The organism is Campylobacter sp. GB48 (genome assembly GCF_049221845.1).
Classification (GTDB): domain Bacteria; phylum Campylobacterota; class Campylobacteria; order Campylobacterales; family Campylobacteraceae; genus Campylobacter_D; species Campylobacter_D lari_C.
Window position 1 is genome coordinate 173014 of record NZ_JBMJAR010000001.1, and the last position, 85218, is coordinate 258231.

The 85218-nt window shown below is 29.8% G+C and carries 99 protein-coding genes and 1 pseudogene (1 of these 100 only partly in view); 36 read left to right on the forward strand and 64 right to left on the reverse strand.

Annotated features, from left to right (window positions below; genetic code table 11):
* A protein-coding gene (locus ACOTVC_RS00845) for a LysR family transcriptional regulator (protein WP_421627431.1) crosses the window boundary here: on the reverse strand, window positions 1-317 show its beginning. Its footprint begins 547 nt before the window's first position; the window shows 317 of its 864 coding nt (coding positions 1-317); its start codon is at window positions 315-317; the stop codon falls past the left edge of the window.
* Between the two features lie 105 nt (window positions 318-422).
* Here ACOTVC_RS00845 and ACOTVC_RS00850 point away from each other — a divergent pair, with 105 nt between their 5' ends.
* A complete protein-coding gene (locus tag ACOTVC_RS00850) occupies window positions 423-1460 on the forward strand; it encodes a YeiH family protein (protein WP_052241312.1) in 1038 nt (345 codons plus the stop codon).
* A gap of 57 nt (window positions 1461-1517) precedes the next feature.
* Here the strand turns inward: ACOTVC_RS00850 and ACOTVC_RS00855 are convergent, their stop codons facing one another.
* Together ACOTVC_RS00855 and prfB are read right to left on the reverse strand one after the other, a co-directional pair.
* A complete protein-coding gene (locus tag ACOTVC_RS00855) occupies window positions 1518-2354 on the reverse strand; it encodes a universal stress protein (protein WP_214115878.1) in 837 nt (278 codons plus the stop codon).
* A gap of 19 nt (window positions 2355-2373) precedes the next feature.
* Window positions 2374-3474 carry a peptide chain release factor 2 gene (gene prfB, locus ACOTVC_RS00860; protein ID WP_039642502.1) on the reverse strand — a complete coding sequence of 367 codons (1101 nt, stop codon included), beginning with the start codon at window positions 3472-3474 and terminating at the stop codon, window positions 2374-2376.
* 76 nt (window positions 3475-3550) lie between these two features.
* Here prfB and rimO point away from each other — a divergent pair, with 76 nt between their 5' ends.
* A complete protein-coding gene (gene rimO, locus ACOTVC_RS00865) occupies window positions 3551-4867 on the forward strand; it encodes a 30S ribosomal protein S12 methylthiotransferase RimO (protein WP_421627433.1) in 1317 nt (438 codons plus the stop codon).
* On the forward strand, window positions 4857-5819 hold the full coding sequence (gene tilS, locus ACOTVC_RS00870; RefSeq protein ID WP_421627435.1) for a tRNA lysidine(34) synthetase TilS: 963 nt from the start codon (window positions 4857-4859) through the stop codon (window positions 5817-5819). The genes rimO and tilS overlap by 11 nt, the downstream gene beginning before the upstream one ends.
* On the opposite strand, the gene ACOTVC_RS00875 is transcribed toward tilS, so the two are convergent.
* Window positions 5800-7167 (reverse strand): phosphomannomutase/phosphoglucomutase, encoded by a 1368-nt coding sequence (locus tag ACOTVC_RS00875; RefSeq protein ID WP_421627436.1) that lies wholly within the window; start codon window positions 7165-7167, stop codon window positions 5800-5802. The genes tilS and ACOTVC_RS00875 overlap by 20 nt on opposite strands.
* Window position 7168: 1 nt before the next feature.
* Window positions 7169-8173: a diguanylate cyclase domain-containing protein gene (locus ACOTVC_RS00880; protein WP_421627437.1), complete on the reverse strand. Its 1005-nt coding sequence runs from the start codon at window positions 8171-8173 to the stop codon at window positions 7169-7171.
* Between the two features lie 53 nt (window positions 8174-8226).
* Here ACOTVC_RS00880 and ACOTVC_RS00885 point away from each other — a divergent pair, with 53 nt between their 5' ends.
* From ACOTVC_RS00885 to ACOTVC_RS00895, 3 genes are read left to right on the forward strand one after another with little or no spacing between them, the layout of a single operon-like run.
* Window positions 8227-9801, forward strand: coding sequence for an ABC-F family ATP-binding cassette domain-containing protein (locus ACOTVC_RS00885; protein WP_043019375.1), 1575 nt, complete (start codon window positions 8227-8229; stop codon window positions 9799-9801).
* A complete protein-coding gene (locus ACOTVC_RS00890; protein ID WP_421627439.1) occupies window positions 9798-10130 on the forward strand; it encodes a hypothetical protein in 333 nt (110 codons plus the stop codon). Before ACOTVC_RS00885 ends, ACOTVC_RS00890 begins: the two co-directional genes overlap by 4 nt.
* 50 nt (window positions 10131-10180) lie before the next feature.
* On the forward strand, window positions 10181-10513 hold the full coding sequence (locus ACOTVC_RS00895; protein ID WP_039627883.1) for a hypothetical protein: 333 nt from the start codon (window positions 10181-10183) through the stop codon (window positions 10511-10513).
* 19 nt (window positions 10514-10532) lie between these two features.
* Here the strand turns inward: ACOTVC_RS00895 and ACOTVC_RS00900 are convergent, their stop codons facing one another.
* Window positions 10533-11114, reverse strand: coding sequence for an IMPACT family protein (locus tag ACOTVC_RS00900; RefSeq protein WP_039640743.1), 582 nt, complete (start codon window positions 11112-11114; stop codon window positions 10533-10535).
* Window positions 11115-11188: 74 nt separating this feature from the next.
* Here ACOTVC_RS00900 and galU point away from each other — a divergent pair, with 74 nt between their 5' ends.
* The 5 genes from galU (at window position 11189) to ACOTVC_RS00925 (ending at window position 14700) form a co-directional block, all read left to right on the forward strand.
* Window positions 11189-12019: a UTP--glucose-1-phosphate uridylyltransferase GalU gene (gene galU / locus ACOTVC_RS00905; protein ID WP_039617457.1), complete on the forward strand. Its 831-nt coding sequence runs from the start codon at window positions 11189-11191 to the stop codon at window positions 12017-12019.
* Window positions 12009-13232: a glucose-6-phosphate isomerase gene (locus ACOTVC_RS00910; protein ID WP_257905858.1), complete on the forward strand. Its 1224-nt coding sequence runs from the start codon at window positions 12009-12011 to the stop codon at window positions 13230-13232. Before galU ends, ACOTVC_RS00910 begins: the two co-directional genes overlap by 11 nt.
* A gap of 128 nt (window positions 13233-13360) precedes the next feature.
* The gene (locus ACOTVC_RS00915) at window positions 13361-13810 is read left to right on the forward strand and encodes a Dps family protein (RefSeq protein ID WP_257912335.1); all 450 of its coding nucleotides are present in this window, start codon (window positions 13361-13363) and stop codon (window positions 13808-13810) included.
* 9 nt (window positions 13811-13819) lie between these two features.
* The gene (locus tag ACOTVC_RS00920; protein WP_421627441.1) at window positions 13820-14290 is read left to right on the forward strand and encodes a hypothetical protein; all 471 of its coding nucleotides are present in this window, start codon (window positions 13820-13822) and stop codon (window positions 14288-14290) included.
* 38 nt (window positions 14291-14328) lie between these two features.
* Window positions 14329-14700, forward strand: coding sequence for an Mbeg1-like protein (locus ACOTVC_RS00925; protein ID WP_421627443.1), 372 nt, complete (start codon window positions 14329-14331; stop codon window positions 14698-14700).
* A gap of 10 nt (window positions 14701-14710) precedes the next feature.
* Here ACOTVC_RS00925 and ACOTVC_RS00930 read toward each other — a convergent pair whose 3' ends face one another.
* Together ACOTVC_RS00930 and ACOTVC_RS00935 are read right to left on the reverse strand one after the other, a co-directional pair.
* A complete protein-coding gene (locus ACOTVC_RS00930) occupies window positions 14711-15874 on the reverse strand; it encodes a 2,3,4,5-tetrahydropyridine-2-carboxylate N-succinyltransferase (protein ID WP_039640741.1) in 1164 nt (387 codons plus the stop codon).
* 10 nt (window positions 15875-15884) lie between these two features.
* Window positions 15885-16988 carry an Mrp/NBP35 family ATP-binding protein gene (locus ACOTVC_RS00935; protein ID WP_039640738.1) on the reverse strand — a complete coding sequence of 368 codons (1104 nt, stop codon included), beginning with the start codon at window positions 16986-16988 and terminating at the stop codon, window positions 15885-15887.
* 107 nt (window positions 16989-17095) lie between these two features.
* Here ACOTVC_RS00935 and ACOTVC_RS00940 point away from each other — a divergent pair, with 107 nt between their 5' ends.
* From ACOTVC_RS00940 to ACOTVC_RS00965, 6 genes are read left to right on the forward strand one after another with little or no spacing between them, the layout of a single operon-like run.
* Entirely contained in the window at window positions 17096-18211 is a 1116-nt protein-coding gene (locus ACOTVC_RS00940; RefSeq protein ID WP_039640736.1) for a bifunctional 2-C-methyl-D-erythritol 4-phosphate cytidylyltransferase/2-C-methyl-D-erythritol 2,4-cyclodiphosphate synthase, read from the forward strand.
* Window positions 18208-19083 (forward strand): response regulator transcription factor, encoded by an 876-nt coding sequence (locus ACOTVC_RS00945; protein WP_039640733.1) that lies wholly within the window; start codon window positions 18208-18210, stop codon window positions 19081-19083. The genes ACOTVC_RS00940 and ACOTVC_RS00945 overlap by 4 nt, the downstream gene beginning before the upstream one ends.
* Window positions 19061-20227: an ATP sulfurylase (sulfate adenylyltransferase) gene (locus ACOTVC_RS00950; RefSeq protein ID WP_039627873.1), complete on the forward strand. Its 1167-nt coding sequence runs from the start codon at window positions 19061-19063 to the stop codon at window positions 20225-20227. The genes ACOTVC_RS00945 and ACOTVC_RS00950 overlap by 23 nt, the downstream gene beginning before the upstream one ends.
* A 2-nt stretch (window positions 20228-20229) precedes the next feature.
* Entirely contained in the window at window positions 20230-20721 is a 492-nt protein-coding gene (locus tag ACOTVC_RS00955; protein WP_087685115.1) for a phosphatidylglycerophosphatase A, read from the forward strand.
* Window positions 20722-20770: 49 nt separating this feature from the next.
* On the forward strand, window positions 20771-21433 hold the full coding sequence (locus tag ACOTVC_RS00960) for a DNA methyltransferase (protein WP_066007378.1): 663 nt from the start codon (window positions 20771-20773) through the stop codon (window positions 21431-21433).
* Window positions 21426-22133 (forward strand): restriction endonuclease, encoded by a 708-nt coding sequence (locus tag ACOTVC_RS00965; protein ID WP_126340636.1) that lies wholly within the window; start codon window positions 21426-21428, stop codon window positions 22131-22133. The genes ACOTVC_RS00960 and ACOTVC_RS00965 overlap by 8 nt, the downstream gene beginning before the upstream one ends.
* Before the next feature lie 111 nt (window positions 22134-22244).
* On the opposite strand, the gene mnmA is transcribed toward ACOTVC_RS00965, so the two are convergent.
* From mnmA to aroQ, 11 genes are read right to left on the reverse strand one after another with little or no spacing between them, the layout of a single operon-like run.
* Window positions 22245-23261: a tRNA 2-thiouridine(34) synthase MnmA gene (gene mnmA / locus ACOTVC_RS00970; RefSeq protein ID WP_421627446.1), complete on the reverse strand. Its 1017-nt coding sequence runs from the start codon at window positions 23259-23261 to the stop codon at window positions 22245-22247.
* Complete coding sequence (locus ACOTVC_RS00975) at window positions 23224-23859, reverse strand: TIGR00730 family Rossman fold protein (RefSeq protein ID WP_039627868.1); 636 nt, start codon at window positions 23857-23859, stop codon at window positions 23224-23226. Before ACOTVC_RS00975 ends, mnmA begins: the two co-directional genes overlap by 38 nt.
* Window positions 23856-24695 carry a flagellar motor switch protein FliY gene (gene fliY / locus ACOTVC_RS00980; protein ID WP_039617433.1) on the reverse strand — a complete coding sequence of 280 codons (840 nt, stop codon included), beginning with the start codon at window positions 24693-24695 and terminating at the stop codon, window positions 23856-23858. Before fliY ends, ACOTVC_RS00975 begins: the two co-directional genes overlap by 4 nt.
* A complete protein-coding gene (fliM, locus tag ACOTVC_RS00985; RefSeq protein WP_039617431.1) occupies window positions 24685-25776 on the reverse strand; it encodes a flagellar motor switch protein FliM in 1092 nt (363 codons plus the stop codon). The genes fliY and fliM overlap by 11 nt, the downstream gene beginning before the upstream one ends.
* Window positions 25776-26462 carry an RNA polymerase sigma factor FliA gene (locus tag ACOTVC_RS00990; protein WP_039627867.1) on the reverse strand — a complete coding sequence of 229 codons (687 nt, stop codon included), beginning with the start codon at window positions 26460-26462 and terminating at the stop codon, window positions 25776-25778. The genes fliM and ACOTVC_RS00990 overlap by 1 nt, the downstream gene beginning before the upstream one ends.
* Window positions 26449-26805, reverse strand: a complete 357-nt coding sequence (locus tag ACOTVC_RS00995; protein WP_039617428.1) for a hypothetical protein — start codon at window positions 26803-26805, stop codon at window positions 26449-26451. Before ACOTVC_RS00995 ends, ACOTVC_RS00990 begins: the two co-directional genes overlap by 14 nt.
* A 14-nt stretch (window positions 26806-26819) precedes the next feature.
* A complete protein-coding gene (flhG, locus tag ACOTVC_RS01000) occupies window positions 26820-27683 on the reverse strand; it encodes a flagella biosynthesis ATPase FlhG (RefSeq protein WP_421627449.1) in 864 nt (287 codons plus the stop codon).
* Window positions 27676-29058, reverse strand: coding sequence for a flagellar biosynthesis protein FlhF (gene flhF, locus ACOTVC_RS01005; protein ID WP_039667960.1), 1383 nt, complete (start codon window positions 29056-29058; stop codon window positions 27676-27678). The genes flhG and flhF overlap by 8 nt, the downstream gene beginning before the upstream one ends.
* A gap of 8 nt (window positions 29059-29066) precedes the next feature.
* Window positions 29067-29540 (reverse strand): 2-amino-4-hydroxy-6-hydroxymethyldihydropteridine diphosphokinase, encoded by a 474-nt coding sequence (folK, locus tag ACOTVC_RS01010; RefSeq protein WP_039640714.1) that lies wholly within the window; start codon window positions 29538-29540, stop codon window positions 29067-29069.
* A 1-nt stretch (window position 29541) separates the two neighbouring features.
* Entirely contained in the window at window positions 29542-30567 is a 1026-nt protein-coding gene (locus ACOTVC_RS01015) for a M24 family metallopeptidase (protein WP_214115897.1), read from the reverse strand.
* Window positions 30564-31046, reverse strand: a complete 483-nt coding sequence (gene aroQ / locus ACOTVC_RS01020) for a type II 3-dehydroquinate dehydratase (protein ID WP_087690793.1) — start codon at window positions 31044-31046, stop codon at window positions 30564-30566. Before aroQ ends, ACOTVC_RS01015 begins: the two co-directional genes overlap by 4 nt.
* 89 nt (window positions 31047-31135) lie before the next feature.
* Between aroQ and mqnF the strand changes: the two genes are divergently transcribed.
* The 3 genes from mqnF (at window position 31136) to sppA (ending at window position 36687) form a co-directional block, all read left to right on the forward strand.
* Window positions 31136-32356 (forward strand): aminofutalosine deaminase family hydrolase, encoded by a 1221-nt coding sequence (gene mqnF, locus ACOTVC_RS01025; protein ID WP_214115899.1) that lies wholly within the window; start codon window positions 31136-31138, stop codon window positions 32354-32356.
* 95 nt (window positions 32357-32451) lie between these two features.
* Window positions 32452-35769 (forward strand): S8 family serine peptidase, encoded by a 3318-nt coding sequence (locus ACOTVC_RS01030; protein WP_421627451.1) that lies wholly within the window; start codon window positions 32452-32454, stop codon window positions 35767-35769.
* 24 nt (window positions 35770-35793) lie between these two features.
* Complete coding sequence (gene sppA, locus ACOTVC_RS01035) at window positions 35794-36687, forward strand: signal peptide peptidase SppA (RefSeq protein WP_214115902.1); 894 nt, start codon at window positions 35794-35796, stop codon at window positions 36685-36687.
* Here sppA and ribD read toward each other — a convergent pair.
* The 12 genes from ribD to ACOTVC_RS01095 form a co-directional block, all read right to left on the reverse strand.
* The gene (gene ribD / locus ACOTVC_RS01040; RefSeq protein ID WP_421627453.1) at window positions 36684-37676 is read right to left on the reverse strand and encodes a bifunctional diaminohydroxyphosphoribosylaminopyrimidine deaminase/5-amino-6-(5-phosphoribosylamino)uracil reductase RibD; all 993 of its coding nucleotides are present in this window, start codon (window positions 37674-37676) and stop codon (window positions 36684-36686) included. The two genes, sppA and ribD, sit on opposite strands and share 4 nt — an antisense overlap.
* Window positions 37677-37684: 8 nt before the next feature.
* The gene (locus ACOTVC_RS01045) at window positions 37685-39064 is read right to left on the reverse strand and encodes an McrC family protein (protein WP_421627487.1); all 1380 of its coding nucleotides are present in this window, start codon (window positions 39062-39064) and stop codon (window positions 37685-37687) included.
* A gap of 5 nt (window positions 39065-39069) precedes the next feature.
* Window positions 39070-41043, reverse strand: a complete 1974-nt coding sequence (locus tag ACOTVC_RS01050; RefSeq protein WP_421627454.1) for an McrB family protein — start codon at window positions 41041-41043, stop codon at window positions 39070-39072.
* Window positions 41044-41055: 12 nt separating this feature from the next.
* Complete coding sequence (locus tag ACOTVC_RS01055; protein WP_421627456.1) at window positions 41056-41343, reverse strand: hypothetical protein; 288 nt, start codon at window positions 41341-41343, stop codon at window positions 41056-41058.
* 73 nt (window positions 41344-41416) lie between these two features.
* Entirely contained in the window at window positions 41417-41839 is a 423-nt protein-coding gene (rimP, locus tag ACOTVC_RS01060; protein WP_421627457.1) for a ribosome maturation factor RimP, read from the reverse strand.
* Window positions 41829-42191: a 30S ribosome-binding factor RbfA gene (gene rbfA / locus ACOTVC_RS01065; RefSeq protein WP_039617407.1), complete on the reverse strand. Its 363-nt coding sequence runs from the start codon at window positions 42189-42191 to the stop codon at window positions 41829-41831. Before rbfA ends, rimP begins: the two co-directional genes overlap by 11 nt.
* Window positions 42188-44821, reverse strand: coding sequence for a translation initiation factor IF-2 (gene infB / locus ACOTVC_RS01070; protein ID WP_214116130.1), 2634 nt, complete (start codon window positions 44819-44821; stop codon window positions 42188-42190). The genes rbfA and infB overlap by 4 nt, the downstream gene beginning before the upstream one ends.
* A gap of 271 nt (window positions 44822-45092) precedes the next feature.
* The gene (gene thrB, locus ACOTVC_RS01075) at window positions 45093-45971 is read right to left on the reverse strand and encodes a homoserine kinase (protein ID WP_214116128.1); all 879 of its coding nucleotides are present in this window, start codon (window positions 45969-45971) and stop codon (window positions 45093-45095) included.
* Between the two features lie 8 nt (window positions 45972-45979).
* Window positions 45980-46384: a tRNA threonylcarbamoyladenosine biosynthesis protein TsaB gene (locus ACOTVC_RS01080; RefSeq protein WP_214099060.1), complete on the reverse strand. Its 405-nt coding sequence runs from the start codon at window positions 46382-46384 to the stop codon at window positions 45980-45982.
* 41 nt (window positions 46385-46425) lie between these two features.
* Window positions 46426-47310, reverse strand: coding sequence for a UDP-3-O-acyl-N-acetylglucosamine deacetylase (lpxC, locus tag ACOTVC_RS01085; RefSeq protein WP_214099828.1), 885 nt, complete (start codon window positions 47308-47310; stop codon window positions 46426-46428).
* Between the two features lie 2 nt (window positions 47311-47312).
* On the reverse strand, window positions 47313-48692 hold the full coding sequence (locus ACOTVC_RS01090; protein ID WP_214116124.1) for a M23 family metallopeptidase: 1380 nt from the start codon (window positions 48690-48692) through the stop codon (window positions 47313-47315).
* A 73-nt stretch (window positions 48693-48765) separates the two neighbouring features.
* The gene (locus ACOTVC_RS01095; protein WP_087690769.1) at window positions 48766-49593 is read right to left on the reverse strand and encodes a prephenate dehydrogenase; all 828 of its coding nucleotides are present in this window, start codon (window positions 49591-49593) and stop codon (window positions 48766-48768) included.
* Window positions 49594-49670: 77 nt separating this feature from the next.
* On the opposite strand from ACOTVC_RS01095, the gene bamA reads away from it, so the two are divergent.
* The 7 genes from bamA to ACOTVC_RS01130 all read left to right on the forward strand — a co-directional run bounded on the left by bamA (window position 49671) and on the right by ACOTVC_RS01130 (window position 55890).
* The gene (gene bamA, locus ACOTVC_RS01100; protein ID WP_421627461.1) at window positions 49671-51887 is read left to right on the forward strand and encodes an outer membrane protein assembly factor BamA; all 2217 of its coding nucleotides are present in this window, start codon (window positions 49671-49673) and stop codon (window positions 51885-51887) included.
* Between the two features lie 51 nt (window positions 51888-51938).
* Window positions 51939-52781, forward strand: coding sequence for an acetyl-CoA carboxylase, carboxyltransferase subunit beta (gene accD / locus ACOTVC_RS01105; RefSeq protein WP_039627830.1), 843 nt, complete (start codon window positions 51939-51941; stop codon window positions 52779-52781).
* 3 nt (window positions 52782-52784) lie between these two features.
* A complete protein-coding gene (locus ACOTVC_RS01110) occupies window positions 52785-53240 on the forward strand; it encodes a 23S rRNA (pseudouridine(1915)-N(3))-methyltransferase RlmH (RefSeq protein ID WP_214099034.1) in 456 nt (151 codons plus the stop codon).
* Window positions 53241-53248: 8 nt separating this feature from the next.
* Window positions 53249-53605 (forward strand): RNA polymerase-binding protein DksA, encoded by a 357-nt coding sequence (gene dksA, locus ACOTVC_RS01115; protein WP_047207931.1) that lies wholly within the window; start codon window positions 53249-53251, stop codon window positions 53603-53605.
* Window positions 53602-54585, forward strand: coding sequence for a hypothetical protein (locus tag ACOTVC_RS01120; protein WP_214099035.1), 984 nt, complete (start codon window positions 53602-53604; stop codon window positions 54583-54585). The genes dksA and ACOTVC_RS01120 overlap by 4 nt, the downstream gene beginning before the upstream one ends.
* The gene (locus ACOTVC_RS01125; RefSeq protein ID WP_039640676.1) at window positions 54582-55508 is read left to right on the forward strand and encodes a tRNA dihydrouridine synthase; all 927 of its coding nucleotides are present in this window, start codon (window positions 54582-54584) and stop codon (window positions 55506-55508) included. The genes ACOTVC_RS01120 and ACOTVC_RS01125 overlap by 4 nt, the downstream gene beginning before the upstream one ends.
* A gap of 61 nt (window positions 55509-55569) precedes the next feature.
* Window positions 55570-55890: a hypothetical protein gene (locus ACOTVC_RS01130; RefSeq protein WP_214097862.1), complete on the forward strand. Its 321-nt coding sequence runs from the start codon at window positions 55570-55572 to the stop codon at window positions 55888-55890.
* Here the strand turns inward: ACOTVC_RS01130 and recO are convergent.
* From recO to ACOTVC_RS01250, 24 genes are all read right to left on the reverse strand, one after another.
* Entirely contained in the window at window positions 55874-56488 is a 615-nt protein-coding gene (recO, locus tag ACOTVC_RS01135; RefSeq protein ID WP_214099036.1) for a recombination protein RecO, read from the reverse strand. The two genes, ACOTVC_RS01130 and recO, sit on opposite strands and share 17 nt — an antisense overlap.
* Before the next feature lies 1 nt (window position 56489).
* On the reverse strand, window positions 56490-57002 hold the full coding sequence (locus tag ACOTVC_RS01140; protein WP_087685092.1) for a cysteine hydrolase family protein: 513 nt from the start codon (window positions 57000-57002) through the stop codon (window positions 56490-56492).
* On the reverse strand, window positions 56995-57756 hold the full coding sequence (locus tag ACOTVC_RS01145) for an ATP-binding protein (RefSeq protein WP_214099037.1): 762 nt from the start codon (window positions 57754-57756) through the stop codon (window positions 56995-56997). The genes ACOTVC_RS01140 and ACOTVC_RS01145 overlap by 8 nt, the downstream gene beginning before the upstream one ends.
* Entirely contained in the window at window positions 57753-58439 is a 687-nt protein-coding gene (locus tag ACOTVC_RS01150; protein ID WP_214116119.1) for a 5'-methylthioadenosine/adenosylhomocysteine nucleosidase, read from the reverse strand. The genes ACOTVC_RS01145 and ACOTVC_RS01150 overlap by 4 nt, the downstream gene beginning before the upstream one ends.
* Window positions 58436-59356 carry an ACP S-malonyltransferase gene (gene fabD / locus ACOTVC_RS01155; protein ID WP_421627466.1) on the reverse strand — a complete coding sequence of 307 codons (921 nt, stop codon included), beginning with the start codon at window positions 59354-59356 and terminating at the stop codon, window positions 58436-58438. Before fabD ends, ACOTVC_RS01150 begins: the two co-directional genes overlap by 4 nt.
* Entirely contained in the window at window positions 59356-59937 is a 582-nt protein-coding gene (locus ACOTVC_RS01160) for an FKBP-type peptidyl-prolyl cis-trans isomerase (protein WP_039625225.1), read from the reverse strand. The genes fabD and ACOTVC_RS01160 overlap by 1 nt, the downstream gene beginning before the upstream one ends.
* A gap of 13 nt (window positions 59938-59950) precedes the next feature.
* Window positions 59951-60940 (reverse strand): tetratricopeptide repeat protein, encoded by a 990-nt coding sequence (locus ACOTVC_RS01165; RefSeq protein ID WP_214116117.1) that lies wholly within the window; start codon window positions 60938-60940, stop codon window positions 59951-59953.
* 12 nt (window positions 60941-60952) lie between these two features.
* On the reverse strand, window positions 60953-61438 hold the full coding sequence (pal, locus tag ACOTVC_RS01170; RefSeq protein WP_039640664.1) for a peptidoglycan-associated lipoprotein Pal: 486 nt from the start codon (window positions 61436-61438) through the stop codon (window positions 60953-60955).
* Between the two features lie 64 nt (window positions 61439-61502).
* A complete protein-coding gene (tolB, locus tag ACOTVC_RS01175; protein WP_421627468.1) occupies window positions 61503-62702 on the reverse strand; it encodes a Tol-Pal system protein TolB in 1200 nt (399 codons plus the stop codon).
* Window positions 62699-63478 (reverse strand): energy transducer TonB, encoded by a 780-nt coding sequence (locus ACOTVC_RS01180; RefSeq protein WP_421627470.1) that lies wholly within the window; start codon window positions 63476-63478, stop codon window positions 62699-62701. The genes tolB and ACOTVC_RS01180 overlap by 4 nt, the downstream gene beginning before the upstream one ends.
* 3 nt (window positions 63479-63481) lie before the next feature.
* Window positions 63482-63868: an ExbD/TolR family protein gene (locus tag ACOTVC_RS01185; RefSeq protein ID WP_039627812.1), complete on the reverse strand. Its 387-nt coding sequence runs from the start codon at window positions 63866-63868 to the stop codon at window positions 63482-63484.
* 3 nt (window positions 63869-63871) lie between these two features.
* Window positions 63872-64432 carry a MotA/TolQ/ExbB proton channel family protein gene (locus tag ACOTVC_RS01190; RefSeq protein ID WP_039640657.1) on the reverse strand — a complete coding sequence of 187 codons (561 nt, stop codon included), beginning with the start codon at window positions 64430-64432 and terminating at the stop codon, window positions 63872-63874.
* On the reverse strand, window positions 64432-64824 hold the full coding sequence (atpC, locus tag ACOTVC_RS01195) for an ATP synthase F1 subunit epsilon (RefSeq protein ID WP_039625212.1): 393 nt from the start codon (window positions 64822-64824) through the stop codon (window positions 64432-64434). The genes ACOTVC_RS01190 and atpC overlap by 1 nt, the downstream gene beginning before the upstream one ends.
* A gap of 2 nt (window positions 64825-64826) precedes the next feature.
* On the reverse strand, window positions 64827-66224 hold the full coding sequence (atpD, locus tag ACOTVC_RS01200; RefSeq protein WP_039617358.1) for a F0F1 ATP synthase subunit beta: 1398 nt from the start codon (window positions 66222-66224) through the stop codon (window positions 64827-64829).
* A 14-nt stretch (window positions 66225-66238) separates the two neighbouring features.
* Window positions 66239-67123 (reverse strand): ATP synthase F1 subunit gamma, encoded by an 885-nt coding sequence (atpG, locus tag ACOTVC_RS01205; RefSeq protein ID WP_039617357.1) that lies wholly within the window; start codon window positions 67121-67123, stop codon window positions 66239-66241.
* Window positions 67124-67132: 9 nt separating this feature from the next.
* The gene (gene atpA, locus ACOTVC_RS01210; protein WP_039640655.1) at window positions 67133-68638 is read right to left on the reverse strand and encodes a F0F1 ATP synthase subunit alpha; all 1506 of its coding nucleotides are present in this window, start codon (window positions 68636-68638) and stop codon (window positions 67133-67135) included.
* Window positions 68639-68647: 9 nt separating this feature from the next.
* The gene (locus tag ACOTVC_RS01215) at window positions 68648-69169 is read right to left on the reverse strand and encodes a F0F1 ATP synthase subunit delta (RefSeq protein WP_039640653.1); all 522 of its coding nucleotides are present in this window, start codon (window positions 69167-69169) and stop codon (window positions 68648-68650) included.
* Window positions 69169-69681 (reverse strand): F0F1 ATP synthase subunit B, encoded by a 513-nt coding sequence (locus ACOTVC_RS01220; RefSeq protein WP_039640651.1) that lies wholly within the window; start codon window positions 69679-69681, stop codon window positions 69169-69171. Before ACOTVC_RS01220 ends, ACOTVC_RS01215 begins: the two co-directional genes overlap by 1 nt.
* 9 nt (window positions 69682-69690) lie before the next feature.
* A complete protein-coding gene (locus tag ACOTVC_RS01225; protein WP_039627807.1) occupies window positions 69691-70116 on the reverse strand; it encodes a FoF1 ATP synthase subunit B' in 426 nt (141 codons plus the stop codon).
* Window positions 70117-70179: 63 nt separating this feature from the next.
* On the reverse strand, window positions 70180-71031 hold the full coding sequence (locus ACOTVC_RS01230; RefSeq protein ID WP_039640648.1) for a ParB/RepB/Spo0J family partition protein: 852 nt from the start codon (window positions 71029-71031) through the stop codon (window positions 70180-70182).
* A gap of 3 nt (window positions 71032-71034) precedes the next feature.
* Window positions 71035-71817, reverse strand: coding sequence for a ParA family protein (locus tag ACOTVC_RS01235; RefSeq protein ID WP_039640646.1), 783 nt, complete (start codon window positions 71815-71817; stop codon window positions 71035-71037).
* Window positions 71814-72449 carry a biotin--[acetyl-CoA-carboxylase] ligase gene (locus ACOTVC_RS01240; RefSeq protein ID WP_039627803.1) on the reverse strand — a complete coding sequence of 212 codons (636 nt, stop codon included), beginning with the start codon at window positions 72447-72449 and terminating at the stop codon, window positions 71814-71816. Before ACOTVC_RS01240 ends, ACOTVC_RS01235 begins: the two co-directional genes overlap by 4 nt.
* Window positions 72430-73341, reverse strand: a complete 912-nt coding sequence (fmt, locus tag ACOTVC_RS01245) for a methionyl-tRNA formyltransferase (protein ID WP_421627476.1) — start codon at window positions 73339-73341, stop codon at window positions 72430-72432. Before fmt ends, ACOTVC_RS01240 begins: the two co-directional genes overlap by 20 nt.
* Window positions 73342-73399: 58 nt before the next feature.
* The gene (locus tag ACOTVC_RS01250; RefSeq protein WP_421627478.1) at window positions 73400-73747 is read right to left on the reverse strand and encodes a hypothetical protein; all 348 of its coding nucleotides are present in this window, start codon (window positions 73745-73747) and stop codon (window positions 73400-73402) included.
* An 89-nt stretch (window positions 73748-73836) separates the two neighbouring features.
* Between ACOTVC_RS01250 and ACOTVC_RS01255 the strand changes: the two genes are divergently transcribed.
* A complete protein-coding gene (locus ACOTVC_RS01255; RefSeq protein WP_257936613.1) occupies window positions 73837-74076 on the forward strand; it encodes a helix-turn-helix domain-containing protein in 240 nt (79 codons plus the stop codon).
* Window positions 74077-74114: 38 nt separating this feature from the next.
* Here ACOTVC_RS01255 and obgE read toward each other — a convergent pair whose 3' ends face one another.
* Window positions 74115-75155, reverse strand: coding sequence for a GTPase ObgE (obgE, locus tag ACOTVC_RS01260; RefSeq protein WP_421627480.1), 1041 nt, complete (start codon window positions 75153-75155; stop codon window positions 74115-74117).
* Window positions 75156-75312: 157 nt separating this feature from the next.
* The gene (locus tag ACOTVC_RS01265; RefSeq protein WP_192860679.1) at window positions 75313-75453 is read right to left on the reverse strand and encodes a hypothetical protein; all 141 of its coding nucleotides are present in this window, start codon (window positions 75451-75453) and stop codon (window positions 75313-75315) included.
* A gap of 87 nt (window positions 75454-75540) precedes the next feature.
* On the opposite strand from ACOTVC_RS01265, the gene ACOTVC_RS01270 reads away from it, so the two are divergent.
* Window positions 75541-75903, forward strand: coding sequence for a hypothetical protein (locus tag ACOTVC_RS01270; protein ID WP_047207917.1), 363 nt, complete (start codon window positions 75541-75543; stop codon window positions 75901-75903).
* Here ACOTVC_RS01270 and ACOTVC_RS01275 read toward each other — a convergent pair.
* From ACOTVC_RS01275 to ACOTVC_RS01290, 4 genes are all read right to left on the reverse strand, one after another.
* Window positions 75888-76325 carry a hypothetical protein gene (locus ACOTVC_RS01275; protein ID WP_214099044.1) on the reverse strand — a complete coding sequence of 146 codons (438 nt, stop codon included), beginning with the start codon at window positions 76323-76325 and terminating at the stop codon, window positions 75888-75890. The two genes, ACOTVC_RS01270 and ACOTVC_RS01275, sit on opposite strands and share 16 nt — an antisense overlap.
* A 64-nt stretch (window positions 76326-76389) precedes the next feature.
* A complete protein-coding gene (gene rpmA / locus ACOTVC_RS01280) occupies window positions 76390-76644 on the reverse strand; it encodes a 50S ribosomal protein L27 (protein ID WP_002862355.1) in 255 nt (84 codons plus the stop codon).
* A 10-nt stretch (window positions 76645-76654) separates the two neighbouring features.
* Window positions 76655-76963 (reverse strand): 50S ribosomal protein L21, encoded by a 309-nt coding sequence (gene rplU, locus ACOTVC_RS01285; RefSeq protein WP_039617324.1) that lies wholly within the window; start codon window positions 76961-76963, stop codon window positions 76655-76657.
* Window positions 76964-77114: 151 nt separating this feature from the next.
* A complete protein-coding gene (locus tag ACOTVC_RS01290; RefSeq protein WP_039617315.1) occupies window positions 77115-78149 on the reverse strand; it encodes a cytochrome c551 peroxidase in 1035 nt (344 codons plus the stop codon).
* 200 nt (window positions 78150-78349) lie between these two features.
* Between ACOTVC_RS01290 and plsY the strand changes: the two genes are divergently transcribed.
* The 5 genes from plsY to ACOTVC_RS01315 all read left to right on the forward strand — a co-directional run bounded on the left by plsY (window position 78350) and on the right by ACOTVC_RS01315 (window position 81874).
* Window positions 78350-78961, forward strand: a complete 612-nt coding sequence (gene plsY / locus ACOTVC_RS01295) for a glycerol-3-phosphate 1-O-acyltransferase PlsY (RefSeq protein ID WP_039640638.1) — start codon at window positions 78350-78352, stop codon at window positions 78959-78961.
* Entirely contained in the window at window positions 78946-79263 is a 318-nt protein-coding gene (locus ACOTVC_RS01300; RefSeq protein ID WP_039640636.1) for a dihydroneopterin aldolase, read from the forward strand. The genes plsY and ACOTVC_RS01300 overlap by 16 nt, the downstream gene beginning before the upstream one ends.
* Window positions 79264-79340: 77 nt before the next feature.
* On the forward strand, window positions 79341-80015 hold the full coding sequence (hsrA, locus tag ACOTVC_RS01305) for a homeostatic response regulator transcription factor HsrA (protein ID WP_421627483.1): 675 nt from the start codon (window positions 79341-79343) through the stop codon (window positions 80013-80015).
* A 117-nt stretch (window positions 80016-80132) separates the two neighbouring features.
* A complete protein-coding gene (locus ACOTVC_RS01310; RefSeq protein WP_039640633.1) occupies window positions 80133-80378 on the forward strand; it encodes a YfhL family 4Fe-4S dicluster ferredoxin in 246 nt (81 codons plus the stop codon).
* A complete protein-coding gene (locus tag ACOTVC_RS01315) occupies window positions 80378-81874 on the forward strand; it encodes a Ppx/GppA phosphatase family protein (protein WP_214099045.1) in 1497 nt (498 codons plus the stop codon). The genes ACOTVC_RS01310 and ACOTVC_RS01315 overlap by 1 nt, the downstream gene beginning before the upstream one ends.
* Here ACOTVC_RS01315 and ACOTVC_RS01320 read toward each other — a convergent pair.
* The 3 genes from ACOTVC_RS01320 to ACOTVC_RS01330 are packed head-to-tail and all read right to left on the reverse strand — an operon-like array spanning window position 81871 to window position 83341.
* Window positions 81871-82629 carry a hypothetical protein gene (locus tag ACOTVC_RS01320; RefSeq protein ID WP_214099046.1) on the reverse strand — a complete coding sequence of 253 codons (759 nt, stop codon included), beginning with the start codon at window positions 82627-82629 and terminating at the stop codon, window positions 81871-81873. The two genes, ACOTVC_RS01315 and ACOTVC_RS01320, sit on opposite strands and share 4 nt — an antisense overlap.
* On the reverse strand, window positions 82626-82922 hold the full coding sequence (fliN, locus tag ACOTVC_RS01325) for a flagellar motor switch protein FliN (RefSeq protein ID WP_039617302.1): 297 nt from the start codon (window positions 82920-82922) through the stop codon (window positions 82626-82628). Before fliN ends, ACOTVC_RS01320 begins: the two co-directional genes overlap by 4 nt.
* Window positions 82919-83341 carry a hypothetical protein gene (locus ACOTVC_RS01330; protein ID WP_039627794.1) on the reverse strand — a complete coding sequence of 141 codons (423 nt, stop codon included), beginning with the start codon at window positions 83339-83341 and terminating at the stop codon, window positions 82919-82921. The genes fliN and ACOTVC_RS01330 overlap by 4 nt, the downstream gene beginning before the upstream one ends.
* Window positions 83342-83457: 116 nt before the next feature.
* Between ACOTVC_RS01330 and pseI the strand changes: the two genes are divergently transcribed.
* Window positions 83458-84492, forward strand: coding sequence for a pseudaminic acid synthase (gene pseI / locus ACOTVC_RS01335; protein WP_214099047.1), 1035 nt, complete (start codon window positions 83458-83460; stop codon window positions 84490-84492).
* Between the two features lie 40 nt (window positions 84493-84532).
* Window positions 84533-85218, forward strand: a pseudogene (locus ACOTVC_RS01340) (hypothetical protein); the annotation flags it as partial.

Below are 85218 nucleotides of genomic sequence, written 5' to 3' on the forward strand. Positions count from 1 at the left end.
AAAGATCCTAGTAAATAAGTACCTACATTTTGACTAACTTTCATGCTTATTTCATAGATTTGATCATCTTGCATTGCTTTTTCAATGCGTTCAAATTCTAAAATCAAAGGAGTAATTTGTTTAAAAAAAATCTTTCCTTTTTCATTTAAACTTAAAAATTTAGCATTTCTATCAAAAAGCTTGGTGTTTAAACTTTTTTCAAGTTCAGATATAGCTAAGGATAAAGCGGATTGAGTTATATTTAATTCTTTAGCACAAGCTCTTAAATTTAAATTTCTACACAAGGCTTGAAAATATTTTATTTGTTTAAAAGTCATAAGCAATCTTTTGATAAGTATTTTTAATCATTATATCAAATAAAATTAATTTTACTTATCATAAAAAAATCATTAAGATTACAAAAAACAAAAAAGGAAAAATTCATGCATAAAAATATATATAAAAATAGAAAATTTGAAGCTTTCTTACTATTTTTTACTCTTGCTTTTTGTGCTTTTGCTATTTCTGAGCTTAATTTTTTTAAAAATCTTGGAATTTCAGCTTTAATTATAGCTGTAATTTTAGGAGCTTTGATAGGAAATTTAGCGCATCAAAATGCAAATTTACTCAAAAAATCAGGAGTTTTAAGCATAGCAACAAAAGAAATTTTAAGACTTGGAATTATACTTTATGGTTTTAGAATTACTTTTAATGATTTAGAAAAAGTTGGATTAAATGGAATTTTATTAGCATTTTTAGTGGTGTTTTCTACCTTTTTTATAGGGCTTTTACTAGGAAAATTATTTAAACTTGATCTTAAAGAAAGCATACTTATAAGTAGTGGCTCAAGCATTTGTGGAGCAGCCGCTGTGATGGCTAGTGAAAGCGTTATTAAAGGTGGCTCTGCTAAAGTTGGCGTGGCAGTTTGTACTGTGGTTGTATTTGGAACTTTGGGGATGTTTTTATATCCTTTGGCTTGGAATTTAGGCTGGTTTGATTTTTTTAATTTAAAGCAAATGGGATATTTCATGGGAGCAAGCTTGCATGAAGTTGCACATGCTGTTGCAGCAGGTGAAGCTGTGCAAGCAGGAGATGGCGCTGTCATAGAAAAAATGATGCGTGTTTTAATGTTAGTGCCTTTTTTGATTTTTTTAAGTCTTTTTTCATTGAAATTTCTAAGTAAAAATAATGAAAAAATCTCTATAAAAGCAAATATTCCTTATTTTGCCTTATGGTTTTTATTTGCATGTGGTATTAGCTCACTTGAAATATTAAATACCGATTTTGCACTTAACTATATAAAACCAAGCATACAAACCATAGACACACTCTTACTTTCTATGGCTATGGTAGCCTTGGGAGTGAATATCCATAAAAATGTTTTAAAAAATGCGGGTTTTAAACCATTTTTGATAGCATTTTTGCTTTTTATATGGCTAATCTTTATATCAATTAATTTTATTTTATTTTTAAATTTATAAGTACATGAGAATTTTTCATGTACTTATTTTATAATCTTTAATCACAATAGATTAATGTTAGCGAATTAATAATAAAGGTTTTTTAGCCTTAGTTAAAATATCATTTGTCAAACTACCAAATAAAATACTTTTCAACCAGTGATGTGAATAAGCCCCCATGATCAATAAATCTATATCATTTTGATCACCAAAATCAAATAAAGCCTGAGTAATCTCTCCATTTAAATGCTGAGTTTGTACATTTAAATTTGCTTCTTTAAAAATTTGACTTACTTGAGCTAATAACTCATAAGAAGCTTTTTCATCTTTAGAAACATTTACTATATAACGCTTTGCTTCTTTAAAAATAGGTCTTTTAATGGCTTGTTCTATGGCCTTTTTAGCTAAATTACTCCCATCATAAGCCATCATCACACTTTTAATCTCTTTAAAAGCAGAATTTACAAGCAAAATAGGCACATTTAAAGCTCTTACTAATTCTTCTGTATGAATACCTATTTTATTTTTCTTACCTCCGCCTTTTAAACCTGCTATGGCTAATCTTATTTGATCATTGTATTCTTTTAAAACTTCTTCCAAATCTCCATCTCTTTGCACACTAAAGCATTCTTTTACGCCTTGTTCTTTTGCATAAGCACAAAATTCTTCTAAAATTCTTTGCCCTTTTTTGCAAAGATTTTCATTTTTTTGACTTTGCTCTTCTACCAAATCTTCAATCACACATCCACTAGCGCCTATGCCAAAACTACAAGCTAATTCAGCATTAGTAAAATTTGGTTCTATGGTATATAAAAACATTAAAGGTAAATCTAGCTTTTTAGCTAAATATACCCCATAATGCAAGCTTTCCTTACAAGGCTCTAAAACATCCACACAAACTAGAATTTTTTCCATTTAATATCCTTTTGTAGTATTAATCTTGTGCTTTTTGCGCTATTAAAACACCTTCTATGATTTTTTTAATATCCCCATCTAAGATATTATCAACCTGTGAAAAAGCTTCATTTGAGCGTGTGTCTTTGACTTGTTGATAAGGAAAAAGCACATAAGAGCGGATTTGATGCCCCCAACCTATCTCACTTTTTTCACTTGAATTTGCTTCATCTTGTTGTTTCATAAGCTCAAGTTCATAAAGGCGTGATTTTAACATTTTAAAAGCAGTTGCTTTATTTTTATGTTGGCTTCTATCGTTTTGACATTGCACTACTATACCACTTGGCATATGAGTTATACGCACTGCTGATTCAGTTTTATTAACATGCTGTCCACCTGCTCCGCTTGCTCTATAATAATCAATCCTTATATCTTTTTCTTCAATTTCTATTTCTATATCATCATCAAGTTCAGGAGAAACCATCACACTAGAAAAACTCGTATGGCGACGCCCTGCACTATCAAATGGAGAAGTTCTTACTAAACGATGAATGCCATTTTCAGCTTTTAAATACCCATAAGCATTTTCACCTTTTACCAAAAAGCTCACATCTTTAAGCCCTGCTTCTTCACCTTCTTGAAAGTCAAGTGTTTCTACTTTAAAACCTTCTCTTTCGCAAAATCTCAAATACATTCTATAAAGCATGCTAGCCCAATCATTACTCTCCGTTCCACCCGCTCCTGGGTGAATAGAAACTATGGCATTTTTGCCGTCATTTTCTCCGCTTAAAAGCATAGAAATTTCAAGATTTACAATAAGATCTTCTAGCTTGTTTGCATCTTCAAATAAAGCTTCTATAGTGTCTAAGTCATTTTCGCTATTAGCAAGATCAAAAAGCTCACTTGCATCATTTAAAGCATTGTTTGCATTTTCATAATTTTTAAGCAAATTTGAAATTTTAGTTTTTTCTTTACCTATAATGCCTGCTTGTTTTACATCACTCCAAAAAGAAGGGGAATTTTCTAAATTTTCTATTTCTTTTAATCTTGCTTTTATCTCTTCAGGCTTAATAATAGAAGCGATATTTCCAACTTTGTTTTTTAATTTTTTTAAAAGTTCGCTGTATTCGTAATTATCCATAAAAATTTTCTTTCCAATTTTGATATAATTTAATCTTATAATTTTAGCAAAAAATAAAATATTTAAAGTGAGAAATATGCCAAAACTTTTTTTAATGTCTTTAGGTTGTAATAAAAATTTAGTTGATAGCGAAATCATGCTTGGAAGATTAAGTGATTACGAAATTTGTAATGAACCAAGTATAGCTGATGTTTTGATTGTAAATACTTGTGGCTTTATAGATAGTGCTAAAAAAGAAAGCATAAATGCGATTTTAGACTTACACGAGCAAAGAAAAAAAGATTCATTGTTGGTTGTAACAGGTTGTTTGATGCAACGCTACCGCGAGGAATTAATGAAAGAACTACCTGAAGTTGATCTTTTTACCGGTGTGGGAGATTATGAAAAAATTGATGAAATGATACTTAAAAAAACTAATCTTTTTTCAAATTCTACTTACTTGCAAGATAAAAATACCAATCGTGTAATCACAGGATCAAATTATCATGCTTTTATCAAAATAGCTGAAGGATGTAATCAAAAATGTTCATTTTGCGCTATACCAAGCTTTAAAGGAAAACTTAAATCAAGAAGCTTAGAAAGCATTGTAAATGAAGTAAAAGAACTTGTTAAAAAAGGTTATAAAGACTTTTCTTTTATTGCTCAAGATACAAGTTCGTATTTATTTGATCAAGGTCAAAAAGATGGACTTTTAAAGCTTATTGAGGCTATAGAAAATATCCAAGGTATCAAATCTGCTAGAATTTTATATCTATATCCAACAAGTATTAGCAAAGAAGTGATAGAAAAGATCATTCAATCAAAAGTTTTTGTAAATTATTTTGATATGCCTTTACAACACATCAGTGATAATATGCTTAAAATCATGAAACGCGGAGCTAACAAAACTAAATTAATCGAACTTTTAAATTTAATGAAACAAGCCCCAAATTCATTTTTACGCACAGGTTTTATAGTAGGACACCCTGGAGAGAGCGATGAGGATTTTGAAGAATTATGCACTTTTATAAAAGAATTTGGTTTTGATAGAATTAGTGTTTTTGCTTATTCTAAAGAAGAAGATACCGCAGCTTTTAAAATGGAACAAATTCCTAGTAAAATCATCAATACAAGATTAAAAGTGATAGAAAAAATCGTCGATGAATGCATAGAAAAAAGCTTTAATCAACAAGTTGGTAAAAAAACCTTAGCATTTTGTGAAGGTCAAAGCTCTGAAGGAGAATTTTTCATCGGCGCAAAAGATTTGCGTTGGGATAGAAATATAGATGGAGAAATTCTCATCAATGAAAGTGATTGTGGCGATTTAGAAATAGGTGAGCTTTATGAGTGTGAAATCACACAGAGCTTAGATAAAAAACTCATTGCAAAAGCCTTAAGAAGGCTTGATGATTGATAGCAAATATTTAAATCATTTAAAGCAAGGGAAAAATCTTTTAGCATTTTCTCACGGGAGTGATTCGAGTGCTTTATTTTTCATGCTTTTAGAAAAAAATATAGATTTTGACCTTGCTTTTATAAACTATAAAACTCGCAAAAATAGCGATAAAGAAGAGCAAAATGCCAAAGAATTAGCTAAGCGTTTTCACAAAAAAATTTACATCAAAACCGCACCCAATATAACAAAAAATTTCGAAGCTTGCGCAAGAGCTTTGCGTTATGAGTTTTTTGAAAAACTTTGCAAAAATCACTCTTATGATAATCTTTTACTAGCTCATCATTTAAATGATAAACTAGAATGGTTTTTAATGCAATTTTCCAAAGGTGCAGGACTTAGAGAATTACTTGGCTTTAAAGATATTGAAAAAAGAAAATATTTTACTATCATAAGACCCTTGCTTGAAATTCCAAAAGAAGAAATTTCAAATTACTTAAAAGAAAACAATATCACTTTTTTTCATGATGAGAGTAATGATGATGAAAAATATTTTAGAAATTTCATACGCAAAAATTTTGCTAATGAGTTTTTAAAGCTTTATCCAAATGGAGTAAAAAAGAGTTTTAAATACCTAGAAAAAGACTTAAAAGAAGAAAATATTTGTGAATTTAAAAATATTTACATTACTCATAAAGATGAAAGTTTAATCGCAAAATGCTTTAAAAAACTTGGAGTGCTTTTAAGCGCCAAACAAAGACAAGAAGCTTTAAAAGGCAATGGAGTGATTTCGCATAAAATAGGCATTGTTTATATACAAGAAAAAGTGTTGATTTTTCCTTTTATAAGTTGTGAGAAAATGCCAAAAGAATTTAAAGAAATTTATAGAAAAGCAAAAATCCCTAAACTCTTAAGAGCATATTTGTACACAAAAAATATTGATGTAAAAGAGCTTATGCAAGCTCTTTTATAATTTCTTCAAAAAGTTCTTTTACTCTTGCTTCTAAAAAGTCTTTAAATTCAGCACTTGTAGCTTCAGTGCGCATGATAAGATATGGACTTGTATTAGAAGCACGCAAAAGCGCCCAACCCTCTTTAAAGGTGATTCTAACTCCATCAATTTCATTACAATCAAGCACATTTTCAAAAGCGTTTGCTTTTACTTTTTCTTTAAATTTTTCTATGATTTGAAATTTATTTTCCTCACTAACCTTAAGCTTAATCTCTTCACTTGCATAAAGTTTTGGTAATTCTTTAACCAATTTTTCTATATCAAAACCATTTACTAAAAGCTCTAAAGTTCTTAAAAATGCATAAATTCCATCATCATAACCAAAATATCTATCTTTAAAGAAAATATGCCCACTAAGCTCTGCTGCTATGTCGATATTTTGCTCTTTCATCATTTTTTTAATATTAGAGTGTCCAGTCTTACCCATCATGATAAAACCAAATTTAGCTACCCCATCGAAAAGATTTTTAGAACATTTTACTTCACCTAAAACTCTAGGATTTTTTATATTTTTAGCAAATAAATAGCAAAGCTCATCACCCTTAAATACATAATCTTTACTTGCTACTACTAAACGATCTCCATCTCCATCAAAAGCAAAGCCCATTTTTGCATTTTCATTTTCTTTTAGCGCAACTTGCAATGCGTGTAAATTTTCAAGCTCTGTTGGATCAGGCGCGTGGTTTGGGAAATTTCCATCAGGATTTTCAAATAAAATTTGTGCATTAAGATTTAATTTTTCCACCAAAGGCTTTATAATCACTCCAGTAGCTCCATTTACACAATCAATAATGATTTTTTCTTTATAGCCCTTAAGATGTGAAAAATGCTTAGCTAAAAAGTCTATATATAAGCTTTTAACATCATAATTTTCATATCTTAAATCATCATTGATTTCAAGTTCTAAATACTCTTGCACTTTTAAAGAAAGTTTTTTCAAATCAGCACCAAAAAAACTTTCTTTGCTAATCGTGATTTTAAAGCCATTGTATTCTTTTGGATTATGCGAACCTGTTATCATGATGTTTGCATCAAAAATATCATCAAAAAATAAACTAAAATACCCCATAGGAGTTGGTGCTAAGCCTATATTGAAAACTTGCATATTAGCTTTATTTAAACCGCTAATTAAATAGTTAAAAAGTTCATTTGCACTATATCTTGCATCATAGCCCACACTTACTTTCTCACAACCTCTTGATTTCATTTCTAAACCCAAGGCATAACCTATAGCTTTTACACTTTTTTCATTTAACTCACTTGGGTAAAGCCCTCTTATGTCATACTCTCTAAAAATCAAATCTAACATTTTAATCCTTTTGTCTTCTAAGTTCTAATTTAGCTTGTTTTAAACTTTCTTCTATGTTTTCATTTTTGTTAGATAAACAAAGTTTGATTTCTAATTTTGCATTTTGCTCTTTCAATTCAAAACTATATTTTTGCATAAAATTTTCAAGCATTTGAAGCTTACTTTGCACAAAGGCCATGTTTTCATTTTCAAATACAATGATAAAATAATCCTTATCATCTTTAAAAACTCTAGCGTGCAAAGCTTTTTTTAAAATTCTAGCAAATTCATGCATTATAAACTCGCCCATTTTTGAGCCTTTTTGATGATAAATTTCATTGATATTTTTTACTTCAATCAAGGCTAAATGAAAATTTTCAAGTCCTTGTGCATATCTTCTTAAGGCTTTTAAATTTGGCAAATTGGTTAAAGTGTCAAAAAAGGCTATTTTATAAGCTTTATACGCTAAAAATCCTATCAACACTAAAGAAGCAAATTCATAATAACCCAAATCAACACTATTGTAAAATAAAAACTGCACACTCAAGCCCATATAAGCTAGCAAAAAATGAAAATCATTGTTTTTAAAATACGAAAATAATAAAAATATCATTCCTGCCCAAAACACACAAAAACTTAACTCGCTAATAGGCTTAAAAAATTGTGTTGAAAGGCCAAAAATCTCACTTGTAATACTTGCATTAAAATTAGTACTTGTGCTAAGTATTAACGCTACAAAACCCATAAAGGCTAAATACGCAAATTTAATGAGATTAATTCTTTCAAACACGAGCTTGCTATCTTGCAAAAACACAAAAAGCACAAAAGAAAAAGGCAAAAACACCGAGATAAACAAATGCGCTTGATACTCACTTGCTACTAAAGATAAAGCTCTAGCGCATAAAATCAACAAGAGTAAGAAAAAAATCTTATTTTGCTTAAAAAAATAAGCTAAAAACAAAGCTAAGATATTAAAAACCAAAGTCATACTAGGCAATGTTTTTAACAATAAATACGAAAAATCCAAAATAATAAACCTTTTTTTGTTAAAATTATAGCAAAAATATTTTAAGGATATTAATGGTAGAAGTAAAAAATCTCACTATGCGTTTTGCAAACCAACTTTTATTTGAAGATGTAAATTTAAAATTAAACCGTGGTGAAAGATATGGACTTATAGGCGCAAATGGTGCAGGAAAATCAACCTTTTTAAAAATTCTCTCAGGCGAAATAGAATCAAGCAGTGGAGAAATTTGTATAGACCCAAATTTAAAAATCGCTGTATTAGGACAAGATCAATTTGCTTTTGAAAACTACACTATCAAAGATGCGGTAATGTGTGCAAATAAAAGATTATATGATGCACTAAAAGAAAAAGAAAAACTTTATATGAGTGAAGAATTTACCGATGAAATCAATGATAGATTAAGCGAGCTTGAAATCATAACAGCAGAAGAAGATCCAAACTATGATTGTGAGCTTAGATGTGAAAAAATTCTTAGTTCTTTAAATATTAAAGATTTTAATGCTCTTATGAGTACTTTGCAAAGTGCGGATAAATTTAAAGTTTTATTAGCACAAGTATTGTTTTTAGGTGCTGATGTATTATTTTTAGATGAGCCTACAAATAACCTTGACTTAGAAGCTATTTCTTGGCTTGAAAATGAACTTTTAAGACATGAGGGAACTTTAGTAGTAATTAGCCATGATAGACATTTTCTAAATAAAGTTTGTACAAGAATTTTAGATGTGGATTTTAAACAAATACGCGATTTTGCTGGAAATTATGATGATTGGTATATGGCTTCAACCTTACTTGCTAAGCAAGCTGAACTCAAACGCGATAAAACCTTAAAAGAAAGAGAAGAATTAGAAAATTTCATACGTCGTTTTAGCGCTAATGCTTCAAAAGCCAAACAAGCTACAAGTAGGGCTAAAGCTTTAGAAAAACTTGAACTTGAAGAGATTAAAACTTCAAGTAGACGTGATCCTAGTATCGTTTTTAGAACAAATAGAGAAATAGGAAATGAAGTTTTAGAATTAAAAGGTATTAGCAAGGCTTATGATAAAACTTTATTTGAAAATTTAGAATTGAAATTAGAAAAAGGTGATAAAATAGCCCTAATCGGTGCAAATGGTGTTGGAAAAAGCACTTTAGCTAAAATCATTGCATCAAAATTAGAACCTGATAGTGGTCATATTCACCTTGGTGCTACCATAGAAATGGGATATTTTTCACAAGATACAACGAATTTAATTAATGAAGATTTGAAACTTTATGAATGGCTAATGAGTGAAAAATTCAAAGATTTGGATGAAATTCGCAAATGTCTTGGTAGAATGCTCTTTAGCGGAAGCGATCAAGAGAAAATGGCTTCTAGCTTAAGCGGGGGCGAAAAACACCGCTTAATGCTTTCAAAATTAATGTTAGAACGTGGAAATTTCTTACTTTTAGATGAACCGGATAATCATTTAGATCTTGAAAGTATCATTGCATTAGGTGAAGCCTTGTATAATTTCAAAGGTTGCGTGATATGCATAAGCCACGATAGAGAGCTAATTAGCGCTTTTGCCAATCGTATATGGTTTTTAGAAGATGGAAAACTAATAGACTTTAAAGGAAGTTATGACGAGTTTTTAGGAGGTTTAGAATGAATTCGTTTAAGATAAAATATGCAGCTGGTTTTGGACATTTTACTCAAAATCACAGAGGCTTTGGCCCAACTATTTATATAGAAGAAAGTATTGATTTTCAAAGTGAAAAAGATTATTTTGACTATGTTGAATTTTATGAAAAATTCAGCAAAGAAGATGACACTTATTTTCACATTTCTTTTTTAGAAGATCGCCCTTTAACTTCTCAAGAATTAGAGAGTAGAAATGCTTATAGAAAACTAAGAGATGAGCGCTGTAACAAAGCTAGAGAAGAGTTTATTAAAAACAATGAAATAGAAGCTGAATACTACCCAACTCATGGTGATTAAGGAATGATTTTTGCTTGTTTTTTTCTTGTAATATTTTGAAAGGAGAAAACATGCAAGTTAACCATGATAATTTATCGGTTAAAGAGTATGGATATGGTCAAAGTAGTGCTTATAAAAGCACTCAAGGAGCTAATGAAGACTTTATGTCTTTACTTAGTCAAAACAATAGTGAAAATTTAAACGAGCAAAGCATAAAACTTGATGAGCTTTTTTCAAAAGCTATGAGTCAAGATCAATTTAGCACAGGAATTTTTAGCTCAAATATGTCAAATATTTATAATTATCGTTTTAGAGGACAAAACGAAACTCCTATGCAAGCTAATATAGAAGAAAAACAAGAGCCACAAAAAGATATGGTAAAAGATCTTTTAAATTCTTTATAAAAATGAAGTAAGCAAACGCTTACTTCCAAACAAGTCCGCTAAATTCAAACTCTTTTGCAAATTTTTTAAATTCCTCTTCTTCTTTAGCATTAACACTTAAAATCAATTCAACATTTTCTTGAAATTTTTTTTCGTATGAAATGTTATTTTTATTTAAAAAATGCTCAAATCTTGCATAAAGATGAAAAGGAATGTTTAAATTTAAAATATTTTTAGCTTCAAATTCTAAAAGCCTTGCATTTAAAATAGCTTCATTTGTAGCTTCACTATAAGCTCTTACAAGACCACCTGTACCAAGTTTAATCCCTCCAAAATAACGCACCACAATCACCGCGCAATTAACAAGCAAAGCCCCTCTTAAGACATTCAAACAAGGCATGGCAGAAGTTCCTTTTGGCTCACCATCATCGCTTTTATCTTCTATGATTTGATCAAATTCATTTAAATACCTATAAGCATATACAAAATGCACAGCTTTTAAATGCTCATTTCTTAGCTTTTGCATTAAATTTTGAAAATCTTCAAAAGGACACAAAAAAGACAAAAAAGTTGATTTTTTGATTTCTATTTTTGCTTGATAAATTTGATCAATGGTTTTCATATTTTCCTTAATTTAGCTATAATATTTAAATAAAATTATAATCAAAACAACTTATAAAAATTTAAGGATAAACTATGCTTCAAACTTGTATTTTTCCTGCAGCAGGTTATGGTACTAGATTTTTACCTGCTACAAAAACCCTACCTAAAGAAATGCTACCTATACTAACTAAGCCTTTAATTCACTATGGTGTAGATGAGGCTTTAGAAGCTGGTATGGAAACCATGGGATTTGTTACAGGGCGTGGAAAAAGAGCTTTGGAGGATTATTTTGATATTTCATATGAACTTGAACATCAAATCGCAGGCACTAAAAAAGAATACCTTTTAAGTGAAATAAGAACACTCATAGATCGTTGCACTTTTACTTTTACAAGACAAAATGAAATGAGAGGCTTAGGAGATGCAGTTTTAAAGGCAAAGCCTTTAGTGCAAGATGAAGCTTTTGGGGTAATTTTGGCAGATGATTTATGCGTGAATGAAGACGGGGTAAATGTCCTAGCTCAAATGGTAAAAATTTATGAAAAATACCGCTGCTCTGTTATAGCTGTGATGGAGGTTGAAGCTGATCAGGTTTCAAACTATGGGGTTATAGCTGGAAATGCTGTGGAAGAGGATTTGATCATGGTAAATTCTATGGTAGAAAAACCTGATCCAAAAGATGCTCCAAGCAATCTAGCAATCATAGGAAGATACATTCTAACGCCTGATATTTTTGGTATTTTAGAAAATACCAAAGCAGGTAAAAATGGAGAAATTCAACTTACCGATGCTTTACTTTCACAAGCAACTAATAATATGGTTTTAGCTTATAAATTTAAAGGAAAAAGGTTTGATTGTGGAAGCGTAGAAGGCTTTGTAGAAGCGACAAATTATTTTTATGAGAAAAGTAAAAATGCTAAATAATACTTTATTTTTTAAAACCCAAGATTTTAAAAAAATCACTGCTTATGCAAATAGAATGAATGATGAGTTAGAAAGTGGCGATATAGGGTATTATCACTTAGTAGATACGAGCTTTGATTTAATCAAAGAAAGCAAAGAATTTATCGCTACTAAAACTCATATAGAAAATATCGTTTTAGTAGGTATGGGTGGATCAAGTTGTGGGGTTAAAGCTTTAAAAGAGCTTTTATTTGATCAAATAGAAGAAAAAAAACTTTTTATTATTGACAATACCTCCTCACATACTTTTACCCAAACTATGCAAAAAATAAATCCCCAAAAAACACTTTTCATCATAGCAAGTAAATCAGGTACAACTATAGAGGTGATTTCTTTATTTAAACTCATCATTGCTCATTTTGATTTTAAAAATGAAAATTTGCATGAAAACTTTGTATTTATTACTGATTTTGAATCAAAACTTCACAAACTAGGAGAAGAATTAAACATAAAATGCTTTTTTATACCTAAAAATGTTGGAGGTAGATTTAGTGTTTTATCTGCTATTGGTATTGTTCCTTTGAGCTTTTGTGGGTATGATACCAAAGCCTTATTAGAAGGCGCAAAAGCTTGTTATGTGGATTTTTTTGAGAAAAAATGTGATCAAATTTTGCAAAAGGCTTATCATTATTGCACGCATAAAAGTGCACATATTAATGTGCTTTTTTCTTACGGAGATGCTTTTAAGGGTTTTAATGAATGGTATATTCAACTAATTGCTGAAAGCTTAGGTAAAAAACAAGGCTTTAAACGCATAGGTTTAACTCCTATTGCTTTAATTGGCGCTAGAGATCAGCATAGCTTTTTACAACTTATCATGGATGGACCTAAAGATAAAACTGTTACTTTTTTAAAAATCAAAGATAGTCAAAAATCTCCTAGCATCCCAAATATAAGCTTTAATCATTTGCAAAATTGTGATTTTACTAATGAGGTCAATTTACATGATCTTTTAAACGCGCAATGTGATGCAACCATGCATGCATTAATTGCTGAAAATTTAAGTGTTGATGTCATAGAACTTGAAAAATTAGATGCTTATCATTGTGGGTATTTGATGTATTATTATGAGTTATTTACTTCTGCATGTGGCATTATGCTTGGAATTAATACTTATGATCAACCTGGCGTAGAGGTAGGAAAATTAATACTCAAAAATATGTTAAGTAAATAAATTTGCTTTATTGTAAAAAAAGAGTATAATGAAAATATAATAATTATTAACATTAAAATTTATTAGATAATAATAATTATTATTTAAGAATTTTATGTTATAATTTTAAAAATAAAAAAGGAGATAACATGTCAGTAACAAAACAATTATTACAATTACAAGCGGATGCTCATAGCTTATGGATTAAATTTCATAATTATCACTGGAATGTAAAAGGTTTACAGTTTTTCTCAATTCATGAATATACAGAAAAAGCTTATGAAGAAATGGCAGAGCTTTTTGATGATTGCGCTGAGAGAGCTTTACAACTAGGAGAAAAGGCTATCGTTTGCTCAAACACTTTATTAGAAAATGCAAAAGCACCTAAGGTTCAAAAAGATTGCTTTACTCCAGTAGAAGTTTTAGAACTTATTAGAGAAGATTATAAATATCTTTTGGGTGAATTTAAAAAGCTAAATGAAGAAGCTGAAAAAGCAAGCGATACTACAACAGCAGCATTTGCTCAAGAAAATATCGCAAAATATGAAAAAGTTCTTTGGATGCTTAATTCAACTATCCAAAATACTTGCTCTATGTAAGAATTTATAATGTTTTTTGACTTGCAAAGCTTTATTGCTTTAAGTCAAAAAACAAATTTAACCTCTCAAGAAAAACTACTCTTATTAAAACTTCACACTCATTTTGAAAAAAATATCGATTTATTGCAAAAATTATATGATTATAGTTTGGTAGCTTATTGTGCTAATGTATATTTAAATCAAAGCTTGAAAAAAGAATGTTTGCAAAAACACAAAGCCATTATAAAAGCTTTAACTAATCCTTTTTATAAAAAAGAAAAAATTCCCGTAGGTGGTTTAAACAATGCATTTTTAGCTTTAAAATTTGTAAAAAATTATGAAATACTTGAGCACATCAACGAAACACACCCTCAATCTAAAATGGGTTTTAGAGCTAGTTTTATTTATGATAAAAAAAGAAAAAATTATATTTTAGCCTTTGCAGGGAGCGATTTAAATCCTTTATGTTTTGATTTTAAAGATTTTTTAGTGATTTTTTGATTTTACTTAACAAAACTCCAAAAGGCCAAATTCAATCCATGCAATATTTTTACAATCAACTCAAGCAAAAATACACCATTGATAAAAATCTCATCATCATAGGGCATTCTTTAGGAGGGTATCTAGCTCAAGCTTTTACAAGAACCTTTCCTAGCACGATAAAAGAAGTCTATGCCTTTCAAGCACCTGGTTTAAACCAAAACTTTCAAAATCATTCTTATATAAATTTTCATATAAATACCACCCATAATTTAAATTTCAAAACTTACAAATGGTGGAATTTTAATTTTGTGCAAAAACTTTATAAAAAAGATAGCAAAGAGATTTTACTACATATAGGAAGTATTAAACATCACCCTAGCGTGTGTATTTATAAACTGCATGAATTATTTAAAATTCTTAACCCATAAGGGCTAAGAATTAATGCAAATCTTCATTAAGTTTTACAGCCTTTTTATTCAAAGCAACTATCATCACTCCACTTTGAGAATCTTGTCTAAAATGCAAGCCATTTAGCCCTGCTAATTCTAAACCTTTGTATATATCTTTATCAAATTTAAAATCAGGATTGATTTTTTGAAGTTCTTCTTTATTTTTTAAAGCAAATTTAGTCCCTTCTAAAACAGCAATGCCTGCATCAACGATACAATTATCCCCTAAAGGAATTCCCGTAACCGAATTTGCACCTAAAAGACAAGCTTTACCGATGCTAATAGCATTACCACTTGTACCACTTAAAACACCAAGTATAGAAGCACCACCTCCTACATCGCTACCTTCACCCACAACAGCTGAAGAACTAATGCGTCCTTCTACCATACAAGCACCGGTTGTACCTGCATTAAAATTCACATAAGCAGCCCCTGGCATTATAGTAGTGCCTGCAGCTAAAACCGCACCCATTCTTACTTTAGAACTTTCTAAAATTCTAGTATTATCCTCAGGAATAACATGAGCTAAAAATCTTGGAAATTTATCTACATAATCAATCCTTGGATATCTTCCACTCATTTTTAAATCAATCTCATTTTCTCTTAAAAAGTCTAAATCAATAGGCTTATTATCACTCCATGCAACATTTGGTAAAATCCCAAAAGCACCTGTTAAATTTAAACTTCTTAAAGGTACTTTTTTATTGGAAAGCAAATAAAGTTTTAAATACACACTTTCTAAGCTTTTTGGTGCTTCATCTTCAAAAATACAAACAAAAGAAAAAGCATTTTCTCTAAAATTTTCCTTTGCTGCTTTGATTGCTTCTATATTTTTATGACCTTGCTCTTGCAAAAATGGTGCAAAGCATTCAAGTGCAAAATCCAAATCTTCTTTAATCAAAGTAGCCACAAACTCACTTTCATTAAAATCAACATCAACCCCTCTTCTAAAAAAAGCTTCAAACATAACAGCTGCAGCAGCATAATTTTGCTCAAAATTAATCACACCAAAATTAGCTTGAAGTTTTTTACTAGGATCAACTTGACTTAGATCAAGTCTTGCTATAGCAAAAGCTTTAGGCTTTTTATAATTAATCCTTTGTTCGATTTGCTTGATTAAATTTAAAAATTCTTCTTTACTTTCTATTGACATATTTTCCTCCTTATTGCGAGCACGCACTTTTGCCATTCATTACAGGTTGAATAGCTGAATTATCTACTTTACCTTCTTGATTAACTTTTTCTATAAATTCCCAAATTTTTTCAGCAGCTTGTAAATATCTTTTTGAACTTACACTCTCAGGCATATAAAAACTTACAGGCTTACCGCTATCTCCACCCTCTCTTACACTCATTTCGATAGGAATTTGAGCTAAAACATCACATTTATAAGCTTTTGCCATTTCTTCTGTAGTGCCTTTACCAAAGATATCATATTCTTTGCCATTATCAGGGCATAAAAAGCCACTCATATTTTCTATAATACCTGCAACAGGAATGTGTAATTTTTCAAACATATCTAGCGCTCTTTTGCTATCATCTAAAGATACTACTTGAGGAGTACTTACACACACACCTGCACTCACTGGCACGCTTTGAGCTAAGGTAATTTGCGCATCACCGGTTCCTGGAGGCATATCAAGCAATAATACATCAAGCTCAGGCCAAAGTACATCAGCTAAAAGTTGCTCAATCGCTTTCATGATCATAGAACCACGCCACATCAAACCTTTACCTTCTTCTATTAGCACGCCCATACTCATCATATAAACTCCATGAGATAAAATAGGACGAATTTTTTGACCTACAATTTCAGGCTTACTTTTACTCTCACCTAGCATTCTTGGTATATTTGGCCCATAAATATCTGCGTCTAAAAGTCCTACTCTTTTACCCATTTTAGCCAAAGAAATCGCTAAATTTAAAGTTGTAGTACTTTTACCTACCCCACCTTTACCACTTGAAATCATAAGGAAATTTTTAATTTGTGGAGCGATATTTTTACCACTTCTTGAATTGCTTTTTTCTTCAGGAATTTTTGGTTGAATGATTTCTAAATTAAGCTCTAAATTTAAATCTTTTAAAGCATTTGCGATGTTTAGTCTAAGCTCTTGTGCGATTTGAGCATTAGCTGAAACGATTTCAACTACAATATGTGCTTGATTTTCATTTGATTCAATTTTTTTTACAAAACCAAAACTAACTATATCTTTTTTAAAACCTGGATATATAACTTGTTTTAATCTTTCTTCGATTTTTTCCTTCAATTTTTCTCCTTATTATTTAAAATGATTAATTCTACTAACATAAATATAAATTTTGGCTTTTATGGTGTATAATATCGTAACATTAATAAGAAATTAAGGTGTAACAAATGTTAGATATTTCCTTGATTATGCTATCTGCGGGAGAATCATCAAGATTTAATGCTCCGGTAAAAAAGCAGTTTTTACGACTAGGCGAACAACCTTTATGGCTTTATGCTACTAAAAATTTAAGTTCTTTTTATCCTTTTAAACAAATAGTTGTTACTTCTGGTAATATTTCTTATATGAAAAAATTTGCCCCTGAATATAAATTTGTCCAAGGTGGTGCAACTAGAGCACAATCTTTACTCAATGCTTTAAGCATGGTTGAGAGTGAATATGTTTTGGTTAGTGATGTTGCAAGAGTTTTGATTTCTAAAAATCTTTTTAATAACATCATAGAAAATCATGACAAAGCTGATTGTATTACACCTGTTTTAAAAGTAAGCGATACTACAATTTATGCTCAAGAAGCTATTGATAGAGATAAAATCAAACTCATACAAACCCCTCAACTTTCACGCACAAGTATGCTAAAAAAAGCTTTAGAGCAAAGCTCAAATTTCACCGATGATAGCACAGCCATACAAGCTATTGGTGGTAAAATTTGGTATGTACAAGGTGATGAGTTAGCTAAAAAAATTACCTTTAAAGAAGATTTAAAAAGCTTAAATTTACCAAAACCATCTTGGGATATTTTTAATGGAAATGGTTTTGATGTGCATGAATTTGGAGAGCAAAGAGCTTTGCTTTTAGGTGGGGTAAAAGTGCATGAAAATATGGGTTTAAAAGCTCATTCTGATGGAGACGTGCTAGCTCATGCGCTAATTGATGCGCTTTTGGGTGCAGCAGGGCTTGGAGATATTGGCGAACTTTTCCCAGATAATGATATGCAGTATAAAAATGCTGATTCTATGCTTTTATTGCAAAATGCTTATACTTTGGTGCAAAATTATGGTTTTGAGCTTGTAAATGCTGATATTACTATCATAGCTCAAACACCTAAAATGAAAGATTTTAAAGAAGCTATTGCTTTTAATATCGCTAAAACATTAAAAACCACACCAAATAAAATCAATATCAAAGCCACCACCACAGAACATCTAGGATTTGTAGGAAGAAAAGAAGGAATTGCGGTTTTAGCAAGTGTAAATTTAAAATATTTTGATTGGATGAAATTATGAAAGTTTTAATAGTAGAAAATGAATTTTATTTAGCCCAAAGTATAGGCTCAAAGCTTAATTCTATAGGTTATGATTGTGATATTATCGCAAATGTTAATGAACTTGCTCATCATGATTATGAGGTTATTTTGCTTTCTACTAGCATGGCTAATTTTGAACATATTATAGAAATTTTTAAGCATAAAATCATTATTTTACTTATATCTTACATAAGCTCAGATACTGTTTTAGCACCATTAAAAGCTGGTGCGAGTGATTATATACAAAAGCCTTTCATGATAGAAGAATTAATGCGTAAAATAAAGCATTTTCAAGAATTTAAAAAAATAAGCATATTAAATCATACTTATCAATCTTATTTAAAACATAAATTTGAAACAGCAAAACTACCAACTTTTGATTATAAAAAATTTAAATTGCCTTTGATTTTAAAAACTAATAATCAAATTTTTGCTGATCATTTTGTATTTAATTATACCAATGAACACAATATCGCAAATATATACATAGATCTTTCACACCAACAAAATTTAGATAAGATTTTTAAGGATAATTCTTTATATTATTTAGTCAATTTTCAAACCTTAAAACCTTTGGAAAAAGAAAAGATGTTAAATCTTGCTTTAAAAAAAGCTGTTATTATACATACAAGTGCGAATATTGAACATAATGATTTTCAAATTTTAGAGCTAGGCGAAGATGAAAAAAGCTTTGAAAGCAATGGGATTTTAACTATTGATGATTATGTTAAACACATTATCATTAGTTATCAAAACGTCTTTCCTGATACGGATTTATCTAAAAAGTTAGGAATTTCAAGAAAGTCTTTATGGGAAAAAAGGAAAAAATATGGCATTACAAAGAAAAAATAGCATTATAATCTCAGAGGAAGAATACGAGGTTTTATGCTTTATCAAAGAAGGAATTTTTGGTTCTTTTACTAAATTAATGAACCAAAAAGAAAGAGATGAATTCCTAGCCACTGGAATGATTCATAATCAAAAAATTCCTTATACTCTAACCTTTGCACCCGCTAGCACTGAAGAGAATAATACAGTTTTAAAAAATGCAAAAGTTGGCGATAAAATAGACTTTATCTGCAATGATAAAATCATAGGACATATCATTTTAGAAAGTAAATTTGAAAATGATAAAAACAGCAATGATATTTTTAGACCTAATGCTTGTTTAATCCAAGATTTTGGAAAAACTTGCATTAGTGGGGAATTTGAAATTTATCATAACCATATCAAAGCTATTAAAGAAGATTTTGAAAAAATCAAAAAAAGATTAAACCCTTCTAATATTACCGCTATTGTTTCAAGCTTTGATCCTTTTCATAGGGCGCATGAGAGAATTTTAAGATGGGCTATAGAGCAATCTGATCTAGTGATTATTTTCCTTATAGAATCTTATGAGAATAATGGTTTAAGTTTAAAACTCAAAAAGCGTTGTTTTGATGTTTTTGCTCAAAATTACTTACCATCTTCTAGGGTTTTACTCATACCTTTGCATAATATCAAAATTTTTGCCTCACATTTAAATCCAGTTCTTGAATGTGCTTTGGCTAAAAGTTTTGACTGCAATAAGCTTTTTGTAGGACAAAATCATGCAGGACTTGGAATGTATTTTAATCAAAACAGAGCCTTTACTGTACTTGATGACTTTGCAAAAGATTATAATATAGAAGTAACCATACTTCCTGAATTTGTATTTTGCGATGAATGCAAAATGATAGTAAGCACCAAATCATGCCCGCATGGAGCTCATCATCATATGAAATACCATGGCGATTCTTTAAAAAATTTACTCAGACTTGGTATCATTCCACCAGCAGTTTTTATAAGAAGAGAAATTTCGGCTTTGATTTTATCTGAGCTTTTTCCAAATCGCTTTCATAATAAACAAAATATCTATAGCAATCTTTTCCCTACGCATGGTATTTTAGAATATCGAAGCGATAAAGAATTTTATGAGCAACTTATAAAACTTCATCAAATGTCATATATGGTGTAATCATGCAAAAACTATTTTTAACTTTTTTTTATTCAGGTAGTGTTAATAAAGCTCCAGGAACTTTTGGCACGATAGCAGCGCTAATCCCTGCTTTTTTTATTTTAAGGTATTTAGGCGTAGAAACTTTAATCTTACTTGCTATTTTACTTTTTTTAATCTCTATAAAAATCATCGATCAGTATGAAAAACAAACAGGCAAACACGATGATAAACACATCGTTATAGATGAGGTTGTTGGGGTGTTTTTAGCTTTGGCAATTTGCGGACAAAGTGTTTTTACTTTTTTACTTTCTTTTGTTTTGTTTAGATTTTTTGATATCACAAAACCTTCTATCATAGGTAAAATTGACAAAAAAACCAAAGGCGGTTTAGGTGTAATGCTAGATGATGTTTTAGCAGGAATTTTCGCAGGATTATTTAGTGCTGTGATTTATGGAATTTTACTTAAATTTGATCTTTTATGGTTTGATATAAGCATTATGGAGATATTTTAACTCCACAAATGCTATTGTATTTATTTAAAAAATTAAAGGAAAATCATTAATGTCATACAAAGCTATTATGAATAAAAAAAATAAAATGAATGGCTTAAAATTATTAAAATTAATTGACAAAGAAAGTATAAAAGTGGTTTTTTTTGACCCACAATATAGAGGTGTTTTAGACAAACTTTCTTATGGCAATGAAGGAAAAAGTAGAGGTAGGGAACGTTCCGAACTACCTCAAATGACAAAAGAAATTATATTAACTTTTATTAACCAAATAGAAAAAATTTTAAAACCTAATGGATATTTATTTCTATGGGTAGATAAATTTCATTTGTTCGAATGTAAAGATTGGATAGGCAATTTTAAATCTATTGAAATAGTAGATATGATAACTTGGGACAAACAAAAAATTGGTATGGGATACCGCTCTAGAAGAAGATGTGAATATCTAATTATAATTCAAAAAAGTCCAAGAAAAGCTAAAACCACTTGGAATATTCATAATATTCCAGATGTTTGGGGTGAAAAGATAAATAACAAAATTCATACACACTCAAAGCCGGTAGAGCTTCAAAAACAACTAATCTTAGCAACGACACAAGAAGAAGATATTGTTGTTGATCCTGCTAGCGGAGGCTACTCTGTTTTAAGAGCTTGCGAAGAAACCAATCGAAAATTTCTAGGATGTGATTTAAAATTTGGAGACTTATATGAGTAAAATATCAAATCAACAAGGACGAAATGTTCAAAAAAGTGGAGTATCTGGATACACAAGAGCTGTCGGAAATGATGCGCTAGGACAACTTCTTTCAAGAGTTCAAGCTTGTGTAATCTCTAATGGTAATGAGTTGGAAAAATTATTGATTAATAGATGTTCTACAATTGATAATATAGACATATTTATTGAAAAAGTTACAAGAAGCGAGATAAATCAAGGAACCTTTCTTTGTACTAAAAAAATTTTAAAAAAAACACAAGATTATAAACATGTGATAAAAGGTATTGAACCAGATATGATAATTTTTATCGTTAGTGATTATAGATTGTGCAAGATAATAGAATTAAAAGATGGGGATACATTTGATACAAAAAAAGTGAAAGGTGAAAAAACTAATCTTGTAACATTTTCTGAAAAATTTGGAGCAAAAATACCATTTTCTACAGATTATTATGTTTGTTGTTTTAATCAAAACAACAAAGAAATTATTCGAGAAGGAATGAAAAATGAATTTGATTTAGAACATATTATGACCGGCAGAGAGCTCTGTCAATTGCTAAATATTGATTATCAAGAAATTATAAATATTCGAAAAAATGACATGGAAGAAAATTTCAATTATTTCATTGAAGAGCTTTTAAAAATACCAGAAGTTTTGGAAAAAATAAATCAAATAATAGTTGCTTCAGAAAATAAGTAGCTAAAACTACTTATTTTCTTTTTTTTATTAAACAAATACAATAAAATAGGCTTATATTAATATTAAAAAACTCTCTTCTTTTGACAGAGATTTAGAGTAATCTCTTTGGTGTTAATTTATAAATCCACTTGCAAGCACTAAATCTTTATCATAAAATACTGCCATTTGCCCGCTAGCAAGTCCATAAACAGGCTCTTGTAAGATGATTTTTGCACTCTTATCTTCATTAATCAAAACTTTACACGGGGTTGATCTTGATCTATAGCGTATTTTTACTTCGCAATCTAATTCTTTAGCATCGATAAATAAATTAATATTATCAAGCTTAAATTCACTTATCCTAAGCTCTTCTTTTTTACCTACTATGATTTCATTTTTTTTAGGATCAATTTTTAATACAAAATGTGGCTCATGAGCCCCACGCACCTCAAAACCTCTTCTTTTACCTATGGTATAATGCATATAACCTTCGTGTTTTCCTACTTCTTTACCGCTACTATCTCTTACAATACCTGGAATTTTAGTATCCATAAACTGATCTAAAACTTGCACATAAGTATCTTCCACAAAACAAATCTCAGAACTTTCCTTTTGTGTTGCAAAAGATTTTAAAACATCGATTGTAGAAGCAAATTTTTTCACATCTTCTTTTTTCATCTCTCCAAGAGGGAAAATCAAATATCCCAAAGCCTCTTTATCTGCATTTGCTAAAAAATAGCTTTGATCCTTACTCTCATCAACCGCAGTTTTAATCAAACCATTTTCTATCCTTGCATAATGACCTGTGGCTAATTTTTCACAACCCAAACTCTTAGCAAATTCCAAAAGCTTGCCAAGCTTGATAAAGCGATTACACAAAGCACAAGGATTTGGCGTTTTGCCTTCTTTGTAGGTATTAACAAAAGGCATATAAACTTGATTTTTAAAGTCTTCTTGTAAGTCTAAAATATGATATTTAATGTCTAAAAATTTAGCAACTTTTTCAACTTTTTGTATATTTTCTTCATGATAATTAGCTTTTCCATGAAGCTTCATATAACAACCTATGATCTCATGTCCTGCTTGTTTTAATTTATAAGCAGTTACAGTACTATCCACACCCCCACTCATCGCAACAAGAATTTTCATCTTTTTCCTTTATCATTCTTATAATTTCATCTAAATCATCACTTATACTATACTTTAACTCATCATTTTTAGATATAGTTCCAAGTCCTAGTAAAGAAGTTTTGATAAATTCATCAAGAGGTTGCCAAAATTTTTGCCCAACTAAAATAATAGGAACATCTTTTTTAAAACTAAGTTGTTTAAGAGTAAGAATTTCAAAAAATTCATCTAATGTTCCAAAGCCGCCTGGGAAAATCACAAAAGCTAGACTCTTTTGAATAAGAGCCATTTTGCGAATGGCTAAGCTCTTAAAAGTGATATTATACTCTAAAAAGTCATTTGCTTTTTGCTCAAATGGTAAATGTATATTAAATCCAAAAGATTTTAAGTGTGAAGTTTGACTTTGCATAGCTCCATAATTAGCAGCTTGCATAATACCACCGCCACCGCCACTGATGATACTATAACCAAAATCTGCTAACTTTTGAGCTAATTTTGAAGCCAAAATACAATACTCATTATCTTCTTTTAAACGCGCAGAACCAAAAAAGGTTATGCCTTTTTGAATTTTTTCTAATTCTTTAAGATAAGCAATATCTTCAATGATATATTCTTTCATCTTAGTTGTTCTAATCTTTCTTTTTTAGAGCCTATCTCAGTAATTTGCACTCCAAAGTTTCCATCTACGATAACCACTTCCCCATAAGCAATTTTTTTATCCCCTATTAAAATTTCTAAAGGATCATTTGCTAATTGATCAAGCTCGATAACCGAACCTATATCCATAGTTAAAACATCTTTTAAAAGCATTTTTTTACTACCTATACGCACTCTTATAGGCAAACGCACATCCATGATCAAACCGATATTTCTTAGCTCTTCTACATTAGCCAAGGCCTTATGATCTTGCGTATGATCTTCATTTGTTGCTACGATTTCTTCTAAGTCAGTTTTGGTTAAAATCTTATAAATTTTCTCATCAAAAACTAAAGAAATTTTTTCTTCTAAATCAGCTATTTTTACATTGTATAAATATAGCTTATGAAAACCACCAAGTTCTAAGCTATCTGCAACAAATTCACAATTTTCTAGACTAAACTCCATTTTTGGAATTTCTTTTTGTGCACCTAAAGTTGTAGAAAATGCTGAGATGATATTTTGTATAGCTTCTTTGGCTGCATCCATTTCATCTTCATTTAGCTCACTGTTTTTGGAGATTTCTTCTTCTCCCATCATCCACTCACCAATTGCACTCATTAAAACCGCACTGGCTAGGATTTTGATTTTCATTTCATTATTAACGCTAAAAGTAGCGCTAACTAATGGTGGAGTCATAGAATCTTGAGAATTTACATCATATTCATAATACTCGCTGAATTCAGCACTTTTTCCTGTTAAACCTTCTATTGTACTTACACATTCATTGACGAATATGCCTAAAAAATCATTGATCATCGTCTTCCTCTTCTAGTTCTTCATTATCATCATACGAATTTGCTTTTGCTCTTCTTTCATCTTCATATTTTTCAAGCATTTCTTTAATCTCATCTTTATCAGTTTTGATAAGTTCTAAGATTTTAATTGACTTTCTAAATCTATGAAGTCCCACTTGAGCTAAAAATACTTCTTTTTTATCAATAGCTACTATAGCTTTATCATCTGCACTTCTATCAAGCTTTAAAATATCCCCTTGTTTTAAATCTAAAAATTCATTTACATTGATAAAAGTTTTACCAAGCATAGCTTCATAAATTACCTCAGCACGACCGATCAAGGTTTTAAGCTCTTTATTTCTTGATTTTTTAGCCGAAGTTTCACCCATCATAATATCACGATTTGCCAAACGGCTCAAAATACTTTCCAAATGCACAACAGGATAGCAAATATTTACCATACCACTTGAATTTCCGATGATAATCTCCATTACCACCATGATAACAATCTCATTTTGTGAAACAATTTGCACAACATTTGGGCTTGATTCTTTTGCTTCTACGCTTGGATAAATTTCTGTAACATTCATCCAGCTTTCTTTAAGCCTTTGCATAATAATACGCAAAATAGAATCAAGCAAATTAAGCTCGATTTCTGTAAGCTCTCTTAAGGTGTCAAAACTCTCCCCTTGACCACCTAAAAGTCTATCTATCATAGGGAAAGCGATACTTGGATTAATCTCTAAAACACAGTTTCCATCTAAAGGTTTAATCGAAAAAACATTAAAACTTGTTGGCGAAGGTAAAGACATCAAAAACTCACCATAAGTCATTTGATCCACTGAATGTAGTTTAATCTCAACTATACTTCTCATCATAGATGAAATTTGTGAAGCAAGATTTCTTGCTAATTTATCATGAATCCCTTTGATAGAACGAAGCTGTTCTTTAGAAACCCTATTTGGACGCTTAAAATCATATACTACTATATCTCTTTTATCTTCTATTTCTTCTAGTTTTGATGTAGCTGTACTCTCATCGCTATCATCATCAACAACTTCTAAAAGAGCATCAATTTCTTCTTGGGAAAGTATCTCAGCCATTAAACTAGCCTTTCTCTAATCTTCTTAAGCAAACGCTTATGAATTTGTGAAATTCTTGACTCGCTAATCTCTAAAATCTCTGCGATTTCTTTTAAATTTAATTCTTCATAATAATAAAGCTGTATTACAAGCTTTTCTCTTTCTTTGAATTCTTCCAAAACTGCGTTGATTTTTTCTATTAATTCTTCTTTTTCTATTTGCTCTATGATATTGCTATCATTAAAGCAATTTAGCTGTTCATCCAAAGGCATAACAAGCGATATAGCATGAGCTGCTCTTGCTTCTTTTACCTTTTCTACTTCTAAATTAAGTCTTTGTGCTAAATACTCATCATCAGGTTCTTTTTCATTTTCTTGATAAAACTCATCTATGATAGCATCAATATCTTTGATGATTTTTCTATTGCTTCTACTCATTACATCAAGGCTTCTTAGATAATCAAGCATAGCCCCATTAACTCTTTTTCTTGCAAAACCCCAAAAATTATCATTTTGTTCTTTATCATAACGGCGTGAGAGTTTGATCATCTCTTCTACGCCAATACTAATTAAATCATTTACATCAATACTAGCAGGCAAACGCTCTTTAAGCCTAAAAGCCATAGCTCTTAATGCTGGCATATAAGAGATGACTAAGTCATCTTGTTCTTTTTTTAGCGTAGAAGCATAGGCATTATGCGGCTGCATGTTTTACTTTTCTTTTTGAAGAGCTTTCAAGCTTTTTAAGGTCTTCGCGCTCTTCTTGAAGTTTTTCAAGCAAGTAATCCATTTTCTTTTCTCTTGCGGCTAATTCTGCTATAAAACTATTATTTTCATTTTCATATTTTTCTTTATTAAAGCTTCTACCGCTAATTTTATTAACATCTACAAAGATCATAATTACTATATGGATTAACACATAAAATACAAAAGTAATCAAACAAGTATATACAACTATCTCTACTGCATCTTCTATATTAACTATGGTAAACATTAATCCTATAAAAAAACCACAAACAGTAAAAAAAGCAACAAAATTCTCTGGTCTCATCTTTTTCCCTCAATCTAAAAACGATCCAAAAGCTTTTTGAAAAAACTCATAATGCTTTTATCTCCCACATTATTAAGCACTTTTTGTTCCAACCTATATAAAAGCTTAGAAGCTATGGTTTTTAGCTCATCACTTGCACTAGTGTCATCATCACTAAATAAAGTTCTTTTTTTAATACTAGAACTAATATCTTTACTTTGACCTAAAAATCCTAAAAATTCTAAATTTAAATTATGCTTAATGTTAATATCTGCTACTTTTTTAATGTTATCAAAAATTCTCAAAGCCTCATTTTCATTTTTAACAACATTAAACACCATTAATAAATTCTCTTTAGTTTTTGAAGTGGTTTTTATAGTAGCATAAGCATCAGTAATCGCAGCAGGATCAGGCACAGTGATGACAATAACCTCATCAGACATTTCTAAGAAATTTCCTATATTACCACCTATACCTGCTCCTGTATCAATGATTAAAAAGTCTAAATCATCTAAAATACTTGTTTGATTTAAAAATCTCTCATAAATGTTTTTATCATTATATTTTAAAATTTCATCGCCGCTTTCACCTGGGATAAGCCACAAATTTGGCTTTACTTCTATTAAAATATCTTCTAGCGAGCATTCACCCTTTAAAACATGTAAAAGGTTTTTTTCTACACGCACATTTAAAATCACATCTAAATTTGCAAGTCCTATATCTGCATCAAAAAGCCCTACTTTATAACCATTTTTAGCTAGGATGTTGCCCAAATTTGCACTAAAAGTACTTTTTCCAACCCCACCTTTACCGCTAGTAACTGCGATAAAATGAGTATGTTTTACATTTGAGTTTTCATTTTTTACTAGATCTTTTAATTTTTCTGCTTGATTACTCATTTTCATCCCTTCTAAAACCTTCTAACACACAACGCACTAAAAAGTCACTATTAGCTACTTCTATATCATCAGGCACTTCTTGACCTATGGAAAAAAAGCTCATCGGAGTGCTAGTTTCATAAAGCAAAGAAAACACATTTCCAAATACTTTTGTTTCATCAAATTTTGTAATGATTAAAGTGTCTATATTTAAAAATGAAAAATTATTATAAGTTTCTAATAAATCTTCATATTTTGTATTTGCTGAAAGCACTAAATTCACATCAATTTGTGCATTAGAATGCGATAAAAATTCTTTTGTTTTTTCAAGTTTTGCTTTATCATACTGTGAATTTCCAGTTGTATCTACTAAAATAACCTCACAAGTATTTAAACTTCTAATCGCATCATCTAAGTCATTTGGCTCTATGCTATCAATAATAGGAAGTTTCATCATCTTAGCATATTGAAAAAGTTGCTCTACTGCGCCTATTCTATACGTATCAAGAGTTATAATACCGGTTTTATAGCGTCTATCTCCATAAGCATAGCGAAAAGCAAGTTTAGCTAAAGTAGTAGTTTTACCCACTCCTGTTGGGCCTACTAACATCATGATTTTTTGCTTTTTAATTTCACTTTCTAAACGACATGGAAGCATATTACGCAAAAGTGAGTAAAAATACCTTTGCACTGCTTCTTGATTTGCTTTCATAGTGCTTGGCATATTTTCAATAGTCGCTTTCATAATCGCTTCTAAATGCGCTTCTTGCATGCCACTTGCCTTAGCTTGCTTATAAATACTTGCAAACTCAGGTGGTATAGCTAATTCTTTGCGTAAATCTGCCTTATCATCCCACATCATATCCACAAGTAAATTCATTTTATCATTAAGCTTGTTCATTTGCTTTTCAAAGGCTTCAATTTTTTTATCATAATTTGGATTTGGCATAGAAAAATCTTGATAGTTTGAAACCTTGCTAATTTCTGAACTAACTTGAGAAAGTTTGTTTTTTAAATTTAAAAAATTATCATCTTTTTTGCTTGTATTTAAGTAAGGATTGATAGGTTTTTGCTTAGCTTTTGAAGAAAAATCAAGCACTACATCTTCTTCTTTTTTTTCATCTTCAAGTTTTGGAGCTTGAATTTTAGCCTCAGGAAAACTTGCTGTATTTGGTTTTTTCTTTGGTGGCATAGGTAAATTATTTTGTTTTAAATGCTCTTCATAATCAGCTTCTTCAATCGCTACTATAACCTCATACAAAGGCTTTTGATTGATGGTTTTTGGACGAATTTGCTTATTAGTCACTATCAAAGCTTTATCGCCATAATCTTGCTTAACCTTAGGTATAATCTCATCTGTGCTTTCAACTGTAAAAGTATGAATCAATTGTCCCATATTTTTCCTTATCTTAACAAGCCCAAAGGCAAAGTTACGCTAATTCTATCATTTACCCCCACATGAGGCACTGTGCAATACTCATCTTTACGCGCTTTTTTTGAAAAATACAACAAATCCAAATCAAGCGTTCTAGGAGCATTTTTAAAAGTTCTTTTTCTTTTGAATTTAAACTCATAAAAAAACAAAACTTTTAAAAGTGCTCTTGCATGTAAACTTGTACTTACAACCATCACTGCATTAGTAAAGTCTTTTTGCTCTTCAAAGCCAAAAGCTTTATTAATCAAAAATGGTGATGTTTGCAATATTTGCAAGCGTTTATCTTGCATTAAAAGCCTAAATAAACTCCGAAAGCGTTTTTTTTCATCTTCTATATTACTTCCAAGTCCTATAATGGCTATGTATTTTCCTTTTTTATCTGCATTTGAATAAAAAGGAAAAAAACGAATTTTTTCTAACCTTCTAGCTCCTTTAATCAGCAAATTATAACACCACTGCCTTTTCTTTATCAAGATAGACCATATCTTCTATCCTAATACCAAGTTTATCTTTGATATAAATTCCAGGTTCAATGGTAAATACCATACCTTCTTTTAACTCATAATCACTTCTTGGACTAATGTTTGGTAACTCATGTATATCAAGCCCCACTCCATGCCCTAAGCTGTGAATAAATTCTTTTTCAAAACCTGCGTTTTTAATCACTTCTCTTGCGATAAAATCAAGCTCCCTTGCCATCATACCAACGCGTGCTTTTTCAATAGCTTGAAGCTGGGCTTGCTTGACCACTTCATAAATTTGCATAATTTCTTTATCTTTAAAATTTGGCTTATTTTTATCAAATACTATGCCATTTTCATCAAAACAAGCCGTTCTTGTACGATCAGAACAATACCTTTGATAAACCACACCCGCATCAACTAATAACAAATCTCCGTATTCTAAACATTTATCACTAGGTAAAGCGTGTGCCTTAGCCGCATTTTCGTTAATAGCTACAATAGGTGAAAAAGAAAGTCCTAAAGCGCCTTTTTTTTGAAAAATTTCACATGCTTTAAAATGTAATTCTTTTTCACTTTTTCCATAACCTTCTTGGCTGATAAAATTAGCAAATTCTTCAAAACATTCTTTACCAAAATTTACAGCCTTTTGCAAAAGTTGTAATTCTTTAGCATTTTTTATAATGCGTTTGTTTTTACTTAAGTCTAATTTTTCTTCAAAAACGATATTTGCACTTTTACTAAGTTCTTTAAATTCAAAATAACTAAAGTCTTTTGGGTCAAAACTCATCCTATCAATTTCTGCTTTTTCTAAAAGCTCTCTAGCACTAGCAAAAAGATCTTGTGCTAAAACCACCTTAGCATTTTTTATCATTTCGCTAGCTTCAAAGCTATATCTTGCATCAGTGATAAAAAAAGCTTTATCTTCAAGTTTTAAAAACAAAGCATTATCGCAAGAATAGCCACACTCATAAAAAAGTGCATTTTCGTTTTTTAAGATAAAATTCATTGATTTGCTTGTTGTGCTTTTGCTTGAGCTGCTTTATATGCATTGATTTGATCAAAAATTTGGAAAAGTCCCATTAAAGCCATATGATAACCAAAAGGACCAAAACCTACCACACTACCTGCGCAAACTGGTGCTATCATGCTTTTTTGTCTGAATTCTTCTCTTCTATAAGTATTGCTAATATGCACTTCAATCACAGGCATATTAATCGCTGCGATCGCATCGCGGATTGCTATAGAAGTGTGTGCATAAGCAGCTGCATTAATAATCACTCCATCTACACTACCTAAGCACTCTTGAATTTTATCAACTAACTCACCTTCAAAATTGCTTTGAAAAAACTCAATCTCTACATTAGCTTGTTTTGCAGCTTGTTTCATTTGCTCATGGATATCTTCCATTTTCATATTGCCATAAACATGAGTTTCTCTCACACCAAGCATATTGATGTTTGGTCCTTGTATCACCATAACTTTCATAATCTAACCTTTATTTTAGTAAAATTTACTACATTATAGCATTTTAAAGCTAAATTTTAGCTACAATTTCCCTTTTTAAAGGAGGTAAAATGTTTATAATAGCACCTAAAATCATCTTAACTTGCGATGATGATTTTAATATTTTAGAAAACAAAGCAGTTCTTTTTGATGATAATATTTTAGAAATTGATAGTTTAGAAAATTTACAAAAATCCTACCCACAAGCTAAGCTTATATCAACTCCAAAAGATACCTTACTTTTACCTGCTTTTATCAATCCACACACACATTTAGAATTTAGTGCAAATAATGGAAATTTAGTCTTTGGAGACTTTTTAAAATGGCTTGAAAGTGTTTTTAATAATCGCGAGCAATTAAACGAAAAAGCCAAAGAAAAATTAATCTCGCAAAATATCCATAAAATGCTAAAAAGTGGCACTGCTACCATAGGTGAAATTTCAAGTTTTGGGAGCGATTTAACTCCTTGTGTCAATTCACAAGCTAGAGTGGTATTTTTCAATGAAATTTTAGGTTCAAATGAAAATTTTATCCAAGCTAAAAAAGAGGAATTTTTAACTCATTATGAAAAAAGCATGCATTTTAAAACTTCTAAATTTATCCCTGCTATTTCAGTACATGCACCCTACTCAACCCACCCAGAGCTTGCCAAATTTGCTATAAAACTTGCTAGAGAAAACGATCATTTGCTAAGCACACATTTTCTTGAAAGCAATCATGAAAACAACTGGCTAAGGTTTAAAAAAGGTGGTTTTAAAAAGAGCTTGGCTAAATTTAGCAAAAATCCTATGCCATTTTACACCCCACAAAGCTTTTTAGAACTTTTTAAAGGCCAAAGAACTTTATTTACACATTGTGTGTATTTTAAAGAATGGGATTTGCTAGATAAAAATTTACACTCAATAACACATTGTGCTTTTTCAAACAGACTTTTGAGTAAAAATACTTTTAAATTAAAATCTGCTTTAAAAAATGGTGTTAATATCCATCTAGGAACTGATGGTTTGAGTTCAAATACTTCTTTAAGTATACTTGATGAAATGAGAGCAAATTTACTTATACATGATGATTTTGAGTTAGAAAATTTTGCTAAAATATTACTTTCAATGGCAACAAACAAAGCTGCAAAAGCCTTAAATTTAAACCTAGGCCAAATTCAAAAAGGCAAAATAGCTGATTTTAGTCTTTTTTCTTTACCAAATAGCATAAATTTAAAACAACTTCCTTTGCAATTTATCTTACAAAGCAAAGAAGTGTTAAAACTTTTTATAGAAGGAAAGGAAATAATATAAATATCTAAAAATGAGAATTTCCAATCAAAATTAAAATATTTCTGTTATACTTTAAAAACCACAAGAATCTTTAATAAAAATTTTAAGAAAGTCATATGAAAAAATATTTACTAATATTCGTTTTTATAACTCAAATTTTAGCTTTAAATGATTTTGAACTTATCAATGCTCATAAGGCACATGATCTTAACATCACAGGAAATAAAATAAATGTAGGTATTATAGATTCTGCTTTCAATGCAAATCATCCTAGTTTACAAGGGCAAATCATAGACCAACAATATTCCAAACTAAATAACAATAGACCTTATATCCCAGATCTAACAGTAGATACTCATGGATCGCATGTTGCAGGAATTATACTTGGGAATTTTAAAAATAACAAAGAACCATATGGAGTTGCCTATAATGCTAAAATGTATGGGCTACAAGTTTTTGGTCATAACAATGGAAGTCAAAAAATAATCCCTTATAATATTTATGATTATTTTAAAGATAAAGAAATAAAAATAATTAATAATAGCTGGAATACGCAATTGTATCCAATAATAGGAATGAGTCAACTCGGATGGTATGTATCAGATCTTAAAAATCAAAATTCTAATTATTTTTTAAATTTAGCAAATAACAATAAACCGCTTGATGGGATTATGAAGCTAGCAAAAGAAAAAAACATTCTAATACTATTTGCATCTGGAAATGAAGGTATAATATCTCCTGGCTTTAACGCTACTCTTCCTTATTATGATGAAAGCTTAAGATCGTGGCTTAGTATAGGCGCTGTTGATTCTTCTAAAATTACAAAAGATGAAAACGGAAAACTTATATTATCTTCTAAAGCTATAGCGCCATATAGCAATGGATTAAGGGGGGTTGAAAATTTTTCTTTAGTAGCGCCTGGAAGTTTTGTTAATTCAGTTAATTCTGCTTATAATATACAACCTATTTTTGGAAGACCTGATAAAAATTTATATGTTAAAATGAGTGGTACTTCTATGGCAACTCCTATGGTAAGTGGAGCCGCTGCTTTGGTTTCGGAAAAATTCCCTTTTTTAAACGGAAAACAAATAGCTGATGTTTTATTAAGTACTGCAAATAAAGACTATAAAGCTCCAAAACTAACAGTAAAAGAAACTCAACTTCTTAATACTTCTAATGGAAAAAAGCAATCTTATTATACCATTATTTATATAGATACACCTATTCCTGATGGTAAAAATAAAATAAAACAAGATTTAATAGATGCTGGATATTGGGGTTTTGAAGCAGATAAGATACTAAACAATCTAATTGACAAATACCCACTTATGCAAAATGCTAATGAAGACTATAAAGGGATACAAACTCTCAAAAAAGAACAAATCCTAGGACAAGGCATTCTAGATATAGAAAAAGCCATAAATGGTATAGGAATTTTAGATGCAAATAGATTAAATTTGCAAGATATTGCCGATACTTACGGCGAAAAAGAGGTATACTATACTATAAATACTCAAGGATATAACGCGACTTTTAGCAATGATATATCTCAAAAAAAATGGGATGATAGTTTACATAGGCTCGATGCTTTAAATTCTCCAAAAGATGAAATACAAAATTTAAATATTGGATTTATCAAAGATGGCCAAGGGAGATTAATTTTAAGTGGAGAAAATACTTATCTTGGTAAAACTATAGTAAAAGAGGGCGAGCTTTCCCTGATAAAAACACAAAATAATAAAGGAATTATAAGTGGAGAGGTTAAAGTTTTAACTAATGGTAAATTTAGCGGAAATGGTTTAATAAAAAATAATTTATACAATCAAGGAATTGTGAGGCCTGGAAATCAAGACTTAAGCGATTTAATTGTAGAAGGTCTATATAACCAAAAACACAATGCTATTTTGCAGCTTGATTTTGGAAATAATGGTAATTCTAAACTTATAGCAAATTCTTATCAAATAGAAGGTGGCAAATTACAATACATACCATTACCTATGTTTTACACTAGTGGCAATATAATTACTATAAATTTAGCTGGGTTAAAAAATAATATAAATGACTTTGAAAAAGTTGAAATATCAGGAAACAATAGTATTGATTTTGTTGCTGTATTGGATGAAGATAAAGTTAGTATTAATAAGCCCGCGCCTGAACCAAAACCTGAACCAAAACCTGAACCAAAACCTGAACCAAAACCTGAACCAAAACCTGAACCAAAACCTGAACCAAAACCTGAACCAAAACCTGAACATGATAACTCTCAAATAATAGTCAAGCCTATTATAAAAAACAATGCATATACTACTCAAAATAGCACCATAGGACAAGCATTAAGAAGCATTAGAATGATGGATAACTTAAATGAAAACTATAAAAATTATTTTATTTTACTAGATAATGCAGATAAAAAAATCGTTCAAAGTAGTCTAAAAAGCTTGGAATCAAATGATTATTTATCCAATTCAATCCAATTATTAAACACCTACAGTAATTTCGGACAAAATAACATGCTCTCAACTCTTAATCCAACTTTCATAAATACACCTATGGAGGATGTTAGATTAGCTAGTAATACTTATCCGACAAATTTATTATATCAAAGTGATGTAACTAATTTTAATTTTTATGATAATCAAACATATATCTTCCAAATGGGACCTAGTTTTAAAAAAATATATGGTAATGATTTTCATGGAAGCTCCTATGGACTCAATCTTAGCGTAGGAAAAGAAAATAATTCTTCAATGTTCGCAACGCATTTAAATACTTCATATTCTAATGTTGATTTTTCAACATCTAATATCAAAACAAAAAACGCAAATTTATCAAGCAATTATATTTTGAATTTAGAAAATTTTAAAATTTTAAGCGGTATTGGCATAGGATTATACTCAAGCAACATGCAAAGATATATACTAAATTCAGATACTTTAAAAGGAACATATAATGGATTGATAACTTCTACCCAATTAGGTGTAGCAAAAGAATTTAGTTATAATAAAAATTTAAATTTAACTCCTTTGGTATATTTTAATTACAATTATTTTCAACAAAATGCATTTAGTGAAAGCAGTGGAATTTTTTCAAAATCTTACGATAGCATAAAACACAACAGCACATCTTTAGTTTTAGGGATTACTTCTTCTTATGTATTACCAAATTTAGATGAAAATAAAAATACTATAATAGGTTCTATATTGTATGAAAAAAGATTAACAGGAAAAAAGATAAGCAATAATGCAAATTTTATTGATTTTAAAAATCAAAAATTTAAACAATACTATGATTTAGATACTAACTTACTCAACATTAACCTTGGACTAAATTTCAAACCAAATAAAACATTCTTTTTTGATATAAAATTATTAAATGAAATTTATAAAAATCAGTATAATGTTAATTTGGTGTCAAATTTTGGATTTAATTTTTGATTAAACAACTTAAAAAGGAAAAGAATGCAGATTATAAAATCATTTTTTAAAGGAATTGGAAAAATCATTTCTTATATCAACACTTATTTTAAAACCTTTGTGTTTTTATTTATCGTGTTTTTAATCCTTGCTCCAAGCGGGGATAATGCCAAACTTTCTAATGCGAACTTAGCACAAATTAATCTTAAAGGTGAAATTAGCGATGCGAGTAATCTTTTAGAACAAATTTACAAAGTCAAAGATGATAAAGCTATAAAAGGGGTTTTGCTTTTTATAGATAGCCCTGGCGGAGCTTTTGCACCAAGTATGGAAATATCCTTAGCTATACAAGATCTTAAAGCTAAAAAGCCTGTGGTAGTCTATGCAGGTGGAACTATAGCAAGTGGAAGCTACTTAAGTGCAGTAGGAGCTGATATGATCATCGCTAATCCTGCTAGCTTTGTAGGATCTATTGGGGTAATCATGCAAGGCTTTGAAGTAAGTGAGCTTGCACAAAAACTTGGTATAAATGAGCAAACTATCAAAGCAGGAAGTTATAAAGAAGCAGGAACTTTTATGCGTAAATGGAGTGAAGATGAAAAAGACTTTTTACAAAATTTAGCCAATCAAAGCTATGAGCTTTTCACGCAATTTGTAGCTAAAAATCGCAAGCTAGACTTAAATCAAACGAACTCATGGGCTGATGCAAAAGTGTTTTTAGCAAACGAGGCTTTAAAATTAAAACTCATTGATAAAATAGGCAATTACGAGCAAGCCAAAAAAGAAGTAGAAAAACTAGCCAAAGTGCAAAACCCTATCTGGCAAAAAGAAGATGCTATAGATAAGTTTTTAAAACGATTAGAAGAACAAAGTGCTAGCTTTTTTGCTAACACTTTGACACAATTTTTCACACAAGTAAGCTCACAAAAAATCTACTAAGATTTAATAATCTCATAAAATCCATAAGTATCATTTTCTAAAAAGCCTTTGTATAAAGGCTTTAGTTTTAAATCTAACTTAACATTTTCAAGAGTATTTAAATTTGAGCTTGAAAAAATTAAAAGCATATCTAACTCATCTTTAAAAGCTTTTAAAAAATTCTCCCCACCCTCATACATGATGAGCTTTGCTTCACTAGGAATGCTTGTAAAAATTTCTCTTTCAGCTACGCTAAATAAAGGAATGTTTGGATCAAAACTTTCTAAATTTTGATGGCTTAGTATGCATAAATTTGGCGCTTTAGCTTGAACTAGTCTTGCATCTAAAATAGGCCTATCATGCCTTATAGTTTCTCCGCCTACTACTAGCAAATCAAGCTTTGAGCGCAATGTATGAGCATAGGTTCTACTTGCTTTAGAACTTACGATTTTACCATAAGCAGAGCCATTTAAAGAAAGAGCTAGTTTAAAAAATTTAAAGCTTGATTTTTGCCATTTTAAAAAAGGCTTTAAAAGCTCTTTGGCTCTTTGCTCGCAAATTCCCATGTGAACTTTTATGCCTTGATCTTTTAAAAACTCTGCTCCACCGCTTGCGAGCTTATGCTCATCCTTAGTAGCGATAAAAACTTCGCTAAAACCAAGCGTGCTAAAAAGCTTTGCACAAGGTGGAGTTTTACCCTGGTGATTGCAAGGTTCTAAACTCACATAAGCACTAGCGCCTTTTAATAACCCCTGATGATTTTGACAAATAAACTCATGCAAATCATTTGCATTTTGGGGTAAATCTAAATTTGGATTAAGCTCTTTTAAGGCTTTACTCACTGCTTCAAGCTCTGCATGAGCCTTGCCCGCTTCTTTGTGTGCTTCTATGCTTAAAATTTTGCCATTTTTATCTAGGATCACACAGCCTACGGCTGGATTAGGGTAGGTTAAAAGCTGATATTTCCAAGCTTCATCTATGGCTAAATTCATATAAAATTCGTGATTCATACTACTTCCTAAAAAGGTAAAGGTGCAAAAAATACCTTAAGCTTTACATGTTCATCGCAAGCTTTTAAAAAACCTTGCGCTAAAAACTTAATATCTTTGGTTTTTAATTTCCCTCTTAAGTCAAAAGTTCTCTCACATAGAGGATAAATGAGATAAATTTCCTTTATCTCGTATTTGTTTGCATAGGCAAACATTTGATATAAATCACTTTGCGATATACCATGTTTTTTCTCATCTTCACTATCATCTGGAATTTTCCATTTGGTATCTAAAATCATTTTATTTTCTATATATAAATCAGGCTTTAACATAAAACACTTTTCATCATTTTTTGAGATTAGATACTTTCCACTACTTTGAGTTTTGATATTTTTATTTGGATTAGCAAGTTTAAACATATAAGCTACATAGTTTTCAAAAAGTTTTTCCATAGGAAAAAGCAAAGCAAAGGCTTCGTTTTTGCCTTTATATAGAGTAAAAGTTTTATTTTGTAAAAATATCTTACACCAAGAAAGTATATTTTCATAATAATCAAAATGTCTTGAAATTTTAAAACTAAAATCTTTTTCATAATTTTTAGAAAATTCTACCTCATCAAGCATTTGCATAGCTTTGATGATTTTAAATTTATTCAAGCTTGTTTTGGTTTTTAAAAAATTTAACGTTGATTTTATCAAACGATTTGGCGCTATGTCTAAAACAAATTCATCGCTACTTGTAAAAAATCTTTCTTTGTGTATTAAATTTGATTTTATATGCTCATTAAACAGCAACTTTCCTTTCAAAAAAGCTCTATTTTCTTCACAATTTACATAAGATCTTAAAAGACCTTTTTTATACACACTATCAAATTCATCTAAAAACATCGTGATAAACACTTCAAACAAAGGCATTTTAGCAATTTGCAAAGATGAAATTTGAGATTTTTTAAACGGAGAATTTTTTAAAGTTTTTAGCATATTAATTAAAAGAGTTTTAGGATTAAAATTTATTTCTTTTAAGCTATACCATTTTTTTATTTTAATGTTTTTCACAATTTTATATTCTTGAAAATAGCTAAAATTAGTATATAATTTATTACCATTGCTTATTGTATAGGCATAATTTAACTTGCTCTTTGAAACTTTCAAAGATTTATCTTTTTTTTCTTTATAGCTATCCAAATTTGTGCATTTTGGCAAAATTTCTAAAACACCGCTTTTAGTCTGTATAATGCCGACATAATTTTTAGCTTTTAAGGCGTTTTTATTTTTAAAGCCTAGAAGACTTTCATTGTTTTTTGCGAAGTCTTCTAGCTCTTTATAAAATCTTTCAGCTTTTTCTTTGAAGTTTTCTTTTAAATCTTCTTTAGAAAAAGCTTGGTATTCAATGATAGAAAAGGTGTTGATTGTTTTCATTGTTCATATATTTTTATAAAAGTATTTTCAACCCAATCTTCACTGTCACTAAATTTATAAACAACCTTATCACTTTCTATAAAATCTTTCATATTTTTCAAATAATCATTATTTATATCTTGTTTTTCTAACATATCATTTTTATTTAAAACCGCGTCAATCAATGCATAATCATTGTAAAAATACTCTTGCAATAGCGGGATAATTTTATTTTGAAAAACATTTTTTAATTTCTCTAAACTATCAATGCCTATAAAAAATGCATGGCCTATAGTCTTTTCTCTATCTAGTAAGTATTCTATACGCGTATTAATCGCTTCTAGTAATTTTTGTAAATTTACACCTTCGCAATTATCAGACAAAACATTAGGCTTAGGCATCATCTCGATAAATTCAAAGCGTCTTCGCAAAGCTGCATCAAGTGAAGTTATACTTCTATCAGCTGTATTCATAGTGCCGATGATATAAACATTTTTAGGTACTCCAAATTCATCTTTACTATAAGGCAAAGTTACTTTTAACTCTTCATTAGCACCTATTCTTTTGCCAGGCTCTATCAAAGTGATAAGTTCACCAAAAATCTTACTTACATTACCACGATTAATCTCATCTATGATTATTATATAAGGTTTTAATTCTGGCTTTTCACTAGAATTATTATCTACTTTATAATCTTGTTCTCGTTCTTTAAACAATTTAACTAGCTGAAAATAATAACTATCTATTTGTCTTCTATGTTTATTATTTAAAATTTGCTTAATGCTTCTTCCATTTATAATCTTATCTTTATTTTCCAAAAGCGTTTTAAAAATTTCTAAATTTAAATACAAATTTGCATTAGTATCATCTGTGATAATTCTATATTTTTCATTATATTCTTCTAATTTAAATCCACCACTTTGAGTTTTTTCTATAAATTTTTGTTGATCTACTAATTCATCTAAAAAAATTTCTATTTTGTTTTCTAAATCTTCACTCTTTACAAATTCTTCTTGTGTTAATAAAGATACTTTGTAATTATCCAAAGCTTTTTTACAAAGTTCTTTAAAAATTCCGTCTTTTATTTCATATTCTACTTCCTTAGAATTTTCTTTGCTATCTATACGAGGCTTTATACCTTCTACAAATTCTTCATATCCATAACTTTGATGAAAAGTTGTAAAGACTATTTGCCCATTTTTTACATACTCATCAAATTTAGCCTTTTTTTCTTGTCTATCTTCTACACTTTCACCTAAAATTTCTAAAGCCTTATCTATAGTATGATAAGTTTTTCCTGTCCCTGGAGGTCCATAAAGAATTTGATTTAAAGGTGGATTTTGATTTTCATTTGGTTTTTCATTTTCAAAATATTGTTCTTTGTAAATTCTTTCATTTTCACTTTGCTTAATTACACTAAGATTTGAGCTGCTTAATATATCTTCAAATAATGGTTTAGCATAACTTGACTCATCTTCATTTTTACCTAAAACACTATATTCCAAAAATCTATTCGAAGAGTATTTTCTAATATTATTAATACTAGCAATAATTTCTATCTTTTGATTTTTTATTTCTACTTTAAATTCTTTCTCACCACCTCTTGTTTTCAAATACTTAACCATATCTTTTGAAACATAATTTTTATAGGCATTAACATATTTTACAAATTCCAAATAATGAGATTTAATACAAGCATGTGGGTAGCCTTTTCCGCTCTTAATATCATATTCTCGCAATAGCCCATTTTTCAATTCAAATAACAAATTTATTAAAACTTCCATAGAATTTATTTGAAATATATCAAAATCATCTCTATTGACAATATTTAATCTTTTGCATTCTTTAACTATATCTTTTGTGGCTTTGATATATTGATTAACAATCTTTAATCTTTTTTCCAAAAATATTCTAAAAATTTTTTCATTTGAGTTTTCTATTTGTGCTTGTATTTTATTTTCATTTGAAAAGCGAAATTCAACAATATTCATATTATTTTCCCTTTAATCCACAATTGCAAAAAATTTACAATTTTTATAATATCTATGAAAATATTCTCCATCTTTGTGCATATTTTTTAAATAGGTAAAAATAGAAATTTTCCATTTATAACCTCGACTTTTTGTATGAAATTCATCTATTAACTTATCATCTTGATAAACATACACACTCATGCCACCATTTTTTACAACTGCTTCTTTAAATTCATCTTCATCTTTTGGAAAATGATAATACACATTGCCATTTTTGTCTGCTTTACTGATTTTATAATCATATTTATTTTCAAGCATTATACGCCTTTTTTATTCTTATGTTTAAATTCAATTATACAAAAGATGAGTAAAAATTTAGAATTTTAAATTTTTACCATTGTATGAAGGTTTTAGCTTTTCTTATGTCGCTAAAATTTATAGTAGTTTTTTCTTGAGTTTCTAAATTTTCTAAAGTGATATTTTCTTCATTTACGGCTATGATTTTTGCTTCGATTTTTTCTTTTTCACTAGTTGAGATTTTTACAAGTTCGTTAATGCTTTTTGCAAAATGCTCGATTTTGCTAAGTTTTCTCTCAAGCCCACAGCTTGATACTTCTAAAAAATACTCCCCGCCCACAGGTGGTTCTACATCAAAAATAGGCGATAAAATCTCACTAAGTCTAGCACAATCATCAAGATTTACCCCACCTTCTTTTTGTACATAAATTCTATAAATCTTTCTACCATTTTCACTTACTAGCTCATCATCATAAAAACTAAGCCCTGCTTCTTTACAAAGTGCTTCAAGATTCATTTTGTTCCTTTTTGATTTTTTCAAATAAAGCATCCATATGGTTTTGATACTCTAATCTATCATCAAATTTAAAGTGAAAATTTGGACATCTATACCACCCTTGCTCACTCATGCAGTAATTTTGCAAAGCACGGGCAGCTTTTTTGAGTTGATTGAGTATGATTTCTTGCTCTTGGGTGTTAAAAAACATTTTATCTAAATACACAAAAGCATCATATCTGCCTTTTTTACACTCTACATCCACTACGCACAAATTTTTTAAAGCTTCGTTGTCTAAATTTGCTAAAGCTTCTGGTATAAGCTCTTTTAAAATGCTTTCTGTGCGTAGCTTTTTGATTTCAGCTGGGTTCATAGGCTTACTTGTTCCTCAACTTCTTTGTAACTTTCTATATAATCGCCCACTCTCATATCATTACAACCTTCTATGCCTACACCGCATTCATAGCCTTTTGCAACTTCTCTTACATCATCTTTAAAGCGTTTGAGTGAGCTTACATTACCTTCAAATACCACAACCCCATCTCTAATGAGCCTGATTTTCGCACCACGATTGATCGTGCCTTCTGTCACCATACAACCTGCGATTTGGCCTAGTTTTGGTACATTGATCACTTGGCGAATTTCAGCTTGACCAAGTTGTTCTTCAGAGATGATAGGACTCATCATACCACCTAGTAAGGCTTTTACATCATCAAGCAAATTATAAATAACATTATAAGTTTTTATCTCTACGCCTTTATCTTTAGCACGTTCTTTGATCTCACCAGTTGGGCGTATATTAAAGCCTAAAACGATAGAGTTTTCACTAGCACTTGCAAGCTCTATATCACTTTGAGTAATCCCACCTACCCCACTATGGATGATATTAACCTTAATCTCATCGTTTTTAAGTTTTTCTAAACTCGCCTTAATCGCTTCAAGTGAACCTTGTACATCTGCTTTTAAGATCACAGGAAGGGCTTTTAAATTACCTTCTTTAATTTTTGCACCAAGCTCATCTATGCTTACTTTAGTGGATTTGCTTAGTTCTTTTTGGCGGTTGTATTCATGGCGTTTATTAGCGTATTCTCTTGCTTGTTTATCGCTATCTACAGCTATTAGAGTTTCTCCTGCATCAGCTACTTCACTAAGACCTATGATCACCCCACACTCACCTGGGCCTATTTCTTTTAAAGCTTTGCCCTGATCATCACTCATAGCACGCACTTTACCATAAGCTTCCCCTGCTACGACAGTATCTCCTACTCTTAAAGTACCATTTTGCACGATGATAGTAGCCACAGGACCTCTACCTTTTTGCACTGAAGATTCTATAATACTTGCTTTAGCATGGGCTTTTGGATTTGCTTTAAGCTCTAAAATATCAGCTTGTAATAATACAATTTCAAGTAAATCCTCTATACCATCACCCTTTTTAGCTGAAACTGGCACAAACTCATGACTTCCACCCCATTCTACTGGCATGATATCCATTTCTGCTAGCTGGGTTTTTACCATGTCAGGATTTGCGTTTTCTTTATCCATTTTATTAATAGCGATGATGATAGGTACATTAGCTGCTTTTGCATGATTAATCGCTTCTTTAGTTTGTGGTTTTACCCCATCATCTGCAGCTACTACGATAATAACAATATCCGTTATACTAGCTCCCCTTGCACGCATAGCAGTAAATGCCTCATGGCCTGGAGTATCAATAAAAGTGATTTTTCTACCATTTTTTTCCACCATGTAAGCACCAACATGCTGAGTGATCCCTCCTGCTTCGCCACTTGCAATACGTGATTTTCTTATATAATCAAGCAAAGAAGTTTTACCATGATCCACATGCCCCATGATAGTGATAACTGGAGCTCTTTGGCTTAAATTTTCTTCTGTTTGATTTTCATCATAATCTTTTACATAATCAAACTCATCAGCTTCATCGATAATATTAATCTCCACGCCAAATTCAGCTGCAAGAATTTCTATAGCATCCTCATCCAAAAAGTCATTTTTAGTCGTCATCATACCAAGCATGAAAAGTTTAGAGATAACTTCTCCGGTATTTTTACCAAGTTTTTCAGCAAATTCATACACACGAATTTCTTTAGGTATACTTACACTTGTGATCGCTTCGCTTTCTTTTTTTTCTACCTTTTTAGGTGGCTTTTTACGACTTCTTCTTTGTATACCACCCTCGCCAAATGGATTGATAGAATTATTTAAAGATTGCTTTAAGATATTTGGTTGTTTTTTATTTGCTGGTTGTGCTGGTTTATTTTCTTTTACGCTAAAATCAGGTAAAACTACCATATCATCATCTTCTAAAGAAATATCAGCAAAGTCTTTATCTCCTAAAAGATCCATTTTAGTAGTGCTTTCTTTTTTGCTTGCTACAGGATGATTTTTCTTTTCTTTTTTCTTTCTTTTTAAATTCTCATCTGAATTTGAAAAAATCATACTAAGGCTTAAACCTTGAGTAGTTTGTGTACTAGCTTTTTCTTCTTTATTTATTTGAGTTTCTTTGCCTTCTTCTTTTTTCTTTTTAACGATGACCAAGCCTCTTCTTTTGGCTAAATTTAAATTAGAACCTAGCTTTTCATCGAGTTTAATTTCTTCTTTTTTTTCTTCCAATACTTCATTTTTTATAGGATTTTCAGGTTGTTTTTCTTCTTTTTTGATTTCTTCTTTTTTTTCACTTACTACTTTAGCAGGGCTTTTACTTTCTTTTTTGGTAGTAGTTTTTTTCTCTTCTTTTTTACTTTCTTCTTTTTTAGTAGTTTTTTTTACCGTACTTTCTTTTTTAGGTTTGGCTACTTTTTTTACCACATCTAGTATTTCACCTGATTGAACGTATTGATAAATCGCTTCTGCGATTTCAGAAGATACTTTTTTATTAGGGGATTTGATATCTTCTAAGCCCATTTCATTAGCTTTTTCTATAATTTCTTTACTTGTATATCCTAACTCTTGAGCGATCTCACTAATCTTTACATCTGCCATTAAAAAATATCTCCTTTAAATCCTGCTGATTTATATTACCATGAAAATTGCCTTTGCAAGCTCTCATAAAAGCCCTTTGCAATGTTTTTTCATCTTTATCAAAACATGAATTACAAATATATAAACTCCTGCCAAATTCCACTTTAGTGATAATTTGAGAATTTTTTATTTGGAATTGATGCAAACCTTGCTTTTCATAACGGCCTTTGCAAACAATGCACATTCTAATGGGTATATGATTTTTCAAAATTATATCTTTTTTTTGGAATTTTTAGCAAATTTTAAAGCCCTCATCATCAAATTCTAAAAGTTCAACTCTAAATTTAGCAAATTTATTTTTGATTTTTTCTTTGATCTTTTTGGCATCATCTTTATAAGCAAGAGTAAAAAAACTCGAGCCTGAGCCTGAAAGCGTGCTCATGAGAGCATTATTATCTAAAGCTAGTTTTTGCACTTCAAAAAGTTCTGGCAAAAGCTTCATTCTTTGATTTTGATGAAGTTTATCCAAACTTGCATATTTTAATAAATCATATTTTTTCTCTAAAAAACAAGCGGTTAAAAATGAAGCATGGCAAAGATTAAAAACACCATCTTCTAGGTTGATTTTTTTAGCTAAAACTGCTCTTGATTTTTGAGTATTCATCGCTACATTTGGTATAGCTATAACAGCTTGCAAGTCTTTATCCACTTCTTTTTTTATAGCTAAAACTTTTTCATTATGAGTTAATGCACACACAAAACCCCCAAGTGCTGCTGGAGCTATGTTATCTGGATGGTTTTCATATTTCAAAGCTTCATTTAAAATGGCATTTTTATCCGCTTTAAACCCACTTAATTCATAAGCACAAGCAATAGATCCAACTATCACAGCAGAAGAACTTCCCATGCCTCTTGCTAAAGGGATATTATTTTGAAAAACAAAACGGAAATTGTCTTTTTTACCGCTAAGTCTTTGATAAATTTCATAAAAAATATTAACAAAGGTATTATTTTTTTTAAGATAGATATTATTTTCACCTTCTCCGTGTATGCTAATGCTAAAAAATTTAGATTTTTCAACTATAGTTTGATTAAAATATTTTAAACTCAAACCCAAACAATCAAAACCAGGACCTAAATTTGCACTTGTAGCAGGAACTAAAATCTTCATTTTTTACCTTAATTAATCGCATCTAAAACATAAAAAGGCGTATTTTCTTTACTAAAATTTAAACCTTTTAAACTTTGGGGCATAAAAAAGCTTCCCGCTTGTGTCTTTTCTAAAACAACTTCATCATCTTTTTTTACAAAACACAAATGCTTATTAGCGGCTATAGGAGCATTATTGTTTAACTCAAAAGCACTAATAGCTTTTAAAGGAATGTTTTTAACTATAGCTAGAGTTTTAAAAGAAACATAAGAAATCTTTATACCCATGTAAGAGCCTGGCCCATGCACATAAATAAGCTTTTCAAACTCATATTGTGAAAGTAAATCTTGCAATATTTTTGGCAAAACTTCACTAGCTTTTAAATCATTCTCAATGGTTTTTATTAATACATCATTTTCATAAATACCAAGCATCAAAGGTTTTGCTATGGCATTTAAAAGTAAAGTAACCTTTTTTATGCAAAAACCTTTTCATAAACTTTATATGCACTTTTTTCTAAACTTACCACTTCATAGGCACTAGGATCTTTTAAAAGTTCTTTGGTTAAAAGATGATTAAGTTTGTGCGAACCTGCATAAGAAGTATAATCTCCAAAAACTCTACATCCAAGCAAGGTTAAATCCCCAATAGCATCTAAAATTTTATGGCGCACAAATTCATCTTTAAAACGCAAACCTTCAGGGTTTAAAATACGATTATCATCAATTACAACAGCATTTTCTAAACTTCCACCAAGACCTAAATTCATAGCTCTTAAAGCTTGAACATCTTTTAAAAATCCAAAGGTTCTTGCTCTTGCTATTTGCTCTATGTAGTTTTGTTTGCTAAATTCAAAACAATAATTTTGCTTACCTATGATAGGATTATCAAATTCGATTGTATAGTTTATAATAGGCATATCCGTAGGACTTAAACGCACAAATTTATTGCCTTCTTTTACTTCTACACTTTTTTTAATCACTAAAATTTTTTTAGCCACATCAAGCTCTTTTATGCCTGCTTCTTCAAGCATCATACAAAAGCCTATGCTACTACCATCCATTACAGGAGCTTCATTAGCATCTAAAACTATACGCACATTGTCAATACCATAAGCATTAATCGCACTCATTAAATGCTCTATAGTAGATACATAACCTCTATGATCGCCTATCACAGTAGCCATTTGCGTATCGATGACATTTTCAGGTTTTGCTTCATAAGAAATTCCTAAATCACTTCTATAAAACACTATACCGCTGCCAGCTTCTAATGGCTCTAATTTTATACTAATAGGCTCACCCTTGTGCAAACCTATGCCAACACCTTTAACTTCTTTTGCTATTGTTGTTTGATTCATTTTTATTCACTCAAAATTCTTTTTTTACTTGATTCTAGTACATTATAGATATTTTCTTTTATCCATTTTGCATCTTGCCATTGCTCAGGACGCACTTCAACCCCTTGAACTAAAATACCAAAATGCACATGATCTCCAAGTGCTAAGCCTGTAGTACCTGTAGTACCTATAACATCACCTGCTCTAACTCTATCTCCTACATTTACATCCACATTAGTACAGTGTCCATAAAGAGTATAAATACCAAAGCCATGATAAACAATAATATTTAATCCATAAATTCCATTTTCTTGCACAAATACCACTTCACCATCGTTATTGCTAATGATAGGTGCTTCTTTTACGCTTGCTAAATCAAGCCCCATATGATAAGAGCTACTAAATGCTTGATTATTATAAGAATAAAATCTATGATCAGCATAATCAGCTACTTTTTGGCCATTTTTTAAAGGCTTGAAAAGATTAACTTTAAAATTATTAATCATAGTATCAGGAACTTTACTTGTAATATCATGAATGATAACTTCATTAGAAGCTCTCAAATCTTCATTCACAAATTTAAATTTTTCAAGCCTGCTTAATTCTCTATCTTTTGGAGCATATTTTTGTGCTAAAAATTCAATCTTGCCATCTAAAAATCTATCACTTACTTTTATATTTGATACACGGTATTTTTTATTAGTAAAATAATATCTAATTCTTTGTTTGTTTACATTACCTGCTTTATCTACTGCCACCACATAAGCTCTAAAATGCTCATCAGTAGCCTCCCAAGGAATCAAAGCAGCATAATATCCCTCTTTCACATAAGGAGTTGCTTTAAAAATTTTATCTTTATCGGTTGTAATATAAACTTCTTGTAAATTCTCATCACTTGCTTTAAATACCACACTACCTACTCCACCTTGTTCGATTTGATAAGAGTTATCTAAAATTTCTACAAGTGGTTTTTTGGTGTCAATGATAACTTTTACTTCTTTAAGTGCTTGATTTCCTAAAAAGAAATTCCAAAAACTACCATCACTTGCTTCTATTACAAGTTTATAAGAATCGACTTTTTCTTTATAAGCTGGTTTTGGTAATTTTAAATCAAAATGAATGCTTTTTTTATTGCCTTTAACACGCTCATTAACAAGTATTTCGCCATTTAACTCATTTGCCTTAAATAAAGTAACTTTTATATCTTTTAAAGCACTTTCATCGCTTATTTCTATGGATATAGGATCTGTTAGATTACTATAAATTACATCTGATTTTGTTTGAATCAACGGAGGATTTTTTTCAAACAACTTTGTATTTAAAACAAACACCACAAAGGCTAAAAGTATTAAAAAAACTACAAAAATCCATTTTTTATTTGATCTTTTACGCGCAAAAACCATATTTTCACTTTCAATCTATATTTTTTAAAAATATATTATTCTTTAGCAAATTAAGAGTAAATTATAAAAAATTTTATAAAATTTCTCTTAATTTATTTGCACTTTTAATCCAAGTTTCAAGCTCATTTATATCACATTTTTCTATCATTTTTTTACATTCTTGTAGTTCTTTTTGAAATAAATCAATAGAATTTAATAAATTTTGTTTATTTTGCTCAAAAATACCACTCCACATTTGAGGGTTTGATTTGGCAATCCTACACATATCTTTAAAAGAAGGACCTCCTAGGTGAGCTATATTTTTTTTATTTTCTTCTTTCATCACAAAATTTGCCAAAGAAAAACTAATCACATGCGGTAAGTGTGAAATGATAGAAGCATGATGATCATGCGCAATACTATCCATAAATACAAGCTTCATTCCTAAATCTGAAAAAATTTCTATAGCCCTTTTTTGATGAATATGATCAGCATTTTGCACATCACACAAAACACAAACTGCATTTTTATATAAATCTTTTATAGCTGCATTTGGGCCACTATTTTCAGTTCCTGCCATAGGATGAGCTGCGATAAATTGACTTTTCAAATAAGGAGGTAAATTTTTAATAATTTCCTCTTTTGTACTTCCAAGCTCAATGATGGTGCAATCTTTAGAAATATCTTGAAATTCTTTTAAGATTTTTACAATAGCTCTTACAGGAATAGCTAAAAAAATCACGTCACATTTTTTCAACTCTTCAAAAGAAACAATTTTATCTATTAATTTTCGCTCTAGCGCGATTTGTTCAAATTCTTTGTTTATATCATATCCGCAAACTAAATCTATTAATTTATTCTTTCTTAAGCTAAGACCCAAAGATCCACCTATTAAGCCAAGTCCGACTATACCTACTTTCATAAATTTTCCTTAAAAAGCATTAGTTAAAAATATTTTGGTATTATAACGATTTTGTATATAAAAATTTAGGTAGAATAATGAAAAAATGGTTTGTTTTCTTTGCACTCTCAAGTTCTTTATGTGCAGCTACAATTAAAGATATAAAATTTGAAGGCTTATCGCAACTTTCTAAAGAAAGTGCTATTGCGATTTCTAAATTAAAAATAGGACAAAAAATCGATCCTGCTAGCATAGATACAGCGATTAAAAATCTTTTTGATAGAAATTATTTTAAAGATATAGTAGTAGAAGAAAAAAATGGAGTGCTAACTTTTAAAGTAATAGAAAAACCTTCCATTGGCAAAATAGACATTCAAGGTATAGCAAGTAACGATAGAAAGCAAATAGAAAGCCTTGTTGGCTTAAAACCTGGAATTTTATATGATGAAAATTCAGCTAAAGAAGCTGCTGAAAAAATTAAACTTTTTTATCAAGCCAAAGGTTTTTATGACACTGTTGTAGAAATCAAAGATGAAAAATTAAGTAATTCAAGCTCATTAAAACTTACTTTTGTTGTAAACCGTGGGGAAAATATCATCATAGAAAAAGTACATTTAAGCGGTGCAAAAAATTTAAGTTATTCAGATGTTGAACCTGCAATAGCAAATAAACAAAGAGAAGCCCTAGGCTGGATGTGGGGTTTTAATGATGGTAAGCTTAAAATCTTTGATTTAGCAAATGATAGCTCAAGAATTTCAGATGTGTATTTAAAAGAAGGTTATCTTGATGTAAGTGTATCTCCTGCTTTTTTAAATACTTACACAGATACCTATCAAGCTGATTTGACTTATTTTATCAACGAGGGTGAGGTTTATAAAGTCAAAGGGATTAAAATTTTTAATCCAATTTTTAGTGATGAAGAAAATGAAGCTTTGGCAAATGATTTAAAATTAAGTGTTGGAAAAATAGTTAATATAGAAAAACTAAGAGAAGATATAAAGACTATAGAAACTAAAACAGCAGATTTAGGCTATGCTTTTGTACAAGTTATACCTGATATACAAAAAGATAAAGAAAATCATGAAGCTATGATTATTTTTAAAGTCATACCAAACGAAAAAGTATATATAAGAGATGTCATCATCTCAGGTAACACCAAAACAGTTGATAGAGTTATTCGTAGAGAGCTTTACCTAACTGAAGGCAATCTTTATAATAGAACTGATTTAATAGACTCAAGAAATGCCCTAAGAAGAACTGCATATTTTGAAAATGTAGACATTAAAGAACAAAGAGTAGATGATACGCATATTGATTTGATAGTAGAAGTCAAAGAAGCTTCAACTGGGGCCATTTCAGGTGGTATTGGCTATGGAACTAGTGATGGAATTTTGCTTAGCGCTTCATTATCTGATGCAAATATCTTAGGCTCTGGTATGAAAGGAAGTGTGAGTATAGACAAAGGCGATGATACACTTTCAGGTAAAGTATCTTTAAGAAATCCTAGAGTAAATGATAGTGATTATTCTCTTGGAGGATCATTATATTCAGATCGTTTAGAATGGGATAGCTATGATGAAAGAAACTATGGTTTTGACATAAGCGTTGGTAAAACTTTAGGAAGATATACAAGTGTTGATTTAACTTATAACCTTGAGCAAAGTGATATTTATCATTTAAGTGATCGCTTAATTGCTCAAGGATATAAACTTGGAAAAACCTATAAAAGCTCCATTACTCCTTCGATAGTATTTAACAATACAGATGATTATTATTTACCAAGATCAGGTTTTATCGCCTCAACTTCGCTTGAATATGCGGGCTTAGGTGGAGATCAAGAATTTATAAGCTCTACTACTAAGTTTAATTATTATCAAGGTTTGGAAGAATTTATAGGCTGGGATTTGATTTATCGTTATAAAGCAAGTTTTTATAAGGTATGGGATCAAGGCTATTTGCCTATCAATGAAAAATTATATCTTGGTGGTATAGGAACTATTAGAGGTTTTGATAGAAGAAGTGTGAGTCCTAAAAATGAATGGGGTGATGAAACAGGTGGTACAGTGGCTTTTGCAAATTCTGTAGAACTTAGTTTTCCGCTTTTTGATAGAATCAAACTTAGAGGTAGTGTATTTTTTGATTATGGTGCTATAGGAGAGAGTTCTTTAAGTCAAATTCAAAGATGGAGTACAGGTGTTGGTTTTGAGTGGCTAACCCCACTAGGTGCTTTAAATTTAGTTTTTGCTAAACCATTTAACACCAACTCAAAAGACGATTTAAGTAAATTCGAGTTTATGTTGGGCGCAAGATTTTAAAAATAATAAAATCTTGCTATAATTTTAAAATTTTTATTTTAGGTAGAGATAATGAATTTTTTAGATATTTTTTCTAGTATAAGACGCAAACAAGCTACTCCAAGTGAAGCTCCAAATCACTGGGTAAAATGTAATTCTTGCCATGCGTTAATGTATTATAAAGAAATAGAAACTTGTTATAATGTTTGCCCTAAATGTAATTTTCATATGAGATTAGACCCTCTAAAACGCATTGAATTGCTTAGCGATGAAGGCTCTTTTGTGGAAATGGATAAAGACCTACATGCAATCGATCCGCTTAAATTTGTAGATAGTAAATCATATAAAAAAAGATTAGCAGAAAATGAGGAAAAAACAGGAAGAAAAAGCGCTGTAATAAGTGGTGAATGTAATATAGATGGCATTAAAACTCAATTAGTTGTTTTTGATTTTTCTTTCATGGGTGGAAGTTTAGGCTCAGTAGAAGGTGAAAAAATTCTTAGAGCCATTGAAAGAGCGATTGAGAAAAAAACTCCTGTTGTTATAGTAAGTGCAAGCGGTGGAGCTAGAATGCAAGAAAGTACTTATTCTTTAATGCAAATGAGTAAAACTAGCGCGGCATTAAAACTATTAGCAGAAGAAAAACTTCCTTATATTTCAGTATTAACTGATCCGACCATGGGTGGTGTAAGCGCGTCTTTTGCTTGGCTTGGAGATATCATCATGGCTGAACCCGGTGCTTTAGTAGGCTTTGCAGGAGCTAGGGTAATTAAACAAACCATAGGAGCTGATTTACCAGAAGGCTTTCAGAAGGCTGAATTTTTACTTGAACATGGATTGATTGATGCGATTGTGGAAAGAAGCGAACATAAAAAATTTATAGCAGATTTTTTAAGGTTTTTTTCTAAAAACTAAAAAATGCAAATCAATCTTTTAAGCATTCAAAAAAATAATAATGATGAATTTAGCAAGATAGATGAGCATTATACCAAACTCATCAAAAAATTTTGCAGTTTTAATGATATATGTGTTTTTAATAACAAAATTAATCAAGCGCAAAACGCTAATGCCATAGAAGCAAAAAAATCTTATACAAATACACTAAGTCCTTATAAAAAAGGTTTTTGCATAGCATTAGATGAAAAAGGTAAAGAATTTACAAGTGTAGAATTTGCAAAATTATTGCAAGATAAAAATGAAATTTCATTTTTTATAGGTGGTGCTTATGGATTTGAGCAAGAATTTATTGCACAAATGCATACAAGTATAGCTCTTAGTAAAATGACCTTAGTGCATAAATTTGCCAAAACTATGCTTTTAGAGCAAATTTATCGTGCATTTTGCATTAATACAAATCACCCATATCACAAATAGGAGCGTTTATGCAAGAATTAAATCTTGAAGAATTTAAAAATATATTACTTCAAAGACAAAAAGAAATTTTACAAGAACTGCAAGGTAATATAGACAATATCCATAACCTACAAGATAGTGAACCTAGAGATGAAGTTGATTTACAACAAATTGACAATAGCTCTCATATTGATTTTAAAATTAATGAAAATTTAAAAGCTGAACTAGAAGAAATTAAACATTCATTAAGCAAAATAGATAACAATACTTATGGTATTTGTGAGTATTGTGAAGATGATATTCATCCTGAAAGACTTAAGGTTAAACCTCATGCAAAATATTGCATAAATTGCCGTGAAACCCTAGAAAAAAGGAAAAAGCTATGAAAATAAGATTGTTTCTCTTTGCAAGTTTAGTTTATCTTTTAATTGTTGCAGCATTAGTTTATAATCTAAATTTAGGAAATTATACTTTTGCAATTTCTACTTTTGAATTAAATTTGCCTATTAGCTTATGGGTTGTTTTGCCTGCTTTATTTTTGATGATATTAGCTTTAGCACATATGAGTTTTTATGGCTTTTTAAAACATTTACAATATAAAAATCTAATTAAAGATAGTAAAAATTATGAAAATTTTATTATTGATATTTTTTTAAAAAAAGCAAGCAAGGTTAAATTTAAAACTCAAGAATTTCAAAACATAGCAAAAGATACGCAAGCTCTTTGTTTTAAAGAAAAAATTCAAAATCCTAAAATAGATGAAATTATTGATATTTTTGAGAACTTAGATAAAAAGGAATTTGTAGAATTAAAAAAATACAAGCTAGATCCAAATAATGAAATTTTTATTTTAAATGAAAAAAATCACTTTCAAAATGATAGCAATTATGCTTTTTCTTTTATCAAAAACAAAGATACCTTAGTAGATGAGCTAGAAATTTTTGCTTATAAAATAGTGTTAGAAAATGCGCCCTATAGTCAAATTAAAACACTAAAAATACAAAAAAATCAAGATGATATTTTATTGCTTTTAAGTAGGTTTGAAAAAGAAAACTTAGAATTAAATCATGCTGAAATCGAAGTTTTACTTAGTATGAATACCTTAGATGATAAATCATATTTGCACTGTGCTAAAATACTTTGCAAAAAAATAGAACCTCAAATATTAATTGCTTTATTTAAAAAGTTAAAAGATAATCATTCTCAAGCTTTAAGAGCTTATCTTTATACTTTAGCAGAATTTGGCATGTATGATGAATTGCTTAATGAATTAGGAAATGATCAAAATGAGCATAAAGACTTTAGGCTCTTGCTCTTTTTAAGAGAACATAATAAAAAAATAGAGCTTGAAAAATTAATACAATGATAGATTTTAGCAAAAAACCTTTATTTTTAGCCCCTATGGCAGGTTTTTCAGACTTGCCTTTAAGAAATTTAGTTAAGCAATTTGGGGCTGATGTAACCATTAGTGAAATGATAAGTTCTAATGCCTTAGTATATGAGAGCTCAAAAACTCTTAAAATGTTAGAAAAAGCTGAACTTGAAAGCCCTTATATAGTTCAAATTGCAGGTTCAGATGAAAGCGTAATTCAAAAAGCGGTAGAAATTTTAAATCGTTTTGATTTTATAGATGGAATTGATTTTAATTGTGGTTGTCCTGTAAATAAAGTTATAAAACAATGCGCAGGTAGTGCTCTTTTGCAAGATCTTGATAAACTGCAAAGAATTTTAGAGCTTATCAAAAAAACAAGTAATAAAAAATTAACTAGTGTCAAAGTAAGATTAGGGTTTGATAAAAAAAATCCCATTGCTATTGCCAAAGCGTGTGAAAATGCTGGAGTAGATTTTATCAGTATGCATGGTCGCACTAGAAAACAAATGTATAGCGGAAATGCTGATTATGAAGCCATAGCTTTAGCCAAAGAAAATATCAAAATTCCTTTAGTAGCAAATGGTGATATTAGTGCAGAAAATGCTAAAGAAGTATTTGAAATTACAAATTGCGATGCTTTAATGATAGGGCGTGCAAGCATAGGAAAACCTTGGATATTTCATGAGATAAAAACTGGTAAAAAAATCGAAAAGGCTATGAAAAATAAAATTATATTCGCGCATTTTGAAGAAATGTTAAAGCATTATAAAGAACAAGGCATAAGTATCTTTAGAAAACATTTGCATGAATATTCTAAAGGTTATGAAGATGCTTCTAATTTTAGAGATTGTGTTAATCGTATTAATGATGCAGATATTATGCGAAAATATATTCAAGAATTTTTCAATAAGGAATGATTTTTGCTTGTAAATTTCTAAGCAATATGAATGAAGAGATACCATAAAACAAGGAAGGTTCATGGCAGCTCATATCAATTCAAAAGGGATTTACAAAGCATTAGGTGGCATTAGAACAAGTGCAAACAATTTAGCAGCACATGCTTCAAAGCTTAACAATCAAAGTTTAAATTTCGAGCAAATTTTACAACAAACCCAACCAAAATGTATAAGCACTTGCCTACAAAGTTCTCAAAAACAACTTGGAAATTTGCTTGAAGATATTAAAAATAGCAAGGAAGCTATTATAAAAAATACACATATTGATAGTGCAAATATCATCGCAAAATTAAGACAAGAGGCTATTATGATGTATGATATTACCCTTAAAAACCCTCTTTAATGATTTTATATAAATTATCAATATATTCATCGCTAAAATGCGATGAATTAAAATTTTCATAAAACTTTGCAAGATCTTTAGTTTTAAACTCATAACCAAAAGCACATTTTTTATGTGCTGGTAAAAAAGCTCTTACCAATACAACGTTTTTTTGTATATATTCATCGCAATAAAAACATACAAAGCTTTTATGCAAACGTCCTTCAAAATTTAAAATTTTTAAATAAGCATCTACTATAACACGCTTGCAATCTTGTTTTTCAAAACGTTTAGCACAATCTTCTAAAAGCTCAAAATAAAAACTATCAATTTCCTCAACATCTTTTAAATGCCGATAAAAAAGTCTGATAAATTCTTGCCAAAAAAACATTCTCTCTCTATCTAAAATCCATGAAAAACCAATATGTAAAACATCTTTTAAACGTGGTAAAAACCTCGAACTCTCCTCAAGCTCAAAATCAATTTTATATCCACTTAAAATATTAGAATGTCTCATTCCATAAAATCTATAGCTTTTAATAATTCTTTTAGAACTTAAAAGATAGACAATCAAATCCTCATCTTTTACACTCTGAGTGTGTAAGATAAAACCTTGCATTTTATAAAAGTTCTACGCCATAAGCTTGCAAAATTTCATAAGCACTATTTTCTAAAGATTTATTAAAACTTGCTGTTGCATTTTTATGCAATATGATTTTTGAGTTGATACTAGCACTTTGAGCTAAAATAATATTACTAAATACACAAATATGTGAAACCAAACCACAAAATTCTATACTTTCATAATAATTTTGTTTTAAAAAATTAGCCAATTCTAAACTACCAAAAGCATTCTTATAAAAGATTTTTTTTGCATTTTTTAAATACACATCAAAATCACTTGGCATTTGCCAACCCAAAGTATCTTTAATACAATGATAAATAGGTAAATTTTTTCCTTCTTGGGTTTTTAAATAATTCTCATCATGCGTATCAAAAGTAAAAACAATATCACCTTGATGATTTTTCAAAAGAGCAAGAATATTATCTTTTATCTTGGTAGCTTTTTCAAAACCCAAGCTACCATCGATAAAATCATTTTGATAATCAACAACAACTAAAAGTTTAGTCATTATCCTTAACCATAAAAAAACTATCCGTGTGGATATTTTCAAATGCAGTTTTTAAGCTTGTAAATAATTTTGGATTTTCTTTTTCTAAATTTGCCAAAAGTTGCTTTGCCTCTTCTCTTGCATGAGGAAATTTTACATTTTTTTCACTTAACTTCATACCAGGACAAAATTCATTACCAATAACTTCTAATTTATTATTAATAGCATTTTCTCTTAATTGTCTTTCTCTTACAAAAATCAAAGGACGAATAACCTCTACACCTCTTTTGCTTTTATATTTTGGAGCTAGACTTCTAAGAGCACCATTGTAAATAAAATTCATAAAAAAACTTTCCACTGCATCATCTAAATGATGAGCTATAGCTAATTTATTGAAACCATTTTCTAAGGCGTAAGTGTATAAAGCTCCGCGCCTCATTCTTGAAAAATAGCTGCAAAAGCTTGAATTTTTTCTAATAGTATCGCCTGAAATTTCATAAATATTAGAATCAATTACTTCATGACCAATACCATGCTCTTTGCAGTGATTATGAAGCTTGGTATAATCCTCACCCATACCATAACTTAAAGTTACTGCTTTAAGTTCAAATTTAAAAGGCGCATGCGCTTGCATACGTTTTAAAAGATGTACTAAAGCTAGAGAATCTTTCCCGCCACTAAGTCCCAATAAAACCTTATCATTATCCCCTATTAAGGAAAATTTAGCATTTGCTTTTGCAACTTCTCTAATTAGTCTTTTGCTAAGATTTATCATAATTTCTCACAAATTTTTAAAACAAAATTAGCTGAAATTTTAGCGGATTTTTCTACAAACTCATCAAAGTCAAATTCAGCCTTTTCGCCTGCTTTATCACTCATTGATCTTAAAATCAAACATGGAATTTTTAAAGCATCACACACCAAAGCTACACTAGCTCCCTCCATTTCACAAGCATCTGCACCGAAAATTTCTCTAATCTTTGCTTTTTTATTCTCATCGCAAATAAACTCATCACCTGTAGCTATAACACCTGATTGTAATTTAACACCAAGTTCTTTAGCAACCCCTATAGCAAGATTATTTAACTTATCATCTGTTTTTATAAAAATTTCATTGCCTGGAACATAGCCAAGTGGATGCCCAAAAGCTGTGATATCTAAATCATATTGAGCTAATTTTGTTGCATAAATTAAATCTCCTATTTCTAAACTAGGATTAAAAGCGCCTGCTACACCTGTAAAGAGCAAAAGCTCGGCTTTAAATTTTTCTATCATAATAGCCGCACTAAGAGTGGAATTTACTTTCCCTATCTTAGAATAAGCAATAATTAATTCATGATTTTTATATTTTGCAAGATAATAAGTATTGTTTGCATATTCTATTGATTGATACTCTTTTAATGTTTCTAGTAAAGGAGTGACCTCTTCAGGCATAGCTCCTAAAATAGCTATTTTCATTTAATTACCTTTAAAATTTCATCAATATCTTCTATTTTACTTAAGGCATAAGTTTCTTTTTGAGTGATTTTTTTATTTAAGCCCTTTAACACACTTGCACCAAATTCTATATAAAAATCTACTTCTTCATCTATTGCCTTAATGCTTTGTTTATAAAGAACAGGCTTGATGAGTTGCTCGCTTAAAAGCGTTAGAGCTTGATTTTTATCATTATATGTTTTTGCATTAACATTTGATACTACGCTTTTAAAACTCTCTTTTAAAACAGGTTCTAATTCTTTTGTAAGTTTCAAAGATGCATTTTTTAATAATGGACAATGGCTTGCAACACTCATATTCAAAAGCATGGCTCTTTTAGCTCCTGCATTTTTAAACTCACTCTCATAAGAAGCTAAATCAGGTTTTAAACCTGCTACTACAATTTGCCCATCACAATTATAATTAGCAGCAAAAATGCTTTTTTCTTCGCTTAATGCCTTTTGACAAAGTTCTTCTACCACTTTATCTTCAAGCCCTAAAATCACCATCATACCAGCTTCTATTTTAGAGCAATCTTCTTGCATAAACTTACCGCGTTTATTAACAAGCGCTATTACATCTAAAAAACTAAATGCATCTTGAGTTGCTAAAGCACTAAATTCTCCTAACGAATGGCCTAGGCTGTACTTAGCTTCTATATTAACTTGCTCTTTTAACGCTTCATAAGCCATTAATGAGTTTAAAACTATGGCCATTTGCGTAAATTCGCTTTTGTTTAAATTTTCATTTTCTTTAAAAAGCAAATTTTTAAAATCAATTTTACAAAAATCACTAGCATTATCTAACAATTCTTTTGCTTTTTTAGAATTATCATAAAAACTCAAACCCATGCCAACACTTTGGGAGCCTTGACCTGGGAAAATAAATGCACTATTCATTAATGACCACCGCAGCAACCACCGCCACCATGGCCATGGCCTCCACAACAACCACCACCATGGCCGTGATGATGATCATGATGATGTCCTCCACCGCCACATCCACAACTTCTACTACCTGCGATAATTCCTGTTAAAATTTCATCTTCACTTGCAGCTCTAACATCTACAATATTGATTGAAAACAACAAGTCTTTTCCTGCATAAGCATGATTGTAATCAATAGTAACTTCATTTTCAGTAATTTCTCTAACAATTACTCTTACTGTATTACCATCTTCACCTTCGCCAAAAAGCTCCATACCAACTTGCAAATCAATCCCCGCAAACTGCTCTTTTGGTAAAGTTTGTAATGCATTTGCATCATATTCACCCAAAGCATTTTCTTTTTTTATCACAATATCAGCATTACATGGAGCATTAAGCTTTTGAATTTCTTCCTCTAATCCTTCTAAAATTTGACCTTTACCCAAAATAAAAGAAATAGGTTCAGCATAAATATTTGATTCTAAAACTTCATTAGTATTTGCATCTTTTAACTCATAAAACATTGAAACTACACTATTTTTTTCTATAGCCATTTTATCTCCTTTGTTATTTTCTATCTGGTGAAACTTTTGCTTCAGGACTATCAGGATAAGCTGTTTTTAAAGCCTTATAAAATTTATTAGCACTTTTTGGATCTCCAACTTTATCCAAGCTAATAGCCGTGTGATAAAGCAATTTTGGCACATAATCACCTTTAGTGCTTATAGCAGAACTTTTTTTATAAAATCCCAAAGCACCTGCATAATCTTGCTGTTTATATCTTATCTCTCCAAGCCAAAAAGTAGACCTAGCAGGTTTATAGTGAATACTTATTAGATATTCAAATTTTTCTCTTGCTTCTTCAAATTGATTTTTATTAGTTTCATCTATCGCTTTTTTCAAAATTTCGCTAGATTGTAATTTTTTCCAACTATCGTCTTTTACTTCAATCACTTCATCTTGAGTTTTATTTGTATCTTGAATGATTTCTTGGGTTTTATTATCATCACTTACAACAGGAACAACTGGAGTAATTTTTGTTTGATTTTGCACCCTAGCTATTTCAGATTGAAAAAAAGTTATAGTTTGATTCATATCTTCTTTGGAAATATAATCATCATTAATCTTATTGATTAAAGTTGTAATTTCACCTAAAACTTTTTGAATCTCTTGATGATTTTTTTCTTGAATTTGTCTATTTTCTTCAATATAAGCTCTTAAATTTTGAATTTCTTGGGTAATATTTGCATCAAAATTTTGATAGTTTTCTTCTAATGAAAGCAATTTTGTATTAGCTTTTGAATACTGAGCATTTAATCCCTCAGTGACACTTTGCAAACCCTCTATGTTTTCCACTGCTATATTTATTTTGCTTGTCAAATTTGTATAATATTCATTTAAAGCTTTTAAGCGTTCTTGATTTTCATATTGCAATTTTTCATTTTGAGTTAAACCATAAGGTGTTTTTGTATCTACTTTTCCTGCATCAAATGCTGAAATTTCAGCATGTAAAAAAGTAGCTCCTAAAAGAGCTACTGATAATAAGTTTAATTTCATTTATTTAAAACTTTATTTTGCAATTTTAAATTCTGCACGACGATTTTGAGCATCGCATGCTTTTGTTCTTTCAGTACATACAGGATTAGTTTCTCCGTAGCTTTTAACGCTAATTCTATCTGCGCTAACACCTTGAGCTACTAAAGATTCTTTTACTGCTTTAGCTCTTTTTAAACCTAAAGCTTGATTATACTCATCAGTTCCCCACTCATCGCAGTTTCCTTCAACTACGATCGCAGCATTAGCAACTTCTTTGTTGAAAATCTTAGCATTATTTGCAATAACTTTTTGCATATCCGATCTAACATTAAATTTATCAAAATCAAAATATACATTTGCAACAGAATTTAAAGATTCAAGATTTTCAAATCTATCTGAACCACCACTACCTTTTGAACCATCTACACTACTTGAGCTACTTACACTAGTATTTTTTGTAGCACATCCACTTACAATAACAGCAAATGCAGTAATTGAAGCAAAAATGATTTTTTTCATTGCTTTCCCCTTTTTATTTAAAAATCATACTTAATTATAACAAAAAAAATGCTATTTTGATATTTTACCAATCAATTGATTGAATTTTACCTACTTTTAAACCATAATGAAAGGCTTTATTTGCATTAATTCTAATAACCCCTAATGCACTTTGTGAACCTAAATATTTAATAAATACAACACTTTCTCCATCACTAGAAAATCTTGGAAAAAGATTTTTACCATTTGCGGTAAGTTGTCTTATATAATCACTTTGAGTTGACATTAAATAAAGATTAAAAACTCCACTTTGATTTACTTCTCTACTAGAATAAACCATATAGTGTTTATAAGTAGAAACCGAAGAATTATTTTTACCATGAAAAACAACTTGTTCTGTTAAATTTGAATCTAAATTTTGCATAAAAATATTTGGATAACCCAAGCGATCAGACACAAATACAATTTTTTTATCATCATCTACAAAATTGCCATTTACATCAATACCCAAGTAGTTTGTAATTTGTGACAGATTTTTTGAATCTACATCATACAAATATACGTCAGGTTGGTCTTTTGGAGCCATGGTAAGTAAAATTTTTTTACCATCATCACTCACATCAGAAGCAACCATCATACCTTTGCTAGCAATGATTTTTGTTATATTTTTATTTTTCATGTTATATTTATAAAGAGTTGGAATCTCATCTTCATAGGCAGTAAAATAAAATGCATTTTGCTCTTTATTTGCCCATTTAGGAAACAAATTTAAACCTTTTGAAATCAATACTTTTTGATAAGTTAAAGTATAATCTACTAATAAAATATCACTTTGCTTACTACCTTGTGTTCTAGCTATTAAAATTTTATGATCCATCCAATCAACCGGAGCAAAACCTAACTTTTTATTCATTTGAGCAACACTTCTATGTGCTAAAAATGGATACTCTTCGATAGAAAGAATTTGTTCATAAAATCTTGTTTTAGTTTCATTTGCAGCTAAAATTTCAACATCAATATCTAAAAGCTTGCCGTTTTTATTTAATATATAAGAAAAAATATAATCGCTTTGTTTTTCATCTTGAGTTATCTCAAAATTTGAACTTACTTTTATATCATTAACAAGCATGTTGTAAAAACTTTTTTTAAGATCTAAATCATTCAATTTAGACTGATCTTTAATATAAATTTTAGGCAATTGCATACCTTTATTAACAACAGATATTGTTGCATCTTGTCCAAATAATACTGAACAAAAAAATAAGAATACTAGTATTTTTTTCATTGTTTCTCCGTTTTGAACTCAATTATATCACTAAGTTGCATTTTGATTTTTCTTATTTTACCATTTGGAGGTAAAGTTATGTATCTTCCTTCTAAATTTTGTAAAAATTCTTTTGCTTTTTTATCAAAACTATCACTATGTGCACTAGTAGCACTTAGCAAATAAAAATAGCCATTATTATCAATTACAAATTCTACATCTATGCTTAAATTACCACTAGGATTATAAATCCTCCATCTATCTTCAAGGTATTTTCTCACAGTACCTAAAAATTGATCGTAAACACCTATTTTTTGCTCTATAATAGATTGTCCTAGTTCTTGGTTTATTTTTAAATTTTCATTGAGTTGTTTAGAAAAATCATTGATTTTTTCTCTTTGGGCAAAAGTAGGTTTTTTTGAGGGCATAGAAGATTGTACTTTTGTTGTTTGTTCCTCTTGATAATCTTCTATTTTACCAAACAACTCATTAAAAACACTTGCTTGCTGTTCTATATTTTGCGTATTGACACTTTTGTTTGTGGTGTATTTTTGTAAAAGATTTTCTTCAAATAAGCTTTGCAAATTTTCTTTTTGCAATTCTTGTATCATATTTACTTGATTTTGATTTATACTATCGCCAAGTTCTATATTAATAAAACTATTAGGATCATCAGTATATTCAATAGCTTTTGGTTTATGTTCAATTAATTTAAAAAAAACTAAGAAAACAACAAAAAAATAAACTAAAATTGCATAAATAAAGGATTTAAAATTATGTATAGAATTTTCTTCCATTTTCTACTCAGTTTGCAAAGCAACTTTTTGGAAACCTAAATGTTTCATTGTTCTCAAAACACTCATTACATCATCATATTTTAGATTCTTATCTGCTCTTATGAAAACTGTCTCTTGTGTGTTATACTGAAGTTTTAAAGCATTCATATTGTCTGCAAAACTTACAAAATTAAATTTATCTTTTCCTATAAAAATTTCTTTTTTTGCATTAATTGTTACAATTAAACTTTTAATATTTGGAGCACTTGAAGTTTTTTGTGAACCTTGAGGAAGTTGTACTTTTTCCTCATATGTAATACTTGGCGCAGTTACCATCAAAATAGCAAGCAACACAAGCATAATATCAACTAAAGGTGTAATATTTAATTCGGGTTTTTCTTCTAAAAACATAAATTAAGCCTTTATAGAACTTACCAGCACCTTAATTTCACTATCTAAGATATTAATCAACTCATAAGCCTTGCGTTTGATAATCAAATGAAAGCTATATGCAGGGATTGCCACTAAAATCCCACAACCTGTAGCCACCAAAGCTTCACTAATTTTAGGAGCAATAATACTTAAAGAATTTTGCATTTCTAAACCACCAAAGGTTTCAAGTATAGAAATCACTGTACCAAAAAGCCCTATAAAAGGAGAGGTTGAAGCTATAATACTAAGCCAAGTTAATCCTATCGTAGCTTTTTTTTCTACAGAATTTTTATAAATGTTCATTTTAGTTTCATCAATTTCCACGCATTTTTTTAAAATTGACGCACTCTGACTTAAATCTTTTTCCCCTCTCATTAAAGCTTCTAAAGCTTGACTTTCATTTTGAGTCCATTTATTAATAAGCATTAATCTTGAAAATAAAATACTAAAACTAACTATAAAATACACTGAAAGCCAAGCTAATACAATATAAGTGATTAAGCTTGTATTTTCAAAGAAATGAAAAATTGCTTGAAAATCCACTATTTTTGCCTTACATTATTATCCATCTTAGCAAAAGTAGAAGCCAAAGCAACGCTATCACTACTCATAGATTTAATCAAATCTTTTGCTTCTTCTAATCTTTTTGCTATTTCACTATCGCTATTTCCACCAACCCATACAGCACCTTTTGCTAAAACACTTACTTTAGTTTCAGATACTTTTGCATGACCTGAATCAATAGCAACTAATTCATGAGTTGAATCTGATTTTTCTATATCTATAATTCCTGCCTTTAAAGAAGAGATTAAAGATGCGTGTCCTTTTAAAACACCAAACTCACCTTCACTTCCAGGAAGAACAATAGATTTTACATTATCATTATAAATCATACCAAGAGGTGTTACCACCTCTATATGTATTAAATTATCCATTATTAAGCCTTAAGTTTTTCTGCTTTTTCAATAACTTCATCAATTCCACCTACCATATAGAAAGCATTTTCTGGTAAATGGTCGTATTTTCCTTCTAAAATACCTTTAAAGCCTGCTATCGTATCTTCTAAACTAATGTATTTACCAGGACTTCCTGTAAATACTTCTGCAACGAAGAATGGTTGAGATAGGAATTTTTCAATTTTTCTCGCTCTTTCAACAATCAATTTATCTTCTTCACTTAACTCATCCATACCCAAAATAGCAATAATATCTTGCAAATCTTTATATTTTTGAAGCACTGATTGTACTCCACGTGCTACTTTATAATGCTCTTCACCTATAATTTGTGGATCAAGCATTCTTGAAGTAGAATCAAGTGGATCAACAGCTGGATAAATACCTTTTTCAGCAATCGATCTATTTAAAACCGTAGTTGCATCTAAGTGTGCAAAAACAGTTGCAGGAGCAGGGTCTGTTAAGTCATCTGCTGGTACATAAACTGCTTGAACTGAAGTAATAGAGCCTTTTTTGGTTGATGTAATTCTTTCTTGGAATTTACCCATTTCACTAGCTAGAGTTGGTTGATAACCAACAGCTGAAGGAATTCTTCCTAAAAGCGCTGACATTTCTGAACCCGATTGAGAAAATCTAAAGATATTATCAATAAACATCAATACATCAAGTCCCATTTCATCTCTAAAATACTCAGCCATAGTAAGACCTGTCAATGCGATACGATTTCTTGCTCCTGGTGGTTCATTCATTTGACCATAGCACAGTGCAACTTTATCCAAAACATTACTTTCCTTCATTTCATTATAAAGGTCATTACCTTCACGTGTTCTTTCACCAACACCAGCAAAAACCGAATATCCACTATGTTTAAATGCAACATTGTGAATTAATTCCATAATAATAACGGTTTTACCAACACCGGCACCACCAAAAAGACCAACTTTACCACCTTTAGCATAAGGAGCTAGCAAATCAACTACCTTAATACCTGTTTCAAAAATTTCGCTTTTTGTGCTTTGCTCTTCAAATGGAGGAGGATCTCTGTGAATTGACCAATGTTTATCAAAATTAATCTCTTCGCCCTCATCAATTAAATCACCCGTTACATTAAAAATTCTTCCAAGAACTTTTTCGCCCACTGGAACACTGATTGGGTTGCCAGTTGCCTCTACAGCTAAACCTCTAACAAGACCATCAGTCATATCCATAGCAATAGTTCTTACTTTATTATCGCCTAAATGTGCAGCTACTTCAAGAACTAGCTTACATTCTTTTCCTTCTAATTCATAATTAACAATAATAGCTTCATTAATTTGTGGAAGATATTCTTTAAATTCAACATCAACCACTGGTCCTAAAACTTGAGAAATAAAACCTTGCATCATCACTCCTAAATTTATTTCATTGACTCAACACCGCTGATAATCTCTATCAATTCGGTGGTAATAGATTCTTGTCTTGCTTTATTATAAGCTAAGTTAAGTTGTTTAACTCTTGCTTTTGCATTATTGGTTGCATTATCCATAGCCTGCATTCTTGCACTATGTTCAGCCGCCAAAGAATCAACCAAAGAAAAATACATATTATATTCAAAATAAGTTTTTAACAAGTCATTTAAGATTTCTTCATCTTCTGGCTCTAAGTCCATTAAAGACTGTGATTCTTGTTCTTCCTTGCTTGCAATAGCTTGCACTGGCAATAATTCATTAATACGAATTTCTTGAGAAATCATATTTTTATAGCCATTATGCACAATTACAACTTTATCGGTTACTTCGTTTACAAAATCATCTACTGCACTTTGTATAATAGCACATGCTTTTTCATAGTCAGGACTAGAGCTTGTATCTAAATACTTTTCTAAAATTTCAATATTTTGAAAATTAAAATACTCTATACCTGTTTTACCAATAGCTCTTAATCTTACTTTGATTTTTTTTGCTTTACAATCTTCAAGCATTTCATTTACTGTTTTAATGGTTTTGATGTTAAAACCACCACATAAACCTTTATCGGCAGTAATGAAAATAATATCCATTTTTTCAATATTGTCTTTTTTTCTAAAAAACGGAAGTTTATCATCAAGTCCTTCGTATTGATTAATCTTAAATGCAATTTCAGATAAAACTTCATCAATTTTTTGAGCAAAAACTTTTGACTTTTTAGCTGCCTCTTCCGCCTTTCTTAATTTGGCAGTAGAGACAAGCTTCATAGCATTAGTTGTCTTTTGCGTGTTATGAACACTTTTTATTTTTCTTTTAATTTCTTTTAAATTGGACATTTAAAAACCTTATATGTGGTTTGCTTTAAACTCACTCAATGCTTTAGCTAATTTTTCTTCTAAATCTTTATCTAAAGCCTTTTTGGTTCTAATTTGCTCAAAAATTTCTGGATATTTAGCTTCAATAAATGGATATAAAGCCGCTTCAAATTCTCCAATTTTAGAAACTGCTATATCATCTAAATATCCTTTAGTTCCTGCATAAATCATCACTACTTGATTTTCAGCTGAAAGTGGAGAATATGGAGGTTGCTTTAAAACTTCAACCATTCTTTGCCCACGCTCAAGTTGCTTTCTACTTGCTTCATCCAAATCACTTGCAAATTGTGCAAAAGCTTGCAACTCTCTATATTGAGCTAAATCAAGTCTTAGTGTACCTGAAACTTGTTTTGTTGCTTTAATTTGCGCAGCACCACCAACACGAGATACAGATAAACCAACATTAATCGCAGGACGAATACCTGAGTTGAATAAATCTGTTTCCAAGAAAATTTGCCCATCTGTGATTGAAATAACATTGGTTGGAATATAAGCTGAAACATCACCCGCTTGAGTTTCAATAATAGGTAATGCTGTTAAGCTTCCCGCGCCAAGCTCATCACTTAATTTACTTGCCCTTTCAAGCAATCTTGAATGTAAATAAAATACATCCCCTGGATAAGCTTCACGACCTGGAGGACGACGTAAAATCAAAGACATCTCACGATATGCAACAGCATGTTTACTTAAATCATCATAAACAATCAACGCATGTCTTGAGTTATCTCTAAAATACTCACCCATAGTTACACCTGTATATGGAGCAAGATATTGCAATGCAGCAGGATCAGAAGCACCTGCATTTACTACTATACTATAATCCATTGCACCATATTCTTCAAGCTTTTTAACTACTTGAGCAACTGTGCTTTGTTTTTGACCAATTGCAACATAAATACAAACAACATCTTTACCTTTTTGACTAATGATAGTATCGATTGCAACGGTTGTTTTACCTGTTTGTCTATCACCGATAATTAGCTCTCTTTGTCCTCTACCAATTGGAACTAAAGCATCAATTGCTTTAATACCTGTGTGTAGTGGTTCATGAACGCTTTTTCTAGCCATAATACCTTTTGCTTTTTCTTCCACAAAACGATATTCACTTGCTTCAATCACACCTTTAGCATCAATTGGCTCACCCAAAGCATTTACAACACGTCCTATCAACGCATCGCCTACCGGAACTTTTAGAAGTTTTTTTAGTCTTTTTACGGAACTTCCTTCTTTAAGGCCAAGACCTTTTCCTAAGATAACAATACCAACACTTGATTCTTCAAGGTTAAGCACCATTCCTTTTTCACCATTTTCAAATTCAACCATCTCTCCAGCCATAGCATTCTTAAGACCATAAACCTTAGCAACACCATCAGCAACTGAAATAATTTTACCAGTTTCTTCTATTTCAAGATTAAAGTCAAATTTTTCAATTCTTTCTTTTATAATAGAACTAATTTCATCTGCTTTAAATTTCATCAAATCTCCTTAAATTGCTTTTAATATATATTCATTCATTTTAGCTTTTAAGCTTTGCATTGAAAATGAAATTTCATAACCAAGACCATCTAAGCTAATCTTCACACTGTCATTATCACTTATTTTACTATCTAATCTAATTTTTGCATTAAACTTAGTACTAAGTTTTTCTTCTAAATTTTTAATTTCTTCTGCACTTAATTGTTCTTTTGAATAAACTTGCCCTAAGAATGTATTTTCTTTTAATGCTTTTTGCTCACTCAATTCTTTAGTGATTTCTGGGATTAACATCTCCCTTTTATTATCTACGATTAAATTTATAAAATTTTTAAAAGCATCGCTTGGATTATCTAACAAAGAAAGTATAAATTCTAGTTTTTTTTCTTGTTTTATCTCATAAGATTTTAGAGCATCTATAAATTTATTAGATGCAAAAGCCGAACTTAATTCTAATAAATTAGAATAAAAATCTTCGAAATCATTTCTTTCTAATATCGCCTTTGCATAGGTTTTTGCAATCACACTTTCCATCAAGACACCTTTTTCATCATGATATTTAGAATTTCTTTTTGCTGAAGTTGTAAATTTTGATCTTCAAAAATTTCTTCTAAAACCGCTTGTATAACTTCTTTTTCCATTTTTCTTATTTCATATTCTTTATGTTCTTCATAAGTTTTTTCTAAAGCCTTAATTTCCATTTTCGTTTCAGCTTCTATTTTATCTGTGATAATTTCAGCCTCTTTTTTTGCAAGAGCTACTGCATTGATCGCTTCTTGTTTAGCTAAATCTAGTTTTTTCATCATTTCTAACTTATGATTTTTACTCGCAATAAGCTTTTCTTGAATTTCATTCATTCTAGAAGCAATTTTTGCAATCCTACCATTATAAAAATTTTTCAAAGGAGTTGCAATAAAATAATACAAAATAGCAGCAAATAAAGCAAAATTAACTGCTCTTGGAATTATATCATATTCACCACTTCCATTACCTGCTGCAAAAGCATAAAAAGGAAGTACTGATAACAATGCAATTTTTTTCAACATTTATCTTCCTTAAATTTTACTCAAGCTATTTTTAAAGCTTTGTTTAAATTCTGGCATTTTTAAACGCATTTCTTCTTTTAATTCTTTTTCTTTTTCTCTTAGACTTTTAAGAAAAACAAGCATTTGATCTTCCAATTCTCTTTTTCTTGTTGATAATTCTTTTTCTTGTTTTATTTTAGCTTCTTCTATTGCTTTTGCTTTAATTTGATTGATTTCATCTCTTGTTTGAATATGAATTTTTTCTAATTCACTTTCTACATTTGAAACATCATCAGAATTTTTTTTCATTTTTTCTTCATCATTTTTTATAGTTAAATCCCTAGAATCCATAAATTTAATCAAAGGTTTATAGAGCATAGAATTTAAAATCGCTATCATAAGCAAAAAAATGACACCAGTAGCTATCATGATGGAAAAATGTACATCATTAAACATTAATACTCCTAAATAAATCTAAATAAAACGCGAAATTATAGCAAAATATACCTAAAAACATATTTAATTTAATGTCTTTAGAAATTCCCTAACCTCATCTTCATTTTCAAAATTTATAGTAATTTTTAAATCTTTTGCATTTACTTTTAAGCCTAAAGATTCAATTTTTTCTTTTAAATTTATTATAGATTGATATTGTTTATTTGAATTTGTACTTTTTTCTAATTGGTTTGTATTTTTAAAATTTTTAATTAATTTTTCAGTATCTCTTACATTAAGTTTTTGTCCTATGATAGTATCAACTATCATTTTTTCTTCTTCTTTTTCAAGCCCCACTAAAACTTTTGCATGTCCTTGTGAAATTTTACCTTCTATAATGAAATTTTGCGTTTGCTCATTTAAATTTAAAAGTCTTAAGGTATTAGCAATTTGGGGTCTTGATTTGTGAATAAGATCGGCTAATTTTTCTTGAGTGATATCATGAATTTCTAACAACTCTTTATAAGAATGTGCTAGCTCTATAGGATTTAGATTCTCTCTTTGAATATTTTCTATTAAAGCAAGCTCACGTAATTTTATATCATCTACATTTAAAACTACAGCTTTAATCTGTTCTTTTTCTAAAAGCTTACACGCTCTAAATCTTCTCTCACCTGCTATTAAAATATAATCAAATTCATCTTTTTTAAAAACCACAACAGGCTGAATCAAACCATATTCTTTAATAGAACCTGCAAGTTCTTCTAAAGCTTGAGTATCAAAATTTTTTCTTGGTTGATAAGGGTTTGGGCTAATTAAATCTATATCAATTTCTTCTATTCTACCTTCATTAGAGCCTAATTCTTTTTCATAAACCTCATCAATATCAGCCAAAATACTACTTAAACCTCTTCCTAATGCACTTTTTTTTGCCATTTTTTATCCTAATATAGAATGTGCTAAATTTTGATATGCCACCGAACCCGGAGATTTTATATCATAAAGTATAATAGGCTTTCCATAGCTTGGACTTTCAGCAAGTTTTACATTTCTTGGTATGATGATGAAATCATCTTCATTATCACCTGTTCTAAATAGCTTTTGTTTGAAATTTTGCTTTAAATCCTCCACAGTATCTTTTGAAAGATTATTTTGTGAGCTATACATGGTTGGTAAAAAGCCTTTTATTTTTAGTTTTGGATTGATAGTTTTTTTCACAAACTTAATAGTGTTTAAAACCATCGCAACACCCTCAAGCGCATAAAACTCACATTGTATAGGGATAATAACACTATCGCTTGCTGCAAAAGCATTTACCGTAATGCTTCCAAGTGCAGGAGGTGAGTCAATGATAATAAAATCATAATCTTTGACAATTTCTTTGATTTTTTCTCTTAAAATTGTTCTATATTCTCCACTTTCTTTTACTACTTCTTGCTCAATTCCAACCAAAGAAATATTTGATGGAGCTAAGTATAATTGTGGAAGTTCAGTTTTTAAAATAATCTCAGAAAGTTTTTTCCTACCTATAAAAACATGGTAAATATTATATTCATAATTACTTCTATTAAAACCAAGTCCTGTTGTAGCATTAGCTTGCGGATCAATATCTATCAAAAGAACCTTTTTTTCAGCTACTGCTAAAGAAGCCGCTAGATTAATAGCGGTAGTAGTTTTACCCACTCCACCTTTTTGATTTGCAATAGTTATTATCTCACTCATCTTAAACTATATATCCTTTTATTATCTAACAATATAGAACCATCTTTATACAATAAAGCATCTTTTAAAGATAAAATCTTACCTTCATTATGTATAAAAAAATTTCTTGATTTTTCAAATTCTAGCATATACTTGCTAAAAATATTCTTCCATAAAATTTTCTCATCTACATAAGAAAAATACTCATTTAAAAGTTTTGTTATATCCACTTCTATGTCTAAAATTTCAGCTTTAAATGGAGCATATTTAAGATTAATCCCCATTCCTACAACCAAAAAATCATTGATTTTAGAACTCATCAATCCGCCTATTTTTTTATCTTCTATATAAAAATCATTAGGCCATTTAATCCATACTTTTGAATTTTGTCTCTGCAGTACTTCTTTCATTAAAAATGCAAAATATATACTAGCAGAAGCTAAAGGAAGATCTTGTGCTAATTCTTGAGTTTTTATACAAAAAGATACATGTAAATTTCCTTGCTTACTTTGCCAAGTATTATCCCTACTACCTATACCGGCACTTTGGATAAAAGCACAAATGGCTGTATTGCTAGTAATCTCTCCACTACGAATTTTATCACTTAAATAAACTTGAGTTGATTCAAGCTCATCAAAATAAACTATCTCCAAGTTTTAACCTTTTTCCATTTAAATAAGTCTTAGCATCTAAAGCTTTTTTTCCACTTTCTTGTAAAGTTTTAATCCTTAAAATACCTTTTGTACATGAAAGCAAAAAGCTTTCCTTTTCTATTTGTAAAATCACACCTGGTTTTTGAGTTTTTTCACTATCAATTAGCTCTATGTCTAAAAATTTCAAACCATTTTCTAAAAAAATTCCAGGCCAAGGTGTAAAAGCTAGAAATTTTTGATAGATTTCACTTGCATTATCCAAATTAATCAACCCATCTTCTTTTTTGATTTTTTTACAATGTGTAACCAAACTTTCATCTTGCTTTTTTGGGACAATTTTTTCAAAATTCAAAAGCGTAGAAATAGCGAGCTTAGCTGCTAAATTGGAAAGCACAATAAAAACCTCAGCTGAATTTTTACCTTCTATATCACATTCTATGCTTTCTAAGATTGCACCACTATCAAGCCCTTCTTCCATAAGCATAGTGCAAACCCCGCTTATTTTATCCCCATTTAAAATAGCACTTTGTATAGGCGAAGCGCCACGATATTTAGGAAGCAAGGAAGCATGTAAATTGATACAAGGAGCAATATCTAAAATTTCTTTTGGTAAAATCTTCCCATAAGCAGCAACAACTATAAAGTCAGGTTTTAAGCTTTTTATTCCATTGATTATGTTTTCATCTTTTAAGCTTTTTGGAGTGAAAATTTCTATATTTAAATTATTTTCTAAAACAAATTTTTTAGTATCACTTGGAGTTAGAATTTGCTTTCTTCCCACAGGTTTATCAGGCTGGGTAAATAAAGCTTGGACATTAAACCCTTTATCAATAAGCTCTTTTAAAATACATGTTGCATAAGAGGGAGTTCCCATAAAAATGATATTTTTCATAATTTTCCTATATCTATAATAAAATAATATTATATTAGATATAGGTAAATTTTACATTTTAGTTAAAACTAAAAGTCCAATCTCCATGATCAGTTTCAACTTTAACTTCTAAAATTTTATTACAATTAGAAAGAGGTATATAATCCCAAGTTTGACTATAAGATAAAGTTTTATCAATCTTTATACCATTTTTGTCCAAAACTCCACCAACTTTACATTTTCCTCTATTTGGAATAATATTAGTAATCTTAACACTATCAACCAAAGAAGTTATATTTAAATATTTAACATTTCTATGTAAAATAGGATTGTATCTTTCACTTATAGACACCTCAATTGGAACTTTATCTTCTCCACCACATGCAGCAAAAAATATAGCTACAATGAAAATAAATATTTTTCTCATCAATCTCCTTTTTAACCTATCATAATAGAGTGAAATAAAATTATAAATCAAATATACTTAAAAATCTATAATAATAGAGTGGATATAGTTTGATTTACGAATTTAATAAAAGTGAAATTAATTTATTTCATAAACAAATAGCACAAAATGTAGCTAAAATTAGAAAAGAAAAAGGTTATTCTCAACTAGAACTAAGTTTAGCTATAGGATATAAGTCTGTTTCATTAGTAAGTGGAGCGGAAGCTGGATATAAAAATATTCATTATAATATTGAACATTTATATAAAATTGCAAAAATTTTGAAAGTAGATATCAAAGAATTTTTCTAAAACTCTTTGACTATTTTTATTATATATTGTCAATACAATCAGTTGCTTTGATTTCTAATTTTTTTTACTTCTTCTAAAAGCATAAATTTAAGCTCTTTTAAACCTGTTTTTTCAAGACTTGAAACTTTGATGAAAAAACTTTGTGGATTATTTTGACTTTGCAAATAAGCTTTCAACTCATTATAATCATCTTCCATTTTTTGTGCAAATTCCTCACCTAAATTTACACTATCACTTTTTGAAAGCATTAAGCCAAAATTTCTTGCATAAAGTTTGCTTGAAAATTTTTCTAATTCTTTTCTTAAAATGCAAAATTGTTCTTTTAAACTCATATCTCTTAATGGATCAAGCACAAAAAGTAAAAAAGAAGTTCTTTCTATGTGTCTTAAAAACTCAAGTCCCAAACCCCTACCATCGCTTGCACCTTCTATAATACCTGGGATATCTGCCATTACAAAAGAATTATAATCATCCACTTCAACCATACCAAGTTTTGGAGTTAAAGTAGTAAATTCATAATTAGCTATTTCAGGTCTTGCATTAGACACTACGCTTATAAGAGTGGATTTTCCTACATTTGGAAAGCCTACAAGCCCAACATCTGCTATGAGTTTTAACTCTAAGCGCACACTTAAGGTTTTTCCTGCCACGCCTGGTTGAGCATAATCTGGACGCTGATTAGTAGAGTTTTTAAAGTGAGTATTACCGAGACCACCTTTACCACCTTTTAAAAAGAGTTCTTTTTGACCTTCTACTAGCATATCAAGCAAAACTTCCCCACTTTGTGCATCAATTACTTGGGTGCCTTGAGGGACAATCAACTCTAAACTCTCCCCTCTTTTGCCATTTTTATTACGGCCCAAACCCGGCTGGCCATTTTGTGCTTTAAGTTCTTTTTTGCCTTTAAAGTGTGCTAGGGTATGAGTATTATTATCACATATAAAATATACATCGCCACCATTTCCACCATCGCCACCATCAGGTCCACCAAGCGGAACATGTTTTTCACGACGAAAACTCACAGCACCTTTACCACCATTACCTGAACTTAAAACTAATTTTACATTATCTATAAACATATATAACCTTAAATAAATTAAAAAGAAGTATATCAAAATATAAATAATTTCAAAAGAGTAGCTTTTTTTAAATTTTAAAGTAGAAAATACACCTAATTTTAGAATATTTATCTCTAATTATTAGGTGTTATAGTATTTGTAACTATATATTATAGCCTCATTTATTTTTTTGATTAGGATTTAATTGCTTCCCGCGATTTCCTTGATTTTGATCATATTGCTTATTTGTTCCAGGTGTACCTTTATTTGGATTTTGCATATTTGATGCATTATCTTTGGGATCAATTTTTTTGTTCATTTAATTCTCCTTTTTTTAAAAAATTATAAAGTTAATAACTTTATAGATATAATTTTATAAAATACACTAGAGACAAATAGGGACAAAATGGAAAAACTCTATCAAAAAAAATATAAAAATAATTATCAAGAATTTATAACAAAAAATTTAAAAAAAGCCTACAAAAGCCAAAGAGAATTTATAGATGCCTATATAGACCTCCAAGAAGAGTGTGGAAAATTATATATTATAGATGAGAGAACAAGAAAACAGTATGTTGATAAATATAAAAAAATCATACAAAGAGGTGCTCCAAAAAATGAAATAGAAAAAATATATAGTTTCTTGCTAGAAAACGAAGAAATAAAAAAAGATAAAATTTATAAACCATTAATTGACGATCAATTTGAAAGAGAAATTTTTGGAGATGAATATTATAAAATTTTAATTAAACACTATTCTGAAGAATAGTGTTTTGCACACTCGATAAAACTTTTTTCATTTTTTTGACATATTTCCAATTTTGCAATACACGCCCATTTTCTTTCATGGCTTAAGTTTAATCCAACGCAAGTTGAAATAAATGCGTATTCTTCTTTTACTGTATAACGAGTTTCATTCTTATAATAATAAACTCCACTACCACCTATAATTAATGCAGTCAAAAAAGGTAAAAAATTATTTTTTCTAGGACTGCTTAATTTCTTATCAGCTAATGTATTTTTTTCTAAGATATATTTTGTTACTTCATCTATATTTTTTATATTTATTTCTGTGTATTGAAGATCCTTCATAGCTTTTTCAATAAGATCTTCTACTTGTTTTATTTTCACATCATCTGAAATTTGCTCTAGAATATATCTTCTTAATTCATCCTTGGATATTCTATACATTCAAAAGCCATCTTGTATTAAGAATTTATATTTACAAAGAATTTTCCTAGATAATCTAGGAAAATTATGCAGGATAAACAGAAACTTTTTTTCTATTTTTATCTTTTCTTTCAAATTTTACAAAACCATCAATTAAAGCAAAAATTGTATGATCTTTTCCCATGCCTACGTTATTACCTGCATGAGTTGCTGTTCCTCTTTGGCGAATGATGATGTTACCAGCGCGAACAAATTCTCCACCAAATTTTTTAACACCTAGACGACGACCTATAGAATCACGATTATTCTGAGTTGAACCTTGACCTTTCTTGTGTGCCATTCTTTACTCCTTAAGCTTTAATATCTACTACTCTAACGCGAGTAAATTGTCTTCTAAAACCGCGTTTTAATTTTGAGTCTTTTCTACGTCTTTTTTTATAAATCACAACTTTTTTGTCTTTTCCATGAGCAATCACTTCTAAAACAACTTTTGCACCCGCAACAAACGGCGCACCTACCTTTAATTCTTTATCGCATACAGCAAGAACTTCACTTACTTCTACGCTTGATTTTGCTTCAGCTTCAAAACGATCTAGTTTAAGCTCATCACCTTGGCTTACTCTGTATTGTTTTCCACTGTGTTTTATAATAGCATACATACAGCTATCCTTTCTTAAAATATTTTGGTAGCACCATAAAGCATTATGTATAAAACATAAATTTAAAAAGCTTTAGTGGTTAAAAGCGGTAATTATATCTTGATTTTATATAAAGTAAGCTTAAGACGCGAAAAGCGTCTTAAGATTTAAATTAAAGCTCTGGCTTTGGAGTTTTTTCAGTTGCTTTTGGAAGTTGAGGATAAGTAATACTTGGTTTTTTACCTGTTAGAGCATGTAAGAAAGTTTCTATAGAAGCTGCTTCTTTGTCAGAAATTTCTATACCAAGTTGCACACTACCCATTTCTTTGATTGCTTCTTGTAAAGACCAAATAGCGCCATTGTGGAAATATGGAGCTGTTTCAGCAATATTTCTTAAGGTTGGAGTTTTAACCAAACCATTTGCATCGCCTTTAAAATCTCCTACATTTGCAAATTTATATTTAGCTGCTACTTGGAAAGCTTGCATACTACCACCTAAATTTACCCCTGTATGGCAAGCTGTACAGCCTTTATCGATGAAAGTTTTTAAACCTTCTTTTTCTTTTTTACTTAAAGCTTTTGTATCACCTTCTAAGAATTTATCAAATTTAGATGGAGTCAAAAGTGTTCTTTCGAATGTAGCAATAGCATCTGCGATATTGTCAAAAGTCACTCCACTGCTTCCATAAACTTTTTTAAATTCTTTTACATATTCTGGCATAGAAGAAATTTTTTCTACTGCTAATTTAGCTGGGGTTGCCATTTCAGGTTCTGCTTCGATTGGCCCTTTTGCTTGATCTGCTAAAGTACCTGCTCTACCATCCCAAAATTGAGTTGAATTTAAAACTGAGTTATAAACTGTTGGCGAATTTAAATGATGAGGATTAGCTGTCCATTTGTGTCCTACAGCAGCTGCTATACCATCAGCACCACCCATACCTAAGTTATGACAGGTATTACAAGAAATCAAACCACTTTTAGAAAGTCTTGGTTCAAAATACAATTTTTTACCAAGATTAGCTTTTTCTTTAGAGAATTTGCTAGCCTTAACTCCCATTTCTTTTAATAGTTTTTCAACACCTGCTTGATCCTTTGGTAAAGGTGCTAAACCTGCAGCTTTTGCTTCATCTAGTAAAGCTCTATCATTAGCAAAAGCAGTTGATGCAACTAATAATGATGATGCAACTAATAATGAAATTTTTTTCATTATCTACTCCTAAATAAGATAAAATAAAGCCTATTTAAAATAAACTTATTGAAAATATATCTATAATTTTCTTTAAACAAAATAAAAAAAATCTATTTAACAATAAAAATTATTATAGGATAAATTATATCTTAAATATTTATTTCAGGGTTTTTTGCTATCATTTTATAAAGTTTTATAAAATCAGGATAATAAAGTAAATGGAAAATTTAATAATCTATCTTTTGGCTTATCTTATAGGTGCTATACCATTTGGGCTTTTACTAGCTCAAATTTTTGCTAAAACAAATATTAAAAATGCAGGTAGTAAAAGCATAGGAGCTACTAATGTTTTAAGAGTAGTAAAGGAAAGTGATCCTAAGCTTGCCAAAACACTTGCTGTTGCAACTATTGTTCTAGATGCACTTAAAGGGATTATACCTATATTAGTAGCAAAATTTTTAGGCTATGATGAAAATATCTTATGGACTATGGCGGTTTTAGCGGTATTTGGCCACTGTTTTTCTCCTTATTTAAAATTTGAAGGGGGCAAGGGGGTAGCTACTGGAGCTGGAGTTTTAGCAGTATTTTTACCTTTTGAAATTATATCTGCGGTTTTAACTTGGTTTATCATAGGAAAGGTATTTAAAATTTCAAGCTTAGCTTCACTTGGAGCCTTGGTTGTTTTAATCATAACTTCTTTTATATTTCATTATGATATGCCTGTGATTAATACCCATGCGCCGATATTTATTATCGCTTTTATAGTTATTTATAAACATATACCAAATATTTTAAGATTAATCGGAAAACAAGAATGCAAAGTCATATAAAAGTTAGCTTAGAATTTAAATGCATTATAGGACTTTTGGATTTTGAAAGAATTCAAGAGCAAAAAGTCTTAATAGAATTAGAAGCTAAAAGTAAAAAATTTTTAGATTATGCAAAATTATGCACCAGAATAGAAAAAATCTATAAAAAGAAAAAATTTAAAACTATAGAAAAATCTTTAAAATATATATGTAAAGATATTAAAAAGCACCATAAAAAACTTCAGTTTATACATATTACCTGCTATAAGCCTGATATTATTAAAAATGCACGTGTTGGAGCTAGTTTAAACAAAAAATATTAAAAATTTTTTAAAGAATTTTGAATATTTGCTTAATTTGTGTTATACTTTTGCACTAAAACTATCTTCAAAGGAATAAAATGCGTATTTTAGTTGTAGAAGATGAAGCATCACTTAACAAAACCTTATCAAACACTTTAAATGAGTTTGGCTACCAAAGTGATACTTCAGAAAATTTTAAAGACGCTGAGTATTTTATAGGTATTAGACACTATGATTTAGTATTATCAAATTGGACTATAGGCAATAATGATGCAAGTGATTTGATCAGCGCTATAAAACAAAAATCCCCAAGAACCGCTATAGTTACAATATGCTCAAAAGCAGACAAAGAAAATGAAATCAAAGCTTTAAAAGCTGGAGCAGATGATTATATAAAAAAACCTTTAGATTTTGAAATTTTAATGGCAAGAATTGAAGCTAGACTTAGATTTGGTGGAACTAATGTGATTAAAATTGATGATTTAGTGATTGATCCTGATGAAGAAAAAATCACTTACCAAGGAAAAGATATAGAATTAAAAGGAAAACCTTTTGAAGTTTTAACTCACCTTGCTAGACATTCTGATCAAATCGTATCAAAAGAACAGCTTTTAGATGCTATTTGGGAAGAACCTGAACTTGTAACTCCAAATGTTATAGAGGTTGCAATCAATCAAATAAGACAAAAAATGGACAAACCACTTAATATCTCCACTATAGAAACTGTACGTCGCAGAGGGTATCGCTTTTGTTTTCCTAAAAAAACTAACTAAAAAATTTTTAGAATGATTCAATCATTCTAAAAATTGGATCTATTTTTTCTTTCATTTAAATTAGCTATAAGTTTTTATATAGTATAAGTTTGCTTTATTACTCATAAAAGGAAAAGTATGTCACTTTTAATCACTAGAGAATGTATATCCTGTGATGCATGCAGGGAAGAATGCCCAGATGAGGCTATTTATGATAATGATCCAATCTATATTATAGATCCTGATCTATGCACTGAGTGTGTGAATGAATTTTCAGAACCGGCCTGTATAGTGGCCTGTCCTGTAGACTGTATCATACCTGATCCTGACAACGTAGAAAGTATTGATGAGCTTCGCTTGAAACATAAAAATAAAGATATTTAATGGCTAAAAAAACAGCAGTAATTGACCTTGGTTCTAATTCCGTTCGCATGGTTGTTTTTGAAAGAACCTCAAGATATGGTTTTTTCATTTGCAGCGAACACAAAAAGAAAGTAAGACTTGGAGAAAATGCCTATAATAATAACAAAATTCTCCAAGAAGAAGCTATGCTTAAGGCTGAAAAAGCTTTGACTTACTTTAAAGAAAAGGCTTTAAAGGAGAAATGTAGAAAAATTATTACTGTTGGAACTTCTGCACTAAGAGATGCGCCTAATGCAAAAGACTTTATTACTAGAATAGCAAAAAATGTAGGTTTAAATATAAAATGTATCAATGGAAAAACAGAATCATTTTTAGGTGGTCTTGCTGCATTAAATTTGCTATCAAATATTCAAAATGCCACCACCATAGACATAGGTGGAGGATCAACCGAGCTTTGCTTGATTAAAGAAGGTAAAATTATAGATTGTATTTCACTTGATCTAGGAACTGTAAGATTAAAAGAAATTTTTTATGATACTAAAAGATTTAATGCTCTAGATCAGTTTATACAAGAAGTGTTAATGCAAGTGCCAAAACATTTTCAAAATGATAATATTATTGCCATAGGTGGCAGTTTAAGAGCATTATCAAATTCTATAATGAAAAAAAACTCTTACCCATTAAAAATGATTCACAATTTTAGCTATAGTTTTGAGAAAGAAAAAAACTACATAGAAAAAATTCAAAATGCTAAAAATTTAGTTGATTTTAACATCAAAAAGGATCGTTTTGATACTATAAAAGAAGGTTGTGTAATCTTTTTAGCTTTAGCAAAAAATTTAAAAGCCAAAAATATCATCACCTCAGCAGTAGGCGTAAGAGAAGGTGTGTTTTTATCTAATCTTTTTCAAAAATACACCAAAATAAAAAATGACACTACCGATTTTTCAAAATTTAATGCTAAATTTCCACCTAATTTTAATCCGAGTTTAAAATCTCTACAAGATCGCTTTAATATAGACTATAGTGATAAAAGTGCATATTTTGCAAATAAACTATTTGATGCACTTTTGCCTATTCATAAAATTGATATTGGTTTTAAAAAAGATCTTTTAAATGCTGCCAAATTAGCTCACATAGGCGAAAGAATTAATTTTTATTTTGCTAATGAACATAGTGCTTATATGGCTTTAAATGGTTTGCATTTTGGCTTTTCACATAAGGAAATTTTACTTATTGCAACTCTTTTAAAAGCCAATGGCAAAAAAATCAATCCCTTTACTATTGAACATGTTAAAGAATTATTACCAAATAACCATATATTGGTTTGGCTTAATTTCATTCTTGCATTAGCAAAAAAATTAGCAAAAGACACTGATATAAATCTTGATTTTACGCTAAAAAATCACACTTTGTATATTTACTCAGATAAAAAGCAAATTTATTTTTCAAAAGAAGAGATTAAAAAGATTTCAAAGCCAAAACTTATCATTTTGGCTTTTAATCAAAAAAATTAATTATTTTGTTTTAAAAGTAAATTTTGCAATCTTTGTTTATTTTCTTCAAAATAAGAGTCAAAATCTTTTTCTTTTGGTTTTTGGGATGTTTGATTTTGTTCATCATTTTTCATCATAGCTTCACTTGTTCCTAATACCACATTAGAATTTCCTATGATCATAGTATAGCGCTTTAAACCATACTCAAAAACTACAAGTTGATTATGCCTATCAAGCGGTCTTTGAAAAATCAAAATAAAATTTCTATCTAAAGGATGTTTTTGTCTTAAATACATTTTTAAAAACCAAAGTCCAATAAGCAAAAGTATCAAAACACTTACAACTAAAATATAATTTGTAAAATCATACTCTTGCATTTTTATTTCCTCAACTTTTTCATTTAAGTTTTTTTTGGTAGTTAAATTTGCGCCCTCTTTTTGCGCACGTAATCTTAAACCATATTCACCAATCGTATCTGCATTAATTTGTATCTTATCGCCAATACTTAAGGCTATAAAAGTTTTTTTACCTTCTGAAAAAATTTTTATTTTTTTAACAATATTAGAATTTATTATCTTATCTTCTTCTTTAGCACTTTGAGCATTTAGTGTAAAGATGATGATATTATCTTTTCTCTTTTGACTAATGCCTTCTTTATAAGGAATATCAAATGAAAAAGTAATATCCACCCTATCTTCTCTAGGATAGATATTATAATCAAGAATTTTTGCCCCAAAAAGAGGCAAAGCAAGTAGTAAAATCCAAATAAATTTCATTGCAATTCTTTTTTAAAATACTGCAATACTGATTTTGAATCTAAAATCTCGTTAATTCTTATGGCAAGGTTTTTTTCATACACCATTACCTCACCTTTTCCAAAAATTCTTTTATTTAAGTAAAGCTCTACACTCTCACCTGCTGGCTTTTCAAGATCTATCACAGAACCAACTTCTAACTTTAAAAGATCTCTTACACTCATATTAGTCGTACCAAGCTCGCTAACAAAATCAACACTAATATCTAAGATATCTTCATAAGATTGCAATAATCCTAAATGATCTTCTATCATATTTTTTTATAACCTATTCTAAAGGAAGCATTTTTTACTTCATAAGTAAATTTTTCTTTGAGTTTAATTTTTGAAAATCCATCAATACGTCCTAAATACTCAGGAACACCTAAACGATATTCATCTTTTCCATTAGTATCGTTAAGTAATTTTTTAGCATAACCTATAATTTGATTAGCCACTTCTTTTACCAAATCTGCTAATCCATCTTCTTTTAACTCTTCATGTAACAAAAACAACGCAATTTCATTTAGAGCTTGTTTTTGGAAAAATAAATAAAAACTATATTCTTCATCTTTAAAATACAAAGGTATAGAAGCTCCATAAAGCTCACCCCTAATCATACTTTTTTGTGAAATTTTTAATTTTAAAATATGCTCAAAAAAATGATAAATCGAATACTCAAGTGTTTTAGTCATAGTTTTTCCTTAGATAACTTAATTAAATTTATTTTACTAAATAAACCTTTAATCATAATTAATAATTAAAATATAAAATATAGTAAATTTTTATTTAAATTAAAAAAAGGTTTTTAATGTTTATAGGAAATTTCAATTTAAATGAAAAAGTTTTCATCATTGCCGAGCTTTCAGCCAACCATGCAAACAGCCTTGAAGTAGCTTTAAAAACTATACAAGCAGCTAAAAAAGCAGGAGCTGATGCCATAAAAATTCAAACCTACACCCCAGATAGCTTAACACTAAATTCTAATAAAAAAGATTTTATTATCGAAGGTGGTTTGTGGCATGGACGCAAACTATATGAACTATATGAAGAAGCCAAAACACCTTATGAGTGGCATGAACAACTTTTTGAATGCGCCAAAAATGAAGGGCTAATCTGTTTTTCTAGTCCTTTCTCTAAAGAAGATGTGAATTTTTTAAGACAATTTAATCCCCCAGCTTATAAAATCGCTTCTTTTGAAGTAAATGATTATGATTTTGTGCGTTATGTAGCAAAAGAAAACAAACCTACCTTAGTTTCTACAGGTATAGCCTATGAAGAAGAACTTGAAGTGGTTGTTAAAATTTTTAAAGAAGAAAACAATTCAAATTTGATTTTACTTAAATGTACTTCAGCTTATCCTTCACAAATTTGTGATTTAAATCTAAATGCCATCAAAACTTTACAAGAAAAATTTAAAACCATAGTAGGCTTAAGCGATCATAGTGAGGGCTTTTTAGCACCTACTTTAGCCCTAGCTCTTGGAGCAAGAGTCATAGAAAAACATTTTATATTAGATAAAACTTTAAATAGTGCTGATGCTAAATTTAGTCTTGATTATGAAGAGTTTAAACAAATGTGTTCCATGGTGCGTTTAAGTGAGCAAGCACTAGGCAAATCTAGCTTAACAATAGATGAAAAAACTTTAAAAAATCGCCATTTTGCAAGAAGCTTATATGCTAGTAAAGACATCAAAAAAGGTGAAATTTTTACACTAGAAAATGTAAAAAGTGTAAGACCAAACCTTGGCTTACATCCTAAATTTTTGCCTATCATACTTGGTAAAAAAGCAAGTTGTGATATAGAATTTGGGCAAGCGCTAAAAAAAGATCATCTTTTGGAATAATTTATGCTTTTGCTTAAAAAAATATAAATAAGGAACTATAATGCTACTTGAACTTAATTTTTCTAAAAATTTGCAAGTTTTAAAAGAAATCAACGCAAGCTTAGCTGATAAAATCTTGCAAGTAAAATCCAACGAAAGATTTGAACTTTTTGAAAAAAACTATGATATTTATGATCATAAAACAAAACAATTTTGTATACAAAATGCTTTAGATAATTTATCTTTTTATGAGCAAAACTACAAAAGACATCCTTTTTTAATCTTTTTTGGAATTAGCAATGGTATGTTAATTTTTGAATTATTGAAAAATCCACTTAAAGATTATATTTGCATTATAGAACCTGAAATAGAACTTATATATATTGCTTTGCATTTAAATGATTTTAGCCAAGATTTACAAGATAAAAGACTTCATATTTATCTATATGAGGATATTAACTTTTTAACTTTTTATCGTTTTTTTGAACAAGAAAAAATTCACTTTTTTGTAAAAACTTATGACTTGCTTTTAATGTCAAATTTCTATGAAAACTATGAAGATGCTATAACCACAACTAACTCTTTATGTATAGAGAGTATAAAATCTTTGGTTGTTAGACAAGGAAACTCATCAGAAGACTCCTTCGAAGGCATCACCCAACTTTTACACAATCTACCTTATCAATTAGCGAACCCTAGTTTAAAAGATTTACTAAAACAAAGAAAAGATAAAATAGAAAATGCTAT

Excerpts from the sequence above, each read along its gene's own strand:
- ACOTVC_RS00850 (WP_052241312.1), top strand. The coding sequence starts at position 423 with ATGCATAAAAATATATATAAAAATAGAAAATTTGAAGCTTTCTTACTA.
- ACOTVC_RS00855 (WP_214115878.1), bottom strand. The coding sequence starts at position 2,354 with ATGGAAAAAATTCTAGTTTGTGTGGATGTTTTAGAGCCTTGTAAGGAA.
- prfB (WP_039642502.1), bottom strand. The coding sequence starts at position 3,474 with ATGGATAATTACGAATACAGCGAACTTTTAAAAAAATTAAAAAACAAA.
- rimO (WP_421627433.1), top strand. The coding sequence starts at position 3,551 with ATGCCAAAACTTTTTTTAATGTCTTTAGGTTGTAATAAAAATTTAGTT.
- ACOTVC_RS00875 (WP_421627436.1), bottom strand. The coding sequence starts at position 7,167 with ATGTTAGATTTGATTTTTAGAGAGTATGACATAAGAGGGCTTTACCCA.
- ACOTVC_RS00885 (WP_043019375.1), top strand. The coding sequence starts at position 8,227 with ATGGTAGAAGTAAAAAATCTCACTATGCGTTTTGCAAACCAACTTTTA.
- ACOTVC_RS00890 (WP_421627439.1), top strand. The coding sequence starts at position 9,798 with ATGAATTCGTTTAAGATAAAATATGCAGCTGGTTTTGGACATTTTACT.
- ACOTVC_RS00895 (WP_039627883.1), top strand. The coding sequence starts at position 10,181 with ATGCAAGTTAACCATGATAATTTATCGGTTAAAGAGTATGGATATGGT.
- ACOTVC_RS00900 (WP_039640743.1), bottom strand. The coding sequence starts at position 11,114 with ATGAAAACCATTGATCAAATTTATCAAGCAAAAATAGAAATCAAAAAA.
- galU (WP_039617457.1), top strand. The coding sequence starts at position 11,189 with ATGCTTCAAACTTGTATTTTTCCTGCAGCAGGTTATGGTACTAGATTT.
- ACOTVC_RS00910 (WP_257905858.1), top strand. The coding sequence starts at position 12,009 with ATGCTAAATAATACTTTATTTTTTAAAACCCAAGATTTTAAAAAAATC.
- ACOTVC_RS00915 (WP_257912335.1), top strand. The coding sequence starts at position 13,361 with ATGTCAGTAACAAAACAATTATTACAATTACAAGCGGATGCTCATAGC.
- ACOTVC_RS00920 (WP_421627441.1), top strand. The coding sequence starts at position 13,820 with ATGTTTTTTGACTTGCAAAGCTTTATTGCTTTAAGTCAAAAAACAAAT.
- ACOTVC_RS00925 (WP_421627443.1), top strand. The coding sequence starts at position 14,329 with ATGCAATATTTTTACAATCAACTCAAGCAAAAATACACCATTGATAAA.
- ACOTVC_RS00930 (WP_039640741.1), bottom strand. The coding sequence starts at position 15,874 with ATGTCAATAGAAAGTAAAGAAGAATTTTTAAATTTAATCAAGCAAATC.
- ACOTVC_RS00940 (WP_039640736.1), top strand. The coding sequence starts at position 17,096 with ATGTTAGATATTTCCTTGATTATGCTATCTGCGGGAGAATCATCAAGA.
- ACOTVC_RS00945 (WP_039640733.1), top strand. The coding sequence starts at position 18,208 with ATGAAAGTTTTAATAGTAGAAAATGAATTTTATTTAGCCCAAAGTATA.
- ACOTVC_RS00950 (WP_039627873.1), top strand. The coding sequence starts at position 19,061 with ATGGCATTACAAAGAAAAAATAGCATTATAATCTCAGAGGAAGAATAC.
- ACOTVC_RS00955 (WP_087685115.1), top strand. The coding sequence starts at position 20,230 with ATGCAAAAACTATTTTTAACTTTTTTTTATTCAGGTAGTGTTAATAAA.
- ACOTVC_RS00960 (WP_066007378.1), top strand. The coding sequence starts at position 20,771 with ATGTCATACAAAGCTATTATGAATAAAAAAAATAAAATGAATGGCTTA.
- ACOTVC_RS00965 (WP_126340636.1), top strand. The coding sequence starts at position 21,426 with ATGAGTAAAATATCAAATCAACAAGGACGAAATGTTCAAAAAAGTGGA.
- mnmA (WP_421627446.1), bottom strand. The coding sequence starts at position 23,261 with ATGAAAATTCTTGTTGCGATGAGTGGGGGTGTGGATAGTACTGTAACT.
- ACOTVC_RS00975 (WP_039627868.1), bottom strand. The coding sequence starts at position 23,859 with ATGAAAGAATATATCATTGAAGATATTGCTTATCTTAAAGAATTAGAA.
- fliY (WP_039617433.1), bottom strand. The coding sequence starts at position 24,695 with ATGATCAATGATTTTTTAGGCATATTCGTCAATGAATGTGTAAGTACA.
- fliM (WP_039617431.1), bottom strand. The coding sequence starts at position 25,776 with ATGGCTGAGATACTTTCCCAAGAAGAAATTGATGCTCTTTTAGAAGTT.
- ACOTVC_RS00990 (WP_039627867.1), bottom strand. The coding sequence starts at position 26,462 with ATGCAGCCGCATAATGCCTATGCTTCTACGCTAAAAAAAGAACAAGAT.
- ACOTVC_RS00995 (WP_039617428.1), bottom strand. The coding sequence starts at position 26,805 with ATGAGACCAGAGAATTTTGTTGCTTTTTTTACTGTTTGTGGTTTTTTT.
- flhG (WP_421627449.1), bottom strand. The coding sequence starts at position 27,683 with ATGAGTAATCAAGCAGAAAAATTAAAAGATCTAGTAAAAAATGAAAAC.
- flhF (WP_039667960.1), bottom strand. The coding sequence starts at position 29,058 with ATGGGACAATTGATTCATACTTTTACAGTTGAAAGCACAGATGAGATT.
- ACOTVC_RS01015 (WP_214115897.1), bottom strand. The coding sequence starts at position 30,567 with ATGAATTTTATCTTAAAAAACGAAAATGCACTTTTTTATGAGTGTGGC.
- aroQ (WP_087690793.1), bottom strand. The coding sequence starts at position 31,046 with ATGAAAGTTATGGTGATACAAGGACCAAACATCAATATGCTTGGTGTG.
- mqnF (WP_214115899.1), top strand. The coding sequence starts at position 31,136 with ATGTTTATAATAGCACCTAAAATCATCTTAACTTGCGATGATGATTTT.
- ACOTVC_RS01030 (WP_421627451.1), top strand. The coding sequence starts at position 32,452 with ATGAAAAAATATTTACTAATATTCGTTTTTATAACTCAAATTTTAGCT.
- sppA (WP_214115902.1), top strand. The coding sequence starts at position 35,794 with ATGCAGATTATAAAATCATTTTTTAAAGGAATTGGAAAAATCATTTCT.
- ribD (WP_421627453.1), bottom strand. The coding sequence starts at position 37,676 with ATGAATCACGAATTTTATATGAATTTAGCCATAGATGAAGCTTGGAAA.
- ACOTVC_RS01050 (WP_421627454.1), bottom strand. The coding sequence starts at position 41,043 with ATGAATATTGTTGAATTTCGCTTTTCAAATGAAAATAAAATACAAGCA.
- ACOTVC_RS01055 (WP_421627456.1), bottom strand. The coding sequence starts at position 41,343 with ATGCTTGAAAATAAATATGATTATAAAATCAGTAAAGCAGACAAAAAT.
- rimP (WP_421627457.1), bottom strand. The coding sequence starts at position 41,839 with ATGAATCTTGAAGCACTTTGTAAAGAAGCAGGGCTTAGTTTTTATGAT.
- rbfA (WP_039617407.1), bottom strand. The coding sequence starts at position 42,191 with ATGAACCCAGCTGAAATCAAAAAGCTACGCACAGAAAGCATTTTAAAA.
- infB (WP_214116130.1), bottom strand. The coding sequence starts at position 44,821 with ATGGCAGATGTAAAGATTAGTGAGATCGCTCAAGAGTTAGGATATACA.
- thrB (WP_214116128.1), bottom strand. The coding sequence starts at position 45,971 with ATGAAGATTTTAGTTCCTGCTACAAGTGCAAATTTAGGTCCTGGTTTT.
- ACOTVC_RS01080 (WP_214099060.1), bottom strand. The coding sequence starts at position 46,384 with ATGCTTGGTATTTATGAAAATGATGTATTAATAAAAACCATTGAGAAT.
- lpxC (WP_214099828.1), bottom strand. The coding sequence starts at position 47,310 with ATGAATCAAACAACAATAGCAAAAGAAGTTAAAGGTGTTGGCATAGGT.
- ACOTVC_RS01090 (WP_214116124.1), bottom strand. The coding sequence starts at position 48,692 with ATGGTTTTTGCGCGTAAAAGATCAAATAAAAAATGGATTTTTGTAGTT.
- ACOTVC_RS01095 (WP_087690769.1), bottom strand. The coding sequence starts at position 49,593 with ATGAAAGTAGGTATAGTCGGACTTGGCTTAATAGGTGGATCTTTGGGT.
- bamA (WP_421627461.1), top strand. The coding sequence starts at position 49,671 with ATGAAAAAATGGTTTGTTTTCTTTGCACTCTCAAGTTCTTTATGTGCA.
- accD (WP_039627830.1), top strand. The coding sequence starts at position 51,939 with ATGAATTTTTTAGATATTTTTTCTAGTATAAGACGCAAACAAGCTACT.
- ACOTVC_RS01110 (WP_214099034.1), top strand. The coding sequence starts at position 52,785 with ATGCAAATCAATCTTTTAAGCATTCAAAAAAATAATAATGATGAATTT.
- dksA (WP_047207931.1), top strand. The coding sequence starts at position 53,249 with ATGCAAGAATTAAATCTTGAAGAATTTAAAAATATATTACTTCAAAGA.
- ACOTVC_RS01120 (WP_214099035.1), top strand. The coding sequence starts at position 53,602 with ATGAAAATAAGATTGTTTCTCTTTGCAAGTTTAGTTTATCTTTTAATT.
- ACOTVC_RS01125 (WP_039640676.1), top strand. The coding sequence starts at position 54,582 with ATGATAGATTTTAGCAAAAAACCTTTATTTTTAGCCCCTATGGCAGGT.
- ACOTVC_RS01130 (WP_214097862.1), top strand. The coding sequence starts at position 55,570 with ATGGCAGCTCATATCAATTCAAAAGGGATTTACAAAGCATTAGGTGGC.
- recO (WP_214099036.1), bottom strand. The coding sequence starts at position 56,488 with ATGCAAGGTTTTATCTTACACACTCAGAGTGTAAAAGATGAGGATTTG.
- ACOTVC_RS01140 (WP_087685092.1), bottom strand. The coding sequence starts at position 57,002 with ATGACTAAACTTTTAGTTGTTGTTGATTATCAAAATGATTTTATCGAT.
- ACOTVC_RS01145 (WP_214099037.1), bottom strand. The coding sequence starts at position 57,756 with ATGATAAATCTTAGCAAAAGACTAATTAGAGAAGTTGCAAAAGCAAAT.
- ACOTVC_RS01150 (WP_214116119.1), bottom strand. The coding sequence starts at position 58,439 with ATGAAAATAGCTATTTTAGGAGCTATGCCTGAAGAGGTCACTCCTTTA.
- fabD (WP_421627466.1), bottom strand. The coding sequence starts at position 59,356 with ATGAATAGTGCATTTATTTTCCCAGGTCAAGGCTCCCAAAGTGTTGGC.
- ACOTVC_RS01160 (WP_039625225.1), bottom strand. The coding sequence starts at position 59,937 with ATGGCTATAGAAAAAAATAGTGTAGTTTCAATGTTTTATGAGTTAAAA.
- ACOTVC_RS01165 (WP_214116117.1), bottom strand. The coding sequence starts at position 60,940 with ATGAAATTAAACTTATTATCAGTAGCTCTTTTAGGAGCTACTTTTTTA.
- pal (WP_039640664.1), bottom strand. The coding sequence starts at position 61,438 with ATGAAAAAAATCATTTTTGCTTCAATTACTGCATTTGCTGTTATTGTA.
- tolB (WP_421627468.1), bottom strand. The coding sequence starts at position 62,702 with ATGAAAAAAATACTAGTATTCTTATTTTTTTGTTCAGTATTATTTGGA.
- ACOTVC_RS01180 (WP_421627470.1), bottom strand. The coding sequence starts at position 63,478 with ATGGAAGAAAATTCTATACATAATTTTAAATCCTTTATTTATGCAATT.
- ACOTVC_RS01185 (WP_039627812.1), bottom strand. The coding sequence starts at position 63,868 with ATGTTTTTAGAAGAAAAACCCGAATTAAATATTACACCTTTAGTTGAT.
- atpC (WP_039625212.1), bottom strand. The coding sequence starts at position 64,824 with ATGGATAATTTAATACATATAGAGGTGGTAACACCTCTTGGTATGATT.
- atpD (WP_039617358.1), bottom strand. The coding sequence starts at position 66,224 with ATGCAAGGTTTTATTTCTCAAGTTTTAGGACCAGTGGTTGATGTTGAA.
- atpG (WP_039617357.1), bottom strand. The coding sequence starts at position 67,123 with ATGTCCAATTTAAAAGAAATTAAAAGAAAAATAAAAAGTGTTCATAAC.
- atpA (WP_039640655.1), bottom strand. The coding sequence starts at position 68,638 with ATGAAATTTAAAGCAGATGAAATTAGTTCTATTATAAAAGAAAGAATT.
- ACOTVC_RS01215 (WP_039640653.1), bottom strand. The coding sequence starts at position 69,169 with ATGGAAAGTGTGATTGCAAAAACCTATGCAAAGGCGATATTAGAAAGA.
- ACOTVC_RS01220 (WP_039640651.1), bottom strand. The coding sequence starts at position 69,681 with ATGTTGAAAAAAATTGCATTGTTATCAGTACTTCCTTTTTATGCTTTT.
- ACOTVC_RS01225 (WP_039627807.1), bottom strand. The coding sequence starts at position 70,116 with ATGTTTAATGATGTACATTTTTCCATCATGATAGCTACTGGTGTCATT.
- ACOTVC_RS01230 (WP_039640648.1), bottom strand. The coding sequence starts at position 71,031 with ATGGCAAAAAAAAGTGCATTAGGAAGAGGTTTAAGTAGTATTTTGGCT.
- ACOTVC_RS01235 (WP_039640646.1), bottom strand. The coding sequence starts at position 71,817 with ATGAGTGAGATAATAACTATTGCAAATCAAAAAGGTGGAGTGGGTAAA.
- fmt (WP_421627476.1), bottom strand. The coding sequence starts at position 73,341 with ATGAAAAATATCATTTTTATGGGAACTCCCTCTTATGCAACATGTATT.
- ACOTVC_RS01250 (WP_421627478.1), bottom strand. The coding sequence starts at position 73,747 with ATGAGAAAAATATTTATTTTCATTGTAGCTATATTTTTTGCTGCATGT.
- obgE (WP_421627480.1), bottom strand. The coding sequence starts at position 75,155 with ATGTTTATAGATAATGTAAAATTAGTTTTAAGTTCAGGTAATGGTGGT.
- ACOTVC_RS01265 (WP_192860679.1), bottom strand. The coding sequence starts at position 75,453 with ATGAACAAAAAAATTGATCCCAAAGATAATGCATCAAATATGCAAAAT.
- ACOTVC_RS01270 (WP_047207917.1), top strand. The coding sequence starts at position 75,541 with ATGGAAAAACTCTATCAAAAAAAATATAAAAATAATTATCAAGAATTT.
- ACOTVC_RS01275 (WP_214099044.1), bottom strand. The coding sequence starts at position 76,325 with ATGTATAGAATATCCAAGGATGAATTAAGAAGATATATTCTAGAGCAA.
- rpmA (WP_002862355.1), bottom strand. The coding sequence starts at position 76,644 with ATGGCACACAAGAAAGGTCAAGGTTCAACTCAGAATAATCGTGATTCT.
- rplU (WP_039617324.1), bottom strand. The coding sequence starts at position 76,963 with ATGTATGCTATTATAAAACACAGTGGAAAACAATACAGAGTAAGCCAA.
- ACOTVC_RS01290 (WP_039617315.1), bottom strand. The coding sequence starts at position 78,149 with ATGAAAAAAATTTCATTATTAGTTGCATCATCATTATTAGTTGCATCA.
- plsY (WP_039640638.1), top strand. The coding sequence starts at position 78,350 with ATGGAAAATTTAATAATCTATCTTTTGGCTTATCTTATAGGTGCTATA.
- ACOTVC_RS01300 (WP_039640636.1), top strand. The coding sequence starts at position 78,946 with ATGCAAAGTCATATAAAAGTTAGCTTAGAATTTAAATGCATTATAGGA.
- hsrA (WP_421627483.1), top strand. The coding sequence starts at position 79,341 with ATGCGTATTTTAGTTGTAGAAGATGAAGCATCACTTAACAAAACCTTA.
- ACOTVC_RS01310 (WP_039640633.1), top strand. The coding sequence starts at position 80,133 with ATGTCACTTTTAATCACTAGAGAATGTATATCCTGTGATGCATGCAGG.
- ACOTVC_RS01315 (WP_214099045.1), top strand. The coding sequence starts at position 80,378 with ATGGCTAAAAAAACAGCAGTAATTGACCTTGGTTCTAATTCCGTTCGC.
- ACOTVC_RS01320 (WP_214099046.1), bottom strand. The coding sequence starts at position 82,629 with ATGAAATTTATTTGGATTTTACTACTTGCTTTGCCTCTTTTTGGGGCA.
- fliN (WP_039617302.1), bottom strand. The coding sequence starts at position 82,922 with ATGATAGAAGATCATTTAGGATTATTGCAATCTTATGAAGATATCTTA.
- ACOTVC_RS01330 (WP_039627794.1), bottom strand. The coding sequence starts at position 83,341 with ATGACTAAAACACTTGAGTATTCGATTTATCATTTTTTTGAGCATATT.
- pseI (WP_214099047.1), top strand. The coding sequence starts at position 83,458 with ATGTTTATAGGAAATTTCAATTTAAATGAAAAAGTTTTCATCATTGCC.